This is a genomic window from Rheinheimera texasensis DSM 17496, assembly GCF_000711985.1.
Classification (GTDB): Bacteria; Pseudomonadota; Gammaproteobacteria; order Enterobacterales; family Alteromonadaceae; genus Pararheinheimera; species Pararheinheimera texasensis.
Map to the genome: position 1 here is coordinate 230,687 of NZ_JONU01000008.1, position 115,343 is coordinate 346,029.

Consider the following 115,343-nt stretch of genomic DNA (forward strand, 5'->3'; position numbering starts at 1 on the left):
AAAGCTGAGATGACCAACATGCAGCCAGACGGCAAAGGCCGCATCCGCATGGATTTCCAGATGCCAAGCCGCGGTCTGATCGGTTTCCGTACTGAGTTCATGACACTGACTTCAGGTACAGGCCTGATGTATAACAGCTTTGATCATTACGGCCCACACAAAGGCGGTAACATCGGCCTGCGTATGAACGGCGTGCTGATCTCTAACGCGACAGGTAAAGCTGCCGGTTATGCGATTTTCTCACTGCAGGAACGTGGCCGGATGTTTATCGGTCATGCCGATGAAGTGTATGAAGGCCAGGTGATTGGTATTCACAGCCGCAGCAACGACCTGACAGTGAACTGCTTAAAAGGCAAACAGCTGACCAACGTGCGCGCTTCGGGTACTGACGAAGCCATCAACTTAGTGCCGCCAATCCGCTACACGCTGGAACAGGCGCTGGAATTTATCGATGACGACGAGCTGGTTGAAGTAACACCACAGTCTATCCGCATCCGTAAACGTCACCTGACAGAAAACGACCGTAAACGCGCCAGCCGCGCTTAATTCCGGTTGTTAGCTTCCAAACCCGCGCTTGTCGCGGGTTTTGTTTTTTGGGACAAGGGACTGGCGATGTTTGCCAATGCTGTGTATCGTGCAGCTCTGAGAAAAGTTGCTTATTTGTTGCATGGAGTCTTCGCGTCATGACCTCACGCCGGTCGTTTTATAAGAATAAAACCGTTCTGGTTGTGGATGATTCTGACCAAATTCGCAGTTATTTCAAAAGTATGCTGTTGCTGATCGGTTTTGATGATGTCACGCTGGCACGCGATGCCGACATGGCTTTATCTTGCTGCCGGCGTATTCCCTTCGATTTTATCCTCTGCGATTTTCATCTGGGCAGCGGCCGCGACGGTTACCAGCTCTTTGAAGTGCTACGTACTGAGCGTCTGCTCAAAGCTGAGAACTGTTTTCTGGTGGTCAGTGCCGAGCGGCAGCGTCAGGCCGTTTATGGCATTATCGAATACCAGCCAGACGACTATCTGCTGAAACCTTTTAGTTATGCCGAACTGGAACGCCGTATCACCCGGGCTTACCACATCAAACAGGCGCTGAAGCTGGCTTATCAGGCCATTCATCAGCGTGAATTTGCTGACGCTGTCCAGGCCTGTGATCACGTGGTAGATCACCGCAGCCAATATGCCATGCATGCAACCCGCCTCAAAGCAGAGCTGCTGGTCCGGTTGGAGCGTTTTGATGAAGCCGAACACCTGTACCAGTGGGCCTTAACAGTACGCGATTTTGCCTGGGCGCGGCTGGGGCTGGCAGTTACCTATGGCTATCAGGGCCGCAGTAACGAGGCCGAGGCGCTGTTACAGGAGTTGTCGGGTCAGGCGGAGACGCGGATTGAAGCGCTGGACTGGCTGACGCGCTTGTATATCAGCCAGCAAAATCCGACCGCCGCTTTAGCCGCTGTGGAGCAGGTGGCAAAATCCTCGCCACGCAATTACCTGCGTCAGCATGTGCTGGCGACGCTTGCTGTCATCGAAAACCGCAAAGACTTGTCAGTACAGGTGCATCAGCGGCTGCTCAATGCCGCACGTTATTCAATGTATGACACCGCCGACAATATGCTGAATTTCGCCCGAGCGCTGATTGAACAGGCGAAAGATCAGGACGCCAAAGCCCGCAAAGAAACGTTGCTACGCTTAGACAGCTTTTTAATGACCATCAAAAAACGCTTTCATCCGGCGAGCTACGAGCACGATCGGTTAGTGGTCGATGCCCGGATCGCTATGTTAGAAGGCCGGACCAAGGATGCCATCGCGTTGCTCGAATACAGCGAACAGCTCAGTCTGGAAAAGCATTTGTCGCCGGCCGGCATGCTGGACCGGGCCCGGGCTTATTTTGAAGCCGGGAACCTCGCAATGTGTGACCACTATATGGCAGCTCTTTCTGCATTGACGCAGGACGACAATCTGTACTGCAGCGCTATTGGCCTGATGATGCAACACGAACAGAAAAAACATCAGGAATTGCGTCAGCAACTGATGGACCGCAACACCGCCGGCATGCATGCTTATGGTAGTGGCGATTTCTCGATGGCAATTGATTACTTCCGCACAGCACTGGAATCCATGCCAGCCAACGTCAATATTGCACTGAACCTGTTGCAGGCGTTGAGTATGCGTGACGGGCTGAACAGCGATTTAACCGCGCTGGCGCGCCACTGCATCAGTTTGATTGAAGCGGGCCAGTTACCGGCCGATCAACAAAAACGCTATCAGGTTCTACTGAGCCACCTGGACCTGTGATGCCGACTGGCGTTTCAGGCGGGCATTGATTACACTGCGCCGGTTTTCCTGCAAAGAGAGCCAGTCATGTCTGTTCAAACAGCTTTATCTTTCCGTCTCTTACCTTGGGTTTTCACGCCGTTTTTGTTACTCAGTTGCACGCCGGCGGACCCATTGCAACATTTCTCCGGCCCGGCGCAAGGCTCGACCTATAACATCACTTATTGGACTGATGCGCAGATCAAAGCCACTGATCTGCAACAACAAATCACCAACGAGTTAGACCGCATTGATGTGGTGATGTCCAATTACCGGCCAGATTCTGTTATCGAACAATTTAACAGCAATAAAGTCAGCACGGCGCAGCAAGTCGGCGCTGAGCTGGTGGCTCTTGTTGAGGACGCACGCCAGGTCACTCAGGCCAGCCAGGGTTGTTACGATTTAACCGTCAAGCCGCTGTTTGAACTCTGGGGTTTCAAAGCCGACAAATTTAACCAGCCAACGCCAGAGCAAATTGCTGAGACCATGCAAGTGGTGGGCATGGATAAAATCAGTACCAGTGCCGACTTGATGACAAAAGTTAATCCGGACGCGCGGGTTGACGTGTCGTCGATTGCGCAGGGTTATACGGTGCGACAGCTCGCACTGCTGCTGGAAAAGGCCGGCGTGACCAATTATCTGGTGGAAGTGGGTGGCGAATTACAGGTGCGTGGTAAAAAACCAGCCGGCCAGCCGTGGAAAGTCGCGATTGAAAAACCATTGCCTGGCGATCAGCGTCTGCAAAAAATCATTGAAGTCCAGCAAGATGAACCGTTGGCTATTATGACTTCCGGCACCTACCGGCATTATTTCGATGCCAATGGCCAACGTTTCAGTCATGTACTGGACGCCCGGCATGGTGCGCCGGTGCGGCACCACACGGTGTCGACGACGGTGCTGATTGACAATGCCACCTTTGGTGATGCCTGGTCGACGGCGTTTTTGTGTCTCGGTAGTGCAGACGGGATGAAGGTTGCCGATGCGCTGGGGTTGAAAGTGCTGTTTATCGATCAGGATGGCGACCAGCTGCTGGAAAAATCCAGCCAGGCGCTGGCACAAAGCAAAGCAGTGGTACTGCGCTAATTAAGTGTAGTTGCCGTGGGCGGCCAGCTTTGTGATAGGCTGCTGCTTCCGGCACCGCAGACAGTGCCAGTTCAGGACAGGACGATGCCCGAATTTATTGTGAACAGCTGGCGTTTTTGCCGGCTTTATCTGCAACGTTGTCAGCACGACCAGATTGGTATGATCGGTGGTTATCTGGCTTATATCTCGATTCTATCGCTGGTGCCGCTGGTGGCCGTAGCGTTTTCAGTGCTGAATGCCTTCCCGATGTTTGCCGGCCTGCGCGGTGAAATCGAAGCTTTTGTCTACGCCAATATCGTCCCGTCGCGTGGCGAGGAAATTCAGAGTTATATCAACGGTTTTGTTGAAAACATCGGCCAGATGACCACAGTAGGTGTACTGTTTCTGGTACTGGTGGCTTTAATGCTCATCCACAATATTGATAAAACTCTGAATAAAATCTGGCGGGTGCAAAAACGGCCACGGCTGGTGATCTCTCTGTCGATTTATTGGATGATCCTGACGCTGGGTCCCATTTTGCTTGGCAGTTCCATCGCGCTGACTTCTTATCTGGCGTCGTTAACTCATCTGGCTGACGATTACACGCCGGGGTTGTCGAATTTTCTGCTGTCTTTTACCCCGTACCTGATGTCATTGCTGGCGTTTTTTATGTTGTATCAGCTGGTGCCGAATATCAAAGTACGTTACGGCCATGCGATCTGGGGGGCTTTGTTAGCCAGTATTTTGTTTGAAATGCTGAAAAACGGTTTTGCCTTATATATCCAGCATTTCCCGTCTTATCAGGCGATTTATGGCGCTTTAGCGCTGGTGCCTATTCTGTTTGTCTGGATTTATTTATCCTGGCTGGTGGTGCTGATTGGCGCTGAGCTGACGGCGTTGTTACAGGAACAACATTGCCGCGCGTTGCAACTGGCGCAACATAAAGCGCAACGTGACAAACAACAGCGCGCCACTGTTTCTCCGGAGTCCCTTGATGTACCGCACTGAACCTGTGGAAAGCTATTACACCGGTTGGCTGGACCGGCCGCACGGCCACCGGCTCTATCTGGAACAAAGTGGTAACCCGAATGGGATCCCGGTGCTGATGTGCCATGGCGGCCCTGGTGGCGGCAGCTCGCCGTTTCAGCGCACGCTGTTTGACCCGCAGCAATACCGGATAGTGTTGTTTGATCAGCGCGGTTGCGGCCAGTCGACGCCTTTTGCCTGCATTAGCCATAACACCACGGCAGAGCTGATTGGCGATATTGAAGCCATTCGCCAGCTGCTCGGCATTGAGCAGTGGGTAGTGGCGGGCGGCAGCTGGGGCAGTACTTTGGCACTGGCCTACGCGCAGCAGTATCCAGAGCGTTGTCTGGGTCTTATCCTGCGCGGCATTTTCCTTGGCCGGCCCGAAGATATTGATTGGCTGTACCGCCCGGGTGGCGGTGCCAGTCAGTTGTTTCCAGATTATTATGCTGACTTTTTTGCGCCGGTCGCCGCACTGAAAGGTCTGGATATTCTGGTGGCTTACCAGCAACTGCTACAGCACCCGGACGCAGCCATTCAGCTTCAGGCGGCAAAAGCCTGGAGCCTTTGGGAGGCGCGTGTCGCCACCTTGCTGCCCAACACCGCGATGCGTGATGGCGCCTTGGAACCTGAGTCGGCGTTGCCGCTGGCCCGCATTGAAAACCATTATTTCCTGCACCACTGTTTTTTGCGGCCCAATCAGCTGCTGGAAGATGTTGCCCAGGTCAAACATTTGCCTTGTTACATCGTGCACGGTCGTTACGACAGTGTTTGTAAAATGGAAAATGCCTGGAGTCTGCACCAAACCTGGCCAGATTCAGTATTGACGATTGTCAGCAATGCCGGGCATTCCGCCAGTGAGACTGGCATCAGCCGGGCCTTGTATGACGCATCGCTACTGTTGGCCCGTCGTCTCGGAGATCCATGTTGATTGCCTTAATTCAAAGAGTCCGCCGTGCTGATGTCACTGTCGCAGAACAGGTGGTTGGCGCTATTGGCCCTGGCATGCTGGTATTGCTTGGCGTTGAAGCCGGTGACAGCAGCGCCGAATTACACAAGCTGGCAGACAAAGTTCTGAAATACCGGCTGTTCAGTGATGCGGCTGGCAAAATGAATCTGAATCTGCAGCAATCCGGTGGCGAGATGTTAGTGGTGTCCCAGTTTACGCTGGCGGCTGATACTAACTCGGGCCTTCGGCCCAGTTTCACCCCAGCGGCGCGGCCGGAACTGGCCGAGCCTATGTATCGGCAGTTTGTTGATTATTGTCGGGCTCAGGGCGTGACAGTCGCGACCGGTCAGTTTGCTGCCGACATGCAGGTCAGTCTGGTCAACGACGGCCCTGTCACTTTTTGGCTGCAAGTTCCGCCCGCATTGGCTTAAACCAGAGGTTAGCTGCATGAACTATCAGGTTATCAGCCCGTCTAGTGCCGAAGAATGGCAGGGGTATTATCAACTGCGTTATCAGGTGCTGCGAGCGCCCTGGGGGCAACCGCCCGGTTCAGAACGTGACGAGCTGGAAGCTGATAGTGCGCACCGGATGGTGCTGGATGCGGACGGTGCCGTGCTGGCGGTCGGGCGTATTCATCAACTGGACGATGGCTGGTGTCAGGTGCGTTATATGGCCGTCGCGGAAGCAGCGCGTGGTAAAGGCCTCGGTGCTTTAGTGCTGAAGTCATTGGAGCAGCAAGGCGTGCTCTGGGGTTGCCGGCAACTGACGCTTAATGCCCGCGAAAATGCCTTTGGCTTTTATCAGAACCTCGGTTATCAGGCTGGTCGTCCACTGGAACCCTTGTATGGTATTGCGCATCAGCAAATGACCAAACGCCTGCGGCTGGATGGTACAGCGACCGAGTGGGCGCAGTGGTGTGACAGTTTGCAGCAAACCTGGCATCAGACCATTCCGCTGTCGGCTTTTATGCAGCTGACCCTCGACCAGTTTGACGGCCATTTACTGGCGTGCCGCGCGCCATTACCGCCGAATAAAAACCTGCACCACACTATGTTTGCCGGCAGTATTTATAGTCTGCTGACGTTAACGGGCTGGGGATTGGTCTGGTTACAGCTACAGGCACTTGGACTGCACGGTGATATTGTGCTGGCGGATGCCGATATCCGTTATCTGGCGCCGGTGCGAGAGGACGCGAGGGCGGAAGTATTGCTCACTGAAGCGCGTGGCGATTTGGTCAATCTGCGGCATGGTCGCAAAGTCCGTCAGCACTTGACGGTGCGACTGGTGCACTCGGGACAGGTTTTGGCGGAATTCCACGGTCGTTTTGCCGTATTGCCGGTGCAACCGGCTGCATCTGGGGCTTAATCATGGCAACTGTGCTGATTTTTGGCTGCGGCTGGTTGGGCAGCCAGCTCGGCGTAGCCTTGGCCGGGGCAGGGCATCAGGTCTATGGCAGCCGGCGCAGTGCTCAAAGCCTGCTGACGTTACCGCCACAAATCCAGCCACTGTGCTGGGACGGTCAGAGTCCGTTTGGCAGCTCTATTCAGGCGCTGTTGCCAGACAGCTGGGTGATTCTGGCGATGCCGCCGGCTGCGCAGCGTGATGGCGGCAGCGCTTACCTCGACAGTTTACAGCGGGTATTGGGCCAAAGTAGCAGGGCGAAAGGGCTGATCCTGTGTTCCTCTACGGGCGTCTACGCGGGCCTTGCTGGTCGCGTCAATGAATCGGCGGCCCCCGGTCCGGAACCCCGTGCGGCACTGTTGTGGCAAGCCGAGCAGCTGGTGCGTCAGCATCCGGCGCCTTATATTCTGCGACTGGCCGGTTTAGTCGGGCCAGGCCGTCATCCGGCAGGCTTTACCCGGCGTGGGCTGATGGCCGGGCCGGAACAACCGGTCAATCTGGTCCACAGTGCAGATGTTTGTCTTTGGGTCTGTCAGCTGCTGACGGTGTCAGGCCATGGTTTTCCTCAGGTGGTTAATTTGTCTGCACCTTTGACTGCTACGAAGGTGGAATTTTATACCGCAGCCTGCATTCGGGCCGAAGTCGCGGTGCCGCAGTTTGTCGCCGCGACTGAACCTGCCCGAACGGTCGATGCGAGTCTGAGCCAGCGCGACACTGGTTTTGTTTATCGACATCACGATATCAGCAGCCTCTGCAGTTAACGCCAGCGCAAACCGCGCAGTCACAGCAATATCATAAATTTATCAAAGCTTGGTTGGCTTTTTCCACGTGGATGCCGGCAGCATAGCCATCATAGGAACATGGCTCAGGAATCTGCGATTGGATCTCAATAAATGGCTGCTTGGTTCAGGCTGCTGCACCGCGCTGGGCGTCGTAGCTGGTTTTATATATCTCTACGGCAATCCGGCCGATTCTGCCCTGATGAATCCCCAGTGGTATCAACAACCGCTGTTATTGGTTTTTACCGGCATGTTGTTGCTGGCCTTAGTGCTGAATGTATTTGCGGTATTTGGTATTGAATTTCGTCGAGAACCGGGAGTGCTGTCGCAACCAGAACCGTCGGCGCAACACAATTTTCAGCGGCTGGCTTTACAGTTTTTGCAGCAACAGTCAGCACACAAGTTACATGGCGTGGATAACTACTATCTGAAAGCGGAATATGGTGTCTTGTATTATCTGCATTCTCCGGCCGATGGACCTCTTGATATCGTGCTGCTGCGGCAGATTTTCCAGCAGATGTTACGGCATCAGTGCCACAGTGCGTTGGCGATTGTGCCTGAGCGGCTGGACAGCCCGGCGCAAATCTTTGCTCTCGAAGCAAACATCAGAGTGTTGGATACGCAAAAGCTGCAGAATTGGTTAAAAGCCTGAAAATTTGCGGAGTTGGGAACAATATCAAAACTCCGTAAGGTTTTTTTGTCTCTATTTTGGCAATTTATTTCTGCGTGTAACGCAGAAGGATCGCCACAAATACCCGGGATTGGGTAGAAACACCGCCTGCCTGGCTGGACTTGTTCCAGCCTTTTTTTTGCGCTGTCGTTTTGAAGTTGCTTTACCCCGATGACGGGTTATGTGTGAAGACAAACATTGCCCGCAAGGCAACATCAGTGTTGTGGCGATCTATGCTGTGATGTTATGTCAGGAGAGCTGCGCGAGGGACCCTGAACAACAGGGTCCACGCAGTTAAATCTTGAAGGTACTGATCGCCGCGCTGAGCTGGCTGGCGTTGTCGCTGACCGCAGCGCTGTGCTGCAGTGTCCTGTCAGCTTTCTCTGAACTTTGACCTGACAGTTGCACCATATCCCCCATGTGGTCGGAGATCAAATCACCCAGCGCCAGTTGCTGTTGGGTAGCGCTGGCAATAGCAGTACTGATTTGATGCATCTGGCTGATGGCCTGATTGACCTGACCAAGCGACTGTACTAAATCTGCCGTGTGATTGACACAGTATTCAGCATCAGTTTTGCCTCGGGTAATAGCGCTGACAGCTGACGTACTTTCTTGTTGCAGGGTTTGGATCATCTGTCGGATCTCATCAACCGCTGCCTGGCTGCGTACCGCCAGTGAACGGACTTCATCGGCCACTACGGCAAAACCCCGGCCTTGTTCACCGGCGCGCGCAGCCTCGATGGCGGCATTGAGCGCCAGCAGGTTGGTCTGTTCGGCAATGCCGCGGATGGTTGCCAGGATACTGCCGATATTATTCGATTGCTCGTTTACTTTGAGCATGATAGTGGCCGTGCTGCTGAGCTGCTCCGCAAGACCACTGATTAACGTGTTGTTCTCGTTTGAAATTTTGTCAATCTGCTGGCTTTGACCTAAAGCATGCTGCATTTCCTGCACGGCCAGTTGCGCCTGCTGTGCAATCTGATGCGTGTTGTCATTAAGTTGTAAGGTGGTTTGATTCACGTCGTTGATTTGGTTTTGCTGGCTTTGCAAGGCGCGGTTGATCTCCTGCACCTCGTCTCTCGAGCGTTCGGCATTATGCTGTAATTCACCGGAGCTGCTGACAATCCGGTGAATGAGCTGGCTTAACGCTTCAATCAGGCTATTCACCTTCATCGACAAGGCGCCAAACTCGTCTTCATTGTGAATGATGAGACGCCGCGTCAGGTCACCGGCGGCGACTTCGCCCAGCACCTTATTAATGCCGGCCAGCGGTTTCAGCATGGCATTGATGGTCAGATAAGCAGCAGCCCCGGCCAATGCCACCAGCACGACCATAATGATGATAGTGCGGACCTGACCAAAGGATAATGCTGAAGACACTTCAGCCTGCAGGCTGGCAAATTGTTGGTCGGCAGCCTTGAGTAGCTGGTCAAGTGCGGTGATTGCCAGGGCGATGGCCTGTTCGGATTGAGTTAAATCGGTCTGAGCCTCTTGCAATGCGGTCAGTTGCTGTTGTTTGAGCCGAACCAGACCGTTTTCTGCACTGATGCGCTGTTTAACACTGCTCAGTTGCTCGTTAAAAGTTTGCCACAAGTCTGTCGCATCCACTTCATCTACCAGCTTGCTGATGTAATCCAGATTCCCCTGCATATCACTGATAGCAAACTCCAGGTTTTGCTGGCTCTCCGTGGTTTGGCTCAGTTCGGTGTAAGCGCCGGTCTCTTTAACGGTCTGCATTAAACTAAGTAACTGGCCATCCACCCGGGCTGCAGCACCTGCCAGTAGTTCCAGCTGGGCTTTCTTACCTGGCGTTTCCAGATAAGAAATATCCACCAGTGTGGCACCTGCATCATCTATGAGCTGCACCAGTTGTTTAACTTCAGCAGCTACGCTATCTGCGGTCTTCAACGTTGTTAGTTTGGCGGCAAACATCGCATTAACAGCATTTTGGTATTGTTCGTAATGCTGTTTTGCCTGCGCCAGCGGTTGATTCAGGCTGGGTTCTGCGGCGGTTAGCGCAGTCAGTTTTTTGATTTGTTGCAGATATTGCTCACTGGCACTGGCAAAATCGCTCTGAAACTGGCTGATCGTTTTTGGCTGATCGGCCATAAAGCCCAGCGCTGACAGCTTGGCCAGTTTCAGTAATTGAATTTGCGCCTGATTACTTTGTTGTTGCACCGGCACGGCAATGTCATTTACCCGGCTGCCCGAGTCGGACACCACGGCAAAGCTCCACAAAGACGATAAGCTGGCAAACAGCAGCAGTAATGCAATAAAGCCAAAGCCAAGAATGACTTTGTGAGCCACGGTGAGTTTCATGTCTGATCCTGTTGTCTCATTTGTCTTCTTCGTCTGGATTAATTTTAGTATTGACGAAGTTCTTTTTTGTGCAAATTTGTACAAAGAGATTCAGGAAATTAACAGAGTTAAATCAGCTGGTCCAGCCAGTATCTGCGAAAAAAAGCATTTAATAAAAACAGGTGTTTATCGTTGATCCTGCAACTAATGAGCAAGAAATAGCGAGGTTACTGTCATTTACTGCAGCAGATCGCGTTGCGGTTGTGCTGGCGCCGTCAGCCGGCGGGGCTGATATTTAAATGACCACCCAGCCGATAACGGCTGCCGGCAGAAGTCAAAAAGGCGAAGCTGACAGCGCCGCCTCGGCTGAAGGTTCGCCGGGTCAAACGCAAACAAGGTTCGTGTGGCGTGAGTTTTAAATGTTTACAGGTAAATTCATCCGGCAACACAGCTTCAACGATGTGGTCAGCTTCAGTAAGTGGTGCCACCGCGCTTAAATACTCGTGTGGCGTCTGGTAATGAAAGTCTTGCTGCAGATAAAGCGGCACCATCTTCGGGTTGACGTAGCGCGCTTCCAGCTGCAACGGGGTTTGATTGTCGTAATGCACAATCAGCGAGAAAAACACCGGTTCATTACGGTTCAGGCCTAAAGCGCCGGCCACCAGCGCCGGGCAGGGCAAACTGGTCAGCTGCACTAATTGCGCGCTGTGAAAATGTCCCCGAGCCTGAATTTCGTCGGCGATATTGCGGATCTCTAACAGTGCCGATTGTGATTTGGGTGATGCGACAAAACTACCGACGCCCTGAGTGCGGTACAACACCCCTTGTTCGGTCAGCTCCTGCAACGCCCGGCGTGCCGTCATCCGGCTGACAGCAAACTGATCGCACAGCGCATGCTCAGACGGTACCCGACTGTGTTCCGGCCAATTGCCAGTTTCAATCTGGCTGAGAATAAACTCTTTAATCGCGGCGAACTTTGGTGTGCCACTGTCGTTACTGCGTTGCATCCGCTGTACCTGTGCTTTGAGGGGCTGGTCTGAGATCTGGCAATAAATAGCGGATCTCGATTGTCTATACAAGTGAATGCGGTAGAATTTGCCGGATAAAAGCGCCAGCGTGTTGCCGTGCTGGTTTGTGGATGACTCTGCTTCTACTTACAGGACAGCTAATATGCAGCATTTTGATGCGATTTGGTACAACGTCAATCTGGCGACCATGGACCCAGACCGGGACGGCCCTTATGGCGTTATCTCCAATGCGGTATTGGCCGTAAAAGATGGTCTGATCGCCTATTGTGGCCCGCGCGCTGAGTTGCCGGCCTATGACGCGCTGGCAACGCCGGCGTATGACGGCCAGGGTGGCTGGTTGTTACCGGGCTTCATCGATTGCCATACGCATCTGGTCTATGCCGGCAGCCGGGCCAATGAATTTGAAATGCGCCTCAATGGTGCCACTTATCAGCAAATTGCAGAGAGCGGCGGCGGTATTCAGTCGACTGTCGCGGCGACGCGGGCAGCCTCGGCAGAGGAATTGTTTGTATTGGCGAAAGACCGCTTAAACAGCTTGCTGGCGCAGGGTGTGACCACAGTGGAAATTAAATCCGGTTATGGTTTAAGTCTGGAGTCAGAGCGCAAAATTCTGCAAGTGGCGCGCTTGTTGGAAGAGCATCATCCCGTCACAGTAAAAACGACCTTTCTTGGCGCTCATGCTTTACCGGTTGAATATCGCGGCAACAGTGATGGTTATCTGGACCTGGTAGTCGAGACCATGTTGCCGCAGCTGCAGCAGGAAGGGCTGATTGATGCGGTTGATGTGTTTTGTGAAGGGATTGGTTTTTCGGTAGCGCAAAGCCGGCGCTTGTTTAGCAAAGCCCAAGCGCTGGGCTTGCCGGTGAAGGCGCATGCCGAACAGCTGTCGAGTTTAGGCGGCGCCAGTCTGGTCGCTGAGTTTGGCGGATTGTCGGCCGATCATATTGAATATCTGACCGAAGCCGACGTGCAGGCGATGGCACAGGCCCGCACTGTCGCAGTGTTATTACCTGGTGCTTATTATTTCCTGCGCGAAACCAAAATGCCGCCGATTGACCTGCTGCGGCAATATCAGGTACCGATAGCTGTCTCGACTGATTTAAATCCCGGAACTTCGCCGCTGTGTAATCTGCCGCTGATGCTGAATATGGCCTGCACTTTATTCCGCCTGACGCCAGCAGAAGCACTCGCCGGGGTGACCCGCCACGCCGCAACAGCGCTTGGCCTCTCTGACCGGGGCATGCTCAAAACCGGTTTGCGCGCCGATCTGGCATTGTTTCAAATTAGCCAGCCGGCTGAGCTCTGTTATCAGTTTGGTGTTAATCCGCTGAAACAACTGGTCGTCGGCGGTCAGACGGTGCCGTTGGCGTCCCGGACCTGACTGGAGGCTGGCTGACTTTACAACCAGACAAAAAAGCGTAAGCTCAGGCCATACGCACGCCTCAGGTACTGGATCTATGCGTTGGAGTTTGGTTGTTGTCGCGTTGTTTTACGCCGTGTCCGCTGCTGCTGTGCCCGCCGCTTCTGCGACTCAGGCCAATACATTGCCCTGGTGGGTCTTCGCCGGGTTTATCGGTTTGTCGCTGCTGTGCGTTTTCACCACTATATTATGGTGGCGAGCCCGCCGCCCACAACCTACAGTTACGGCTTCTCAGCCGCCTTTTCATTTATTACACGATGACATCAGCGGCTTGCCAAATAAGTGGTTGGTAAAACAGGATTTTCTGACCTTTATTACCAGTCGGCCTCAGGCGCAGCTGGCGCTGGTGTTGGTGAAAATCGACCAGTTTGAACGGGTGAACCAATTGCTTGGTTACAGCCACGCCAATTTAGTGCTGAGTCAAATCGCCCGGCGGCTGAATCAGGCCGCCGCAACCCATCAGGGCATCCTGCCGCTCAGTAGTACAGATGCTTTTGTTGCTCACCTTGGCGGTGTCGATTTCCTGTTACTGGTTGATCAGCAAGGTAAACAGCATCAGGCCGGCTATCTGGCACATCAGCTGGAACAACAAATTGCCGAACCGCTGCTATTACGTGGCTGTGCTGTCGATTATCGCATCTTGTCTGGCATCAGTTTGTATCCGCAACATGGTCAGGATTTCTCTGAGCTGGTGGAAAAGGCCCATCTGGCGCTGCAGCAGAGGCTGAAAAGCGCTGCGGACTCGCCGCTGTATCAAGATGAGATGTCCGCGACCACGCCGGACAAACTGGCAATGATGGCAGAGCTGCAGCAAGCTATCGCTTCGCAGCAGTTGCAGCTGGATGTGCAGCCGCAAGTGTTGTTGCCCGACCGGCAGGTGGTCGCGGCGGAAGTGTTGTTGCGCTGGGCGCATCCGGTGCGAGGTTTGCTGGCGCCGAAGCAGTTTATTCCGCTGGCGGAACGAATGGGGTTGATGTTTCCGCTGACCTGTTGGGTGCTGCAGCAGACGATCAAGATGCTGGCGACGCTGCAAAAAGAAGGCATTGTGCTGCAGTTGGCAGTTAATATCAGCAGCAGCGATTTATTGCAGATTGAACTGGCCGAACATATTCAGCAGTTGCTGGCAAAGCATCAGGTCAAACCCAGTCAGCTGATCCTGGAATTAAAAGAAGAAGCGCTGATGACAGAGCCACAGGCGGTGCTGCCGATGCTGCAACGGCTACGGGCATTGGGGCTGGTTCTGGTACTTGACGATTTTGGTACCGGTTATACCTCACTTGGCATGCTGCGCGAATTTCCGCTACAACAGGTCAAAATCGATGCGCAGTTTATCAGTGGTATGCATAAGTCAGATGCTCAGGTCGCTATCACCGGCGCTATTATTGATCTGGCAAAAAATCTGCGGCTGGATGTGGTGGCTGAAGGGGTTGAAGAGCAGCCTACGGCGGAAAAATTAACGCGGATGGGCTGCATCCGCGCTCAGGGTTTTTTATTCAGCCAGCCGTTTGCTCTGGCTGGATTGCCGGCCTGGATGCGGCAACATCAGTTTAATCAGCCTGCGGGCTGAGCACTGGTCAATGCAGGGCAGCTCTGGCCTGAATGAACGCCAGAACCAGCGCTGACAACACCTGACCCGCTTCATTCATTCCGGCTTTCAGGCCGGCCGGATGCTGCGCCGGGGCAGCTTCTGCCAGATGCAGGTAACGCACCCGCGCTAACTGCGCCAATTGCCAGACATAATACTCGGCATCGGCCACTGACACACCGCAATTGGTATAGGCACTAACCGGCATACCACTGATGCTGTCGGTGTCCAGTTCAATTCCCAGCGGGACGCTTTCATCGGTACCAACAAAATCAATGGCTTGAGTGATAGCCTGTGCCAGCGTCAATTGGCGGCGTTGCCAGATGCGCTGATAGCTGCAATAGCCGGCGCCGGCCGCTGCCAATTGCTGCAAGGCCGTGGCGGAGTTTTTTAGTTCATGTAACCCCAGCACAAAATACTTGCGCAACCAGCCGGCTTTCGCAGCGTAGCTGAAGCCGTTGCCGCTGTGCCGGCCTTCCAGCAGGCGGAAATCGCAGTGCGGGTCGAGATTGATGGCATCGGCCGCCTGGCCGGCGTGACTGGCCAGTGCCTGTATAATCGGCAGGGCATTGTTATGGCCACCGCCGATGACAATAGGCGTCAGTCCGGCGTCAAAGATGGTACGCACGACGCTATACACCCGCTGGTCGAGCTCACTGCAGAGTTGCCGTAGTTGCGTCAGCTGATCCGGATCTGCGTTATCCAACAGCGCAGAGTGTTGCTGCAAGTCATCGCAGCGGATGTTGCCGGCTAACAGTAATTTGCCGGCGGCAGCAAACGGATTCTCCTGCAGATTGATAAACCGGCTTAAAAACGCATTAAAACCGAGATCGGCGCCACCATTACCGAGATTGGCCCGCGGGCCTATGTCTTCCGGGATACCGAGCAGCGCAAAGCGGCAGCCCTGCTGGAAAGCTCCCACCAGCGCATCGTCCAGCGGTAACAGCGGATTCAGATAATGCAGTGCGGCACCGAGCCGCACTTCACCGGCGCGATGTTGCTGCCAGGTGGCCAGATCAGCGCTCTGCAGCCGTTGTAACCAGTTATTCAATGTCTAGTGGCTCCGCAGACAGGATAATTCCGGTGCTGTCGGCGTAGATATGGTCTTCCGGCAGGAAAGTAACACCAGCAAAATTGACCGGCACATCGGTTTCGCCAAACCCCTGGTCATCGGCGCGTACCGGGATGGCGTTGACCGCCTGAATGCCCAAATCAAAATCTTCCAGTGTATCGACATCGCGCACACTGCCGTAACAGACAATGCCTTCCCAGCCATTTTCTGACGCCAGCGCCGCGAGCTCGGCATCAATCAGAGCCCGGCGCGCTGAGCCGCCGCCGTCGATCAACAGCACTTTACCCACACCGGGTTCAGACAGCATCTGGCGGACCAGCCCGTTGTCTTCAAAACACTTAATCGTGTGGATCACGCCACCAAAGGAACGGCGGCCGCCATAATTGGCGAAAATCGGTTCAACCACATCAATCATGTCGGCATACAGATCACATAATTCAGAGGTATTGTATTGCATGGTAATTCCCGCCTTTGGATCAATTGGTTAGGGGACAGTATAACCCTATTGTCTTCAAGCTCAAGCTTGTTGGCCGCGCGCAATTATGCCGGCAACAGCAGTGCAAAACCATTTCAGCTGTGTTAGTTTTTGCTTACATATCTCGTCTCTGGTTTGTCCCTTTGAGCCTTGAACTGACGCTGGCCCGTATTTCGTTGTTCCTGATCCAGGCTGGTTTGTCCTGCGCGCTGAGCTTTATTCTGTGGTATTTCTTTCGAATTTATCAGCGGCATTATCTGAAATCCTGGTCTGTTGCTTTTGGCTGTTTTGCTGCTTATTTACTGTTACTGGCCTGTCATGTGGCAATAAATCCTGCAACCGGGCCGCTTTATCCGGTGCTGGTTAGCCTGGAGTTTGGTTATCTGTTTGCCAGTTATGCCTTTGCCATTTATGTGCTGGTGGGCGTGCGCGAAGCGATCAGTTCTGAGCGGATCTCCAGCCGGCTGGTCAATCAGCTGTTGTTATTGGTGGCTGCGTTGGCGGCGGTTTCGGTGGCGTTGTTTTTATTTCAGGACGGGCCTTCGCTGTGGAAAACTGTGGTTCAGCTCAATCTGCGTTTGTTATTTATCGGTGCAGCGTTGGCGGTGTCCGGCGTTTGGCTGTTTGCGCTGCCGCATCGGATTTTTATTGGCAGACTGGTCGCAATCTCGATTCTGTTGTGGGGCATCTTGCTGATTGTGCTGGCATTGTTGTCAGGCTGGCTCGGTGAAGGGCAATTGTTCCTACGGGTCTTGCTGGTGGGCAAACATCTGGAATTGTTCTTCCAGACCATGCTGGGATTGGGGCTGGTGGTCTGGCTGCAGGATGATGAGCGCAGCACTAACCAGCAGCTGACGGCAAAAACCCGTTATCTGGATTCGCATGACCAGCTCACCGGCGCGCTGAACCGGGACGCCTTGCTGCAACAATTGTCCGGGTTCATTCAGCAGCCGGCACAACAACCTTTGCTGTTGGTGATGCTGGGACTAGACCGCTTTAAAACGGTTAACGAAACCGTCGGACTGAAACAAGGCGACCGTATTTTGCGGGAAGTCACCCGCCGTTTTGAAACCAGTATTCTGAAACCCTGTCTGGTAGCGCGCACCGGCGGTGATATTTTTGCCTTAGTATTGCAGGACATTCTGACCGATAAACAGCGGCAGTTCTGTTTGCACCACATAGAACAACTGATTGAAAAACCATTTAATTTTGACTCCGGTTTATTAAAACTGACCGCCACTATCGGCGTAGCGCAATTTCCGGATCATGCGGCCAGTGCTGAATCCTTATTGCAAAAAGCCAACATTGCCTTTCACCAGGCCAAGCGACAGCAACAACGCTGGATCCAATATAGTCAGGGAATGGAAGAAGAGACCGCCCGCTTATTGTTGCTGGAGAAAGAGCTGCTACTGGCGTTAGAACAAAAGCAATTTGTGCTGTATTACCAGCCGCAGTGGAATATCCGCGAGCAACGGATTGACGGTTTTGAGGCTTTAGTGCGGTGGCATCATCCGGAGCGTGGCATCGTGATGCCGGGCCAGTTTTTGCCGCAAATGGAGCAGATAGGCCTGATGCGCGAGCTGGATATGCAACTGCTGGAACAAGCAGTGGAAACGCTGGGACGCTGGCGTAAACAGCAGGTGTTGTTGTCGGTCGCCGTGAATATGTCGCCCATCCACTTTGAGCAGGCTGGCCTGAAACAGCGCATCCAGCAATTGCTGCAACAATATGATGTGCCGCCAACCATGCTGGAACTGGAAATCACCGAAAATACCGCGATGGGGGATATGGAACAAGGCCGTAACTTCGTCACCGAGCTGCAGCAAATGGGCATCCGGGTATCGATCGACGATTTTGGTACCGGCTATTCGTCATTAGGCTATTTACGCCGCATGCCAATCGATAAAATTAAAATCGATCGCAGTTTTATTATCGATATGGCGGGCAGCGATTCTGACATGATGATTGTCAAAACCATGATTACGCTGGCGCATGGCCTGGGCAAACGGATCTTGGCCGAGGGTGTGGAAGATGCCAATCAGCTGTTACTGTTGCGCCACATGGCCTGCGATGCAGCCCAAGGGTATCTGATTGCCAAACCTTTGCCGGAAGCCGACGCGCTGGCCTTGTTGCAGCAGAAATTATCGTTCTGATCCTGTCATGTCGCTGTCATCATGGCTGATTAGGCTGGTCATATCAGGCCGATGTGACCGGAGAGCGCCATGTACCGACAACGCTGGATTGAACTGGATCAACGCTGTTTTGCCCGGTTATTTTTAGGGTTAGGACAAGGCCGCTTACGCCGCTACAGTTATTGGATATCAAAAACGGCCGATGGCCCTTTGTATGCTCTATTTGCAGCTGGCCTGTACTGGCGTGGCACGCATGCTGATCTGCAATTTGTCACTTTGCTGGCTTTAGCTTTTGCCATCGAACTGCCAGCTTATCTGTTGTTGAAAAACCTGTTCCGCCGGCAGCGGCCAGCGGTGGCTATGGCCGGGCAATTTCAGGCGCATATCGAACCTTCTGATCGCTTCAGTTTACCGTCCGGCCATACCGCCGGTGCTTTTGTGTTGGTGAGTTGCATCGCGGTGCTTGCACCGCTTTGGCTGCCATTAGTCCTGCTGTGGGGCTGTCTGGTTGGTTTGTCACGTGTGCTGTTGGGGGTGCATTTCCCCGGTGATATTTTGGCCGGTATGTTGCTCGGTAGCTGCAGCGTGGGTCTGGCGCTCCTAAGTCTCAGTTAAGCAATAAATTTTATCTATATTTTCCTGCGCTCCAGATTTTCTTACCTATGCTTATGTTGGTCAGCACACCAGCAGGAGGGTGGGAATGTTACGTAATTTGTCGATTAAAAACAGGTTAATGGTCAACAGTTTAGTGGTCGGAGCGGCCATGCTGGTGATGTTGTTACTGCTCATTTTCCAAAATATGCAATTTACCGCCCTGGCGGCGATTAATGTAGAGATTGCCGCGTTAGAGCGTGATGTGCTGGTGCTGCGCCGGCATGAAAAAGATTTTCTGATGCGTAAAGACATCTCCTACCAGGACAAATTCAACAAAACCATGCTGGAATTAAATCAGGGGCTTAACCTGTTGGAGCAGGATTTGGCCGCCCATGACATTGATACCAGTTCATTAAAAAATTTCCGCCAGCAGACTGCTTCGTATCAGCAAAAATTCGAGTCATTGGTGAAAACAGCAGAGCAGGTCGGATTAGACCCGCAGTCTGGGCTTTATGGCGCGCTGCGCGCTGCAGCGCATCAACTTGAAGCCGAATTCAAACAGGTCAACAATGACAGGCTGCTGGTCAGTTTGTTGCAACTTCGCCGCGCTGAAAAAGATTTTATGCTGCGCGCGGACCTGAAGTACCTCGACAGTTTTAATGCTGAATTCAGCCGCTTTAAATCGTTATTAGACGGGCAGAATGCCAGTCCCGGATTACACAGCGCGGCGGATAGCTACGCCGAAGCCTACCGCAATCTGGTGACAGGCAGTCAGACCATGGGCCTGAAGCATGACCAGGGCATTATGGGCGACATGCGTAAAGCGGTGCATGAAACCGAAACCAGTTTGCAGGCGATGACAGAAAAAGCCAACGTGGCACTGGAGAAAGCCTCAACCGCAGCCAAATATCTCGCCTTTACGTTATTTTTTATCGTGCTGGCGATAGTCATTGTGCTGGTGCTGCTGACCTCCCGCAGTATTTTGCAGCCCATTCAGAATGTCTGCCGCACAATCGGTGTGATCCGTAAAGACAATGATTTCCGTCAGCGTGTGGTGGTCGAAGGCCGCGATGAAATGACGCTGCTGGCGCAGGACTTTAATGCGATGCTGTCTGACTTTCAGGATTTGGTGCGAAACGTCAACCAGGCGCTGGAAATGCTGGATACTGCCACCTCAGAACTGGCGCAGTCGACAGCAGAAACCAGCCGTGGCATGGCACAGCAACAAATGGAAAGCGACATGGTGGCGACGGCGGTCACTGAAATGGGCGCTACCATTGAAGAAATTGCCGGCAACACCGAAAACACTGCCAATAAAGCGGACGCGACCAATCAAAATGCTGCAGCAGGCATGAAAGAAGTGGAACAAACAGTCAGCCGTATCCGCGCTTTGTCAGACGAACTACAACAGGCGGCTAATGTGGTGGCGGAGCTGGAGCAGGACAGCACCACGATTGGCTCGGTGATAGACGTCATTCGCGGTATTGCCGAACAAACCAATTTACTGGCGTTAAATGCCGCCATTGAAGCCGCACGTGCCGGTGAACAGGGCCGTGGTTTTGCAGTGGTCGCCGATGAAGTGCGCAGCCTCGCCCAGCGCACAGCTGAGTCGACCCGGCAAATTGAACAAATCATTTCCGGCTTACAGGGCCGCACCCGCGCGATTGTCGGCTCCATGCAACAATGCCGGGAACGCGGCCAAAGTGGTGCCGAACAGGCCGGCATGGCCAGCCGCCTGCTCAGTGCTATCACTGGCGACGTGACGCACATTATGGAAATGACCACGCAAATTGCGACTGCAGTAGAGGAGCAAAGTCACGTGGCGGCAGAAGTGAATAAAAACGTCATCCGTATTCGTGATATTTCTGAGCAATCGCTGAAAATCGCCGAACATAACGCACAAATCAGCGAAGAAGTTGCAGCGCAGGCCGCGCGGTTACATCAGACTGTCGATAAGTTTAAAGCCTGAAGCCTGGTTTTCACAGCGGCGCTAAATGCCGCTGTGAAAACGAATGTCCAGCCTGGCATCCCGCACGGCATTGGCGGCTTTCAGCCGCTGCAGATAGTCCTGCCACAGGGTGTCTTGCTGTTCATGCAGTTGGCGCAGATAACTCCAGCTGTACAACCCGGTATTGTGACCGTCATCAAACACCAGTTTCACGGCGTACTGACCGACCGGTAGAATCTGGCTGATCGCCACATCGCGTTTGTTCGCCACCAGCACAGGCGTGCCATGCCCGCGCACTTCGGCCGATGGCGACATCACGCGTAAAAACTCGGCACTGAACTGTGCCAACACAGCATCAGCAAACAGCACATCCAACATTTTTTGCTTGCGGTGATAATGCAGTTTGCTGACCTGATGCATCACTATTCCTTATCAAGGGCTGAATTACAGAATAAACCGGCTTAAGTCTTCGTCCTGCACCAGTGCATCGAGATGACTGTCAACGTAAGCTGCGTCTACCACCACTTGCTGGCCCTGATGGTCGGCAGCGTCAAACGACACTTCTTCCAGCAACCGCTCCATCACCGTATAAAGCCGTCGTGCGCCGATATTTTCGGTGCGTTCGTTCACCTGCCAGGCGGCGTTAGCGATGCGCTTGATGCCGTCTTCGGTGAATTTCAGCTGCACACCTTCAGTCGCCAGCATCGCCACCGTCTGTTCGGTCAGAGATGCTTTAGGTTCGGTCAGAATACGTTCAAAGTCCGCCGCAGTCAGCGGTTGCAATTCTACCCGGATCGGCAGCCGGCCTTGTAATTCCGGCACTAAATCTGACGGTTTGGCCAGCTGGAAAGCGCCAGAGGCGATAAACAGAATATGGTCGGTTTTGACCATGCCGTGTTTGGTATTGACGCTACAACCTTCAATTAACGGCAACAAATCGCGTTGTACACCTTCGCGCGATACATCCGGGCCGCTGCTTTCGCCACGTTTGCAGATTTTGTCGATTTCGTCGATGAAGACAATACCGTTTTGCTCGACCGCTTCTAAAGCTTTGGCTTTGAGCTCTTCAGGATTGACCAGTTTGGCGGCTTCTTCATCCACCAGCTGCTTAAACGCATCTTTGATTTTCAGTTTGCGCTTTTTAGTTTTTTCCTGGCCGAGGTTCTGGAACATCGACTGCAGTTGCTGCGTCATTTCTTCCATGCCTGGTGGCGCCATAATTTCTACGCCAAGCGGGCCAGCCGATAAATCCAGTTCGATTTCTTTGTCGTCGAGCTGGCCTTCGCGCAGTTTTTTGCGGAAGATCTGCCGGGTATTGGAGTCGTTGTCGCTGTTTTCCACTTCGCCCCAGTTGTTGCGGGCGCGCGGTAACAGCACATCCAGAATGCGCTCTTCTGCGGCTTCTTCAGCGCGGAAGCGGTTGCGTGCAACTTCCTGCTCGCGGATCATTTTGACGGCGCTGTCGGTCAGGTCGCGGATGATGCTGTCGACTTCTTTGCCGACATAACCGACTTCGGTGAACTTCGTCGCTTCAACTTTGATAAAAGGCGCATTGGCCAGTTTGGCCAGCCGGCGGGCAATTTCGGTTTTGCCAACACCGGTCGGGCCAATCATCAGAATGTTCTTCGGAGTTACTTCCTGGCGCAACAACGGGTCGAGTTGCATCCGGCGCCAGCGGTTACGCAACGCGATAGCCACAGCGCGTTTGGCACCTTGCTGGCCAATGATATGGCGGTCCAGCTCATGGACAATTTCGCGGGGAGTCATTTCCGACATAACAGGACCTTATTTCAATTCTTCAATCGTGTGGTGATGATTGGTGTAAATGCAGATATCGCCGGCAATAGTCAGAGCTTTTTCCACAATAGCGCTGGCGGGTAGTTCGGTGTTATTTAACAGTGCCGTGGCCGCGGCCTGAGCAAAAGGCCCGCCGGAACCGATGGCGATCAGGTCCTGCTCCGGTTGGATCACGTCGCCGTTACCGGTAATGATCAGGGAGCAGTTGGCGTCGGCAACCGCCAGCAATGCTTCGAGCTTGCGCAGCATGCGGTCGGTGCGCCAGTCTTTGGCAAGTTCCACCGCAGCGCGCATCAGATGGCCCTGGTGGAGCTCCAGCTTGGCTTCAAAGCGTTCAAATAAAGTAAAAGCGTCGGCAGTACCGCCGGCAAAACCCGCCAGTACTTTACCGTGATACAGGCGACGCACTTTTTTCGCGTTGCCTTTCATTACGGTATTACCCAGCGTGACCTGGCCGTCACCGCCCAGTGCCACTTCGCCGTTACGGCGCACAGAAACAATAGTAGTCATGAAGCATGTTCTAGTTGGGAAGATAAAGCAGATATGTGGGCACGGCAGCGCATTTCAAGCGCGCGGCCGGCACCGAAAATTCATGGGATCCAGCAGTTGGCTATTTTTTGTTGCAGCAGTTTGTTTTTATCGTTTTGCGCCTGACGTTTGCTGACATAAGGTCCGGAAACCACGCGGTATTTGCCGGATGATTGTTTGATCTCGGCACTGACACCGGCAAAAGCCATTTTGGCTTTCAGCTGCTGTGCGCCTTCCATCGCTTTAAAAGCGCCGCAATACATGTTGGCCGGCGCTTTGGCGGCCAGTTGTTCGGCCTCAACCTGAATTTCTTTGGTCTGCAGCTCTTTGATGTAGGTGTATGGCTCTTTCGACGGCTTTGGTGGCAGTTCGTCTTTCACCACGGTTTCTGCAACGGCCGCTTTGGCTTCAGCAGCGGCAGCTTCTGCACCGGGCCTGTGGGAGATATGCCATAAAAAGGCGCCAAAGGCCAGGATCAACAAGCTGACCACACTGATCAGCAGAACTGGCAGAGGCTTCTTTTCATTTGGTTTTTTCTTTGGACGCGGTGCTGGCCGGGCCGTTTTTACATAATCTTGATGAGGCATGCCAAATTCTTACGGCGATAGATGTGCGGTGATTGTACTGGATTTAGCGGCAAAAAAGTAAGGCTGAATTTTGCCGCTTCGCTGCTCAATTCAGACAAAGCTTAATTCAAATCGAGCGCATCCACGTCCAGTTGCCATTTGATTTTACGCGCCAGCGGCAGATTGCGGCTCTGTTCCAGCGCCAGATCGAGCGCCTGATGCAACAAGCGCCGGTCCTGGCAAAACAGCTGTAACTGCCAGCGGAATTTACCGGCTTTACGCTCCAGCGGTGGTTTTAATGGCCCGAGGTACTGCACTTTGGGGCAGTGTGTGGCAATCAGTTGCTGGATAATGCTTAAAAAGGCCACGCCGTCCTGACTATCAAAAGATTCAGTTCTGAACAAAGCCAGATGCTGATACGGCGGCAGCCGGGTTTGCTGACGTTCCAGCAAAGCGCTGCGGGCAAAAGAGCTGTAGCCATTCTGAATGACATCCTGCAAAAGCGGATGGCCCGGATAATGCGTTTGCAGCAACACTGTACCGGCAATATCACCGCGCCCAGCGCGGCCGGCGACCTGGGTCAGCAGCTGGGCTAATTGTTCAGAGGCGCGAAAATCGCTGGAATACAAAGCGCTGTCGACATCGACAATCACCACCAGGCTGACATTGGGAAAATGGTGGCCTTTTGCCAGCATCTGGGTGCCAACAATAATGGCCGGCTCACCACGCTGAATTTCGCTCAGCAGCGTTTCGAGGCTGCCTTTGCGCCGTGTGCTGTCTCTATCCAGGCGGATCACCGGGAAATCCGGAATAAGCTGCTGCAGCTGTTCTTCCAGTTGCTCAGTACCTTGTCCGACCGGCGCGAGCTGGGTACTGCCACAATGACCGCACTGATGCGGTACAGGCCGGCAGGCGCCACAATGATGGCAGACCAGCTGGCGGCTTTGCTTGTGGAAAGTCGTGAAGGCTGCACAGCGCTGACACTCGGTCAGCCAGCCGCATTCATGGCAGATCAGCGCCGGGGCAAAACCGCGGCGGTTTAAAAACAACATCACCTGCTCGCCACGTTGCAGCCGTTGTTTGATTTGCGCCAGCGTGCCATCAGCCAGGCCATGTTTCAGTACCTGCTGTTTTAAATCCAGCAGTTCAATTTTCGGTACCTGCTGACTGGTAGCGCGCTCCGGTAACGGCAGATGGGCGAATTTCCCTTTTTGTACATTGTACAAAGACTCGAGGCTTGGCGTTGCAGAACCCAATACAATAGGGCACTTTGCCAGCGCGGCGCGTTTAACTGCTAAGTCGCGCGCATGGTAGCGAAAACCATCCTGCTGTTTTAGCGAGGCATCGTGTTCTTCGTCGATGATGAGCAACCCCAGCCGGGCAAAAGGCAAAAACAGCGCTGAGCGGGTGCCGATGGTAATGGCGGCATCGCCGCTGGCACTGCGCTGCCAGGCGAGCAAACGTTCCTGATCGGTCATATTGGAATGCCAGATCTGCAGCGGCACCGCAAATCTTTTGGCAAAGCGCGCCAGCGTTTGCGGTGTCAGGCCAATTTCCGGCACCAGCACCAGCACTTGTTCACCACGCTGCAGCACCGGGCTGATTGCCTGCAGATAGACTTCGGTTTTGCCGGAGCCGGTGACGCCTTCGAGCAAAAACCGGCTGAAGCTACCGGCCGCCTGATTGATGGCACTGACGGCCAGCGCCTGCGCCGGATTGAGCTGCAACGGCTGTTGACGGTCAGGCTGTGGTACAAAAGCTGTAAAAGGCACTGTCTGCCAGCTGACCAGGCCTTTGTCGAGCATCGCTTTGATGGTGGTGCTTTCACCGCTTAAATCATCGTCGCGGATTGCTGATTGTTGCAGGCGTTGCCACAACGCCAGCTGGCGTGGCGCACGGTTGAGTTCTGATGCTGACAGCGCCCGGCCTTGCTCTGTCAGCTGCAAAACCCGGCCATGACCGGCGAGGACGGCTTTGCCTTCACGCAGCAGCGCGGGCAGGGCACTGACCAGTACTTCACCCAGTGGATGATGATAATAATCAGCGGCAAAACTGAGCAGCTGGCGAATGGCTTCGCCAAATAGCGGCTGTTGATCCAGCACGGCCTTGATCGGTTTCAGTTTGTCTGCGAAAGCATCCGGTGGGTTTAATTGCCAGACAATGCCGACCAGTTCGCGTTTACCAAAAGGCACCAGCACCCGCACACCGACCTGAACCTGCAAACCTTCTGGCAACAGGTAGTCGAAATGTTGATATAAAGGCACAGGTAAGGCGACGCGGATTTGGCTCAAAAGGCTGATAGTCCTGATGCTGAATGCGGCAAAGTGTAGCCAGACTGACTTTGCCCTCACAATGCTTTTTTTGCTGGTTGCTGCTGTTGGTACTAAACCGCTGCTTTTTTCTGCGAAATCGGAATAAAAAGTTGAACCGGCAAGGCAGATCTATTAAGCTACGCGCCCTAATTTAACTGAAATGCGTATGGTGTCTGACAGTAAGCTGATCAGATAGCGATACGGCCCTAACGAGGTAAGCCATGAAACCAGGTATCCACCCGGAATACAAAGAAATCACTGCAACCTGTACTTGCGGTAACTCATTCAAAACCCGTTCAGCTCTGTGCAAAGACATCCACTTGGACGTTTGCTCAGCTTGCCACCCGTTCTACACTGGTAAGCAAAAAGTTCTGGACGTTGGTGGTCGCGTTGACCGCTTCAAAAAACGTTTCGCAGTACTGGGCGCAAAATAATCCCTACTGCGTTGACGCAAAAAAGCACCTTCGGGTGCTTTTTTTGTGCCTGCAGTTTGTCTGGATGCTGTTGCATAAACTGTTTGCTGATTATTTATCCACCCCCGACTTTTTCTTTATTTAATTCATTTTGAATCAATTGCTTAAGTTCGATATTTGTTGCCGGATTGCATGTAAATTCAGCCGGTCTGCACAACTATCTGCCATTTCATGACAGCTTTTTGCATCTTTAAGCAAATCGCGAAAACTGGTCTTACCTCTTGTGATTTTGTCACTTGGCACCTGCGACAAAACTTGTTATAACAACGCAGATGGCCAAAAAGTGCACAGACATTTTCCGCCGCTCCTCCACGTAAAAAAGGCAACTATTGGGTTTGGCTGGTGACTCTGGACAGAGGTACAACCAGCACGAAGTCAATAGGCATGCCGCGTCAGGCTCTTTACAATGGGCCGCCTTTTGCGCTTACCCTCGCAAAAGTATTGGCAAATAACATAAAGCCCACAGGGCTAAGCCTCAGGACTCTTACCATGTCAGACTTCAGGAAAGCAGCGCTCGATTATCATGCCAAACCGACTCCCGGCAAAATCGGCATCGAAATCACCAAACCAGCCGAAACGGTTAAAGACTTAGCGCTGGCCTACAGCCCGGGTGTGGCCGAGCCGGTGCGTGAAATCGCCGAAGACATTGATAATGTTTATAAATACACCGGTAAAGGCAATTTAGTAGCGGTGATCACCAATGGTACGGCCATTCTGGGCCTTGGCAATTTAGGGCCTATGGCCTCCAAGCCGGTGATGGAAGGTAAAGCCTTATTGTTCAAGCGTTTTGCCAATCTGGATTCAATTGATATCGAAGTGACGCACCGCACTACTGAAGATTTCATCAATACTGTCGCTAATATCGCCGACACTTTTGGCGGTATTAACCTCGAAGATATCAAATCGCCGGAATGTTTTGAGATTGAAAAAGAGCTGATTAAACGCTGCAACATTCCGGTATTCCATGACGACCAGCATGGTACTGCCATCGTCACTGCGGCGGGCCTGTTGAACGCGCTGGAAATTCAGGGCAAGGACATTCGCAAAGTCACTATCGTTTGTATGGGCGCCGGCGCAGCTGCTATCGCCTGTATGGAACTGCTGATTAAATGTGGCGCCAAACGCGAATACATCTACATGCTGGACACCAAAGGCGTGATCCATACCCGGCGTGAAGATTTAAACAAATACAAAACGCTGTTTGCCAACAACACGGATAAACGCACACTGGAAGATGCGCTGGATGGCGCTGATGTGTTTATCGGCGTGTCTGGCCCCGATGCACTGCCACCGCAGGCGCTGAAGCTGATGGCAGAGAAGCCGGTGATTTTTGCCTGCTCCAACCCGGATCCGGAAATTAAACCAGAGCTGGCGCATGCGGAGCGTAACGACATTATCATGGCGACCGGCCGCTCGGATTATCCGAATCAGGTCAATAACGTCCTGTGTTTCCCGTTTATTTTCCGTGGTGCTTTGGACGTGCGCGCCAGCGTCATTAACGATGAGATGAAGATTGCAGCTGTGCATGCCATTCGCGCTATCGCCAAAGAGCCGGTACCGGCAGAAGTGTTGCAGGCAGCGCAGGTCGCGAAGCTGGAGTTTGGCGCTGAATACATTATTCCAAAACCGATGGACCCACGGCTGTTACCACGTGTGGCGAAAGCGGTGGCGGATGCTGCGGTTGCATCAGGTGTGGCACGCATTCCGATGCCAAAACACTATATGGAAAGCTGATTTTCCATTTCAATAAAAAGAAAAACCGCGGCTTGCCGCGGTTTTGTTTTTTGCCTGTTATTTGAATTTATTGTCGACTCTTGCTGCAACCTGTCGTTGTTTATTTTTCGGTTGCGTCGGTCTTTATTCTTCGTCTGATTCTGCTTCCTGAATATCCGGAATGGGTTTGCCCATGCTGGTCAGGATATTACGGACTTCGATCGGGATTTGGTGCGGGTTGTCTTTGCGTAAATCTTCATCGGCTGGCAGTGGCTGACCAGTGAAAGCATGCAAAAAAGCTTCGCATAATAATTCGCTGTTTGTGGCGTGGCGTAAGTTATTGACCTGGCGGCGGGTACGCTCATCAGTCAAAACTTTTAATACATTCAGGGGGATGGAGACGGTGATTTTCTTCACCTGTTCTGATTTCTTGCCGTGTTCTGCATAAGGGTGAACGTATTCACCATTCCACTTTGCCATAGTTGTACCTTGATTTATTTATTTGTTGTGCGTTTTGGCCCGAAATTTTATCTCTTTATACGCGTATAAACAAACAGTGCGCAAGAAATAATCATGATAGACGTCTAAATGTTTTGACATCCTTTTATGGCGCTGTATACTTTTAGCCGTCTAAACATCTAAAAGTATGAGGTTGATATGTCCACACGTCGCTCCGCCACAGTTGCAGCCCGCGCCGGTATTGCGCAGGACCCCGCTTACGGTGCGGTGACGCCGCCGATGTATCTGACCTCCACTTACGAATTGCCGGCTTTTAAACAGCCAGGCAAATATGATTATTCGCGCTCGAACAATCCAACCCGCGACCTGCTCGGCGATGCTTTGTGCCAGCTCGAAGGCGGCGCTAAAGCACTGGTGACCAACACCGGCATGTCGGCCTGTGTGCTGGCGCTGCAGGTGCTGACGCCGGACGATACCCTGGTTATTCCGCATGATTGTTACGGCGGTAGTTACCGCTTATTCACCAATCTGGCCAATAAAAAACGCGCTTTTAAACTGGTCATTGTTAATTTTCAGCATGACAACTGGCCGGAGCTGGTCAGTGCAGCTAAACCCAAGCTGATTTGGTTGGAAACGCCAAGTAACCCGCTGCTGCAAATCACTGATGTGCGTGCTGTGTGTGCGCTGGCGAAAACGCTGCAGGCGCTGGTGCTGGTCGACAACACTTTTTTATCGCCGGCGCTGCAAAACCCGATCGCGCTGGGTGCAGATTTAGTGCTGCATTCCACTACCAAGTATTTAAACGGCCACAGCGACATTGTCGGCGGCGCTTTGATTGTCAAAGATGCAGCTCTCGGTGATGAACTGAAATGGTGGGCGAATTGCCTCGGCGTCACCGCCGGTGCTTTTGATTCGCATCTGACCTTACGCGGTATCCGAACTTTGTTGCCGCGCATCAAAGCGCATCAGGAAAATGCCGCTTTAGTGGTCGAGTACCTGCAACAGCAACCGCTGGCCGGCAAGATTTATTATCCGGGTTTAAAAGACCATCCGGGCCATGCTATTGCCAAAGCGCAACAACATGGTTTTGGCGCCATGATCAGCTTTGATCTGGCAGCCGATGCCAAATACCTTGGCATATTTTTCGACGCGTTAGAGTGCTTTACGCTGGCGCAATCCTTGGGTGGTATTGAGAGCCTGATTTGCCATCCCGGCACTATGACGCATGCGTCGATGGACGCGGCGGCGCAAAAAACGGCCGGTATTGGCCCGACTTTAATCCGGTTGTCGGTTGGTATTGAAGATCCGCGTGATTTACTGGCAGATCTGGAGCAGGCATTTGCTGCTGTTGCAGCAGCGCTTGACGCAGATGGCGGCAATGCGCAAACCAGTAATGAGAAGGCGTCAGTGACCGTCAAGCCCGAAGCACAAACTGAACAACATTTCCGGCTGAATCCAGCCCTGGCCGCATTTTGGTAAAGATCATGGCAGTACAACAACTTTCTTCAGAGGCCCACAAGGTCGTCGTGCACAAATTCGGTGGCAGCAGCCTTGCCACCGCCGAACGTTTTCATGCTGTGGCAGATATCCTGCTGCAACAACCGCAACAGAGTGCCTGGGTGGTGGTCTCAGCGCCGGGCGATACTACCGATCATCTACTCGATTTAATCGCCTCTGCTGCCGACGCCGCAAATTTTGACACGCAACGGCAGCAGTTGTCGGCGCAGCTGCGCTTGTTGCTCAACCGTACTTTAAGCGCGCAAACCGCACCTCAGGCGCTTAATTCGCTGAATAACTGGCTGGCGCAAATCCCGGCGCTGGTCCAGGCAGGTCAGCACAACGAAGTGCTGGCCACCGGCGAAAAGCTTTCCGCATTGTTGTTAAGCGCAGTGCTGACCGAGCGCGGCAAAGAGGCCCAAGCTATTGATGCGCGTGATTTTTTGCGGTTGGAATTACAACCTCTCGGCGATGCGCAGGTGTTGTGGCAACAATCCGCCGATTTACTGGCACCGCTAAAGCAAGCCGGCTTTAACGTCGTGACCGGCTTTATCGCCCGCGATACAGCACAAAACAGCATCACGCTCGGTCGTAACGGCAGTGATTATTCAGCGACTATCGTCGGCGCGTTAATCAAAGCAGATGCCGTGCATATCTGGACTGATGTTGATGCGATTTATAGCGCAGACCCACGTAAAGTCCCGTCAGCGCGCGCTTATCGCCAGGTGCCATGGCCTCTGGCGATTCGCCTCGCCGAACTGGGCAATCCGGTGCTGCATGCCAAAACTTTAAATCCGCTGGCGCAGCATCCGGCCGAATTGATCGTACGCAGCAGTTATGAGCCGCAGCAACCTGGCTGTCGGGTCAGCCGTCAAAGCGCTATTGAAGTGCAGTTTGTCACCGATCTAGCCGAAGCAGTGCTGTTGACCTTACCGGCGCATTGCAAAGTCAGCCCGCAACAAGCCGCCGCAGCGCTGCAGTTCCCGGTATTCGCCGCGCCGGCAACGCAGGGCAAACAATGGCTGGTGGCGCAGAAGAATCTGGATGCTTTGCTGCAATTTCTCGGGCAACAACAGATTTATCCGCGGGTCAGCTCGGAACAATTTTATGCGGTGGCTTGGTTAAAACCAGCGGCACGCCAGCAACGTCAACTACCTCTGCAGGCTGCACACTGGCTGGAACGCCAGCAACCGGCACATAGTTTTCAGGACGATGAACTGGCGCTGTGGTTATTCAGTCCGGCATTGACGGCCAATGAGCTGACCGAACTACACCAGCTGTTACTGCCAACGACAGTGCGGCTGAATATTGTGGTGGCGGGGACCGGTAACGTCGGCTCTGAGTTTTTGAGCCTGCTGGCGAAACAGCAACAGACTTATGCCGGTCAGATTGAATTACGGCTGGCGGGTTTGTTCAACTCGCGTCAGGCGGTATTCAGCGACCAGATTAATGTCACCGAATGGCAGCAAACTTTAGCCGTTGCCGCGCCTTATCAGAAGCAGGAGCTGCTGGATTACCTGACCGGTTTACCGGATCCAAAAGTGCTGGTCGATATCACGCCAAGCCGCAGTTTTGCTGAAGACTATGCTGAGATTGTCCGCACTGGCTGCCACCTTATCAGTGCCAACAAACAAGGCGTGACTTTGCCACTTGCGCAGTACCAGCAAATTGTTGCCGCAGTGGCCGAGCAGCAGGTCAGCTGGCAGGCCAATACCACCTGTGGTGCTGGTTTACCGGTGCAGCGGCTGTTACAGGAATTACAGAGCTCTGGTGACCATATCCAGCAAATCAGCGGGATTTTCTCCGGTACTTTGTCCTGGTTATTGTGTAAATACGACGGTAGTGCACCGTTCTCTGAGTTTGTACTGCAGGCGCAGGCCGAAGGGCTGACCGAGCCGGATCCACGGGATGACTTGTCTGGTAAAGACGTACAACGCAAGTTGCTGGTGCTGGCGCGGGAACTGGGCTTAAGTCTGGATATCAATGACATCACCCTGACGCCATTGTTGCCGGCTGGTTTGGATACACTGAGCTGGGATGAGTTTTGGGCACGCCGCCACGAATTGGACCAGGCGTTGGCTGACACTTATGCCAAAGCTCAGGCGGCAGGCAAAGTGCTACGTTATGTTGCGACCCTTGCAGTGACACCGCAAGGACCAAAAGCACAGGTGGAGTTATTGACGGTTTCGCCTGAACATCCGCTGGCGGCTATTCAGGCCTGTGACAATGTATTTGTTATCGAAAGTGACTGGTATCAGGCTAATCCGCTGGTGTTAAAAGGGCCGGGTGCAGGGCGTCAGGTCACTGCTGGTGGTATTCATGCTGATTTAGCTATTCTGGCGCGTCAGCAAATTGCGGTAGCCAAAGCTGCCCGGCATAGCCAGGCGCAAGCAGCAGCCTGGGCGAATCCGCGCGCTTGATGTTGTGTTTAACCAGGTCCCGGCGCTTTAGCCGGGTCTGTGTTTCAGCAACTTGCGCTGCAAGGTGCGCCGGTGCATGCCTAGTAGTCGTGCGGTCTGACTGATATTGCCATCCTGTTGCGCCAGCACCCGCTGAATATGTTCCCATTCGATTTGATCTGTCGATAACAAAGCTTCGTTGTCGTCGCTGTTATGCTCAATGACCTGCGGTACAGCTTTATCGCCTTGCAGCGCTTGCAATAACACTGCGAAGTCCACCGGTTTTGTCAGATAATCGTCAGCACCCAGTTTGACCGCCTGCACCGCAGTGGCAATGCTGGCAAAGCCGGTCAGCACCAGAATACGGCAATCCGGGAAGTATTGACGTAGTGGTGCCACATAGTTCAACCCGGAAACGTCACCATATCGCAGATCCAGTAGCCAGGCGTCGGCCGGCTCCTCGATAAGCTCTGTCAGTGCTGGCGGAGTGGCAAAGATACGGACCTGATGACCTGCAGCCGTCAGACGGCGTTGTAAGGTCCGGAGCAATACCTCATCGTCATCTAACACCGTCAGTTTCATGGTCTGACTCCTGCCGGGAAATGGATTTGTGTGATGAGGCCGCCAGACGGGCCGGGTTTTCTTGTTACCATCCCCCCCAGCCGTTCGATACTGCTATTGGCGAGGAACTGTCCGAGGCCTAAACCATCAGGACTGGGCTGAGGCCGTTTTCCCAGCTCAACAAGCTGTGCTGCTGGTACACCTGGACCGAAATCCTCAATGTGCAACACAAATCCCTGATGTTGCTGACTGAGTCTGACCAGCAGACGCGGCTGTTGTGCGGCCAGGCCGGCATCAGCGGCGTTATCAAGAATATTAAACAAAGCGGCGGACCAGGCCAGCGTGTCAGCAACCAGGCATTGGCTGCCATCCAGCTGTTCGTCCAGGCTGAGACTAATTTCCGGTCGGCTGACTAACCAGAGTTGCAGCGCCTGTTGGGCCACCTGATGCAGCGGTGCCTGCTGCTGTGGCTGGCGTAATTGCTGCGCACTATGCCGTAGCTGTTGCACTATTTGCTGACAGCGCCGTACTTCTTGCTGCAGGTCTTGCAACAGTGCCGGGTCTGGCGGACCATCATTGAGCTCATCGGTTAACAACGTCAGATTTTGCAGCGGCGTGGCCAGTTCATGGGCGGCGTTGGCCGCATAAGTGGCGACTGTCAGCATCTGTTCCTGCTGTGACTGTTGTTGCTGCAATTGCATCAGTTCACGGGATTTCTGCCGAACTAACTGTGCTTGGGCGCTGACAAAAGCCGCGATGAAAAACGCCGACAGTGTGAAGGCCCAGGCCATCTGCCACAGATGTGAACTGAAATGCGCCGGTAGCAGCTGATCCGGTGTGGCACCGTCAATAAAAACCTGATGACTGCGATGTGCCGCGTGCGGGTCAAAAATTAACTGCCCGGTTTGCGGGTCAACCGGATTGAGCGGTAACAACAGGGCCAGCAGCAGATAGCAACTGACCGCCAGTGCGGCGGTCAGCAGGGCGATACGGCCTGGCAGCAACACTGCGCTGACAGCGACAGGCAATAAAAGCAGCGCGATCAAACCATTCCCAGCGCCACCTGCCAGCGCCAGCATTAAGGTTAGCAGGGTCAGGTCGTACAAAATGGCCAGCGCAAAGACGCGCTGTGGTTTCAGCGGGGCGCCTGGCAACCAGGGCAGCGACAAGTTGGTGCAGCCATATAAAGCCAACAACAACAGCATTAGCGGCCAGCTGCTGACCGGATATTGCAACCACCAGGCAGCCAAAGCCGCCAGATAGCTCGTCCCGACTAAGCCCCAGCGAAATTGCTGTAATTGTTTGATTTGTTGGCGTGGATCTGAGTCGGTGCTGAAAGCGGATCTGTTCGGCAGCATAGCGGATCTCAAAAAAAGCGGGCGCAGAGCGCCCGTTGCAAAAAACTGACAAGAGCAGACTACGCATTCACCAGGAAAAAGTCACGGCCGGCGCGTATCAGGCTAAGTCGTGACTGACTATAGCGGTATTCGGCACTTTGCGGCATGTGGCATTTTGCCGCAGGGGCTGGTGTGACAAAATCTTGACGCTTAGATGGCGGCAAGCTGTGGCAAACCCGGCTATCTTCGGCGGAAATTTCTCGCCGCATCAGGTCGGATCTGCAGTGTAGGATCTGATTTATCATCTCGTTATTTGTAGGTTTGCTTGTATAAGTTGTTGTATTTAAACGATATTTATTAATATTTTGCAGCTGCTCGGCATTTGGCATTGCGTTTGCAATCTCTACATGCTCCCGCCGGATCTGCATGATCGGGGTCGGGGAAATTAAAATCCAAAACAAAATAATCTTTACAATTAAGGGATTTACTCATTATGAAATTCAATGCAAAATCGAAACTGTTCGCAGCACTGTTTCCAGTATCTAAACAAGAACAAACCGCAGAGCTGGTTGAGCTGAACACAGCTGAGCTGACTCAAGTCAGCGGCGGTATTTCACTGAGCATGGATGATGTGGCAGTTGGCACTTTTTCTGTTCACGATAATGGTGAGCCAGCGAAAGATTGGTGGGTTAAAAAATAACCAGATCTAGAGGGAGAATAATAAACACATTGAAGCCCTCGAATTATCTTAAAGACTGCACCGCTGGCGTATTGTGTTTTGGTACGCTAGCGGCAAGTACCTATTTTAGATCTGACGCAACAGTTGTTGTTGCACTGTCATTTCTTTTGGTTTTTTTCGTTGCAATTTTTTCGTTACCAAAGCGACAAATTCTACCAATATTATTTTTAGTATTTTTAATAAAACTTCTAGCTCTGCCAATTGCTTACATACTGGGTGATTTAGACCCTTTTACGTATTACTTAGCATCTGCATTTGTTGATCTTCTAATGGCATTTTGCATTGTGTTCTACCACAACGACCCTAAGTTACTTAGTTTATTCAAAGCCGATGGAAGTAGATTTGTCCCTCAGGTTTATTTGATGGCCCTAGTGCTTGCTATTTCTTCCACAATATCATGCGTTCAATCAATAGAAGCTTTAATGTTCGTGATGGATGACACTTTCTACGACGACGGCCCTCCATTAGTATCAAGTCACCAAGCGGTCATTAAGCAGATAATTAAAATCCTTTTTGATCTTTCGGTTTGCTCTCTCCTCCTCGATCCCAACCGCTGGAAAATCTTGCAAAAAATCCAAAACAAATTTCTGGCGCCCTGATTTTATCCCTACAATAGAGTTTTAAGGTTGTGAGGTTGCCTGATGTCACACCGTGCTCATTTATTCTCGTTACGGATTTTTCATGCGCTGCGGGAGGCCGCCGCTGAAGGTTATGGTTTTCCGGCGCTCAGCAAAGACGTACTGGCCGGTATCAGCGTTGGCATTATTGCCATCCCGCTGGCGATGGCGCTGGCCATTGCTTCAGGTGTACCGCCGCAATACGGTTTGTATACCGCCATTATCGCCGGCTTTTTGATTCCACTTTGCGGCGGCTCCCGCTACAGTGTGTCAGGCCCCACGGCCGCTTTTATCGTTATTTTATATCCGGTCGTGCAGAAATATGGTTTAAGTGGTTTGTTGCTGGCGACAGTGCTGTCCGGTGCCATTTTGGTCGCAATGGCGATGTTACGGCTGGGGCGTTTTATTCAATATATCCCCGAAGCCGTCACCCTGGGCTTTACTGCCGGTATTGCCGTAGTGATTGCCACATTACAGCTACGCGATTTATTTGGCCTCAGTGTTGCCAGCATGCCCGAACATTATCTGGAAAAGCTGCAGGTGCTGTTACAAGCGGCGGACACAGCACATTGGCCGGCGATGGTCGTAGCCGGCGTGACTCTGTGGCTGATGCTGGCCTGGCCTAAACTGGGTAGCCGTATCCCACCGCATTTACCGGCAGTGATTGCGGCCACTTTGCTGGCCCTGGCACTGAATCATTTTGGTTATCCGGTGGAAACGATCGGCAGCCGTTTTCAGTACACAGCGGCTGATGGCAGTGTTGCCGCCGGTATTCCGGATATGCTACCCAGCCTGCAGTGGCCCTGGGATTTACCAGGCGCCGACGGCCAACCGCTGCAGTGGAGCTCTGAGCTGGTCAAAGATTTACTGACCGCCGCTTTTGCCATGGCGATGCTCGGCGCCATTGAATCGCTACTTTGCGCCATGGTGCTCGATGGCATGACAGGCCGGCGTCACAGTGCCAACAGTGAATTGCTGGGGCAGGGCATCGGCAACATAGTGGCGCCGTTTTTTGGTGGCATTACCGCGACTGCTGCACTGGCCCGTTCTGCAGCGAACGTGCGGGCTGGCGCTGTGTCGCCCGTTGCTGCCATGGTGCATGCTGGCGTGGTGTTGCTGGCGCTTTTTGCCTTAGCGCCGGTGCTGAGTTACCTGCCGTTAGCCGGTATGGCGGCCTTATTGCTGGTAGTTGCCTGGAATATGAGTGAAGCGCCCAAAGCACTGCATCTGATCAATACCGCACCGCGCAGCGACGTGCTGGTGTTCGCGGTGTGTTTCTCTTTTACCGTGTTGTTTGACATGGTGATTGCCATCAGCTGCGGCATCATTATCGCGGCGCTGCTGTTTGTGCGCGAAGTGGCCGAGATGACCAAAGTCGCCGATGTCACCGAAAACCCGAAGCTGGTTAACGAAAAACTGGCGCCCGGCAACAAGGTATTTCGCATCAGCGGGCCATTGTTTTTTGCTGCGGCGGACAGAGTATTTGCCGAGCTGGCGCTGTTATGTAAAGAGCAGCAACAAGTGGTGATCCTGATGGACGGCGTCACCTTACTGGATGCAGGCGGGCTTGCCGCTTTTGATAAATTCCTCACTGCGACCGCCAAAACTGAATGTCATGTGATGTTGGTTGACCTGCAATTTCAGGTGCTGAAAACCCTGGCGAAAGCCAAAGTGCGGCCTATTGACGGTTTATTGTCGTTTTATCCGACGCTGTCAGATGCGCTGAAGTTATTGCCCAAACGTCAGCCGGATGAGTTTGCCGGGTTGACGGCTTTGGATAATCCGGGTTTATAGCGCGGCATCGGAGCACATCTCGTCGCGGGCGCGCTGGCGCTTCGCGCTGCGACTGCTAAATTTTCATATTCATGCACAACACAGTCTGCGACAATAGTAGCCACATCGCGCCAGGCCTTGCCGCGCGTAGGTTGGCACGCTATGCATTTTTATGCAGCAGGATAAAGTGAATTTGAATAATATAAAAATTCATAAAAACAGCATAATAATTCTTGAAAGTGCATGAAAGCCTCTATACACTGGCCGCAGTTTTTGGTGTGGCCATTTTTTATTTAGCATTTGGAGACTGACCACAAGATGTCATCACAATCTGCCACCAGTTCAGTGATTCGCAGCGCAGTGTTAGGGGCCGCCGGTTATAGCGGCGCCGAACTTTGCGTGTTATTGGCGCGTAACCCTCACTTTGCACTCTGCCATGCCTATGCCTCTGCCGGGCGGCAGGCAGAGTCTTTTTCTTCCTTGTATCCGCGGCACAAAGGCCAGATTGACCTGCTGGTTGAACCCTGGACCGATGCCGAGATCGAGAATATCTGCGGCAATGTCGATGTCGCCTTTTTGGCGCTGCCGCACGAAGCTAGTGAAGAAGTTGCGCCAAAACTGATGGCTGCCGGCATTATCGTGGTGGATTTGTCCGGCGCGTTCCGGCTGAAAGACCCTGATTTATATCCGAAATATTATGGCTATGCCCATCAGCATCCTGAACTGATTCATGAAGCGGTGTATTCGCTGATGGAATGGCTGGACCAGCCGTTACCGCAATTGATTTCAGTGCCGGGCTGTTATGCCACTGCAGCGTCGTTAGCGCTGTTACCTTTAGTCAAAGCCGGCTTGCTGGCCGACGACAATATCCCGGTGATCAGCGCCACCAGCGGTGTGTCAGGTGCTGGCCGCAAAGCTGCGTTAAGCACTTCATTCTGTGAAGTTGGCCTCAACGCTTACGGCTTTTTTAAACACAGACACAGACCGGAAATTGAACAGAATCTGGGCCGCAAAGTAGTGTTCACGCCGCATCTTGGCAATTTTAAACGCGGTATTCTGGCCACCAGCGTTGTGACGTTAAAAGCAGGCGTCAGCGCAGAGCAGGTGAAAGCCGCTTTTGAGCAGGCCTACACCGGCAAACCGCTGGTACGGTTATTAAGCACGTCGCCGAATGTTGCGGATGTCGCCGGTACACCTTACTGCGATATTTTCTGGCAAATCGACGGTGAGCAGGTTGTCGTGGTGTCTGCGCTGGATAACTTACTCAAAGGCGCTGCTGCACAGGCGATGCAGGCCGCCAACGTCAAATTCGGCAAGCCGGAAACAGCCGGTTTACTCGGTGGTGGTGTTTGTCATGAATAAGTCACCATTAGTACTGAAGATGGGCGGTCGGCTGCTGGAAGATATGCAGGCGCTGGACAATTTACTGACCGTGATCAAAGGCCTGGCGGCTGAATATCCGCTGGTGCTGGTGCACGGCGGTGGCGCTCAGGTCGACAGCTGGCTGGCCACTTTTGGCTTTGAAACGCAAAAAATTGACGGCCAGCGTGTATCACCGCCTGAGCAAATGCCGGTGATCACCGGCGCTTTGGCCGGTGCGGTTAACGGCCTGATGGTGGCGCGGGCACAGCTTGCGGGCTTAAACGCCGTCGGTCTGACGCTGGCAGCAGGTCAAAGTCTGAAATTTGACGTCAACACCAAACTCGGTGCTGTCGGTATCGCCAAAGCTAACGATGGCACTTTGGTGAATACGTTGGTGCAAAACGGTTTTGTGCCGGTATTCAGTTCTATCGGTTTAAGTGACGACGGTCAGTTACTGAATGTGAACGCCGATATCGCTGCGGCTGCTATCTGTCAGCTGGTACAGGGTACTTTGGTATTGCTGACTGATGTGCCGGGCATTCTGGATGGCAATGGTCAGCTGATTAAGTCGCTGAACAGCTCACAGGCACAGGCACTGGTGGACTCTGGCGTTATTAAAGGCGGCATGAAAGTCAAACTCGACGCAGCGCTGGAAACGGCCGCAGCGCTGCGACGACCAATCATCGTTGCAGGCTGGCAACAGCCGGAAGATTTATTAAAGCTGATGCAACAGCAGGAAGTTGGCACTTGTATCAGTTGGTAACCCCACTGAGATCTGTTCACTAAAGCGCGGGCCCCTTTGATGGAACAAGGCCCGTTTGCCGGGCAGATTTCCTCAAAAAAGGTGGCCCTTAGCGGCCTTGTAGTGTGAAACATGAGTCAATTATCGCAGTTACTGTGTTTAGCGGATTTAAGTAAAAGCCAGTTGTCGGAGTTACTGACGCTGGCAGGACAGATTAAACAAAACCCAGACGACTATAGTCAGGCGTTAAAAGGCAAAAGCATTGCCTTGTTATTTGAAAAACCTTCGCTGCGTACCCGCGTCAGCTTTGATGTCGGTATTTACAAACTCGGTGGTCACAGCGTGTATCTGGACCAACAGAATGGCGCCTTAGGTGTACGCGAATCGGTGGAAGATTTCGGCTCTAACCTGGCGTGTTGGTGTGATGCGATTGTCGCGCGGGTTTATTCGCAGCAGACGCTGTTAAAACTGGCGTCCAGCAGCAAAAAACCGGTAATTAATGCGCTCAGTGACCTGTACCATCCATGTCAGGCCTTAGCTGATCTATTGTCCTTACAGGAAGTGCTTGGTGATTTGTCACAAGTGCATCTGGCTTTTGTCGGTGATGGTAACAACGTTTGCCATTCACTGATGTTAGGCGCAGCTATTCTTGGCATGAGCTTAACTGTGGTGACGCCACCGGGCTTTGGTCCGGATGCGCATGTGTTGTTGCGGGCACAGGCCCTGGCAGCACAAAGCGGCGCCAAATTGACACTGAGTCAGCATGTGTCTGCAGCCGCCGGCGCCGATGCAATTTATACCGACACCTGGTTGTCGATGGGCAACAAAGCCGATCCGGCGCAGATTGAAAAGGCTTTTGCGCCTTATCAAATCAATACCGCCGTGATGCAGCGCCTTGGCGCTAAACATTTTATGCATTGCTTGCCAGCGCATCGCGGGCAGGAAGTGACCAGCGAAGTGCTGGACAGCGATTACTCTTTGGTATTGCGGCAGGCGGAAAACCGGATGCATGCGCAAAATGCCGTTTTAGTCAGTTTATTCAGTTGAGGTTTGCGTGATGAGCGAATTAAAAAAAGGTGTGAAAAAAGTCGTTTTAGCTTATTCCGGTGGTCTGGACACCTCGGCCATCGTGCCTTGGCTGAAAGACAATTATGACTGCGAAGTCATCGCCTTTGTCGCCGACGTCGGTCAGGGGGCGGAAGACTTAGAAGGTGTGGAGCAAAAAGCGCTGAATTCCGGTGCCAGCAGCTGTTATGTCGTCGATTTAAAAGAGCAGTTTGTTAAAGAAGTAATTTACCCGACCATCAAAGCCGGTGCTGTGTATGAAGGCCAGTATCTGCTCGGGACTTCAATGGCGCGGCCAATTATCGCCCGCGCTCAGGTTGAGCTGGCGCTGAAACTGGGTGCAGACGCGCTTTGTCACGGTTGTACCGGTAAAGGTAATGACCAGGTGCGGTTTGAAGGCGCTTTTGCCGCCTTAGCCCCACAGTTAAAAGTGATTGCACCATGGCGGGAGTGGGAATTTAATTCCCGTCAGTCACTGCTGAATTATCTGGCCGAGAAAAAAGTGCCTACTACTGCTACTGCCACCAAAATTTATAGCCGCGACGCTAACTTATTCCACATTTCCCACGAAGGTGGCGAGCTGGAAAATCCATGGAACGAGCCGTCTGAACAAGTCTGGATGTGGACCAACTCTCCGGAACAAGCGCCGGATAAAGCCGAATATATTCAGCTCAGCTTTGAAAAAGGTGAACTGTCAGCGATTGACGGCAAAGCCGTGTCAGGCGTTGAAGCCATTGAACAGCTGAACAAAGCCGGTTCAATCCATGGTGTCGGCCGGATTGATATCGTCGAAAACCGTTTAGTTGGCATGAAATCACGTGGCTGCTATGAAACTCCTGGTGGCACTATTATCGTGGCCGCGCTGCGGGCACTGGAATCGCTGGTCTATGACCGCACCTCACTGAAATACCGCGAAGAAGTAGGCCTGGAAGTGGCGCAACTGGTGTATGACGGTCGTTGGTTCACGCCATTAAAAGATGCGCTGTTTGCCGCGTCGAACTCACTGGCAGAGCAACTGACCGGCGACATCGTAGTGAAACTGTATAAAGGTCAGGTCACTGTGGCGAAACGCCGTTCACCGAACAGTCTGTATTCTGAAGCTTTCGCCACTTTTGACGGTGATGAAGTGTACAACCAGAAAGATGCCGCCGGTTTTATCCGTCTGTACAGTCTGGCAAGCCGCATCCGTGCGCTGCACAGCGTGAAAGAATAACGCCGGAAAAAGTTTAAAAAACGCCGGGCTTGCCCGGCTTTTGTTCATCAGAATTGTTGAGGTTGGTTATGGCGATGTGGGGCGGCCGCTTTCAGGAAGCGAGTCTGGAAGAATTCCGGGCATTTAATGATTCATTGAGTTTTGATTATCTGCTGGCGCAGCAGGATATCGCCTGTTCGCGCGCCTGGGCCGGTGGTCTGCTGGAAGGCGGCATCATCACCGCCGACGAAGCCAAGGCGCTTGACCTCGCGCTGTCAGAGCTGGCTGATGAAGTCAGTGCTAATCCACAGCTGCCGCTACAGACCTCTGAAGAAGATATTCACAGCTGGGTCGAGCTAAAACTCGGTGAAAAAATCGGTGTCATTGCGAAAAAACTGCATACTGGCCGGTCGCGCAACGATTTGGTCGCGACCGATTTACGCTTGTGGAGCCGGTTAAATGCACAGCTGGTGCAGCAGGCACTGACCGGCGCTATTGGTGCTTTACTCAATTTTGCCCGCCTGCATCACGGCGCTGTGATGCCGGGTTTTACCCATTTACAACGCGCGCAGCCAGTGCTGGTCAGTCATTGGGCACTGGCGTACGTTGAAATGTTCCGCCGCGATTTAAGCCGGATTGAGGATGCACTGAAGCGCCTCGACAGCTGCCCGCTCGGTTCAGGCGCTTTGGCCGGCACCGGCGTGGCGATGGATCGGCAGGCGTTGGCACAGCGTTTAGGCTTTAGCCAAGCAGCGCGGAATAGTCTCGATGCGGTATCAGATCGCGATTATGTTGTTGAATTATCTGCCTGTGCCAGTATCTGTCTGACGCATTTATCGCGTTTATCCGAAGATGTGATTTTCTTCTGCTCCGGCGAAGCGGGTTTCTTTAAACTCGGTGATGCCATTTCCAGTGGCTCATCGCTGATGCCACAAAAGAAAAACCCGGACGTGTTTGAATTATTACGCGGCAAAACCGGCCGGGTTTTGGGCCATCTGGTAGCCATTCTGCATATTCTCAAAGGCCTGCCTTTGGCCTACAACAAAGATATGCAGGAAGACAAACAGGGCTTTTTTGATTTAATGAACACCTGGCAGCAATGTTTGCTGGTGCTGGCGACTTGTCTGCCGCATTTGTCAGTCAACGTCGAACGTTGCCGTAAAGCCGCAGAACTTGGTTATAGCAATGCTACGGACCTGGCCGATTATCTGGTCAGTAAAGGCATCGCCTTTCGCGATGCGCACGAATTGTCCGGTGAGCTGGTGCTAAAAGCGGCCGCCAAACAAGTGGCGCTGGAACAGCTGAGCCTGGCGGAACTACAGGAAGTCAGCGCACTCATCAGCGAAGATGTGTATCCGGCATTAACTATCGAAGCCGGTATGGCGAAACGCTCGGCACTGGGTGGTACTTGTCCGGTGCAGGTGGGGCAGGCCCTTAGTGCTGCCGAAGTCTGGTTTGAGGCGTTGGCCAAATAATCAATGCGCCATCTCTGAAATAACAAAGCCGCATTGCTGCGGCTTTGTTATTTCAGAGCAAAGCTACGCTTTAACGAAAAATATCAATCTCTGCCGGTTTTTGCTGGTCGGGTTGCAGCGGATTCACCGGATCGGCAAACTGCGTCGGTTCTGTGCCCTGCATGAAGTATTCAAATTCGCTGCTGTCGTCGCTGGCCTGGGTCAGCAAACCGGTTTTGCGGTCGATGCGCACTGAAACTATTCCAGTTGGGGTTGGCGGGAATTGTTCCGGTACATTTTCCAGCGCCAGTTCGGCAAAGTTCTGCCAGCTTGGCAGTGCCGTGGTGGCGCCGGATTCACCGCCTAAGGTGACAGAACGGCCCAACACACTTTCGGAATCATCAAAACCAACCCAGCTGGTGATGACTAAATCCGGCGTAAAACCGCTGAACCAGGCGTCTTTGACATCGTTAGTGGTACCGGTTTTCCCGGAAATATCACGGCGTTTTAACGCTTTTAGTTTATGTGCAGTACCGTTCCAGCCCGGGCCGCCCCAAATGGCACTTTTCATCGCTTCAGAGATCAAAAAGGCATTTTGCGCTGAGATCACCCGGGGCGCATATTGTTCGGTCGGTTTAACCGGATCTGTCACTGCTGAATCTGTTGCTGACGCGTTATCTGTTGCAGCGCTATCCTCTCCCTCCGGCGATGCTGCTTCAGACTGTGCCGTCTGAGCCGCAAGCTGTTCACACTGATCACAAACGCTGACGGCCTGGTGCTCGTAAATCAGGTTATTCTGGTCATCCAGAATTTTGGTGATGACATAAGGCTTCACCAGATAGCCGCCGTTGGCAAATACCGCGTAGCCCGTGACCAGTTCGAGCGGCGTTAGTGAGGCTGAGCCCAGCGCCAGAGTTTGGTTGCGCGGTAAATCTTTGGCGTGGAAGCCAAATTTGGCCAGATGATTAATGGTCGGTTCGATACCCACACCACCAATCAAACGGACCGACACCACGTTTTTCGATTTCGCTAAGGCTTCGCGTAAACGGATTGGGCCATCATATTCTTCCGGCGAGTTTTTTGGCCGCCAGGCCTGGCCTGAACCTTCGTCCCATTCATGAATGGGCGCGTCGTTAATCACTGATGCCAGGGTGTAGCCTTTTTCTAAGGCCGCTGAATAGATAAAAGGTTTGATATTAGAACCAACCTGACGGTTGGCCTGGGTCACCCGGTTAAATTGAGTCTGGCTAAAGCTGTAACCACCGACCAGTGCGCGAATGGCACCATCTTTGGGGTTCATTGCCACCAGAGCGCTGCTGGCTTGCGGCAGTTGGCTTAAGCGCCACTGGCCTTCCTGCTCCCGCACATAAATCAGCATGCCCGGAGCCAGAATCTGACCGGCTGCACTTGGGGCATTACCCTGACGTTCGTTGCTGATATAAGCGCGGGCCCATTTTAATCCATCCCACGGTAATTCAATTTTACGACCGCCTGAAATCATCACTTCGGCGCTTTGCGCCATGACCTGCGTAACAACTGCCGGCTGCAGTTTCTCAATACCGTCCTGCTCATCCAGATAAGCGAGGATAGCTTCATCCGACAAGCGTTTGTCTTCTTTAAAGCTGATAGTGCCGTCGGTATTGGTCACTTTCTCGGCCGGCCAAACGACTTTGACCGGGCCGCGGAAACCATGCCGCTCATCATAAGCGTGCAGATTGGCTTGCAGCGCATTGACGGCGCGGGTCTGCTGACGGGCGTCGACAGTGGTGAATACCTGAAAACCTTTCGAATAAGCTTCTTCTTCGCCGTAGCGGGCGACCACTTCCTGCCGTACCATTTCGGCCAGATATGGGGCTGAGGCAGTAACCTGTGCACCGTGTAATTTCGACACGATAGGAGCCTGAATGGCGTCGTCATATTCCTGCTGTGTGATGTACTTCTCTGCCAGCATACGGCCTAATACGATATTACGGCGGGCGCGGGCGCGACTCGGTGAACGCACCGGGTTCAACACAGAAGGTGCTTGTGGTAAACCGGCGATGATGGCGATTTCAGAAAGCGTCAGGTCCTGAATGTTTTTACCGAAATAGACTTGCGCCGCAGCGCCGACGCCAAAGGCGCGCTGACCGAGCTCAATCCGGTTTAAGTACAGCTCAAGGATTTCATCTTTAGTGAGCAGCTCTTCGATGTGGATGGCTAAAAAAGCTTCTTTAATTTTGCGGATAATTTTCTTTTCGCGGCTCAGAAAGAACAAACGGGCCAATTGTTGCGTGATAGTGGATGCACCCTGGCTATAGTCGCCAGTGGTGGCGACCACAGAAGCGGCCCGCATCACACCAATCAGGTCAATGCCCGGATGTTCATAAAAACGCGAATCTTCGGTGGCCAGCACCGCTTTGATCAGCATCGGTGGCATTTCGTTGAGTTTCAGCGGAATGCGGCGTTTCTCACCAAATTGGGAGATCAGTTCACCGTCCTGACTGAATACACGCATCGGCGTTTGCAGCCGGACGTCCTTCAGAGTTTCCACGCTCGGCAGGTCATTTTTCAGATATAGATAAGTGATGCCAACACTCAGAACAGCTAAGGTCAGACACGACAACAGGATAATGACAAGTTTTTTAAGCCAAGACACTGAATAGCCCCAATTTTTGCTGCCCTTTACCAAAATAGGCTGCTAGTATAAATTCATTAGTAGTTGTTGAAGCACATTGTTTCTGGTGCAAAAACAACGCACGCCACGGCGAAAACATAATAATCATAAGTTTGAGACGGCTGCAGGACGCTATGATAAACCGGTTGTTTCGTACGAAAAATCAATTAATCCTGGGCGTCGACATTGGCGCTCATACCGTTAAGGCTATTTTGCTGAGCCAACATGGCGAGCATTATAAAGTAGAAGCCTTGGCAATAGAACCTATGATTAAAGGTTCGATGACGGACCGCGAGATCCAGGATATCGAAGCCGTCGGCACTGTTATCGCCAAAATCCGCAAAAAAATTCCGAAAAATATCAAGTTTGCCGCCACTGCCGTCTCTGGTTCTACCGTCATCACTAAAGTGATTTTTATGGACGCCAGTCTGTCGGATGACGAGTTAGCCAGTCAGATTGAAGTAGAAGCAGACAGCCTGATCCCTTACCCACTCAGCGAAGTCAGCATGGACTTTGAGAAACTGGATCTAAACGTCAACGATCCTTCCAAAGTGAATGTGTTACTGAGTGCTGCCCGGACCGAAAGTGTGCAAAGCCGGGTGTCAGCGCTGGATGCCGGCAACTTCGCGACTAAAGTGGTGGACGTAGAATCTTATTGCCTCAGCCGCGCTGCTGAATTGTGTTTTCAGCAGTTACCACCCGATGCGCATGAAAAGCTGATTGCTGTCGTCGACATCGGCGCCACTATGACACTGATGAGTATTCTGGAAGGCGGCAAAACTCATTATACCCGTGACCAGATGTTTGGCGGGGAGCAATATACCCGCAGCATTATTTCCTATTACGGTAAAACTTACGAAGAAGCTGAGCAGGCTAAAGTCACGAACGACTTACCGCCGACTTACACTTTTGAAGTGCTGGCGCCCTTCCAGACTATGATTTTGCAGCAGGTACGCCGTGGCATTCAGATGTATCTGACTACTTCGGGTCGGGAGAGCATTGATTATCTGATTGTTTCCGGCGGTACAGCCTTGATTGAAGGTATCGACAAACTGTTGACCGAAGAATTGGGCATTCACACTGTTGTGGCGAATCCGTTCCAGCACATGGAAGTTGGGTCTGCGGTGGACCGGCAACAACTGATGCAACTGGCACCGCAATTAATGGTGGCTTGTGGCCTGGCGATGCGGAGTTTCTCATCATGGCATATCTGAACCTGCTGCCCTGGCGCGAAGCCCAGAAAAAACAACAACAAGCTCGTTTTATGACCACAATGACTGCCGCCTGTGTCGGTAGTTTTTTGTTGGTTTTTACTATCAGTGCAGTCTATAGCTCGATGATTGAAGGTCAGGATGGTCGCAATAACTACCTGCAGGGTGAAATTGCCATACTTGACCAACGTATTGCCGAAATTAAACAACTGGACGAAAAGAAAAAGAATCTGCAAAAGCGGATTGAACTGATTGCCCAATTACAAAGCAGCCGGAATCTTGGCACACAAATTATGGATGAAATCGCCAAAGTCACTCCGGCCGGCGTTTATCTGACTAATCTGGAAAAAAAAGGCCCATCTTTATTACTGGTGGGTAAAAGTGAATCCAACAACCGGTTATCCAACATGATCAGGTCCGTTGAGGCGTCAGAGTTACTGACGTCGCCACTGCTGGAATTTATTGAAGCTGGCAAAGATGATACCCAGCTGCTCAGTGATTTTAAAATGCACTTGATGGTAAAAGGTTTTGAAGCAGTTCAAGGCGCATCTAATCAGCCGAAACCAGCAGCGGGAGGCACAAAATGAGCCTGAATATTAATCTGGAAGAGCTGAATAATCTGGATTTAGCCAACATAGGTTCCTGGCCGCCGTTTGCCAAAACCATGATGATTGTGGTGTTCAGTATTTTGGTCGCCGTGCTCAGTTATTTTCTGTTAGTCGATGAAAAAATTACCTCACTGGAAGCCGCGGAGGCGCGGGAACAGGAGCTGCGCCAGACCTATCGCGCCAAATACGCAGCCGCGGTAAACCTGGAATTATATAAACAGCAGATGGTTGAGATGGAAGAAACTTTCTCCTACCTGTTAAAGCAGTTACCGGCTACCCATGAAACCCCTGGTTTGTTGGACGACATTACCTACGCCGGTACTTCAACCGGCCTGACTTTTGTCCGCATCAACTGGATGCCGGAAATCGAAAAAGATTTTTACACTGAACTGCCGATTCAGATTGATGTGGTCGGCGATTACCATCAGTTTGGTAACTTCGTCAGTGAAGTGGCCAAATTGCCACGTATTGTGTCGCTCCATGACTTTTCAGTGACCACCGATAAAGACGATCGGCTGGTTTTTAACGTTGTTGCCAAAACATACCGGTATAAGGAGGCGCCATGAGTCGTCAAACCGGCCGGGTTCTGGCACTGACTGCCGCATTGACCCTGTTGCAGGGTTGTAATGACTCGCTCACTGACATTCAACAGTTTATGGAATCGGTGAAGGCCAATACACCGGCGGGTATTCCACCGTTGCCAAAGGCCAAACCTTTTGTACATATCAGCTATCAGTCGGCGAATGCACGCAGCCCGTTCAGTGCTCCGCGTCCAGAGGCGGTGCAGGAACAATTCTCACAGTCGCAGGGCTGTCTGAGTCCGGATCCGGCGCGTCGAAAAGAGCCACTGGAAAAATTTGCTTTGGATAATCTGGCGATGCGCGGCACTCTGGGTGACGGCCAGGATGTCTGGGCGCTGATCGAAGCAGCTGATAAAACCTTGCACAGAGTCAGCAAAAATAACTACATTGGTTTATTTCACGGACGGATCATTCAGGTCGATCCTAACCAGATTGAATTAATTGAATTAATCCCGGACGGCGCCGGCTGCTGGAAAGAGCGGACGACGACCATGCAAATGGCCGACCCCAATGCCGCAGCGCGCAAATAAGGTGTGAGCATCATATGGATCAACTAACAAATATGAAAAAACAACGATCAGCCTGGTGCCGGATAGCGCTTGGATGCGCTTTGCTGAGTCTTGGCTCCGCAACGGCAGCTCCACTTCTGTATGACGTCAGGTATTCACCACTTAGCACCGGCGAAACGGAAATTGAATTTGTGTTTGACGAAGCGCTGGGCAGCGCGCCGGAAGTACAGATTTACAATGAACCGTCTCGAATTGAACTAACCTTTCCGGAAGCTGAGTTCGAAGAAAAATTGACCGACGTCACCATCGACAAAGCCGGCGTGAAAAACGCCCGCACTGAGTTTTGGCAAAAAGGCATCAAAACCTCGGTGTTCCTGGAACATCTGAAGTTGTATAAAACCCGGATGGAAGGCAATACTTTTTATTTGCAGGTCAGTGACAGCTCAGTCAGCAAAGCCAAACCGGATGCAAACGCTTATATCAATAAAGTGCAGGCCATCGATTTTCGCCGTGGTGAAAAAGGTGAAGGCAAAGTATTGGTGTTCCTGAAAGACAGCTCGGCAGCCGTGGATGTCCGCGAAAACCTCGGCAAAATTGTTGTTGAGTTTCACAACACCGACATCGGCGATGACTTGCTTTATCAGCTGGACGTGCTGGATTTCGGCACTGTAGTCAAAGGTATTGAAACCTTTAAGGACGGCGTGATCACCCGGTTGGTGATTGAACCTACCGCTGCTTTTACTTTTGCTTATCAGCAGGTTGATAACATCTTTAGTTTGAGCGTGGAAAAAGACGCCAGCGCCGGCAGCTTTATGCAGGGCGGCAAAGATTACAAAGGCAAAGCCATTTCACTGAACTTCCAGGACATTCCGGTCCGGACCGTGCTGCAAATCATCGCTGACTATAACGGCTTTAACCTGGTCACCAGCGATTCAGTCAGTGGCAATGTCACTTTGCGGCTCGACGGTACGCCGTGGGATCAGGCACTGGACATAGTCTTAAAAGTGCGTGGTTTGGATAAACGCATGGACGGCAACATTCTGATGGTTGCGCCTACTGACGAACTGGCGGAGCGCGAAGCCAAAGAGCTGCAGGCGCGGCAAAAAGTCGAAGAGTTAGAAGCGTTGTATTCTGAATTTATTTCTGTGAATTATGCCAAAGCGGCGGATTTGGCCAAGCTGCTGGACGGCAAAGATACATCGCTGTTATCTCCACGCGGGAATGTATCGGTGGATGAACGCACCAATACAATCCTGTTAAAAGACACTGCCAAAGCCATTGAAAACGTACGCCGGTTGGTTGAACGGCTGGACGTGCCGGTGAAACAGGTGCTGATTGAATCCCGCATGGTCACGGTTAAAGACAGCGTGGCGGAAGAATTGGGGATTCGCTGGGGCTTCAGTGACCAGCAGTTGACCAAAGCGGTATCAGGTACTGCAGCCGCAGCAGAATCTTTGGCTAATGGTAATATCCCTGCGCTGGACAGCCGTTATAACGTTAATCTGCCGGTCAGTACTGATGGTGCCGGCAAAATTGGCTTCCATATTTCCAAGCTTGGCGATGGCACCTTGATTGACCTCGAACTGTCGGCGCTGGAAGTGGAGAACAAAGCAGAAATCGTGGCATCACCACGTATTTCAACCGCCAATCAGAAAAAAGCCCGTATTGAACAGGGTGTAGAAATTCCTTACGTGCAGGCAGCTTCCAGCGGTGCCACCACTGTTGAATTTAAAAAGGCAGTGTTAAGTCTTGAAGTGACGCCGCAGGTCACGCCGGACAATAAAATAATCCTCGACCTGACCGTCACGCAGGATACTGAAGGCAAAGTGGTGCAAACGCCAACCGGTAATGCGGTAGCTATTGATACCCAGCGTATCACCACACAAGTGCTGGTGGACAATGGCGAAACCATTGTGCTGGGCGGTATTTATCAGCAGCAAACCATCAATACCGTATCGAAAATTCCGGTACTTGGCGATATTCCGTACGCTGGTGTGTTGTTCCGCCGTTCGCTAGATAAAACTGAGAAAAAAGAACTGCTGATTTTCGTCACGCCAAAAATCATTAACGAAAACCGTTAATAGCCCAAAGGGCCGGCAAGACAGCACAAGGGACAGGCAAAAGCCTGTCCCTTTTGAATTTTAGCTTGCGAAGGGCGCGCCAATACTGCCATAATTCAGCGCTTAAAATTTTCACGGGAGCTTTTTGGTCCTGACATCAACCCTCTTGAGTTAGCTGAATTAGCATTACGACATATGGCAGAGAAACGCAATATCTTCCTCGTTGGCCCAATGGGCGCAGGAAAAAGTACCATTGGCCGTCACTTAGCAGAAATGCTGCACCTTGAATTCTATGATTCGGATCAGGAAATCGAACGTCGCACCGGCGCAGATATAGCCTGGGTTTTTGATCTCGAAGGTGAGGCTGGCTTCCGGGTGCGTGAAGAAAACGTCATTGAAGACTTAACAGGCATGCAGGGCATTGTGCTGGCAACCGGTGGGGGCTCTGTACTGAGCCGTGAAACCCGTAATCGTCTGTCCGCCCGCGGTATCGTGGTGTATCTGGAAACTCCTATCGAGAAACAGGTAGCACGCACGCAGCGTGATAAACGCCGCCCGTTACTACAAACCGAAGAAGCACCAAAACATGTACTGGAGCGTCTGGCAGCAGAACGTAATCCACTGTACGAAGAAATCGCTGATTTCACTATCCGCACTGACGAGCAAAGCGCCCGCGCTGTCGCAAACCAAATCGTCGAACAACTGGGTTTTTAATTACAGAAAGGGAGCTGGCGATGGAAAAAGTTGCGGTTCAACTTGGTCTGCGCAGTTATCCCATCCTGATTGCTCCGGCGCTGTGTCAAAGCGCCGCTGAGCAGCCCGAATTCTCCACATTGTGGCAATACAAAAAAGTAGCAGTGATTTCTAATCCGCTGGTCGCTGGTTTGTATCTGGACAAAGTCCGCGCTTTGTTTGCTCATGCTGAAGTCAGCGAATTACTGCTACCCGATGGCGAAGCGTATAAAACGCTGGCATCTTTTGAACAGGTCTGTTCATTTTTACTGCAACAAAAATTCCCTCGCGATGGTTTGCTGGTTGCCTTAGGCGGCGGCGTGATTGGTGACCTGACCGGCTTTGTTGCCGCCTGTTATCAGCGGGGTACTGCATTTTTGCAAATTCCGACCACTTTATTATCCCAGGTGGACTCCTCAGTCGGAGGTAAAACCGCCGTCAATCATCCTCTCGGCAAAAACATGATTGGTGCTTTTAATCAGCCGCAAGCCGTGCTGATTGATACTGACATGCTGCAGACTTTGCCGGCGCGTGAATTCGCTGCCGGCATGGCTGAGGTCATTAAATACGGTTTGCTTGGGGATGCTGACTTTCTGCAATGGCTGAGCCAGCATCAGGGGGAAATTCAGGCGAAGCAGGAACCGGCGCTCAGTCAGATGATCCGCCATTGCTGTCAGATGAAAGCGGATATTGTCAGCCGGGATGAAACTGAACAAGGCGAGCGTGCGTTACTGAATCTGGGCCACACTTTTGGCCATGCCATTGAAGCCTGGCTGGGTTACGGTAACTGGTTGCATGGCGAGGCTGTTGCGGTTGGAATGTTGATGGCGGCAAAACTGTCGGCGGCACGGGGCTGGATCTCAGCAGAAGATGTAACCCGTATCCACGATTTATTAGTAGCAGCTCAGTTACCGGTCAGTCCGCCAGTGGGCATGACAATTGCTGATTTCCTGCCTTATATGAAAACCGATAAAAAAGTCAAAGCCGGCCAAATGCGCTTTATCTTGTTGCAGCAACCCGGACGTGCCATCATCGTCGATGACGTGACAGAACAAGAATTAATTCAGGTATTTGGCACCTTACATGGCTGATTTACATCAAAAACTGGCGACGTTGCAGGGCTTATTACCTTCGCAGCGTCAATGGCTGGAGCGGCTGGTATTCCAGCTTGAATTTAATCCTTACCAGTTAATTTATCTGGTTGGCGGACCGGGTTCAGGTAAATCGACCCTGACGCTGGCGATCGCTGATTTATTGTCCGATGAATTTAATCTGGCGTTGTTAAAGGTTGAACCTGAGCTTAGCGCCGGTAAAATCCGTCAACATTTGCTGGAACAATGGTTTGGCCATGGCATCGTCACAGATAAGCCCTTACTGAGTCTGATTGGTGATCGCGAAAGCCGGCAGCCGCTGGCTTTAATTCTTGATCAGGCCGATGATTTACCGCCGGAATTATGGGCGGAACTCGCCGATGTGCCATGCCTGGTGATTGCAGCTGCGGAACAGGCTGACGCTCATGCTGAACTGAATCTGCCACTGGCACCTGTGACGATGGAAGATGCCGAGATTCTGCTGGCCGATACTGCCTTCAGTACCCTGACTATTGCCGAACGGTTGGCACAGGCGCAAGGCAATTTGCATGTGCTGCTCAATCCACAACTGACAGCAAAGGCCGCCCGGCCAACCCATACCACAGTGCAAACTGCTTCAATCGCCGGCCCTTTGTGGGTGTTTACCGTCGGGATGGCGATTATCGTTGGTGTTGTGGTGTTTTGGTTCTGGACTGAACGCCAGCTGCAGCAAGGGCCTGCCATTGGCACGCTCACTTATCTGCCCGAAGAGCAGGAAGTTGCCACTGTGGTCGCTAACGTGAAAGAGGCTCCGCCGCCGCCGCCGGCCGAAAAAGCCGTCGTTGAGCAGTTAGTCAATCAATTGGAAAAGGCTGAGCGCGGGACTGCTGAAGTGAAAGGGTTGGAAAAGCCTGTTGATTTCACTGAACAGAATGTCAGCTCCATGCCAGTGACTGAGACGGAAAATCCGTCGGTAAGCCCTGTGGCTGAACCGACAGTACGGGCCGAAAATTCTCCTGAGCCTTTGGCAGAACCCCTGCAGCAGGCATCATCTTCGAACAGCGAGCAGCAAACGGAAGCTGTGGTCCCTGCATCGGTCGAAAAACCTGCGACAGCTGAAGCTGAATCGGACGACTTAGCTGCCGAAATCAGTGCCGACAGCTCCACTCCAGTCACAACATTGCCAGCAGAAGCGACAGTTGAAGCGGAAATGGCGGCAGAAACTCAAGCCCCGGCCAAAGCTGTGGTCAGCGAGCCGGTGGAGGATTTAGCCGCTGAAGCCTCACAAGAATTGCAAAGTGTCACCACTACGACCAGCAAACCAAGTGGTGGTTATCGTTATACTGAGTCTGAGTTACTATCGTTGTCAGGTGCGCAGTTTGCGCTGCAGCTGGTGGTGTTTTCTAATGATTCTGCGTTACAGAGTTTCCGCCAGACGTACGCCAATCTGCAAACTTATACGTATGAACGCACCAAAGATGGCAAACGCCAGTTAGTGGTGGTGATGGCGCCATTTGCAGACGCCGCAGCCGCCAGGAAGCAGGCGGCGCAGCTGCCGGCTCCGTTGCAGCAAGGCTTCGCCAAGCCGCTCAGCGATATCCATAGTGAAATCAGTACTAACTAGTGGGTAGCTGCGTTGACTAAAGCCGTAAAAGTTGTCAAACAACGCGCTTTCCTGAAATGGGCAGGCGGTAAATACAATCTGGCGGAGGCTATTCGCCAGCATTTGCCGGAAGGCGACTTGCTGGTGGAGCCCTTTGTTGGCGCAGGCTCCGTATTCCTCAATACTGACTATCCGGCTTATTTACTCAATGATATCAACGCTGATCTGATTGGTTTGTATCGTTTATTGCAAACGAAGCCGGATATGCTGATCCGCGCAGCCCAGCAGTTTTTCAGCGCGCAAAATAATGATAAAGAACGTTATCTGCAATTACGTCAGCAGTTTAATCAAAGTGCAGATCCGCTGGAGCGTTCACTGCTGTTTTTGTATCTGAACCGGCATTGTTTTAATGGCCTTTGCCGCTATAACCAGTCCGGATTGTTTAACGTGCCTTTTGGTAAATACAAAAAGCCTTATTTCCCGGAAGCGGAATTATGGCGATTTGCCGAAAAAGCGCAAAAAGCTGAATTTACCTGCCTGAGTTATCCGGAACTCTTTGCGCGCCTGCCCAAGCCGCCGACGGTGATTTATTGCGATCCGCCTTATGTGCCGTTATCGAAAACGGCCAGTTTTACTTCGTATGCCAAAAACAGTTTCACCTTTGATGATCAGGCTGAGCTGGCGAATCTGGCCGAAGCAGCACAGGCTGCTGGTCATACGGTGGTGATTAGTAATCATGACACGCCGCTGACCCGAAAAATCTATGCCGGCGCTGAGCTTGATTCAATACAGGTGGGTCGTTCAATCAGCCAGAAGGGCAGTAGTCGCGGCAAAGTGGCCGAATTATTTGCCATCTACCGGCAGAAATGACAGCTCATGCCAACACAACCCGCACAATAAGTATCAGAGCCAGTACGAAGACAAATGTTACCGCCACACCGGCGATAATGTAGGGTAGTGGGCTTTGAGTCTGGAAGTCTTGCTGACGTTGTTGTTCGGATTGCACGCCAACAAAGGCGCCGAATACCGCTTTGAGGATTTGTCTGAGTCCGGGCTTCTGGCCTGTCATCAGTTTGCTGCCCGGTTATTTATTTTCTTGCTGGCTATGCAGCCTGTTTAGTAATTCTAGTAAATCAATAAAATGGAATTGTGTGGAGCGGCTTTGGCCTTGGGCCCAGCCTAACCAGCTTTGTTGCGCAGTATGAGAACATTTCAGTTGCAAACTTTCGATGCCTGAATCAGTCACGATGCGCTGCTGCTGACAGCTCGCAATCACAGTTTCAGTTCCTGTCCACTGCGAAGCAGCAAAAGCAATCACCAGCGGCAACAGCAATAATGCGGATTTCACGAGCGTTTTTTGTTTCATTACTTCATCCATGCCAAGTTAGCTGGTCGATTTTACGTCAGTGTAGAATTTGCCGCAACAAAAAAACCGGCGGCCAAAAGGCTGCCGGTTTGGGTGTGGACAAAGGCTGTTTTTATTATGATGTTTTATCTTTCTGTTTTCAGAAAGTCTTGCTCAAACTCAGCACTAAGCGGCCATCACACAGATTGCAGCCCGCACTGCCTTCGATATTGGTTGAAGCAAACTTCAGCTGAAGCGCTGAACCTAAAACGGTAGTACCCAGACCGACACTCCAGTCGAGATATGCATCACCCCGTAACGGGCCGGCAGCGACAAAAGTATTGTACTGTGCATTATCTTCAAATTGGTTCTGACCCAAGTGTAATAACAGGCTCAGGCTGTCGTGCAGTACATAAGTGTAATCGGCGGATAAGTAATAATATTCGTTTACACCAGTACCAAAATAGTCGTCAGAATAAGCAAAGCCGAGGACTAAGTCTTTATAAATCAGCTTTGTGTAGAATTCATTGAAGTTAAATTGGTCAGTTTCGTTATCGCCGTTTGGATAGCGGTACTGCATGGCGCCGACATCAATAGTCCAGTCATCATTCAGCTTACCGGTCCAGCCAGCCAGAATGTCCAGCTCCATTGAACCGTTACCAAATTTGATATTGGAACCCCAGGTCGACAGATAAAAACCTGAGTCAGCTGTCAGCGTCATACCGCCCTGTAACGCCATCCCTTCATTGGTTTGAGAGATACCGCGGAATAAATAATCGGATACGTAACCGACGTTACCGGTCAGTGCGACCGCTTGTGCCGAACCTGCAAAACAGCTGGCGACTAATACTGCGATAGCGCCCAGTTTTTTTCCCTGCTTCAACGAACTTGTTGTTTTAGTTGCCATTGTTTTCATTTGCTTTGCCCTTATCTGTAATGGTCGAAGAAGGTAATTCCATTTCTGTGCCATCAGTGAAAGTTATTATATTTCAACAAGATAGACTTTATTGTTTTATTCTGCCAGCCGTGGATGAGCAATAATGGTGCAGCCTTGCCTGTTTTTTGGGCGCTTTGCCGGCTGTCTTTGCAGTAAAGCGGCTGCGCTGTAAAGCGAAATCGGCTACAGTGACGGCTTTGTGGCAAGCGTTGTGACATTGCGCGGACTTTATGGGAAAGGAGAGACGAATGTTACCATTTTGGATTGCACCATCAATTTTATCGGCAGATTTAGCCCGCCTTGGCGATGACGTGGCCCGTGTGCTGGCGGCTGGTGCCGATGTGGTGCACTTTGATGTGATGGATAACCATTATGTGCCTAATCTGACCTTTGGCCCGATGTTATGCCAAGCGCTGCGTAACTACGGCATTACCGCACCGATTGATGTGCATCTGATGGTGGAGCCCGTCGACAGTCTGGTGCCACAATTTGCCAAAGCCGGTGCATCCATCATCACCTTTCACCCTGAAGCCTCGCGCCATGTTGACCGTACTTTGCAGCTGATTAAAGACGAAGGCTGCCAGGCCGGTTTAGTGTTTAATCCGGCAACGCCTTTGAGTTATCTCGATTATGTACTGGATAAAGTCGATGTGGTGCTGCTGATGTCCGTTAACCCTGGCTTTGGCGGTCAGAGTTTTATTCCGGCCACTTTAGACAAACTGCGCCAGGCCCGGCAGCTCATCGACCAAAGTGGCCGTCAAATCCGGCTGGAAGTGGACGGCGGCGTTAAAACCGACAATATCGCCGCCATTGCGGCAGCTGGTGCTGACATGTTTGTTGCCGGCTCGGCTATTTTCAGTCAGCCTGACTATCAGCAAGTGATTGCTGCGATGCGTGCTGAACTGGCTACAGTACGGCCGCTGTGACGAGTCCGCGTGCAAGGCGTGGCAAAGCCGCATGAAGCGGTTATAATCGGCGCAATTTTTTTGTTCGGACTGCAGGGCAGTTCACATTCAGGATCTCAGATTTCATGCAGAAGACTTCGGCCAAACCTATCGTATTATCCGGCGCCCAGCCGTCCGGTCAGCTGACTATCGGTAATTATCTTGGTGCGCTGCGCCAGTGGGACCGGATGCAAGACGACTATGATTGTCTGTATTGCATTGTGGATTTACATGCGATCACGGTGCGGCAGGAACCGGCCGCCCTGCGCAGTGCATCACTGGATTCATTAGCTTTATATCTGGCCTGTGGCATTGACCCAAAACGTTCCGCCGTATTTATGCAATCGCATGTGCCGGAACACAGCCAGCTGGCCTGGGTACTGAACTGCTATACCCAGTTTGGTGAACTGAGCCGGATGACGCAATTTAAAGACAAATCTGAGCGTCACAATAACAACGTCAATGCCGGTCTTTTTACCTATCCGGTACTAATGGCTGCCGACATTCTGCTATATCAGGCCAATCAGGTGCCGGTCGGCCATGACCAGAAACAACATCTGGAACTGGCGCGAGACGTGGCGATGCGCTTTAACGCTCTGCATGGCGACATTTTTACTGTACCAGAACCATATATACCGCCAGTTGCGGCCCGCGTGATGAGCCTGCAGGAGCCGACCAAGAAGATGTCAAAATCGGATGAAAATCCGTGGAACTTCGTCGGTTTGCTGGAAGATCCAAAGATGATCAGCAAAAAGTTCAAGAAGGCCATGACCGATTCGGAAGATCCGCCACGGGTGTATTTTGATATCGACAACAAACCAGGCGTGGCTAACCTGCTGAGCATCTTATCCGGCGTTACTAATAAATCTGTTGAAACGCTGGTCAACGAATACGAAGGTAAGATGTATGGCCACCTCAAAGGTGATGTGGCGGATGCGGTGATTGCATTGCTGGAACCGGTTCAGCAGCGTTTCCATGAACTGCGCAACGACCAGGCCACTTTAACGCAAGTGATGCAGGCCGGTGCTGCTGAAGCGCGCCGTCGTGCTGCTGCGACGTTGTCGAAGGTCAATGAAGCCGTAGGTTTTGTGCTGCCTTAATCGATAAGATGAAAAACGCAAAAGCCCCCTCGCGGGGCTTTTGTATTTCTGTACTAAGCCAGTTTGTTTACAAATAGGCTTTGCTAAAAGCTTCTTTCGATTCTTTGATATAAGACCGGGCTTTCTTCGCGTGATTCTCCCAGGCGGCTTTGTCGGCGGCGTCGCTGAACGGGTTTTGTTCCGGTGCAATAGAGCGCTCAAAGCGGTCGTAAAAGGTCAGGGCTGCTGCCGTGACCTGATTAAAACGCTCCTTATATTCCTGCACGCTTTCGAGCTGTTCCGAGGTTTTTAGCAGATACTGCACCAGTTCGGTATTTTGCTCGCGGTCGTGCAGTTGCTGCGCATGATTGGCAACATTTGCTGCAATTTCGCTGCTGATGGCGGCGCGTATGCCGTCTTCTTTACTCATCACCCGGCCAAAGTTTTCCTGAGTACGGGCCAGGCCTGCATGCTGAATATATCCACGCAGCTGTTTGTCCAAATCCTTGCGGTAGCTTTCTACCAGCTTTTGCATAGCGCCAAGCTCATTGTCCAGCGCATTGACCTGCTGAAGTTCTTTTTCCAGCTCGTTGAGGAAACGCTCGGCGTTTTCATAAATCTTCAGGCCGTTTTGTTCAGCGAATTTGCGGTCTTTGCGGCTTAAATCCGCGTTTTCATAGTTGGACTTATCAAAAGCCGCCGCCAGAAAAGATTTAAAGGGTTCGGCAAATGCGGCATAAGCACCACCGGTCACCACACTCAGAGTTGCAGTTGCCAGATCGCCAAAGGGTTTCACCATCGAAGTCAGCCGTGCCTGCTGCAACGGTGAAGACACGCGTTTGGTGTCACTGATAATGTTGCGAAACGAGGCATACGCCATTGGATTTGACATCTTGTTGCGTTCTGAGCTGGCCAGCACCAGCGTAATGCTGGCATAAATCGCATTCGCGTATTCCAGATACTGGCGCTGAGTCTCGAGCTGCGCGGCGTAATTCTGCCCTAAGCTTTTAAACTGTTCCGCCTGCAGCTCCGGGTTTTTGTTTTGCTTCAGCCGGTCCAGAATACCGCTGACGATGCGTTGCTCGTTTTTCTGCAACGCTACATCGAGCCCAATCCGTTCGATGCTGACATCATCGAGTGCAATACCGCCATTGCTGCTTTCAATGTCTAAGCGGATAAATTTGCGGCCAGGGTCATCAATGGAGATGCGGTGCGCCAGATAATCGGCACTACTGGCCGACATTTCAATCAGGCCAATCTGTTGCCAGGGGGCATCGGCTTTTAACGAGGCGGAACTTAAGATATTGATGCGATAACTGGTATAGGCGTTTTCCGGTTTGACCCAAAACTCCAGCATGCCAGGTTCTGTGATCAGGGAGGGTGTCACCAGACTGGCGCTTCCCCGGCTGCAAAACAGCGCCTGTTGCCCGCTACGGGCCAGTTCATGCTGCAACTGACAGCCATTTAAGATGTTCCAACTGCTGTTACCTTCAAAATCAGCTTTAAACACCGGTTGTGCCAGTACACTACCGGCGAATGCCACAGAACTCAGGAACAGGGGGAGTACACGCATATTATCCTCAATCAGGCCAAAGGGTGGCGCCAAGCTGCAGGCTGCCAGCTGCAGACTGTACCAAAGCTGAATCAAAGCAGCCAGAAGCGCTTGTAGCGCATTGGCTTCTAATAGGGAAAAGAGGCTGCGCCGACCTCTGGCGGCTGCGTTGACATAATCCGGCGAACCCGATAGAACAGAAGGATAAAAATCAAACAAAAACAAAAACTTTCAGACGGGGACAATAATGACAACACCTATTACTCCACAAGGCTGGCCACAGCGTCTGCTCTGGCTCGGCATTGCCATCACCGGGGCTTCCGCTGCCGGTGGTATTGCGCTGAACCGGGGCGAATCTATCAATGCGATTTGGTTTATTGTTGCCGCTATTTGTACTTATTTGATTGGTTACCGCTTTTACAGTGCCTGGGTAGGTGCCCGGGTGCTGATGTTAGATGAAACCCGCGCCACGCCAGCCGAGCGCCTCGCCGATGGCCGCGATTATGTGCCGACCAACCGCTGGGTTGTGTTTGGTCACCATTTTGCGGCTATAGCCGGCCCAGGCCCGTTGATTGGCCCGACATTGGCGGCGCAGTTTGGTTATCTGCCAGGCACGCTGTGGATTCTGGTCGGCAGTGTGCTGGCCGGTTGTGTGCAGGATATGGTGATCCTGTTTTGTTCGATGCGCCGCGATGGCAGGAGTCTCGGCCAGATGGCGCGGGACGAACTTGGCCCAATTGGCGGTTTCGCCGCTTTGCTGGCGACTTTCCTGATTATGATCATTCTGATTGCGGTGCTGGGTCTGGTTGTCGTGAATGCGATGAAGCATTCGCCCTGGGCAACTTCCACTGTAGCGGCCACTATTCCGATCGCAGTGTTTATCGGCCTTTATATGCGCTATTTACGGCCGGGGCGGGTGCTGGAAGGCTCGTTATTGGGTGTGATTTTGTTACTGTTGTCGGTCGGTGCCGGTGGTTGGGTCGATCAACAAGCTGGCATACGGGAGTGGTTTAACCATCCAGGATTGCCACTGGCCTTTGCCGTGATTGGTTATGGCCTGCTTGCTGCGATTTTGCCGGTGTGGCTGCTGTTGGCACCACGCGATTATCTGTCGACCTTTATGAAGCTTGGCACAGTGATTTTGTTAGCGGTGGCGATTGTCATTCTGCAACCGGAAATTAAGATGCCGGCGCTGACCCAGTTTATTGATGGCACTGGCCCTATCTTTGCCGGTAGCCTGTTTCCTTTTGTTTTTATCACCATCGCCTGCGGCGCTATTTCTGGCTTTCATTCGTTGATCTCCAGCGGCACCACGCCCAAGCTGCTGGAAAATGAACGCGACATCCGCATGGTGGGTTACGGCGGTATGGCGCTGGAATCCTTTGTCGCCATCATGGCGTTGATTGCGGCTTGTGTATTAGAACCCGGCGTTTATTTTGCGATCAACAGCCCGGCCGGTATTGTAGGTGCGACGCCGGAAGTGGCTGTTGCGACCATCAGTAGCTGGGGTTTCCCGGTGACTGTGGAGCAAATGAATCAGCTGGCGGCGACGATGGGCGAAGCCACCTTATTTGCCCGGACCGGTGGCGCGCCATCGTTGGCTGTAGGGATGGCCAGTATTTTCGCTTCGGCTTTTGGTGAGCATCTGCTCGCCATGTGGTATCACTTCGCCATTATGTTTGAAGCAGTTTTTATCCTGACGACGCTGGACGCAGGCACCCGCGTTGGCCGTTTTATGCTGCAGGATATGCTGGGGAATTTCTCGCCGCGTCTTGGGCAAACCAGCTGGTATCCGTCTGTCGTGCTGACATCGTCGCTGGTCGTGGCCGGCTGGGGGTATTTCCTCTATATCGGCGTGATAGACCCCAATGGTGGCGTGAATATTCTCTGGCCTTTATTTGGTATTTCCAATCAGCTGCTGGCTGCGATTGCACTGACCGTTGCCACATCTATCCTGATTAAAACTGGTCGCATCAAATACTTGTGGGTTACTGCGTTGCCGCTGTGTTGGTTGCTGATTCTGACGACCACAGCAGTGTATGAGAAAATCAGTAGTGCTGACCCACGTATCGGCTTTTTTGCTGCCGCCAATGACTTGCAACACAAGCTCGACGCCGGGTTGTTAGCGCCAGAAAAAGCTGCAGTGGCACCCCAGCTGATTTTTAATCAGCAGCTGGATGCCTGGCTCGCGATGTTGTTTGTCGTGCTGTTGTATCTGGTGGTGGGCGATATGCTCAGAATGACCTGGCGGCGTCAGCGTGGGCTCAGTATTCTGCCGTCATCTGAAACACCATACATTTCCAATAAACCTCTCCCGGTGAATGGAGTAAGCCAGTGAAACATTTCATAAAAACATGCTGGGCACTGCTGCGGCAGTTGTCCGGTGACGATGCCTACGAGCGTTATTTACGGCATCAGGCGCTGGAACATCCGGGCGAGGAGCCGCTGGATCGCAAAAGTTTTTTCCAGCGCGAACAAGAGCGGAAATGGAATGGCGTAAAACGTTGTTGCTGAGGTTAAACAGAAAAAAGCGAAGCTTGAAGAAGTGGTGGCCCCAGCTGGACTTGAACCAGCGACCAATCGATTATGAGTCGAGTGCTCTAACCAACTGAGCTATGGGGCCAGCGTGCAGACAGGCGTCTGGTTGGTGAAGCGATGGCAGTATATGGATTTTTTGTTGCCTTGTCACCGCACAATCGTCAGTTGAAACAGTTGATTGCTTAAATTTCCGGCAAAAAAACAGGCACCCTCGGGTGCCTGTTTTACGACAACTGCGGTTAGACGATTACTATTCGTCCAGGAAGCTCTTCAGCACTTCTGAGCGGGAAGGGTGGCGCAGCTTACGCAGCGCTTTGGCTTCAATCTGCCGGATCCGCTCACGCGTCACGTCAAATTGTTTACCTACTTCTTCCAGCGTATGGTCGGTATTCATATCGATACCAAACCGCATGCGCAGGACCTTGGCTTCACGCGCTGTCAGGCCAGCCAGAACTTCATTGGTGGCGGCTTTCAGGCTTTCCATTGTGGCTGAATCCAGTGGTGATTCTGAAGAGTTATCTTCAATAAAATCACCCAGATGCGAATCTTCGTCGTCACCAATCGGTGTTTCCATCGAAATAGGTTCTTTGGCGATTTTCAGCACTTTGCGGATCTTGTCTTCCGGCATGCCCATACGCTCAGACAGTTCTTCCGGCGATGGCTCACGACCCATTTCCTGCAGCATCTGCCGTGAAATACGGTTCAGCTTGTTGATGGTTTCAATCATGTGTACCGGGATCCGGATAGTCCGGGCCTGGTCGGCGATAGAGCGGGTAATGGCCTGACGGATCCACCAGGTGGCGTAAGTCGAGAACTTATAGCCACGGCGATATTCGAACTTATCAACTGCTTTCATCAAACCGATGTTGCCTTCCTGAATCAAATCAAGGAATTGCAAACCACGGTTGGTGTACTTTTTCGCAATCGAGATCACCAGACGTAAGTTGGCTTCAACCATCTCTTTTTTCGCACGGCGCGCTTTGGCTTCACCAATCGACATCCGGCGGTTGATGTCTTTGATTTTGAAAATCGACAGACCGGTTTCTTCTTCAATCTTGCGCAGCTTGTCGGTTGAACGCACCAGCTCTTCACGCATATCAGCCAGTTTGGCTGAATATGGTTTATTCGCCGCGATTTCAGCGTCAATCCAGGCACTGTTATTTTCATTGCCGGTAAAAGATTTCAGGAAGTTCTTCTTCGGCATTTTGGCGTATTCAACGCAATGCTTCATGACGATACGTTCCTGCACACGTACGCGGTCCATCATCTCGCGCATGTTTTTGACCAGACGGTCAAATTGTTTTGGTACTAAACGGAAGCAACGGAATACTTCAGACAGTTTGTCGATTTCGATTTTGGTCTGCGCGTGTTCACGGCCGTTCTCGATGATCGATTTACGGGTGATGTCATATTGTACTCGGAGCTCGCCAAATTTCTCCCGCGCCAGTTCCGGATCCGGACCTGTATCGGCTTCGTCAGAGTCACCGTCTTCGCTTTCTTCGTCGTCACCGGAAATATCGGCGTCTTCGTCAGCCAGTTCTTCTTCCGGTACATCAGAGCCGATGTGAGTAGCTGTTGGCGGCAGATCATCGACTTCATTGGGATCAACAAATGCAGTGACGATGTCGCTTAAACGGATTTCTTCGGCTTCAAATTTGTCCCACTGTTCCAGCAGGTAAGTGATGGCTTCCGGGTATTCTGCGACCGACGTTTGCACCTGGTTGATGCCGTCTTCGATGCGTTTAGCGATGTCAATTTCGCCTTCGCGGGTCAACAGTTCTACAGTACCCATTTCGCGCATGTACATCCGGACCGGGTCCGTAGTACGACCGAGCTCTTTGTCCACGCTGACCAGCGCTTGCGCGGCTTCTTCCGCGGCGTCTTCGTCAGGGGTTGCGTCCGACATAATTAAGTCATCTGCATCAGGTGCGGTTTCGCAAACCTGGATGCCCATGTCGTTAATCATGCGAATAATATCTTCGATCTGGTCAGAGTCGATGATATCTTGTGGAAGGTGATCGTTTACTTCAGCAAAAGTTAAATAACCTTGTTCCTTACCTTTTAAGATAAGAAGCTTTAATTGCGACTGAGGATTTTGCTCCATAGAGGCTGCTCTTCCACCCGATATAGTTAGTTTTCAAAAATGCGAATGCGGGATTATAACAAAGCGCGGCTTTTCTAGCCAGCAAAGGCCCCACTGCTTCACGGTTATTTCGTCTTAAATGCCTTTAGCAACATGGCATATTCCTGACGTTCGGCCAGACTGAGTTTGCTCAGCTGGTCTTTGCGTTGTAAGGCTTCCAGCCGTTGCTGCAGATACTGGTCTTCAATAGCTCTGAAGGTATCCAGAAAATCCGCAGTTAATTGTTCATCCGCTACCTGATGTTCCCATAACGCCAGTTTGCTCAGAATGTTGTACTCGACGGCGCCGCGCCAGTGTTCCAGCAACTGTGCTGTAGTCAAGTCTGGCTGTTCCAGTAACTTGTGCTGCAGCGCCAGCAAAATTTCAATGCCCGGCAAATTGGCCTGCGCCAACTCCGGCGCTTGCGGCATCACGGCAGCCAAAGCCGGATGCTGCAGCAGCAAAGCGATAGCCCTGCGCATTGGTGTGATTTTAGTCGCCGTCGTCACCGCCGGATTGGTTTTTGCTGTTTTTACTTGTGTCGGCGAGCTGCGTGGTCTGCCAACTAAATTTGCCAGGCGCTCCTGCAAGGTATCGCGATAAAACTCGCTGGGCACCTGCTGTATGAGTTCGTTAGCCCTGTTCCACAAGGCGGATTTGCCGGCATCGCTGTTGACGTCCATTTCGGCTAACAAGTGTTCAAACAGATAATTACTCAATGATTGTGCTTGCTGCAGGCGACTGACAAAGGCGTCTTTGCCTTCTTTACGTACCAGCGTATCCGGGTCTTCGCCATCCGGTAAAAACACAAATTTCAGTTCAACACCATCTTTCAGATGAGGTAACGCGCTTTGCAGTGCACGCCAAGCGGCGTCACGACCGGCACGGTCTCCGTCATAACAGCACACTACAGTCGGCGTATAGCGAAACATCGTTTGCATATGATCGCCGGTCGTGGCTGTGCCGAGGCAGGCGACCGCAAACTCGATGCCGAACTGCGATAATGCAACTACATCCATATAGCCTTCTACGACCAGCAACATCGATAAACGTTCCTGCTGCTGGCGTGCTTCATAAAGACCATACAGTTCGCGGCCTTTGTGGAATAGGCGGGTTTCCGGTGAATTCAAATACTTAGGCGTGCCGTCGCCCAAGACCCTGCCACCAAAACCGATAACCCGGCCACGTTTATCGCGGATAGGAAACATCAGGCGGTCGCGGAAAAAGTCGTATTCCCGGCCGTTATCATTACGGTTGGTCAGTTTCAGCTCAAACAGCTGATCACGACCAGCGCGCGTCGTAGCCAGTTGTTTGAGCAGTAAATCCCAGCTATCCGGGGCATAACCGATGCCGTATTTCTGAATGGTGTCGGCCGATAATCCGCGTTTGGCAACGTAGGCGAGGGCACTTTCACTATTTTGCAGTTGCGCCTGATAAATTTTTGCCGCTTTTTCCATCTGGCTGTAATCATCAGCACTGCCTTGCTGGTAGGCTTTTTGACCACCCTCACGCGGTACTTCCAGATGATGCATTTTGGCCAGTTCTTCAATAGCCTCGACAAATTCAAGTTGTTCAAACGCCATCATAAAACTGATGGCATTGCCGTGCGCGCCGCAGCCGAAACAATGATAAAACTGTTTGTCAGCGCTGACGGTAAAAGAAGGGGATTTTTCGCTGTGGAATGGGCAGCAGGCCGCGTAGTTTTTACCGGCTTTTTTCAGCGGAACGCGCTGATCAATCAGCTCGACGATGTCGGTACGGGCCAACAGGTCGTCAATAAAGGGTCTTGGGATTTGTCCTGCCACCTTTTTCCTTCCTGCTCAAGTGCTTATGCCAGAAAAAGACAAACCGTGCGCGAGGGCACGGTGTTGCAGTTTGCAGCTGAATATGGTGACAGACCTGGTTGTTTCGCGATTTAGCTTAATCGGGATTTGACTAAGCCGCTCAGCGCACCCATGTCGGTACGGCCTTGCGCTTGTGGTTTCAACCACGCCATCACTTTTGCCATGTCCTGCATGCCAGCTGCGCCTGTTGCATTGATGGCCTGCGTTAACAGGTCATCCAGCTCGGCAGCTGTCAGGGCTTGTGGCAGAAACTGCTCGATCACGGCGATTTCAGCCAACTCAGTGTCGGCTAAATCTTGTCTGCCGGCAGCGAGATATTGCGACGTCGATTCTTTACGCTGCTTGACCATCTTGGTTAATACAGCCAGAACGTTCGGATCGTCGGGTTGGATTTGCGCGTCAATCTGGCGTTGTTTGATCTCAGCCAGTGCCATGCGGATAGTGCCAAGACGTACTTTGTCTTTGGCCCGCATGGCGTCTTTCTGCGCTTCCTGAAGTTGCTCGAGCAGAGCCATAGTCAGCGGTAACAGGTCTTAGTAAAGCTTGATGCGACGAGCGTTTTCGCGTGACAGCTTCTTCATGTGACGTTTCACAGCAGCAGCTTTTTTACGCTTACGAACCCAAGTTGGCTTCTCAAAGAACTCTTTAGCGCGAACGTCAGCCAGAACACCGGCTTTTTCGCAAGAGCGTTTGAAACGACGTAATGCTACGTCAAACGGTTCGTTCTCTTTCACTTTCACTACAGGCATTAAAATCTCACCTCGGTTGATAGGACACCGCGACCCGGTCAGCGGCTAACCAATACGTTTAAAAATGGTGCGGCATTTTACTCAAAGAGCGACGATAAAGTAAAGCGATTTGGTGGGTGACTGGTGCTGAATGGCTAAAACCGTTACAATCCGCGGCTTTGGGCCTGTTGCCAGAGGATATTCATGCGGGTTTTAGGTATCGAAACATCCTGTGATGAGACCGGAATTGCGATCTTTGATACGGAAAAAGGCCTGATGAGCCACATTGTTTACAGCCAGATCCCAATACACGCGGACTACGGCGGTGTAGTCCCTGAACTGGCGAGCCGCGATCATATCAGAAAAACCCTGCCGTTAGTCAAACAAGCTTTGGCTGAGGCTGGTTGTGGCGCCAGCTCTATCGATGGCGTCGCATATACTGCGGGCCCTGGTCTCGCCGGTGCATTGCTCGTCGGTGCTGCGATTGGCCGTAGTCTGGCCTTTGCCTGGGGTAAGCCGGCTTTGGCTGTGCATCACATGGAAGGCCATTTGCTGGCACCGATGCTGGAAGCCAATGCACCACAGTTTCCGTTTCTGGCCTTATTGGTTTCAGGGGGGCACACACAGCTGGTGCGGGTCGATGGGATTGGCCGATATCAGTTACTCGGTGAGTCTATTGATGATGCGGCCGGTGAAGCCTTTGATAAAACCGCCAAACTGATGGGGCTGGATTATCCCGGCGGGCCATTGCTTGCCAAACTGGCAACTTTGGGCGATGCCAAAAAATATCCGTTTCCACGGCCAATGACTGACAGGCCCGGCCTTGATTTCAGCTTTAGCGGGTTAAAAACTGCAGCAGCCAATGTCATTGCTGCTGAGGGAAAAACGCCGCAGGTACAGGCCGATATCGCTGCATCATTTCAGCAGGCCGTAGTCGATACGCTGGTGTTAAAATGTCGCCGTGCATTAAAAGAAACTGGCCTGAAACGGTTAGTTGTGGCCGGTGGCGTCAGTGCGAATCAGTCGCTACGGCTGCAACTGGCGGACCTGATGCAATCGATGAAAGGTGAAGTGTTTTATCCGGGCAAAGAATTCTGCACCGATAATGGTGCCATGATTGCTTATGCCGGCTGGCAGCGACTAAGAGCAGGCCAAGCGCAGGATCTGTCGATTGGCGTGACACCACGCTGGCCGATGCAACAGCTGCCGCCGGTCTGACAAATTCACCAAAAAAACGCCTGAAAATTCAGGCGTTTTTCTATTCTTTTGGCCGCTTGGTTTTGTCCCAGACCTTGGATTCAGTGCCGTGCCACAACCGCAATAAGTTTTGCCGGTGGCGGAACACAATCAGAATACTGAGCATTAATACTGGGATAGTATACAAAGGCTTGATAAACCAGGTGAAAATAGGCGCCAGGCTCACGGTGACAATGGCGGCAAACGAAGAGTACCCAGTTGCCCCAATCAAAATGATCCAGGTGGCGATCAATAAACCCGCTAAATCGAGTCCAATCGGCATCATAGTGCCAAAAGCTGTTGCAACGGCTTTACCGCCTTTAAAACCAAAAAACAACGGATAGATGTGACCGAGACAAGCACAAATCGCAATCATGCCCAGATAAAAAGCTTCTATTTTCAGGAAATAAGAACCCCAGACCGGGATAGTGCCTTTTAGCACGTCGAACAGCAGCACCAGCACAGCGGGCAGGGTGCCGCCAAGGCGCAGGACGTTGGTTGCTCCGGGATTGCCAGAACCGTGCAGGCGCGGATCGGGCAGGCGAAATAATTTGCTAACAATCACCGCAGATGACACTGAGCCACAGAGATAGGCTAACAGCATCATCCCGCCAATCAGCGGGGTCATTAATGAAGTTCCTCAGTTATTGATTTTGCGTTAAAATCCGCCTTTACCGGCGGGGCCGGAGGCGAGGCGCTCAGATTATAGACTTTTCATATCTTTGCCTATCCGACCAGCCCATGAATCTCCAGTTTCTTTATAACAGCGGAATAATCTGATGGATATCGTTTTTGTCAAACAACTGGCGATTGATGCTGTGATCGGCGTTTACGAATGGGAAAAAACGATTCAACAGCGGCTGTTTTTCGATTTGGAACTGACCACAGACATTCGTGCCGCGGCCAGCGACGACGATTTACGTCTGACGCTGGATTATGCAGTGGTTTGTCAACGCGTTACAGCTCTGGTACAGGCTGAACCGGTCGAGTTGATTGAAACATTGGCTGAACGGATCGCCGCAATGTTGTTGCAGGAATTTGCCACCAGTCGGGTGCAGGTTCAGGTAGACAAACCCGGCGCAGTGCCTGCGGCCCAGACTGTTGGTGTCCGCATTACCCGGAGCCGTCAGTGATGGCCAGAATTTACATCAGTGTTGGCAGTAACATCCAGCGCGAAACTAATATTCGCGGTGCAGTCGCTGAGTTAGCGCAAGCTTTTGGGCCTCTGTTATTGTCCTCTGTCTATGAAAGCGAAGCCGTCGGTTTTGTCGGAGACGCTTTTTACAACCTGGTCGTTGGTGCAGACACCTGCCTGGATGTCGCCGCAGTTGTCAGTGTGTGTAAGCAAATTGAGGACAATTATGGCCGGGTGCGTGATGGAGTGAAGTATTGTGGCCGCAGTCTGGATCTGGATCTGTTGACTTATGACCAGTTGATAAGTACTGAACCTGTTGAATTACCGCGCGCTGAGATCCTGCAAAACGCTTTTGTGCTGCAACCGCTGGCTGAATTAGCGCCTGACACGTTACATCCGCTCACACAACAGTCTTATGCTGCCTTATGGCAAGCCTACCGGGTGCCGCAAAAACTGTGGATTGTGCCTTTCGAGTTTTAATGCGGGCTAAAGCCCGGCACGTTTCCTGTTGCTGAATTTGAGACGCCATTAACAGCTATTTACATTTATGTGGCGGCTTTTTGTGCGTTTCTCTGTCGTGGACTGCGATAAACCGTGTTATTTTATACAGGTGTTTTTCGGTGGTTTCCCAATGAGTCCTGAAATCACCTGACACACCCCCCTTATAACGCAACCTTGGCTCTTAATATGAAAATCCTGAAACCTGTGTTGATGTCTCTTGTGATCACCGCTGTGCTGGTCGGTACCGTCGTTGCCGTCAAAATGGACCAGTTTAGTGTGATGGCCGAAGGTGGTGGCCAGATACAACCACCGGAAACAGTCTCTGTCTTTGTTGCTGCTGAGCAACAATGGCCCAATACCTATACAGCTATCGGTACTGTCGAAGCAGATGAAGGCATCATGATTTCTGCACAAGTGCCTGGCAAAGTGAAAAGAATTACCTTTCAGTCCGGTGCTGAAGTCAAAGCCGGCGATGTGCTGATTGAGCAGGAATCGATTAATGAAGCGGCGCAGTTAAATGCGGCGCAAGCCCGCTTAAAACTGGCCAAAACCAGCTATCAGCGCATCAAAGAGCTGAAAACCAACAAACTCGCCAGTCAGAGTGAACTGGATACCGCCCTGCAACAAGTCGAATCGGCACAGGGTGATGTCGATGATTTAAACGCCACCTTACAGAAAAAACTGATCCGAGCTCCATTTGATGGCCGCGTGGGTATCCGTCAGGTCGACCTGGGCACAGATTTGCAGGTCGGCACTGCCATTGTATCGCTGCAGGCAACCAACCGAGTGCGGGTGAATTTCCCGGTTCCGCAGGACTGGCTGAGTCAGATGAACACCGGGCTGCCGGTCGAAGTCGCCACCGGCGGCCGCACTAATCAAGTTGTGACAGGGGTTGTGACGGCGATCGGTACTGAAATTCATCCGGAAACCCGCAACGTCACAGTGCAGTCGTCGCTGGACAATGCCAGCAAATCGCTGGTGCCAGGCATGGCGGTAACCACCACAGTGACCCTTAGTGACCCGCACACAGTGTTAGCAGTCCCAGCCGCATCCATCATTTATGCGCCTTACGGTGATACGCTGTTTGTCGTCGATGAAAAAGACGGAAAGTTAGTTGCCCGTCAGCAATTTATCCAGACCGGCAAGGCGCTCGGTGACTTTATTGAAGTGGCCAAAGGCTTAAAGGCCGGTGAAAAAGTTGTCAGTGCTGGCGCTTTTAAATTGTTTAACAACCAGGCTGTGGTGATTGGCACTAAACCAACACCGGAATTCAAAGCTAATCCAACGCCAACTGACAGTTAAGGCGCCACAGGCAGGTTTGTATGAAATATACCGATATTTTTATTAAGAAACCGGTACTGGCAATAGTTGTCAGTCTGCTGATCCTGTTGGCTGGTATCCAGTCGCTCAGCAGCCTATCTGTGCGGCAGTACCCACGCAGCGATATTGCGGTGATCAAAATCACCACAGTGTATATCGGTGCAAATTCTGATGTGATCCGCGGTTTTATCACTTCGCCGATTGAGCGTGCTATCGCGTCAGCTGGCGGCATTGATTACATCGAATCACAAAGCAGCATGGGCGTTTCGACTATAACGGCGCACCTGTTGCTGAACTATGACCCGTTAAAGGCAATGACAGAAATCAGTGCCAAAGTGAATCAGGTGCGCGGTGAATTGCCACCGGAAGCGGAAGTGCCTTCGTTGGCGATTGAAGCTGCCGACAGCCAGTTCGCTCAGGCGTACTTAAGCTTCAGCTCTGACATCCTGGAACAGAACCAAATCACCGAGTTTTTGACCCGTTCAGTACAACCGCGTCTAATCGCTATCAACGGTGTGCAAAAAGCAGAAATTCTCGGTGGCCGCACTTTCGCAATGCGGATTTGGCTGAAGACCGAAAAAATGGCTGCGGTCGGCGTAACGCCGGCTGAAATCCGCGCGGCGCTGCAAGCGCAAAACGTGCAGGCGGCTATCGGTCAGACCAAAGGCAGTTATACCCAGGTCAATTTGAATGCGAACGCTGGCCTGACAAACGTTGAGGATTTCCGTCGTATTGTGGTGCGACAAAATGCCGACGGCGTGATCCGCCTGGCTGATGTCGCTGACATCGTGCTTGGGGCTGATGATTACAGTGTCGAAGTGAATTACTCCGGTCAGACTGCAGTATTTATGGGCGTGTTTGTCGCGCCGAATGCCAACAGCCTGGAAGTTATTCGCAATGTCACGGCTGAGATGGAGAAAATCAAAGCGGATTTACCGGCAGGTTTATCAGGTGAAGTCTCTTACGATGCCACCAAATATATCGATGCCGCCATTCAGGATGTGATTAAAACCCTGGCTGAAACGCTGATTATCATCATTATTGTAATTTTCCTGTTCCTCGGTTTCAGCCGTTCCGTGCTGATCCCGCTGGTTGCGATCCCGTTATCGTTAATCGGTGCCGTGTTTATCATGCAGCTTTGCGGTTTCTCACTGAACCTGCTGACCTTGTTGTCGATTGTATTGTCGGTCGGTCTGGTCGTTGATGACGCGATTGTCATGGTTGAAAACATCGAGCGGCATATTCAGGAAGGTTTAAAACCGTTTCATGCATCGCTGGTGGCAGCACGTGAACTCGCAGGTCCCATCCTGGCGATGACGGTCACGCTGATGTCGGTGTATATCCCCATCGGTCTGCAGGGGGGGTTAACCGGGACTTTATTCCGCGAGTTTGCCATTACGCTGGCTGGCGCTGTGACTATCTCGGCTATCGTCGCTGTGACTTTATCACCGATGATGGCATCGCGGATGTTGTCGCCACACCGCGAAATTAAAGCGCCATTATCGAAGATTTTTGACCGCTTTTCGGCGTTTTACAGCCGTAAGCTCAATGCTACTTTGGAAAACCGCATCGGCGTTTACCTGTTCTGGATTTTTATCTCGCTTAGTGTGGTGCCGCTGTACATCATGTCGAGCAAAGAGCTGGCGCCTACAGAAGATCAGGGCGTTATCTTTGGTATTGTCGACACACCGGCGAACTCGACTATTGATCAGGCATCCTTTTACGGCAAGCAGGTCAATGAAGTTTTTATGAGCGTGCCTGAAACTGACTTTACCTTCCAGATCACCTTCCCGACCGGTGGCTTCAGTGGCATGGTGACCAAACCATGGTCTGAACGTGAGCGCACCACGACAGAAATTCTGCCGGATGTGCAGCAGAAACTTGGCGAAATTGCCGGGGTCCGGATCCTGCCGATCACACCGCCTTCATTACCCGGCGGTGGACAGTTCCCGATTGAGTTTGTGATTGCGTCTACTGCCGACAGTCAGGAAATTTATGACTACGCCTTAAAATTGCAGCAGACGTTTACGGCGAGCGGTAAGTTCTTCTTCCCGCCGATGCTGGATATGAAAATTGATCAGCCAGAATATCAGCTCAATATCGACCGCGAAAAGGTTGCCGATTTGGGGCTGGATATGCGCACTGTGACGCAGGATTTAGGCATTCTGCTGGGCGGTGGCTGGGTCAACCGCTTTAACAAAGATGGCCTGAGCTACAAAGTGATCCCACAAGTGAAGCGGATTGAACGGTTAACGCCGGACGATCTGACCAAGCTGTATATCACGGGGCCGGACAACAGCATGATCCGGCTCGACCAGATAGCCACACTGACGCATTCCACAGTGCCGCGCTCGATTAACCGGATGCAGCAGTTGAACGCAGTGAAAATCTCCGGTGTCGGCGCGGGCTCGCTGGACGAAATGCTGAAGTATATGGAAACCGAAGCGCGTAAGATTTTACCAGCAACTTATACCATCGATTACACCGGCGAATCGCGGCAGCTGAAGCGTGAAGGCAATACGTTCCTGCCGGCATTCCTGACGGCACTGACGATGATTTTCCTGGTGCTGGCAGCGCAGTACAACAGCTTCCGCGACCCTATAGTGATTTTGGCGGGCTCTGTGCCGCTGGCGATGTTTGGTGCGTTGATTTTCACCTTCTGGAAAATGTATGCCCCTATTCCACATTGGACAGACGCGATTAGCAGTACGCTGAATATCTATTCGCAGGTGGGTTTGGTGACGTTAGTAGGCCTGATCGCCCGTAACGGTATTCTGGTGGTGGAATTTGCCAATAAACTGCAGGAAGAGGGCCGCGCCAAAATCGATGCTATTCGCGAAGCCTCTGTACTGCGCTTACGTCCGGTATTGATGACCAGTATCGCCACTATTGCCGGCCATACGCCGCTGATTTTCGCGGAAGGTGCAGGTGCCGAAGCGCGCAATTCGATTGGTATCGTTCTGGTGTTTGGTATGACGATCGGCACTATCTTTACCTTGTTTGTACTGCCGTCGATTTATGTATTGCTGGCGAAAGACCACCAGAAAGACCTGATCCGGCAGGCGGAACTCGAAGCAGTTTAATCTGTGTAATGAAGCAAAAAGGGCAGCGATGGCTGCCCTTTGTTTTTCCGGTGTAGCCCTCCACAATCTCTGTGAGTAATCCCGGTATTTCTGCTATTGGAGCAGGCTTAAACCACTGAGATTTGTGTCAGATGCTGACGGATATGCAGCTGATGCGCCGCCTGAAAATCAGCATGACTCAGCGTGCCATAAGCAAAATGCGGCGCTAAGGTTGTTGCCGCAGCAAATTCATCCAATGCCTGTAATAAGCCTGCGAGCGCAACTTGTGGATCTAAACCGGCATCCAGTTCGGCCATACCTGGGATCGCTTCATCGAGCGGATGACGCATGGCACCGGCGGCTTTAAAGCCTTGCAGCGCTAAAGGCCCGATGCTGTGCACAAACCACCAGCTGCGCTGTTGCGGATAGCCTTGATAAGAACCGCGTACACTCTGCGCCAGATGCTGAAAAATCTGACTGACATTCCAGCTGCCGCTGCTGTGCAGGGGCTTACCGGACATTTGCTTCAGTTCATTTTGTAGTGCCGTTAAATCCGCCACAAAGCGGCTGCCGGCCAGATAAAGTCCGGCCACACTGGCAGCGGTCACTGCTGTACCTGCCAGCAAAAATTTACGCCTGTTCATTGGTTATTTTCCTGAAAGAAGAAATTTGTTGTTGTACAGCATCCAGCCGCGCTGCCGCGACAGCCTGTTTCATTGCTTCGCCTTTGTGGCCGGCAGCGACCAGCGCTTTAATATCGACAGCCCGCGCAGCTGTGGCTAGGCTGCGCAAATATTCTGCCTGCGGATACTCCGCCTGCTCAAAACCGGTACGGCCGCGTAAATCAGCGATACAGCAAGTCAGCAGCAATTCCAGCCGTTCTGGTTTGCGCCACAGATCGATGCCATCAAACAGTTTCAGTACAGTGACAGCCCGCAGTTCCAGTGCTTTGTGTATCAGCTGATGATATTCACAGGCAAGCAAAGCCAAATCACGGCAATCGTTTGGAATACGCAAACGCTGACACATGGCTTCGATGAGCGGCAATCCGCTGTGTTCGTGGCCATGATGCGAAGGCCAAAGTTCCGGCGCAGTCAGGCCTTTGCCAACATCGTGACACAACGCGGCGAAGCGCACGTCCAGGCGTTGCGATAGCAAAGCGGCTTGCTGTAGCACCAGCATGCAATGCACGCCGGTATCAATTTCCGGATGCCATCGTGGCGGATTCGGTACGCCCCATAATACCGACAACTCCGGCATCAGCACTTCAAGTGCGCCAACTTGTTGTAATAATTCAAAATAAGCCGCAGGTGTAGTTTCCAGCAAAGCGCGGGCGGTTTCCTGCCAGACACGCTCTGCGGTCAGGTGCTGTAATTCGCCGCTGCGACTGAGCTGCTGCATCAAGGCTAAGGTCTCTGCGGCGACAGTAAAACCGCGGTCGGCAAACCGTGCATAAAACCGTGCCACCCTTAATACCCGCAACGGGTCTTCAACAAAAGCAGCAGACACATGGCGCAGCTTTTTATCTGCCAAATCCTGCTGGCCACCATAAGGGTCGGTGATGACACCTGTTTGCGGGTCCTGCGCCATGGCATTGATAGTCAGGTCACGGCGTAACAGGTCCTCTTCTAAGGACACGTCCGGCGCGTAATAACAGGCAAAGCCGTTATAACCCTGGCCTTGTTTGCGTTCGGTACGCGCCAGGGCATATTCCTGTTTGGTTTTGGGGTGGATAAATACCGGGAAATCTTTGCCGACCGCCTGATAACCTTCGGCCAGCATTTGCTCCGGTGTGGTGCCGACCACCATAAAATCCTGGTCCTGGCATGGCAGTCCCAACAAAGCATCACGCACGGCGCCGCCGACAAGATAAATCTTCACACGCTTTCCTGACAGGTGATTTTTTGCCATTATAACGCTCCAGCAACAATTGCGCTCCAGGTCTGAGCAGGAAGCCATGTACACCGCATTTTTTGGCCTGAACAGCCAGCCGTTTTCCATCGCGCCCAACCCTGAATTTATGTATCTGGGCAATCGCCACACTGAGGCGCTGGCGCATTTACGTTATGGGCTGGGCGATGCAGGGGGCTTTGTATTGCTGACCGGTGAAGTGGGGACCGGTAAAACCACGGTATCGCGGTGTTTGCTGGCCGAGTTACCGGCCAATACGCAAGTGGCTTTTATCCTCAATCCGACATTATCTGAACTGGAACTGCTGGCGGCGATTTGTGATGAGCTGAAAATCCGCTACAAAAAAACCGATGCCAGCCTGAAACTGCTGACCGATAAAATCACCGGCAAACTGCAAAAAAACCATCAGGCCGGCATCAATACCATTCTGATCATCGACGAAGCGCAGCATCTGCAGCCGGCAGTGCTGGAGCAGTTGCGGTTGCTGACCAACCTGGAGACCAATACCAAGAAATTGCTGCAGGTGATTTTAATTGGTCAGCCGGAGCTGCAGCAGTTATTGCAACGGCAGGATTTACGTCAGTTAGCCCAGCGGATCACGGCGCGGTATCACTTAATGCCGCTGACCTTGCCTGAAGTGAAGTATTATGTCGAACACCGGCTGCAGGTGGCCGGTTGCAGCAGACCGGTATTTACCGAAGCGGCGCTGAAAAAATTATTTGAATTTTCCGGTGGTATTCCACGTCTGTTAAATTTGCTGTGCGACCGCGCTTTGTTAGGCGGCTACAGCCAGCAAAAAGCCCAGGTCGATGGCCGGTTAATTGAACTGGCAGCGGCGGAAATTCTGGCGATTAAGCCGGCTGCCGCCAAAGCGACGTTGCCGGTCTGGCTTTGGCCATTGTTGTTTGTGTTGTGTCTGGCGCTTGGCGTCAGTCTGTCCTTGTTATGGTTACAAACCTCAGTTTAACCGGAGTCCGGGTTTTTTATGTCGTTATTAATGGATGCACTAAAACAGCAGAATCAGACTGCCGCTGACACCGCCGCACCGCAAGCAATGCCGGGGCGCGGCTGGCAGTATCTGGCTATCGTTTTGTTGGTGCTGTGTGGTCTGGGACTGGGCTTTGCGCTGGCGTTTTGGCTGACGCAGCAACCTGCTGTTGAACCCGCGCCTGCTGTGGCGCCTGCGCCCATCGCAGTGGTCAGTGCACCGGCTTTACCGCCGGCAAACCCTGGCCTCATCCTCAGTGATTTAACCGCAGTGCCAACTGCAGAAGAGCAGGAGGAACAGCTGGTGATTTCCGCCGAGCGCGGAGAATCCCAGGGGCAGAGCCTGGACGAGCAAGTCGCAGTGCTGGAACAGTTTGATGAAGCCACGCCGATGCAGGAAGCAGACCCGGACGCGCCGGTAGCAGATCTACCGGCACAACAAGCTGAACTCAGTGCAGATGAGGTTCCTCAGGAATTAAAAGACAAATTCCAATATGCGCTGGAGGCCGCCAAAGGTACGACCCGCCCAGCCAAAGTGACAGAACATGCCGCGCCGGCCCGCGATATCCGCACACTGGATGACACATTGCAACGTCAGATAGCGCCGCTACGGTTTGAAGCGCATGTGTATGCAACTGAACCCAAGCAGCGCTGGGTGAAAGTCAATGGTAAAGATTTACAGGAAGGCCAGTGGATCACGGCGGATATTCAATTAAAAGAAATCACGCCGAACTATGTATTGATGCAAACCGGCCGGCAGATGTTCAGTATGGAAGCCTTGTCTGAATGGTCGTACCGGCTGAAAACACAGCCTTGAATATCATTAAAAATACTGTCGCAGGTCGAGGGCAAATTCGCTCAGATCTGCGGCGCCGACAATTTGCTCCTCCGGTAGTTTGGCCAAATCTAATACCTTTGCCGGCAGATGATGCCGGTGCACACTGTGATAAAACAATTTCACTTTGGGTTTGTCGGCATACTTCGGATGATTTTCCAGTACCAGCGCCAGCTTGCCGGATCTCAGCCGCACGGCAGAACCTGGTGGATACAAACCAATCCCCAATAAAAACTGCTGAGTAAGCTTCGCATCTAAGCTTTGTCCGGCTGATTTCAGCAGCTGAGCGCTGAGTTGCTGGCCACTGAGTTTATTTTGTTCCACCAGCTCTTGTAAGTTGGCGTACCGATTGACGATGGCCAGCAGCTGCGCACCGGCAGATTGCTCAGCCAAAGGCGCCAGATGGCCTGCTACCGTATCCAGCACTTCCGCTGAGCAGGCAGACTGTTCCAGCAGCGCCAGACTATAAGGCAGAGCGGCCAGATCTGTGGTCTGCTCCTGTGGAAATAGCTGCTTCAGCTGCGCTTTGCCGGCGTCATGCAGTAACGCCGCCAGCGTGTATTGCTGCGCTGTGGTTTCCGGCAGTTGTAAGGTCTGGCAGAACGCCGCCATCAGACAAGCACAACGTATTGCATGGCGCAGCAGCGCATCGTCTTCTTGCAGCACCTGTTGCAGATAGAGCAAAGCTTGCGGATTGCGGCTGCTGCTTTCCAGCAGTTTGTCGCAATTTTGGCTGGGTTGGGTCAGGTCGACACTATCGGCGTGAGCCATTTTCTCAAAAGTGACAGCGGTTTGCTGACGGGTACTTTGCAAAGCCAGTTCAGTGCGGGCACATTCCTGCATGAAGTCGGTTCTGGGCTTTACAACCGGTGTGGCGCTCTCCGCTGGCGCGGCCGGCAGTTCTTTTGGTGGCGGCAGTTGCTGCTCCGGGTCGATAAATACCGCCGAAACACCTTTTTGTTTTAACGTTTCTATTAACAGTTCGCTACGAACCCAGCCGGCATGTTTGATCACGACATCGCCGGTTTGACTGGCAACGCCTGTGACATAGCTGCCCAGTTGCAGATCATCTATTGGTACCAGCTGTTTTGCCATTTGAGTTATCCGCGAAGCATGTCACTGCACATTAAGCAAAACTGTACCAAATTGCAAAGTCCGGTAGTTGGGCGTTGTACCTTGATGCTTCCCATCAGTGATACAAATAAAAAAAGGCCCGCACAGCTGGCGGGCCTTGATGGACGTGGACTGAGATTAAACCGCGTTGTCGCTCATCGTCATCAGCGAAGCGTTGCCGCCGGCTGCTGTGGTGTTGATAGTCACAGTTTTTTCCGTGACCAGACGGTGTAACAGGCGCTCATCCGCAGGTGTAGTCACCAGTGGTGAAATCGCGCCATCGCGGGCGGCAATCAGTTCGCCGGTCAGCGCTTTGACCGCACTGCCGGCTTCAATCACTGCGGCCGCGATCAGCGGGTTACTGATCAGGGCTTTCAGTTGCGTCAGCTTCGCCACAACAAACAGCGCTGGCTGCAGATTGGCGTTCAGCAGCACTTTGCGCACAGCTTCCGCTTCGGCAAAGTCTTTGTCTTCCACTACCGCAACCACAGCGTTACCCGCTGCCAGAGCGGTCAGAACCGACAAGATCCAGTATTTAAAGCAGGCCGATTCGTCGCGAATACAGGCCACGACACCACGGGCTTCCAGGTGCAGTTGATTCGATTCACCGGTAGGTCCTGGCAGCTGAATAGGGGCCGCCAGTTCTTTTTCGATATGGCCAATCAGGCCACGCGCACTGGCCAGCACTTGCGCCAGATCGCCTTCCTGTTTCACCACCACGGCATTAGATGCCAGCTGGGCGAGGAACTGACGCATCACAGAGCTGCGCGCCGTGATGTCTTTTTTCTGCCAGTCGACCTGCGCTTTGGCTGCCAGCTGCAGGCTTTGCTGCAATGCATTGTCATGGCCAGATGCGGCGAGCAGGCTGGCTTTTTTGTCTTCAGACAATGGTGCTTCAGTGACCTGCAGATTGTCTTTGATCAGACGTGTTAAGTAGAACGGACCACCGGCTTTTGGACCTGTACCGGACAAACCACGGCCACCGAATGGTTGCACGCCAACGACAGCACCAATCATATTGCGGTTGACGTAGATGTTACCGGCTTTGACTTCGCGCGCCACCTGCGCCGTCACTTCGGCGATACGGCTATGCACGCCCATGGTCAGGCCGTAGCCTGTTGCGTTGATCTGTGCAATCACATCGTTCAGCTGCTCTGCTTTAAAGCGGATGATATGCACAACAGGACCAAAAACTTCGCGTTGCAACACCGCCAGATTAGCGATTTCATACAGTCGCGGTGCGAAGAAGAAATGACCTTCGCCAGCCGGAATTGGGCACTCGTAATGCAGTTTGGCTTTGCCTTCCAGATACTTCACGTGCGCGGTGAGGCCCGTCAGTGCTTTCTGGTCAATCACCGGGCCGACATCAGTGGATAACAATGACGGGTCGCCGACGTGTAATTCTTTCATTGCGCCTTTGATCATGTGAATGATCTTGTCGGCCACATCTTCCTGCAGGAACAGCACACGCAGCGCGGAACAGCGCTGACCGGCGCTCTGGAAGCCGGAAGAGACCACATCATCGACCACTTGTTCTGGCAGCGCGGTGGAGTCGACGATCATACAGTTCTGGCCACCGGTTTCGGCGATTAACGGCACCGGCTCGCCGCCCCGTTCGGCCAGTTTACGCGCGATCCAGCTGCCGGTTTCCGTTGAACCGGTGAACATCACCGCCTGAATGCGTAAGTCTGGTACCACATGCTCACCAATAATACGGCCCGGTGCGATGGTAAGTTCCACTACGCCAGCCGGCAGGCCGGCGGCGCGCCACAGTTCAATTGCCCGAATGGCGATTAATGAGGTTTGTTCGGCCGGCTTGGCAATCACAGTGTTACCAGCGGCAACAGCAGCTGTGACCTGACCTAAGAAGATTGCCAGTGGGAAGTTCCAAGGGCTGATACACAGCACCACCCCACGGCTTTGCACTGGGGTGCCGGTGAACATGGCTTCGGCGCGGGCAGCGTAATAACGGCAGAAGTCCACGGCTTCACGAATTTCCGCCACGCTGTCCGGCACGGTTTTACCGGCTTCTTTAACACAAATCGCCATCAGTTCGTCACGATGCGCTTCCAGGGCGTCGCCTAAGACGTTCAGCAAACGCGCGCGTTCGGCCACCGGCGTGCTGCTCCAGGCTGGGAACGCAGCCTCGGCACGGTCAATCGCTGCTTTCATCTGTTCCGGGCTGTGGTGTTCGACATAGCCAATCACCTGGGCATGATTCGCCGGGTTACGCACCGCTTTGGCGTCTTCCACCGGTGCCGCCTGAGTTGCGACGCTCAGCCATTGCTGCATATTGTTGCGCAGTGGCGTAATGGCATCCACTTCAGTTAAATCAATGCCTTTGGAGTTTTTGCGCTCATCGCCATACAAATTCACTGACAGCGGGATTTGTGTATTGCGTTTGTGTTTCCAGCTGCGCACCAGCTCGACCGGATCGGTCAGCAGGCTTTCTACCGGAATGCTTTCGTCGACGATATTGTTGACAAATGAGCTGTTGGCGCCGTTTTCCAGCAGACGACGCACTAAATAAGCCAGCAGGTCTGAGTGCTCACCGACCGGTGCATAAATTCGGCATGGTACTTTGTCTTCAGCGACGATTTGGTCATAGAGCGCATCGCCCATGCCGTGCAGCCGCTGGAATTCATAACCGGTACGATCCGGAGCCATTTCCAGAATAGTGGCCGCGGTGTAGGCATTGTGGGTGGCGAACATCGGGTAAATGCTGTCGCGGTAGTCCAGCAGTTTGCGCGCACAGGCCTGATAGGACACGTCTGTGGATGGTTTGCGGCTGAATACCGGGAAGTCGTTATGGCCTTCAATCTGGCTGATTTTGACTTCGCTGTCCCAGTATGCGCCTTTAACAAGACGGACCATCAGCTTGCGGCCAACCCGGACTGTCAGTTCACGCAGCCACTCGATTAAAGGCAGGCAGCGTTTGGAATACGCCTGAATCGCCAGGCCAAAACCTTCCCAGCCGGCTAAATCTTTGTCGGCAAACACCGCTTCGATGACGTCCATCGACAGTTCTAAGCGGTCGGCTTCCTCGGCGTCGACGGTGAAGCTGATGTCATAACCTTTGGCGGCTAACGCCAGGGTTTTTAAACGCGGTACCAGTTCAGACATCACGCGGTCACGGTGCGAGAAACGGTATTTCGGGTGAATCGCTGATAACTTGACGGAAATGCCTGGGCTTTTCAGCGGGCCGCGTTTTTTCGCTGCGGTGCCGATGGCATTAATCGCCATCATATAACTCTGGAAGTAGCGGTCGGCATCTTCCATCGTGCGGGCGCCTTCGCCCAGCATGTCGTAAGAGTAAGTGAAGCCTTTGGCTTCCAGTTCAGTGGCGCGTTCTACCGCTTTGTCGATGGTGGTGCCCATCACAAACTGGGTGCCCATGATTTGCATGGCGTAACGCACGGCCTGACGGATCACCGGCTCGCCGAGGCGGCCGCAGGTGCGTTTTAACAGGCCAAACTGGTCTTTTTTGTGCTCGTCGCTGTAGTTGACCAGTTTGCCGGTCAGTAACAGACCCCAGGCCGAGACGTTGACGAATAAGGATTCGCTGTTGCCTAAGTGCGAACTCCAGTCACCGTTAGATAATTTGTCGCGGATTAAACGGTCGGCGGTGTGTTTATCCGGTACCCGCAGCAGCGCTTCGGCCAGACACATCAGCACCAGACCTTCTTCGGTCGACAGCGAAAATTCATTCAGCAGCGCATCCACACCGCCTTTGCCAATCTGCGCCTGGCGGATATTCACCACCAGCTGGCGGGCGCGTTCCCAGGCGCGGGAGCGGGCCTGATCGCCGATGTCGGCCAGCGGTAACAGAGTTTCCAGTACCTGAGCTTCGTCGGCACGATAGAACTGACGCAGGGTTTGACGCAATGGGCTTGGAGCGGGGAGGTCGCCGTGAAATAGCATAATTTTTATCCCGGTTGATTTAAAATAAATGCTGCATTTTAGTGAAAGCACTACCGTATTTGGTGGCTAAATTTCGATTTAAACCCTACATAATTTGGTTTTATAATGCTTTAACCAGAAAAAATACGGAAACCGCTATGAATGCCAAAGGCCGGCCGTTAGACCGCATCGACAGAACCATTTTAGACACTCTGCAAAAGGATGGCCGGATTTCCAACGTCGAGCTGGCCAAACGCGTCAACTTAAGCCCCAGCCCTTGTATTGACCGGGTGCGTAAACTGGAACAGGAAGGCTTTATCACCGGTTATGGCGCTAAGTTATCGGCCTCAAAACTGGGGCTGGGTACTGCGGCTTTTATTCAGGTCACGCTGGATCGCACCACAGGCGCTATTTTTGATCAGTTCCGCGACTCGGTGGTGCAAATCGCCGAGGTGGCTGAATGCCATATGGTCGCCGGTGGTTTTGATTATCTGCTGAAACTGCGTTTATCCAGTATGGAAGCGTACCGTGCAGTGCTGGGGCGCATTGTTGATTTACCCGGCGTGCTGCAAACCCACACTTATGTAGTGATTGAGCAAGTGAAACAGGATTCGGGGTTGCCGCTGGATGACAAAACGCCCGACAAAACCTGAAACCGTATCAGCCATGACAAATGTCATGGCTTTTGATGACAAAGCACACTGCCGGCAATTCGCTGGATTCAGGATACTCAGTTCATCAACTGACGGAGGTGTGCCATGCAAAACCACAAAACTTTAGACCAGCAACTGATTGAATTTCGTAGCAAACGTTATCTGGCGATGCCGTTGTCCGGTGCAATCATCTGGGCTTTGATTGGTGGTTTGTCTTTTGTGCTGACACCCTATCAGCAGGTGATGGCGACTTTTATCGGCACCGGTAGTATTATTTACCTGGCGATGGCGATTTCCCGCCTGACCGGTGAAAACATCAGTTTTCAGAAAAACACCGAGCGCAATTGGTTCGACACTGTGTTTCTGGCTGCAGTAGGGATGAGTTTTCTGGTGTTTGCCATCAGTATTCCGCTGTTTATGGAAAACTATCAGGCGCTGCCTTTTGCCTTAGCGGTGCAGACCGGGCTGATGTGGCTGGTGTTTGGTGTATTGGCCAAAGCACCGGTAGCTTATCTACATACTATGGTGCGGACTGTGGCTTGTGTTGCGGCTTATCTGGCGCTGCCGGAGCATAGTTTCTGGTTACAACCACTGATTGTGGTGCTGTGTTATGGCTTCACGATTCCGGTTTTGGAGCTGCGTTACCGGGCACAGCAAGTGACACCTGCGGATGTCACGGCATAAAGTGCAGATGACAAAAAGGGAGCCGCGGCTCCCTTTATTATTTCTGCTGATTAAACCAGCGCTGACTTCTTACATCCAGCGATCATTGCGCCGGCGTTTTGGTGTGATCAACGGCAAAATCAGACCAAATAAAATGCCGCCTAATAAAATACCGCCGCCAATCACCATTTTATTCTGCAGTAATTCCGGGTTTTCCTCAGCCAGACGGGCAGTCAGTTGGGCCGTAGTCTGTTTGGCAAGCTCTGCCGCTTTAACGGCTTCGTCACGCTCAGCCTGAGCTTTGCTGACTTCGGACTGCAGCGTCTGCCGCTCCTGCTCAAACTGTGCTGCAATCATTTCCTGCTGGCTGAGCTGTTGTTTTAACGCTTCCAAGTTTGCTTTTGGGCTGGCGTTATAAGTGACATAGTCGCCGCTGAGCCAGCCTTCAGCACCGGTATTATCCCGGACTTTGACAAAGCCGTTGGCCGGATTGTCGCCAATAAAAGTTACAGACTCCCCAGCACGAACTGTGGAAATAGTGCGGTATTCAGTCCCAGGGCCGGACCGTAACGGTGTACTTAAGCTATCAATAATAAAAGCAGGTTTTTCTGCAACCGCAGGTTTTGTGGTGGTGTCTGCCGCTGGCTGTGCGGCTGCGGGTGTGCTGGCCGCTGTGGTGGTTTGCTCCACCGCAGCCTGTTGGGCTGAGACAACAAAACTGGCCAGCAAGGTGGCGGCAATCGCAGATTTCAGAGTAGACATAACAAATCCCGGTGGGCTTAAGCAGCAACAAGCATGAATGCGCCCGATCATAGGGAGTTGTGCCGAGGATGACAAGCAAAAACACTTGCAGCATCAAAGGGGCTGGCTTAGTGTGCCTGACAATTACTGCTGCACAGGGTATCAGGTGTTATGTCACTGGAAGTGGAACTGAAATTGTTGTTACCGGCACAGCATGCTGCTGCCATTTTTGCGGTACTGACAGACTATTGCCGTCAGCAGCTGGCCGCGGTGCAACCCGCCGGCAGCAAGACGCTGCTGAACGCCTATTTTGATACCGCCGACCGCTGGTTTCGCCGCCATGACAGCGGCCTGCGCACCCGGCAGAAACAAGGCCAGTTTGAGCAAACGCTGAAGCTCGCCGGTCAGCAACATGGCGCTGCGCATATCCGGCCTGAATATAATGTGCCGGTCGGCGGCGTTGTGCCGGTGCTAAGCGCATTTCCGGCCGAAGTCTGGCCAACAGGTACCGACGTCGCCGCCTTACAACAGCAGTTGGTTGAATTATTCCGCACCGATTTTGTCCGTGAGACCTGGTTACTACAAACCCAAGCCGGTGCCCGCATCGAACTGGTGTTTGATCAGGGCTTTGTCGCTGGCGGTGGTCATGAAGAGCCAATTTGTGAACTGGAGCTGGAATTACAAGCTGGTGCGGTCAGTGAAATATTCGCACTGTGCACGCAACTGCTGCAACGCTTTCCGTTGATGCTGGGCGTGCAGTCCAAAGCCGAGCGCGGTTATTTGCTGGCACAGCAAACACCGCTGTGCTGGCAAGAATTTGCGCCGGCTGACTCAACCGCAGATCTGCTCAGTAAATTCTTACGCAATCAATTGCTGGTAAGCCGGCAGCTTGCCTCCGATCTGCAGCTGTCGACACAATGGCAGCAGTGGCAGACGCGGCTGGCGGCGGAACCTGCGGCTGCCGTGCTGTTTCAGTCCGCTGCAGCACTGGGGCCGCAACCTGCATCGCAGGCGCTGCAACTGTGGTTGCTGCAATACAGTATCTGGTTGCTTGACCCTGCCACACTCAACAGTCACGTTTTAACCGCCTGATCCGGAGATTGATTATGGGATCGCTGTCGTCTGTCGTTTTGCCGGAATATCCTGCGGATTTGCAAGCGCCGCTGGCGCTGCAACGTGCTCAGCTTGATTTTGAACTGGAAAAAGCGCAGGAAGCCCAACTTCTGCAATTGCTCGCGGCCAGCCCCTTTATCGGTCGTTGTCTGAAACTTCAGCCACAGCTGTTGGAAGGGTTTCTCAGTGGGCAGGCCGGTTTCAGCGCACCGGACTGGTCGCAGCCGCATACCGAAGCGCAGGCAATGGCGGCGCTGCGGCGTTACCGTAACGCCAGTTTGTGTCAGTGTCTGGCCGACGATTTGTTGCGTGGTCAGTCCATAGCACAGGCACTGCAACGGGTGTCGCAGCTGGCGGACCAACTGATTAATCTGGCCTATCAATGGGCCTGGCAGGAACTGACTCCACAATGGGGCCAGCCGCTTGATGCTGCCGGACGCGTCATGCCGCTGTTAATCCTCGGCATGGGCAAACTCGGTGGTGGCGAGCTGAATTTATCCTCTGACATCGACCTGATTTTTGTTTACCCGGAAAACGGCGACACCCACGGGGGCCGGCGCAGCACTGAAAACCAGCAGTTTTATACCAAACTCGGGCAAAAAATCATTCTGCTGCTGAATCAAACCACAGCGGACGGTTTTGTTTATCGGGTGGATATGCGGCTGCGTCCTTTTGGCGACAGCGGCCCGCTGGTGCTGAGTTTTGCCGCCTTTGAAGATTATTATCAGGCGCAGGGCCGTGACTGGGAGCGCTACGCCATGCTCAAAGCGCGGATCTTAAATCCGGTGGCGCCTTTTGCTGCGGAACTGCAGGCGATGCTGAAGCCTTTTGTCTACCGGCGTTATATCGACTTCTCAGCCATTGAATCACTGCGCCGGATGAAGCAGCTGATTGAACAGGAAAACCGCCGGCGTAACCGCGTTGATAATATTAAACTCGGCGCCGGTGGTATCCGTGAAGTTGAATTTATCATTCAGACGTTGCAGCTGATTCGTGGCGGCCGTATCCCGGCTATTCAGCAGCCATCGATATTTGCCGCGATGCAGGCACTGCGTCAGGAAGGTTTGCTGGATGCTGAAGCTGAGCAAATGCTGCGTAGCGATTACCTGTTGCTGCGCCGTGTCGAGCACTGGTTACAAGGCTTGGACGACCAGCAAACCCAGACTTTACCGGCCGATACGCTGAGCCGGCAGCGGCTGGTGCTGGCGCTGGGTGCTCCCGACTGGCCGGCTTTGCAGCAGCAAATCAATGATGCTATGGCGCGTATTCATCAGCAGTTCCGTCAGGTGATTGCCCAGGAAGACAATGCCGAACCGCAGGAGTTATTGTTAGGCCGCCTGCTGTGGGACAGTGAACAGACTGCCGCTGAGCTGGCAGAACATCTGGATTGGCTAGATGTTGCGGCGGCGGAGTTGTTAATTCAGCAAGTTCAGCAATTTAAAACCGACAGCCAAAAGCGTCAGGTTGGGCCGCGTGGCCGCGAATTACTGGCCAAATTGCTGCCGCTGCTGCTGCATGTGGTGGCGCAGGAGCAAGCCGGGCCACAAGTGCTGGAGCGGGTGCTCGGCGTGCTGCGACAAATCGTGTCCCGCACTGCGTACCTCGAGCTGTTATTTGAAAATCCACCGGCGCTGCAGCAACTGGTGCGGCTCTGTGGCCGCAGTGGCTGGCTGGCCGAACATCTGGCGCGCTACCCAATGTTGCTGGATGAACTGATTGACCCGGAGCAGTTGTATCAGGTGGCGACCAGTGCCGATTATCGGGATAGGCTCCGTCAGCAAATGCTGCGCGTACCGGAAGATGATCTGGAATTAGTGATGGAAAGCCTGCGCCAGTACAAACAGGCGCAAACGCTGCGCATCGCGGCGGCGGATATCACCGGGATTTTGCCGCTGATGAAAGTATCCGACCATCTGACCTGGTTGGCCGAAGCGCTGGTGGAGAAAGTCGTCGAGCTGGCCTGGCAGCAAATGAGCGACAAATACGGTTATCCGGCCGGGCTGGATGCGCACAGTGCCAAGGCCTTTGCCGTGGTGGCCTATGGCAAGCTGGGTGGGCTGGAGCTGGGTTACGGTTCAGATCTGGACCTGGTGTTTTTACATCAGTGTGATTCACTGGCTGCCACCAGCGGCGAACGCGGCATCGATTCGCGGCAGTTTTATTTGAAACTGGTACAACGCATTTTGCATCTGTGTACCACCCGCACCGCCAGCGGTCTGCTGTATGAAGTGGATACCAGACTAAGACCATCCGGCAATGCCGGGCTGCTGACTGTGCATGTCGACACTTATGGTGATTATCTGCGCCAGGACGCCTGGACCTGGGAACATCAGGCCTTAGTGCGCACCCGGCTGATTTATGGTGACCCGGTGATCGCGCAGCGATTTGAGCAGATCCGCGCCGAAATTCTGGGAAAATCGCGGGACCTGGCAGCATTACGGGCTGAGGTACGCGACATGCGGCAAAAACTGCGGGAGCATCACGGCGTTGCCTCAACTGAAGTCAAACACAAAGCCGGTGGTATTGTCGATTTGGAATTTATCAGCCAGTTTCTGGTGCTGGGGTATGCAGCGAAATATCCGGCATTGTACCAATACAGCGACAACATTCGCATTCTGGATGCTGCGGCTGAGGCGGGCCTGATGCCATTGGCACAGGCGCAGCAGTTGCAGCAGGCTTATCAGCAGCTGCGTGGGATCAGTCACCGCCAGACTTTGGCGCCGGCGCAGGGGGCGGCGGAAGAGGATTTATCGGTTGCCGAGCAACAGGTTCGTGCTGCCTGGCAGCAGTTTGTCGCCACAGATTAGCGTTTGACCTCTTCGGCGTTCAGGTGCTGGCAGTTCTGTTCCAGAAACAGATTGGCTTTATCGGTCAGCACTGCCGCGCGTTGTTTGGGGCAAAAATAAGCACGCACCGGGTTTTCAAAATCTGGTGCTATCGCCTTTGCGATATCCTTTAACGTTTTCAGATAGTCGCCTTCGCTCTGGAAATAATGTTTCACCACGTAATCGCGTGGCAAAGTCCAGAACAGTTCCATCTGTTCTTGCCGGGCAAAATCCATCATGTGCTCACGCACTTTACTGCCCGGTTCGAATTTGCGGTTGGCTATAGTACCGCTCCAGTTCTCCGGCATTTCCGGTACCGTATTGGTCCGGTTTTCCAGACTGGTGGTTAACTGGTCGCTGGTGTCGGTCAGCTTGATGATGAACTCTTTGGATTTATCCACGCTGGTATCCAGCGAATAACGCAGTTGTTCGTAGAAGTTGGTGAACTCCATCGCTGCAGCTGTTTTAATCTGTACTTTCGCCGGCTCAGATTTTGGTGTCAGCAAATCAGGATACAACAACAGAACGGCCGCCAGACCTAATAAAAATACCAAAGCGACGATGTGCTTAAACCAGAATCCCATGAAAACTGCCCTGTATTGTGCTGACACCTCATACTAAACCTTGTGCCGGCGGGATTCCAGCTGCAAATCATGTCACAGTGTTATATGTCACTCTTGTTGTCATAAAGCGAGGGTGCGTCCGGAACAGGTCTGGTTTTAAACCGGCGGTGCACCCACATATATTGCTCCGGATGCTTCAGGATGGCTTGCTCTACCCACTGATTCACCCGGCAAATGGCCTGATAATCGTCATCGCCGGGGAAGTCCTCTAGTGCAGGCAGCGCTTCAATCTGATAGCCCTGCTGGTCTGGTAATTTACTGGTATAAATCGGGATCACCACACAATTGGCAGATCGGGCAAACAGCAGGGTGCCGTTAGTACAGGCGGTGTCTGGAACGGCAAAAAATGGCGCGAAGATAGCCCGGTTGCGGCCATAGTCCTGATCCGGCAGATAGAAACACACTTCGCCATCATTCAACGCTTTAAGCAGAGCTTTGACATCGCGTTTGCCGATCATAAATTTATTGCCGCGACTGCGGCCGCGATACATAAAAAACTCCATCAGCGCGTTGTTGTGTGGCCGGTAAAAACCAACACTCGGATGCGTCAGACCAAACACCCGGCAGGCAGCTTCCAGATGTAGCATGTGCGAAGCCAGCAACAACACACCTTTGCCTTGCGCTAATGCCGCCTGAATATGTTCGTAACCTTTAAAATGGGCTATGCGGCGGATGCGCCAGGTTGGCCACCACCAGCCGATGAGTGTTTCAATGGCGGCGCAGCCAGTTTCTTCGGCGTTGCGGCGCACCAGTTGCTCGCGTTCGGCAGCAGGCATGTCAGGAAAACAAAGTTCAAGGTTACGCCTTGCGATGCGGCCACGCGATTTCAGCAGTTTAAAACTAAGCCGGCCCAAACCCCGGCCCAGCGCCATCAGCCAGGAATATGGCAACCAGCTGATAAGATAGGCAATGCCAAGAGCCAGCCACAGCAGCCAATAACGCGGGTGAAGTAACGACAGGGTAAAGGGGGGCGCCTGATACACAATAAGTCCTCGGAGCGGAAAACGCGGTATTGTAACCAAAAGCGGCAGGAAACAAAGCCTGCAAACAAAAAGGCCACACTGGTCTGTCCGGTGTGGCCTGTTTTAGCGAATGATGACGGAGCTATTATGCGCCGAGCGCGGCATTCACAGTGGCGAGGTCGGCTTCAGTGAGCGTACCGGCCGCCTGTTTCAGCGATAACACAGCCAGGATGTAATCGTAGCGTTGTTTGGTCAGATTCCGGCGCGCATCAAACAGGTTACGGGTGCTGATCAGCACGTCGACGATAGTCCGGGTACCGACTTCAAAACCAGCTTCAGTGGCTTTTAACGCACTTTCCGCCGAAACCACGGCTTGCTCCAGAGCTTTAATACCGGCGATAGCGGCGCCGACGTTGTTATAGTTAACGCGAACCTGACGCACCACAGAGCGGTGACCCAGTTCTAAATCTTCACTGGTGGCCACGTAGTTGGCGCGTTGTTGGTCAGTGGAGGCTGTGGTTGCACCACCGGAATAAATTGGCACATTGAGGTTCAGGTTCAGGCTTTCGGAATCCTGCTGCGGAATGTTGCGGCTGTCAATCAGTGTTTTTGTCGCACTCAGGCCTACAGTCGGATAGTGGCCCGCTTCTGCCAGATCAATGTTGTTTTGCGCAATTTCCACCGCCAGTTTGCGCGCTTGTAAATCCAGGCTGCTGCCTTCGGCCACAGCAACCCATTCCATTACATTGGCTGGTTTTGGTGCTGTTGGTTTGAACTGAGCGGTATTGAGCGGGCTTAATTGTGAATGGTATTCGCCGGTAATTTCCTGCAAAGATTCACGCGCATTTTCCAGCGCGTTAGTCGCAGCGATTTCTCGGGCCACCACGCTGTCGAACTGCGCCTGCGCTTCGTGCACATCAGTGATAGCGGTCAGACCGACTGCAAAACGTTGTTTGGTTTGCTCCAGCTGACGTTCCACAGCGCGTTTTTCGGCGACGACGAAGGTTAAGTCATCATTGGCGCTCAGCACGTTAAAATAAGCCTGTGATACCCGGACAATCAGGCCCTGTAACGCGGCGTTGTAATAAATCTGGCCTTGTAGCGCAGTTTTTTCGGCGTTGGATAAACGCTCCCAATCTCCCCAGTTGAATACTGTCTGAGACAGGCTGAGGCGATTGGTGTAGCCGGTACCTGTGGCACTCATGCCAGCGCCCTGGTCTTCACGGGATTTGCCGATTGTCGATGTCAGGCTAATGTCAGGCAGGAAGTTTGCCTTGCTGATATCAATCCCCGCTTTGGCAGCATCGCGCTGGGCGGCTGACTTTAACACTTGCGGATCTTTTTTCAGTGCCAGCTGATAAACGTTTTGCAGGTTCTCCGCGCTGGCTTGCAGGCTGAACAAGCCGAGGGCCGCGCACACCAATGAACATAAAGCAGTTTTTTTCATAACCAGGTTCCATGGAAAACAAAATTGAACGGATATTAACGTGTTCGCGTACACTAAGTCGAACCGATAGCGTAAAAGTTGTCGCCCCAAGTGTAACAGAATGTGAGTCCTGATATGCCTGAAATCAAGGAGATAAATTATCCGACATTCACTGCGGCGGATGTTGAAATTAGCGGTGAACGCACCGTTTTTCAGGGTTTTTTCACGATGAAATCCTATCAGTTCCGTCATCGTTTATTTCGCGGTGGCTGGAGTGAGACTGTTACAAGGGAAATGTTCGAACGCGGTCATGCCGTCGTGGTTTTGCCTTTTAATCCACAGACTGACGAAGTGGTGTTGATCGAGCAAATTCGCTTGGGCGCTTTACCCGGTTCGGCCTCGCCCTGGTTGCTGGAAGCCGTTGCCGGTATGTTTGGCCCAGCTGAAGATGCCGAGCAAGTGGCGAGGCGGGAAGCTGAAGAAGAGGCTGGCCTGACACTTGGCCGGCTGGTGCCTATGCTCAGTTACTTGAGCAGCCCGGGGGGCACTACAGAACGCATTCATCTGTATCTCGGCGAGCTGTGTGGGTCTGTACAGGGCGGAGTGTTTGGTCTCGCGGAAGAGCATGAAGATATCAAAGTTCATGTCATGCAACGGCAACAGGCAATCGCTTTACTGAATGCCGGTAAAATCGACAATGCCGCGACGGTCATTGCGTTACAATGGTTATCTTTGCACCTGGAGTCGGTACGCCAGCAATGGGCGGTCCCGGCGGCACAGTCAAAAGAGGACAGATGTCAGCGATGAGTTTGGCAAAACCGCGGCGTTACCAGCCTTACGTACCGGACTTTTTAAGTTTGTGCGAGCGCAATTATGCGCAGCTACGGCATTTATTGCCGAGGGCAGGTCAGGTTGGCGATGCGGTACAAATTCAGGTCAGCGCCCTGGACAAGTACGAAGTGAGATTGCAGGAGCTTTGCAAATTCACCAGCACAGTACGGATTGAACATATTCAGACTCCGGCGTTGTCTGAACGCCTGAGTAGCTGGTTAAGGCCCCAATTTGACGTACGGCTCTATCATGACGCGCGCCTCGCTGAAGTGGTTGCCTGTCAGCAGGTGCGGCAATTTAAAGCGGTCTACGACTATCCGAATACTGACATGCTGCAGCCTGACGAAAAACGCCAGATCAATCTGTTGCTGCGAGACTGGCTGAGTCTGTGCCGGGCGCAAGGCCTGTGCAGCGCTGTGGTGTTGCTGTGACATCTGCAGTTTTTCCCTGGTCCTGTGGAACCGTGGTACAAATCACCGATTGCCATCTGTTGGCTGCGCCGGACGCTGAGTATCAGGGCATCCGGCCTTACCGGCATTTAGAACGGGTACTTGAGAGTCTGCGTGCGGAAGCGCCGCTGTTAATTCTGACCGGTGACCTGACCGAAGATCACAGTCCGGCATCCTATGTTTTGTTACAACAGCTATTGGCCGACTGGCCGGCACCGGTGTTTTTATTGCCGGGTAACCACGACGAACGCGCTGCGCTTGATGCGCTTGGCCAAATTCAACCGTGCCGGAGCGAGCGGCGGCTGCAGCTGCCGGGCTGGCAGTTGTGGTTGTTGGACAGTAAAGGCGACACGCCGGCCGGTAATTTTCCGCCTGAACGACTTTCAGAGCTGGAAGAGTGGCTGGGCGATAGCAGTAATCAGCCAATTTTCTGGTTTTGTCATCATCACCTGCTGCCGATCGGCAGCTTTATCGACCGTTTTGACCAGCAGGACAAAGCCGGTTTATTGGCGTTATTAGAGCGGGAGCCTCGTCTGCGGGGCCTGGCGCATGGCCATTGTCATCATGCCTACCAGTTTATTCAGCAGCATTTTGTTCAGGTCGGCTGCCCGGCCAGTTCAGTGCAATTTTTACAGACACCAGACTGGCAAACCGAAGATCAGGGCCCGCGGGCCTGTCGCTGGACTTTTCATGCCAGCGGCGAACTGCAATGGGAGTTTTTAACCTTTTGACGTCCAAACATATTGTTTACTTACACGGCTTTGCCAGCTCATCACAGTCGGAAAAAGCTGTGCTGGTGCGTGATTATTTTCAGCGGCATTTGCCACAGCATCAGTTATCAGTGCCGGATTTACCCTACACACCGGCTGAAGCCTGGCAGGAACTGCAGCAGTTGTGTCAGCACAACAAGCCTGATTTGCTGATTGGCAGCTCGCTTGGCGGCTTTTTAGCCACGGCGCTGGCCGAACAGTTCGGCTGTCGCGCCGTGTTAATTAATCCGGCGGTGCGGCCACATCTTCTGTTACAGCAGCATCTCGGCCGTTATTTTCATCCGGTGCGGATGCAGCACTATGAAGTGCGTGCTGAACATTTGCCGCAACTGCAGGAACTGCAGGTCAGGCAACTGCAACAACCGGCTCATTACCTGGTGTTATTGCAAACCGGCGATGAAGTGCTCGACTATCGTCAGGCGCAGGATTTTTATCTGCAATGTCAGTTAGATGTACAAGAAGGCGGCGATCACAGCTACCAGAACCTGCAAAGCCGGCTGGCGGATATTGTCAATTTCGGCCAATTAGCGTAAAACACTGTGGATTGATACAGCTGCGGGCGCAGTCCCGCGCGACCCACGCTTGAATCGCATTTCAGACTCCGGAACCTATGCATGACAGAACAACAATATAATGCCGATTCCATCGAGGTCCTGACGGGCCTTGAGCCGGTGCAACGTCGCCCTGGGATGTATACCGATACCACGCGGCCTAATCATCTGGCGCAGGAGGTCATCGACAACAGCGTTGACGAGGCTTTGGCCGGTCATGCCGATACAGTGCAGGTGATTTTGCATGCCGACCAGTCGATTGAAGTCATCGACAATGGCCGTGGTATGCCGGTGGACATTCACCCGGAGGAAGGCGTCAGCGGGGTTGAGCTGATTTTATGCCGGCTACATGCCGGCGGTAAATTTTCCAATAAAAACTACCAGTTCTCCGGTGGCTTACACGGCGTCGGTATTTCGGTGGTGAACGCCTTATCGACCCGTGTCGAAGTGTCTGTGCGCCGTGACGGCAACGTCTATGACATGGCGTTTGAACACGGCCATAAGGTCAGTGAGCTGGCCGTTACTGGTACGGTCGGCAAACGCAATACCGGTACCCGCGTGCGGTTCTGGCCAGATGCGAAGTATTTTGATTCATCGAAGTTTTCGGTCAGCCGGCTGTTGCATGTGCTGAAGGCCAAAGCGGTGTTGTGCCCGGGCCTCACCGTTAAATTTGACGACAAAGTCAACGAACAAAGCTACAGCTGGTGTTATATCGCCGGCATCCGCGATTATCTGGTTGATGCGGTCAAAGATTGTATAACGCTGCCGGAACAGCCTTTTGTCGGTAGTTTCAGCGCCAGTACCGAAGCGGTGGATTGGGCGGTGTTGTGGTTGCCGGAAGGCGGCGAGCTATTAACTGAAAGCTACGTCAACCTGATCCCAACTGCGCAGGGCGGTACCCATGCTAATGGTTTACGCCAGGGCTTGCTGGAAGCACTGCGTGAATTCTGTGAATTCCGCAATCTGCTGCCGCGCGGCATCAAACTGACGCCGGAAGATGTCTGGGACCGCTGCGCTTATATTCTGTCGCTGAAAATGCAGGAACCACAGTTTGCCGGTCAGACCAAAGAACGGCTGTCAAGCCGGCAGGCTTCGAGTTTTGTCAGCGGAGTGGTCAAAGACAGCTTCAGCCTGTGGCTGAACGAACATACCGACATTGCACAGACGCTGGCGGAATTTTGCATCAATAACGCACAAAAACGTTTACGTGCTGAAAAGAAAATCGTGCGGAAAAAAGTCACGGCCGGCCCGGCGCTACCCGGCAAGCTGGCTGATTGTAGCGGCTCAGATGTCAGTCGTTCCGAACTGTTTCTGGTGGAAGGGGATTCAGCCGGTGGTTCTGCCAAGCAAGCGCGCGATCGTGAATATCAGGCAGTGATGCCGCTGCGCGGAAAAATACTCAATACCTGGGAAGTTGAATCTGAACAAATCCTGGCGTCGCAGGAAGTGCATGATATTTCAGTGGCGGTTGGCCTGGACCCGAACTCTGCCGACCTGTCACAACTGCGTTACGGCAAAGTGTGTATTCTGGCCGATGCGGATTCTGATGGTCTTCACATCGCCACTTTGTTGTGCGCGTTGTTTGTCCGCCACTTCCGCGCCTTAGTCGAAGCCGGGCATGTGTTTGTGGCGATGCCGCCGTTGTACCGCATCGACATCGGCAAAGATGTGTATTACGCGCTCGATGAAGACGAGAAAAACGGCATTCTCGACCGGCTTGAAGCTGAGAAAAAACGCGGGAAAATCAACGTGCAACGCTTTAAAGGCCTGGGCGAGATGAACCCTCTGCAACTGCGCGAAACCACGATGGACCCCAATACCCGCCGTCTGGTGCAACTGACCATTGACGATGAACGTCAGACACTGGAAATGATGGATATGCTGTTGGCGAAAAAACGCGCCAATGACCGCAAGGACTGGCTGGAGCACAAAGGCGACCGCGCGATTCTGGCCTGAGGATTGTCAGCGCGCGCCGGTCGTTATACTCTGGGCTGCGGATTTATGCACTTTGGATGAATTATTATTACTATGAAAATCTGTGCAGTGTTTTTATTCACCACCTTGTGGCTCAGTGCTGCGGCAGTTCATGCAGCCGATCAGACGCAAACGGCGCAGCCGGAATGGTTGGTACAAATTCAGCAGCAAAAAAACATCCGGCCGGAAGCCATGCTGCAACTGGCAAAAAGCCACGAGGCTGATTTTGGCAACTGGAGTCTGGCGCAACAAGCCAGCTGGCTCAGTGAACTGTCGTTGATTTATGAAGCGCTGGGTCGCCACCGTGATCAGCTGGCTGCAGCGGAGCGGGGCCTGGCACTGGTGCCGGACCAGCTCAGCAAAACCCATATCGAATTGCTGTACAGCATGGGTTATGCGCTGGAAATGCACCGGGAATATGCCCAGGCCAATGAATATTATAAAAAAGGCATGGCGCTTGCGACTGAGCTCAAAGACGAAAAACTGATGATCCAGGGGCAACTGAATCTGGCGGCGATGCTGGCGGAAGAAAATCAGGATCAGGAAGCGCTGCAAACCTTAAAACTAGCCTATGAACGCGCCGTTAAGCTCAATGACAAAGAGACGCTGGCCAGCGTCAATGCAGAGCTTGGTCTGATGTACACCATGCTGATGAGCGATGAAGAAGCGCGCAAGCTCTTGGAAGAATCGTACCGGTTGTTTGACGAACTGGGCTGGGAAAAAAGTAAAATTTCGGTCTGGTACAACCTGGCGATGACGTACCACTATCAAAGCAAACCAGAACTGGCGCTGGAGATCTTCGATAAGATGCTCAAAGCAAGCTTGCAGGCGGAAGATCCGGTCCAGACGTATTATGCCTATCTTGGCCTTGCGACCACCAGTCGCGGTATGAAAAAGTACGATGCAGCTGTTGCATACATGGAGCAGGCCGACGCTTATCTGCCGCATTTGCAGTCAACTTACCAGCTCAGCGAACACCATTTTGAAAAAGCACTGATTTATCGGGCACTGGGCCAGACAAGTCTGGCGTTTCAGGAAGTTGATTTAGCAGCGGAGCAACTCGGTAATCAGCGCAATGTCTCGGATAAGTTTTACGCTCTGCATTTCGACCGGCTCAAAGCCCGCCTGTATGCCGACAATGGTGATTTTGAAAAGGCCTATAACCTGTTTGACCAGTTCTTCAAGAATTATGTCAGCCTGCAGGACGACAAACGGGATTTGCAGGTGCAGAAACTGCGGCTGAGTTTTGATGCCGAGCGGCAACAGGCACAAAACGAACTGCTGCAAAAAGATAACGAATTGCAGGCGCTGCGCCTGCTGGAAATCGAACACAAACGACAGATGCAGTGGCTGTGGATTGGCTTGTTTGCCAGTACCAGCCTGATCCTGCTGATTTTATTATTATGGCAATGGCGACGCCGTCGTCAGAGTGCTGCAGCAACAGCGCAAGGCTGAATGCTGGCGAAGAAGGGTAACGCATGACGGATATCATCATCAGTGCCGACGGGATAGAACAGCGCCCGATGCGGCACTTCACCGAAGAAGCCTATCTCAATTATTCGATGTACGTGATTATGGACCGCGCTCTGCCGCACATTGGCGATGGGTTAAAACCGGTACAGCGGCGTATTGTTTATGCGATGTCCGAATTGGGTTTGTCGCATGTAGCCAAATATAAAAAATCGGCCCGTACCGTCGGTGATGTGTTAGGTAAATTCCACCCGCACGGCGACAGCGCCTGTTACGAAGCCATGGTGCTGATGGCGCAGCCGTTTTCTTATCGTTATCCACTGGTGGACGGTCAGGGCAACTGGGGCGCGCCGGATGACCCGAAATCCTTCGCGGCGATGCGCTATACCGAAGCCAAATTATCCCGCTTCAGCGAATTATTGTTAAGCGAACTGGGGCAGGGCACAGTTGACTGGATCCCAAACTTTGACGGCACGCTGGACGAACCGAAAGTGCTTCCGGCGCGGTTGCCACATATTCTGCTGAACGGTGTCACCGGCATTGCCGTCGGGATGGCGACCGACATTCCGCCGCATAATGTGCGCGAAATTACCGATGCTGCCTGCCACTTATTGGATAACCCGCAGGCTTCAGTGCCGGATTTACTGCAGTATGTCAAAGGGCCGGATTATCCGACTGATGCGGAGATCATCACGCCACAGCATGAATTGCAGGCCATCTATGAAACCGGCCGTGGCAGCGTGCGGATGCGGGCAATTTATACGGTCGAAGATGGTGATATCGTCATTACCGCCTTGCCGCATCAGACTTCCGGTGCCAAAGTGCTGGAGCAAATCGCCGCACAGATGAATGCGAAAAAGCTGCCGATGGTGTCGGATTTACGCGACGAATCCGACCATGAAAGCCCGACCCGGATTGTCGTGGTGCCGCGCTCCAACCGCATTGATGTTGAACAGTTGATGCAGCATTTGTTCGCCACCACAGATTTGGAAAAATCCTATCGGGTGAACCTGAATATTCTTGGGCTGGATCAGCGGCCACGGGTGAAAAACCTGCTGGAGATCCTCAGTGAATGGCTGGTATTCCGCCGTGATACAGTGCGCCGTCGCCTGCAGCACCGGCTCGACAAAGTACTGGACCGCTTGCATGTGCTGGAAGCTTTGTTGATTGCGTTCCTCAATATCGACGAAGTGATCAAAATCATCCGCGAAAACGATGAACCCAAGCCGGTGTTGATCGAGCGCTTTCTGCTGACCGATCGTCAGGCGGAAGCCATCCTCGAGCTGAAATTACGTCACCTCGCCAAACTGGAAGAAATGAAAATTCGTGGTGAGCAGGACGAACTGAACAAAGAGCGCGAATACTTGCAGGGTATTCTTGGCAGCGAAAGCAAACTAACAAAACTCATCCGCGCAGAGTTACAGGCCGATGCGAAGAAATACGGCGATGAACGCCGTAGCCCGATAGTGCAGCGTGAAGAAGCAAAAGCGCTCAGTGAAAAAGAACTGCTGCCGAGTGAGCCGGTGACGGTGATCCTGTCGGAAAAAGGCTGGGTGCGCTGCGCTAAAGGCCATGACGTCGATGGTAACAGCCTGCAGTACAAAGCCGGCGACGGCTTTAAATCAGCGGCCAGCGGCCGTAGCAATCAGTACGCCGCTTTTATCGATTCCAGCGGCCGCAGTTTTGCCGCTGAAGCGCACGACCTGCCTTCAGCCCGCGGCCAGGGCGAGCCGCTGACTACGCGCTTTGCGCTGGTAGCCGGTGAAAACTTTGAGCATGTGCTGATGGCTGATAATCAGGTGCAGCTGCTCATTGCCAGTGACGCTGGTTATGGTTTTGTCGCCAGTTTTGAAGATCTGATCAGCCGCAATAAAGCCGGTAAAGCCTTGCTGAGTTTACCGACTGCTGCCAAGGTCATGACACCACAGGTGATTAAAGATCCGACTACTGATCAAGTGGTTGCGATTTCCAACGAAGGCCGGATGCTGGTATTCCCGGTCTCCGAGTTGCCTCAGCTGTCCAAAGGTAAAGGCAATAAGATTTTGAGTATCGCTTCAGCCCGGGCCGCCAGCCGGGAGGAATATTTAAAAATCCTCGCCGTAGTGCCGGCTGATAGCGGCATCACGCTGGTCGCAGGCAAGCGCAAGATGACTATTAAGGCCTCTGACTTAGCGCATTATGTCGGTGAACGCGGCCGGCGTGGTAACAAGTTACCGCGGGGTCTGCAGCGGATTGATGAGCTGCTGGTTGGTGAAGTCGGAGACTAACTTTGCTTGTTGTTGATAAAAGCCACCTGCGGGTGGCTTTTGTTTGCGCAATCCGTAGCCGGATGAATCATGGCAACGCAGGACTTCAGTGCACAGTTGTGCACCAGGCTGGCAGTGATCTCACTGTAGTTGTGATAAAAAAGGCTTCAATCCGCTCATTCAGTACAGATCAAACCAGCGTACAGCTGTAAACAGTTTATACTGCCGGCCTGATAAAAATGAGGTTGTGCCGTGTTAGCTCTGATCCGAATTCTGTTACTGGCTGGTTTTGTTGTGCTGACGACTGTCGCTGGTTTGTTGTTGTGTCTGGTGCGGCCATTTCACCGCGAAAACGTCGGTGTAGTGTCGGCCTGGTATGGTAAAGCCAGCCGGATATTGGGTGTAACTGTAGAGATCCGCCGTCACCCGGCAGTGCATGCTGCTATGCCATGTGTCTTTCTGGCCAATCATCAGAATAACTATGACCTGTTTACCATCAGTGGCGCTTTGATCCCGGGTACTGTCACTATCGGTAAAAAAAGCCTGAAATGGATCCCGTTCTTTGGGCAGCTGTATTGGTTCCTCGGCAATATCCTGATTGACCGCAACAATAAAAGTAAAGCGGTCGGTACTATGCAGGGGGCGGTGGAGCGCATCAGCCGTGACCAGTTATCCGTCTGGGTGTTCCCGGAAGGCACCCGCAGCCGCGGTCGCGGGCTGTTGCCGTTTAAAACCGGCGCCTTTCATATCGCGCAACAGGCGCAAGTTGGCATAGTGCCGATCTGTATGAGCAGCACCTCGTCGCAGATCAAACTGAACCGTTGGAACAATGGCAAAGTTATTATCGAATTCCTGCCGCCGTTAAGCCCGGCAGAGCTGCATGCGCCGGTCCGCGAGCTGGCATCCCGGGTACGTGAAATGATGGCAGGTAAAATTGCTCAGCTTGATAGCGAGTTACGCAGCGATTACACTGCCCAGACTACAACCGTCACAGGATGATCCAGATGTCTGAAAACTGGCAAGAATTTACCGAAGAGACTGTTAACGCACTGTTGGAAGACGGCAGTGATCCGGATGCGGAATACACAGTTGAGCACCATTTTTATCACGCCGATTTTGCGCAGCTGGAGAAGCTGGCGGTTGAAGTGTTTAAATTAGGCTTTGAAGTAACAGATGCTGAGGAAGTCGAATTTGAAGACGGCGGTAGTGCCTGGGTTTTTGACGCCATCCGCGAGCAGTCGCTGATTGCTGCAGAGATCACTGCAGATGCCATCAAACTGGAAAAGCTGGCGCAGAAATTCGGCATCGAATACGACGGCTGGGGCACCTACTTTGAAGGTGACGAAGAATTTGACGAGGATGACGAGGAGTAATCGCTTCTGAGTCTAAAAAAGAGCCTGCGGGCTCTTTTTTTATAGCTACAACATGGCTTGGATAAATGAGCACCAAACGTTGTTGTTTTGCGTTCAAAAACCGGCAACAGTCGCAATCGGTGGCAGGTTGTTGGATATCAGCACCTGCTGTTTGCTTGGTATCGTCAGAAAAATTTACACGGGCCTGCTGCTATATATTTTAAACATATGAATTAGAAAGACCTTTAATGTTGGTCTGGTTCATGCTTAATCTTTGAACAGGACACCGAAGCCGTACCTTGATGTCTAATGTATTGCACTCAGCTCTCAAGGAGAAGAATATGAACAAATTACTGAAAACTACAGCACTGGCCTGCGCTATGATGTTGCCGCAGTTCGCTCAGGCTGGTTTAGTGACACAGTGGGAATACGAAGTTGCATCTGAGTGGACCGGTGCGACATACGAAGCGACAGGTGATGGCTTAACCAGCACCACAAGTTCAGTCTTAAGCTGGGGTGCGGAAGGTGGCAGTTATGATACCGCCCCAAAAAATCGCAGCGCCTTGGTGATTAGCAATAGCCCTAAAGCAGGAACAGATCTGGTCACCAACAGTATGGCTTATGTGCTGACTAACGTCATTACTCACTTCAACAACGTGCTGGCTGGCGGCACAATGAGCCTGAAAACAGCTCTTCTAAAAACTACTTTAAAATTAAAACCATTTTTACCTGTATCAGGACCAGCTCTGCCGGCGAAAGAACTTGATTTCACGATTCGGTTTACGGAAACCCCCAATGACGCGAACTGTGGTTTCGACAGTGATTCAAACTGCGACGATATTTTCGTCATCGAAATTGGTAGCCTGGTCAATTCATTTACCTACGATGGCTATAAGTACACCACGTCTATTATTGAAACTACGTCCAGCCTTACAGGCTTAAGCCCTGCTGCCTGTATTGAAGCCGGAGCCTTACCTGGTTGTCTGGGTTTTAAAACCGTCGAAAATGCTGCAACTGACGCTCAGTTTGGCCTCCTGATCGACGGGGTTGAAGTTTCAGAACCAGCTGGTACTGCCGCGTTAGGACTTGGCTTATTATCATTATTCATGTATGGCCGCCGTCGTGCCGGCAAATGATTGAATGGATGTTAGAAAAGCCTGCTGATGCAGGCTTTTTTTATGGGCAAAAGATGTTTGGCGTCACATAAAAAAAGGCGCCGAAGCGCCTTTGAGTCTGCAAGCCGATTACTTTGAGCGGCGAGCTGATAAACGCAGTGCTAACACCGAGAAGGCCAGTAAACCCAGTGTTGCTGGTGCTGGAACTGTGATTTTCTCACCTTCAATGGTAAAACCAAATTGCGCTGTGGTGTTTTGTCCTTCAACAGTTTGGAATCCCACACAGCCAACAGGTGCATTAGCAATAGCACAAGCCGCGGCAGTCAAGGCGGTCAGTGACTGTGTGGTCTCTATCAGCTTCACGGTGTACTTGTAGCCGTCATAAACGAAATTAGTGACCAGACTCGCCGGGTTGTCGATAACAAAAATATCATCACAGGCGCCAACACTGCTGAAACCACAAGTTGCAGATGAACCAGTGTTTGATGTTTCTTTAAAACGAATGTCAAAGTTCAGTACTTTGGGTGGAAACAGCGGACCTACAGCTGGCGCCCATGGCTGTAAAGTCAGGGAAGTCGTTAACACTGCACTGGTCAGTGTCGAGTAGCCATTGAGTACGTTGTTGTAGTGGGTGATTGAGTTGGTTAACGCTGCCTGAGCCGCGTTGGTATTTGCAGTCGCAGGTGCTGCCATACCACCGATTTCCAGCGCGCTACGGTTTTTGGCGCCAGCGCCTTTGTAATTTCCGCCAGTGGCGCCCCAGCTGATCACATCGTTTGACACTGAAGTTGTGCCATTGCCTGAAGCGGTAAACACAACAGGTTGAGACCAGTTAGAAGCTGCCAGATATTGCCATTGGGTTACCAGTGTGGCTGATGCCGTCATTGGGACTGCGGCGGCAGCCAGTACAGAAACCGCGATTAAGTTGCGCATAAGACTCTCCATGAGAATGTTGTTTTAGCCTTTAGACTTACTACATGTCCGCTGAAGCATAAGCAAATTTTGAGCCAGTCATTAAGTCATTGAATACATATGATTATTAGATGTTTTTCATGAAGTCTATGTATAAAAAATGGACATTTGTTAAAGGATGTAATGGTGGCTTCATCGCTGACTAACACTATTTACAGCAGCTGAGCGCTGTGAATATCCCTGTAACAGTTAGTGCTCAGCTTGAGGCTGTATCTGCAGACTGTATGCTGTCGCGGAGTTGTCATGGTTGGTTGGTTCATGGTGAAGGTCTAAAGGAAGTGAACAGCTCTGTGAATCAGTCTGACACAGGCCAAATTGGTAACAAGGCTTCGATTGACTCAACTGTAGCCGAAACAGCGCGTTACGGCGTAACATGAGCTTTTTTTGTGGTGACATTGTGCTGATCCTCAAATCGTGAATGCTCAGCCTAGCTGCAGTTGATGGCAGATTTATGACAAAAAAGGCGACCCGCAGGTCGCCTTGATCAAGCTGTTGAAATCTCGTTACAGCGCAGCGATTTGTGCCTGTTGAACCAGTAACTTGGCAACTGCTGCTTCAGCGTCGGCCAGCTTTTCACGCTCTTTAGCCAGAACAGCTTCCGGTGCTTTAGCAACAAAACCTTCGTTGGCAAGCTTGCCGGCAACCCGGCTGACTTCCTGTTGCATCTTCTCCAGTTGCTTGGCGATGCGCGTCAGCTCAGCGTCTTTGTCGATGAGGCCTGCCATCGGAATTAACAGGTCCATCGCGCCTAACAGCTGCGTCGCGCTGGCGGGTGCTGTGTCTGCCGCGGTCAACACCGTGATGCTGTCCAGTTTGGCTAAGTTCAGCAGCAGGGCGCGGTTTTGCTCTAAGCGACGGCTGTCTTCGGCAGATAAGTTGCGCAGCAACACCGGCAGTGGCTTGGTTGGCGCAATATCCATTTCACCGCGGATGTTACGAATGGCCAGAATAAAGCCTTTGACCCATTCGATGTCGGCTTGCGCTGCTGCGTTCACCAGAGCGCTGTCAGCTGCCGGATAGGCCTGATTCATAATGCTGACACCGGCGCTGAAATCTTTGATTGCCAATGGCGCAACCCGCTGCCAAATCTCTTCAGTGATAAATGGCATGATTGGGTGCATCAGGCGTAACAGCGACTCCAACACTGTCACCAGCGTCTGGCGGGTGCCGCGTTGTTGCTCTTCAGTGCCTTTAAACAGTACAGGCTTCGTCAGCTCCAGATACCAGTCACAGAACTGGTTCCAGGTGAATTCGTACAGCGTATTGGCTGCCATATCAAAGCGGTAGCTGTCGAGGTACTGGCGGAACTGCGCTACCGTTTCCTGATACTGGCTTAAAATCCACTGATCGGCCAGCGACAGTTCGATGTCACCACCGTTGAGAGCAGTATCTTTGTCTTCCGTCATCATCGTGACGTAACGGCTGGCGTTCCACAGCTTGTTAACGAAGTTGCGGTAACCTTCCAGGCGCTTCATATCCCAGTTGATATCACGGCCGGTCGATGCCAGCGCCGCTAAGGTAAAGCGCAGCGCGTCAGTGCCGGTGGCTTCAATGCCTTCCGGGAATTGTTTTTTCGTCTGATTGCCGATTTTCTCGGCCAGTTGCGGCTGCATCATGTTGCTGGTGCGTTTTGCCAGCAAATCTTCGAGGCTGATGCCGTCAATCATATCCAGCGGGTCAATGACGTTGCCTTTGGATTTCGACATTTTGTCGCCGTTTTCGTCGCGGATAAGACCTGTCACATACACCGTCTTAAATGGTACCTGCGGCTTGCCGTTTTCGTCTTTGATGAAATGCATCGTCATCATAATCATCCGGGCGACCCAGAAGAAAATGATGTCAAAACCAGTCACCAGCACGTCAGTCGGGTGGAAGGTTTTTAAATCTTCGGTATTGTCCGGCCAGCCCAGCGTGGAGAAAGTCCACAGTGCAGACGAGAACCAGGTGTCTAACACGTCGTTGTCCTGGCGCAGCGACACGCTGTCATCCAGGCCATGTTTGGCGCGTACTTCGGCTTCATTACGGCCGACATAAACTTTGCCATCCGCGGCGTACCAGGCCGGAATACGGTGGCCCCACCACAGCTGACGGGAAATACACCAGTCCTGAATGTCCCGCATCCAGCTGTAATACATGTTTTCGTATTGTTTGGGCACAAACTGAATGTCGCCGTTTTCGACCGCTTCAATCGCCGTTTTCGCCATAGGCGCCACACGCACATACCATTGGTCGGTCAGCATCGGTTCAATCACCACGCCTGAACGGTCGCCATATGGCAGGGTGTTGGTCAGCTCTTCAACTTTATCCAGTAAACCTTGCGCATCTAACGCCGCAACAATAGCTTTACGGGCAGCGAAACGGTCAAGACCAGCGTATTCGGCCGGGATTGGTGCATCTAATGCGGTATTTTCTTCGCCGTTGGTAAAGAAACATTCGCCGGTGGCGCGGATAGTGGCATCCGGCGTCATCACGTTGATCATGGTGAGGCCGTGACGTTTACCAACTTCGTAGTCGTTGAAATCGTGCGCTGGCGTGATTTTCACGCAGCCTGAGCCTTTGTCTTTGTCGGCATGTTCATCAGCGATGATGGTGATGCGACGGTTGACCAGTGGCAGCAGAATGTCTTTGCCAATCAGCGACTGATAACGTTCGTCGTCCGGATTGACGGCAACAGCGGTGTCGCCGAGCATCGTTTCCGGCCGGGTGGTGGCAACGACGATATAATCTTTGCCATCCAGCGTTTTCACGCCATCGGCCAGCGGGTAACGCAGATGCCAGAAGCGGCCGCGTTGTTCTTTGTTTTCGACTTCTAAATCGGAAATCGCGGTGTGCAGTTTCGGATCCCAGTTCACCAGGCGTTTACCGCGGTAAATCAGGTCGTCTTCATACAAGCGGACAAACACTTCCTGTACGGCGTTAGACAGGCCTGCGTCCATGGTAAAACGTTCTTTGTCCCAATCGACGGAGTTGCCGAGGCGGCGCATTTGCGAAGTGATAGTACCGCCGGACTCGGCTTTCCATTCCCAGACTTTTTCGATGAAGGCATCACGGCCCATGGCGTGGCGGTCTGGTTTACCTTCAGCGGCCAGTTTGCGCTCTACCACCATTTGGGTGGCGATACCGGCGTGGTCGGTACCAACCTGCCACAGCGTGTTTTTGCCTTGCATGCGTTTATAGCGGGTCAGGGCGTCCATAATGGTTTGCTGGAACGCGTGGCCCATGTGCAGGCTGCCGGTGACATTTGGCGGCGGGATCATGATGCAGTAAGCGCCGTTGCTGTTATCACCTGACGGCTTAAAATAGCCTTTGCTTTCCCAGGCGTTGTACATTGCCTGCTCGATTTGACTCGGATTAAATGTTTTTTCCATGATTTCTGCCTGATCTGCTCAGCAACTAGACCCGTTTCACCAACGATTCGGGTTTATTCGGGGGTTCGCGTTTGCGGCTCAACCCCAAGCTGACGGTAATGTTTAAATTTTTGTCGCGCCGCAGCTTTGCCATGTTCGGCTGCCGGCACAAATTCGATGATTTGACTGAAGCGGTTGGCAAAAGCGGGCACTGTGTCGGTGAGGTTAATCAGCACCTGACGGCTGGTCCTTGGACCTTGCCAGCTGATCTCAACCGGCGCACCGCGCGCGGGGCCTTCGCCGGCCAGGTTGTGTGGCACAAAGCGTTCAGCGTCAAACTGCCATAATACCTCATCGACCGCCTCGGCGTCTTGCTGATTTGGGCAGTAAACAAAGACCCGCTGATTGGCGCGGAACAAGTCGGCACAAAGCTGGCAGGTCAAAGCAAAATGAGCCGGCATGCCGGCCAGCTCATCTTGTTGCAGCAAATAAAATTGCACTTGCATCAATTCGCACTCTTTGACAACAGGCCAGTGATTGTCACCGGCCTGTTGTTTGGGTTAATCCTGCGGATGATGACCGGCGCGGTTGATTAAAAACTGCGTCAGCATCGCGACCGGACGGCCGGTGGAGCCTTTGTCTTTGCCACCGCTGCGCCAGGCGGTGCCGGCGATATCCAGGTGCGCCCAGTTATATTTGCGGGTAAAACGCGACAGGAAACAGGCGGCGGTGATAGTCCCGGCGGCGCGGCCACCCAGGTTGCTGAAATCGGCAAACGGGCTTTCCAGCTGATCCTGATAATCATCCCACAGCGGTAAACGCCAGGCGCGGTCGCCACTTTGCTCGGACGCATTCAAAATTTCATGCGCCAGCGGATTGTGGTTACTGAGCAGGCCAGAGGCGTGTTTACCGAGCGCAATGACACAGGCGCCGGTTAAAGTCGCGACATCAATCACCACGTCCGGGTCAAAGCGTTCGACATAAGTCAGTGCATCACACAGCACTAAGCGGCCTTCGGCGTCGGTGTTCAGCACTTCAACCGTCTGGCCCGACATCGTCGTCAGAATATCGCCCGGCCGGTAGGCATTGCCGTCTGGCATGTTTTCCGCCGCAGCCAGCACGCCGATGATATTGAGCGGCAAGCCGAGCGAAACGGCTGCCTGCATAGTGCCAAGCACAGAGGCGGCTCCGCACATGTCGTATTTCATTTCATCCATCGCATCAGACGGCTTGATGCTGATGCCGCCGGTGTCAAAGGTCAGGCCTTTGCCGACCAGCACCACAGGCGCACTGTTATCGCCGGCGCCCTGATAATGAATGACCGCCATCGCTGCCGGATTTTCTGAACCACGTGCCACGGCAAGGTATGAGTTCATGCCCAGCGCAGACATTTCTGCGGTACCGAGTACGTCAACTTTGACTTTGTCGGACAGCTCGGTGAGTTTTTGCGCCTGTTCTGACAGCCACAGCGGTGTGCAGATATTCGGTGGCATATTACCGACGTCTTTACATTGTTTAATGCCGGCAGCGACAGCCAGGCCATGCTCGACGGCTTTTTCGCCGATAGTCAGGTCACGCCGCGTTGGCACGTTAAAGACAATTTTGCGCAGCGGCCGGCGGGTTTCATCTTTTTTGCTTTTTAGTTTGTCGAAGACGTACAGGCAATCTTGTGTAGTTTCAACGGCATGTCGCACTTTCCAATAAGTGTCGCGGCCTTTGACATGTAGTTCAGACAAGAAACAGACAGCTTCCATCGAACCGGTTTCGTTCAGCGTGCTGATGGTTTTGGCGATGATTTGACGGTATTGGCGTTCGTCGAGTTCACGTTCTTTGCCGCAACCAACCAGCAGCACACGTTCGCTCAGCACATTCGGCACATGGTGCAGCAATAACATCTGGCCGGGTTTGCCTTCCAGATCGCCGCGACGCAGCAGGTTGCTAATATAACCTTCGCTGATTTTGTCCAGCTGTTCGGCCACCGCAGACAGCCGGCGTGGCTCGTAGACACCAACGACAATGCAGGCACTGCGTTGTTTTTCCGGACTTCCGCTTTTAACGCTGAACTCCATGGGGACTCCTGATTCTAAGAGGCAAAATGCAGCAGGGGGCCGGACCGGGCGCTATGCTTGATAAAGAGCTGGTCTGAGCCGATAAAAAAGCTCGGAATCCGCTGCAGTTTCGTTGATAATAATTGCTATAAATATCCAGTTTACTTAAAAATTGCCAGCGCGCCAGCAAAAAGACTGGTTTTTAGGGGGCTTTTTTGATTGTTTTTCGCTACTTGATTGGTGAAGTATTTAAATCTCAGCTCGCAGTATTTCTGATCCTGATCACCATCATCTTGAGCCAGCGCTTCGTGAAAATACTGGCGGACGCCTCGGAAGGGGAACTACCGGGCCAGCTGGTGCTCACGCTGATTTCTTTGAAATTACCGCAGTTGGCCGTATTGATCTTGCCATTAGCGGCATTTTTAGGCGTTTTGGTGGCTTACAGCCGGATCTACGCCGAAAGCGAAATGACAGTGTTGCACGCGACCGGCATCAGTGAATGGTATGTGACCCGGCTGACACTGGTCCTGAGCTTGCTGATGGGACTGGCCGCAGCGGGTCTGATGATGTACTTAAGTCCATGGGCTGCCGAACGTGAATACGAAATTATGGCCAAAGCCGATGCCGATTCCGGTTTGTCGACGCTGTTACCCGGCCGCTTCCAGCAAACTTCTAATGAAAAAGCCGTGGTGTTTGTACAGGACATGAACCGCGATGGCACCCAATTGTCGCGGGTGTTTCTGGCGCAATCAGCCAGTGAAGATAATTTAAGTGGCTCGGTGGTATATGCCGAAACCGGTGCTGTGGCTGAAGACAGCAATGGCGCGCAGCGGCTGGTGCTCAGCAACGGCCGGCGCTATGCCGGTTCTGTTGATTCACCACAGTTCGATGTGCTGGAGTTTGGCCGTTACGACATTCAAATCCGGGAACAACAAGTTGAGCAGCGCCGGCGCAAACTGAGTTCGTTGCCGACTGACCAGTTGCTGGCGGTGGACAGTGCTGAAGCCAAAGCCGAGTGGCACTGGCGGCTGGCGATCCCGATTTCTATTCCCATTCTGATGCTGCTGGCGGTACCGCTCAGCCGGGTCAATCCGCGTCAGGGTAAGTTTGGTAAGTTATTGCCAGCCTTGGCGTTATTTCTGGGTTATTACATTTTATTAATTGTCTGCCGCAATCTGATTGAAAACGAAAAAATTCCGGCGGCGCTTGGCATGTGGTGGATCCACGGTCTGGCGTTGGCGCTTGGGGTGTTTTTGTTACTGCAAAACCGCGCCGGCTATCAGCGTTTCACTGCGCGCCTGAATGGCCGGAGCCGGAGTCAGCATGCTTAAAATTATTGATGTCTATATTGGCCGGATCATTTTATCCACCACTTTACTGAGCCTGACAGTGCTTTTGGTGTTATCCGGCATGTTCCGCTTTATTGACCAGCTTCGCCTGACCGACCGTGGCGACTACACAGTGTTAGTGGCAGCGATGTTCAGCCTGTTTACTATTCCCGGTGATTTGGTGACCTTTTTCCCGATGGCTGCACTGATTGGCGGGCTGATTGGTCTTGGTATGCTCGCCAGTAACAGCGAACTGGTGGTGATGCAGGCGGCTGGCTTGTCGCGGCTCAATATCATCAGCTCGGTGATGAAAACCGCCTTATTGATGATGGTGCTGGTAATGGCCGTGGCTGAGTGGGGCGCGCCGACCGCGGAGAAATTTGCCCGTGAACTGAAAGCCAAAGCGATTTCCGGTGGCGATTTATTAGCGGCGCAGCAAGGCGTGTGGGCCAAAGACGGCGACGATTTTGTCAATATCCGGCAGGTGTCGGATGGCGGTGATTTAAAAGACATCACCATTTTTGAATTCACACCGGATTTGGCCTTGCAGGCCATCGTGCATGCGCGTACTGCCAGCTTTTTTAATGGCGTCTGGCAGTTGCAGGATGTCAGTCGGTTGGCCTTTCGCGATGAAAAAATCGAAAAACACCATTGGCCTGAGCAGCGCTGGCGCTCGACTTTAACGCCGGACAAACTCGGTGTGATGTCGATTAAACCTGAACTACTGAGTTTAAAGGGCCTGGCTGAATACATCGAATACCGTCAGGTGAATCAGCAGGAAAGTAGTCGCTATCAGCTGGCATATTGGCGCAAGGCCACCCAGCCGTTGACGATAGTGGCGATGTTGCTGCTGGCGTTATCGTTTATTTTCGGCCCACTGCGAAGTGTGACGATGGCCGCCCGGGTACTGATGGGTATTCTGACTGGTTTTGGTTTTTATATGGCCAATGAAGTGTTTGGCCCGGTCGCGCTGGTCTATCAATTGCCACCCTGGTTAGGGGCCATTGCGCCAAGCGCACTGTTTATCGGCGTGGCCGTTTATCTGATGCAAAAGCGCGGGTAGCAAAGCCTACCGCGCATCACGGTGTAAATTCAGCGCGCTGCTTTGTTCCTTGGTCAGGACCACCACAATAGTGCCGGCTATTTGGTCTTGCAGCGCCAGGCCTTTGCCCCAGCGCAGCCACAACCAGAAATTACCAAGGCCACCTAATGACGTCAGCAGACGAACAAAGGCCTGACGTAATGTCACTGGCTTGCCATCCGCGCTTAACAACAACATCCGCCAGGCACGCATACCGAGTGTCTGGCCGGCTTTGACCCAGAAATACAGATAAAACCACAGTATGCAGGCGATGCTGTACAGCTGAAACCAAAGCGCATGTTTTTGAATATATTCCGCTTCGTCCTGATAACCCTGCAGCGAAATCACACCGGCTTTGGCTAATAAGGTCACGGCGCCAAGTGCCAGCGCCATCGCAAACATCCAGATCGCACAAATGACTAAAAGGTCATACATGATGGCAGACAAACGGCGCAGCAGGCTGGCACGGGGGGCTTCAGTATACATAGAGACTCCAGTTCAGAACCGGCGGCAGTCTAGCATGATGGTCTGTCCGGCGTCAGCTTTGGCCTCTCGTCCCGCTTGCCTGTTTTGTGAAATTCAGTCAAATTGACAGCGCTGTCAACCTCAAGGGAAAGCACCGATGTCCGTTCTGTTTAGCCGAATCAATAAGCAAACCAGCCTGCAAATACTGGGCATCAGTCTATGCGCGCTGATATTCAGTCACAATGCCGCCGCCGAAAGTTCCTGCAACACCAAAAGCCTGCAGGGCAGCTGGGAGCTGCAATCAGCGATTTACCGTGACCAACACGGTAAAGTGGTCAGCGAAATCAAAGACCAACAAACCAAAAGCCGCAAACTGATAGCTGACCACCATTTCAGCTTTATTACCTGGCATCCGGACGGCACGTTTGAAGTCGCTGCCTCCGGCAGGTTCAGCTCCGATGCTAAGGGCTATCACGAGCAGGTCGACGCCACTTCATTGCCACGGCTGCAGGGCAAAACCTACCATTTCCAGTGTCAGATCGAAGGCGACAAATGGCTGCACCAAGGCCTGGAAGATGGCATTCAGATTGAAGAACACTGGCAGCGGGTTAGCGCTGTCCATCAATGACACATTGGTCTTACACACAGTGGATTTTGAATCCGCTGCGTCTACAGCACTCAATACTGCTGTAAAATTGTGCAATTGATTGTCAGGACTGAGATTTTACTTGCAGGGGCGGGGCGGCTTTGTATAATGCGGATGTTTACCCCAGCAAGATCCCCCTGAATGCCTAGGTGGCGAAATCGGTAGACGCAGCGGATTCAAAATCCGCCGATGAATAATCGTGTCGGTTCGAGTCCGACCCTAGGCACCAAATACAGTAAATTCGTATTATATCAAACACTTGAACTTCGGCTTTGCATATTGGTTTTCATGAATCTGACTATCCTTGCTGGATAATGCTATCCAGTCGTGCTACATCATTATCAGTTTTAATTTGAACCCATAATGGGAAATGATCGCTCAACTGCCAGGTTAGTTTATTTTTTGCGATGCCAGTGCCTTTAAACAAGGCTTCCATCAACCCATTGCTTGAAAAATCAATAATCCCGCCTTTGCCTGAGTAACTAAAAGCACCTTTAGCCCGGTGCAGTATTTGGTCGTACCTTTTATGCCCTGGGCTTACAGCTGTGTCGTGAATGGATTCAAGAGCTTTAGGCATTTTCAGCTTACTGTTCACTGTCAGTGCTTGGTAAAATTTGTCACCAATTTTGGGGATATTAAAATCTCCGACAACAATGATGTCCTGATCAAACACTTTATCCGCGCTATCGTCCCATCGACTGGAAATCCAATCACCAAAGCTTTGTAGTTCTTTAATACGACCAGCTTCGTCTCCCCACCGGGCGTGCATTGCGACCATAATGAAATCAAAGCTGCCGGCCTGGAAGGATGCAATATATGGCGAGCGCCACCACGACTGCTGGCTGATGTATTCGGCGCCAATTTTATTGCGGTTTGGCTGTGCTTCTGCGGCCAAACCGGTAAAAGCTACCATCCGTTTGTCATAGAGATATGCAGTACGCTCCCAATTGCCGCCGGCATCGGCCTGCCAGTCGCTCATGACAAACTTCCAGTGGGGCCCTAAGCGTTGTAATACTCTTTTAAGTTCTTGGACGTCGTCGCGTAACTCTGTAATTGCAATTAGATCAAATTGATAGAGTATTTGCGCGATAAACAAAATGGCGTCATCAGTGCGCGGCGTCTTACCGAAATCGCGGATATTCCAGGTTGCGATATTTAAACTGACATCAAGTTTGGATGCCGGAATTTTTGCTGCATCTATCCGGTCGATTAAAAGCTTTAACCGGCTGGCGGTATCTGCAGATAAATTGGCGTAGTCCATAAATTGTCCATGTTTCCTCTTTAGGAAAACGATAGATGACAATTGAGGATTTGCCAGTCAAGCGTTGTTTTTTGTGATTCAGGGGGACTGTGTCTGTTAGCCGCCGGGTCAGTCTTTGATAGAGCGCTTTTTCACTAGCTGCAACGGATAGAGCAGAGACGCCAGCATCAGTTTTGCCACGAGGCGGGTTTTAGCCTGAAACCACAGGCAAACAAAACCAGAGACGAAAAAAGCGACGACTGTTGCCCATGCTGCCCCGACAGCGCCATATTGCGGGATCCACCATAAGTTCAGCACAATATTGACACAAGCCCCGCTTAGATGGCTGACCAGGCTGAATTGGGCAAAGCGTTCGGCAACCAGCCATTGACTCAGGCCCTCCCGCCACGCCACAAACACACCTGACCAGACATGGCAAACCAGGATCGTCGCTGCCAGCTGAAAGCCTTCACCATATAGCAGATGGATTAGCCAATCGGCGCTGAAGCTGATAAACACAGCAAACAGGAGCGCCAGATAAAACACCAATGCCAACAATTGCTTGAGCCTGAGCTGATAGAGGTCACTTTGTTGGTGATGCAACAACAACAGGCGTGGCGCAGCAACCATAAACAGCAATGCCGGCACCGTATACCAGAGTTCTGATAATTTGGTAGCTGCCGCATAGATACCGGCGGACTCAGCGCCTTGCATCTGTGTCAGCATCACGATGTCCAACCGTAAATACAGGACTGCGGCAAAACCGGAAGCGACCAGATAAAATGACTGTCGGAGTACCGGTTTGAGCTGCGCAAAATCAAATTTTTCCACATCCGGCAATAGTTTGGCCTTGGCGTGATGCAGAAACAACCATCGATACAGCGCAGGAATTGCAATCAATTCGCAGGCATGTAGCAGCACAATCACATCCAGAGAGGGTAGCAGCAGTGCTGTGGCGATTTTGGCTGCTGCAAAAAGCAGTGTCGTGAGCAGCCGGTA

General features: G+C 52.5%; 100 protein-coding genes and 2 tRNA genes (2 of these 102 running past the window's edge). 64 read left to right on the forward strand and 38 right to left on the reverse strand.

What is annotated here, in order from left to right; genetic code table 11:
- The 9 genes from typA to Q399_RS0107025 all read left to right on the forward strand — a co-directional run.
- Positions 1-546, forward strand: partial view of a translational GTPase TypA gene (gene typA, locus Q399_RS0106985; protein ID WP_031567120.1) — the 3' portion only. It extends 1,275 nt beyond the left edge of the window; the window shows 546 of its 1,821 coding nt (coding positions 1,276-1,821); the start codon falls outside the window, past its left edge; the stop codon is at positions 544-546.
- A 137-nt stretch (positions 547-683) separates the two neighbouring features.
- Entirely contained in the window at positions 684-2,294 is a 1,611-nt protein-coding gene (locus tag Q399_RS0106990; RefSeq protein ID WP_031567122.1) for a response regulator, read from the forward strand.
- A 66-nt stretch (positions 2,295-2,360) separates the two neighbouring features.
- Positions 2,361-3,395: an FAD:protein FMN transferase gene (locus tag Q399_RS0106995; protein WP_031567124.1), complete on the forward strand. Its 1,035-nt coding sequence runs from the start codon at positions 2,361-2,363 to the stop codon at positions 3,393-3,395.
- An 84-nt stretch (positions 3,396-3,479) separates the two neighbouring features.
- The gene (locus tag Q399_RS0107000; RefSeq protein ID WP_084164190.1) at positions 3,480-4,382 is read left to right on the forward strand and encodes a virulence factor BrkB family protein; all 903 of its coding nucleotides are present in this window, start codon (positions 3,480-3,482) and stop codon (positions 4,380-4,382) included.
- Positions 4,369-5,331 (forward strand): prolyl aminopeptidase, encoded by a 963-nt coding sequence (gene pip, locus Q399_RS0107005; protein WP_031567129.1) that lies wholly within the window; start codon positions 4,369-4,371, stop codon positions 5,329-5,331. Before Q399_RS0107000 ends, pip begins: the two co-directional genes overlap by 14 nt.
- Positions 5,328-5,780 (forward strand): D-aminoacyl-tRNA deacylase, encoded by a 453-nt coding sequence (dtd, locus tag Q399_RS0107010; protein ID WP_031567131.1) that lies wholly within the window; start codon positions 5,328-5,330, stop codon positions 5,778-5,780. The genes pip and dtd overlap by 4 nt, the downstream gene beginning before the upstream one ends.
- 16 nt (positions 5,781-5,796) lie before the next feature.
- Positions 5,797-6,714 carry a bifunctional GNAT family N-acetyltransferase/hotdog fold thioesterase gene (locus Q399_RS0107015; RefSeq protein WP_031567133.1) on the forward strand — a complete coding sequence of 306 codons (918 nt, stop codon included), beginning with the start codon at positions 5,797-5,799 and terminating at the stop codon, positions 6,712-6,714.
- Positions 6,715-6,716: 2 nt separating this feature from the next.
- Positions 6,717-7,511, forward strand: coding sequence for a Rossmann-fold NAD(P)-binding domain-containing protein (locus Q399_RS0107020; protein ID WP_031567136.1), 795 nt, complete (start codon positions 6,717-6,719; stop codon positions 7,509-7,511).
- A 118-nt stretch (positions 7,512-7,629) separates the two neighbouring features.
- Entirely contained in the window at positions 7,630-8,181 is a 552-nt protein-coding gene (locus Q399_RS0107025; RefSeq protein WP_031567137.1) for a hypothetical protein, read from the forward strand.
- Between the two features lie 312 nt (positions 8,182-8,493).
- Here Q399_RS0107025 and Q399_RS0107030 read toward each other — a convergent pair whose 3' ends face one another.
- Complete coding sequence (locus Q399_RS0107030; protein ID WP_031567139.1) at positions 8,494-10,518, reverse strand: methyl-accepting chemotaxis protein; 2,025 nt, start codon at positions 10,516-10,518, stop codon at positions 8,494-8,496.
- On the opposite strand from Q399_RS0107030, the gene Q399_RS22075 reads away from it, so the two are divergent.
- Positions 10,517-10,693 (forward strand): hypothetical protein, encoded by a 177-nt coding sequence (locus tag Q399_RS22075; RefSeq protein WP_157836250.1) that lies wholly within the window; start codon positions 10,517-10,519, stop codon positions 10,691-10,693. The genes Q399_RS0107030 and Q399_RS22075 overlap by 2 nt on opposite strands.
- A 79-nt stretch (positions 10,694-10,772) precedes the next feature.
- Here Q399_RS22075 and hutC read toward each other — a convergent pair whose 3' ends face one another.
- On the reverse strand, positions 10,773-11,504 hold the full coding sequence (gene hutC / locus Q399_RS0107035; protein WP_031567141.1) for a histidine utilization repressor: 732 nt from the start codon (positions 11,502-11,504) through the stop codon (positions 10,773-10,775).
- A gap of 163 nt (positions 11,505-11,667) precedes the next feature.
- Here hutC and hutI point away from each other — a divergent pair, with 163 nt between their 5' ends.
- Positions 11,668-12,906, forward strand: coding sequence for an imidazolonepropionase (gene hutI / locus Q399_RS0107040; RefSeq protein ID WP_031567143.1), 1,239 nt, complete (start codon positions 11,668-11,670; stop codon positions 12,904-12,906).
- Between the two features lie 76 nt (positions 12,907-12,982).
- Positions 12,983-14,512, forward strand: a complete 1,530-nt coding sequence (locus Q399_RS0107045) for a putative bifunctional diguanylate cyclase/phosphodiesterase (RefSeq protein ID WP_051685830.1) — start codon at positions 12,983-12,985, stop codon at positions 14,510-14,512.
- A gap of 7 nt (positions 14,513-14,519) precedes the next feature.
- Here Q399_RS0107045 and Q399_RS0107050 read toward each other — a convergent pair whose 3' ends face one another.
- Together Q399_RS0107050 and rraA are read right to left on the reverse strand one after the other, a co-directional pair.
- Positions 14,520-15,581 carry a formimidoylglutamase gene (locus Q399_RS0107050; RefSeq protein WP_031567151.1) on the reverse strand — a complete coding sequence of 354 codons (1,062 nt, stop codon included), beginning with the start codon at positions 15,579-15,581 and terminating at the stop codon, positions 14,520-14,522.
- The gene (rraA, locus tag Q399_RS0107055; RefSeq protein WP_031567153.1) at positions 15,574-16,059 is read right to left on the reverse strand and encodes a ribonuclease E activity regulator RraA; all 486 of its coding nucleotides are present in this window, start codon (positions 16,057-16,059) and stop codon (positions 15,574-15,576) included. The genes Q399_RS0107050 and rraA overlap by 8 nt, the downstream gene beginning before the upstream one ends.
- Before the next feature lie 161 nt (positions 16,060-16,220).
- Here rraA and Q399_RS0107060 point away from each other — a divergent pair, with 161 nt between their 5' ends.
- The 3 genes from Q399_RS0107060 (at position 16,221) to Q399_RS0107070 (ending at position 20,772) form a co-directional block, all read left to right on the forward strand.
- A complete protein-coding gene (locus tag Q399_RS0107060; protein WP_031567155.1) occupies positions 16,221-18,230 on the forward strand; it encodes a putative bifunctional diguanylate cyclase/phosphodiesterase in 2,010 nt (669 codons plus the stop codon).
- Positions 18,231-18,299: 69 nt separating this feature from the next.
- Positions 18,300-18,824 carry a phosphatase PAP2 family protein gene (locus Q399_RS0107065; RefSeq protein ID WP_031567158.1) on the forward strand — a complete coding sequence of 175 codons (525 nt, stop codon included), beginning with the start codon at positions 18,300-18,302 and terminating at the stop codon, positions 18,822-18,824.
- A gap of 85 nt (positions 18,825-18,909) precedes the next feature.
- Complete coding sequence (locus Q399_RS0107070) at positions 18,910-20,772, forward strand: methyl-accepting chemotaxis protein (RefSeq protein WP_051685831.1); 1,863 nt, start codon at positions 18,910-18,912, stop codon at positions 20,770-20,772.
- Positions 20,773-20,793: 21 nt separating this feature from the next.
- Here the strand turns inward: Q399_RS0107070 and Q399_RS0107075 are convergent, their stop codons facing one another.
- The 5 genes from Q399_RS0107075 to priA all read right to left on the reverse strand — a co-directional run bounded on the left by Q399_RS0107075 (position 20,794) and on the right by priA (position 25,933).
- The gene (locus tag Q399_RS0107075) at positions 20,794-21,171 is read right to left on the reverse strand and encodes a gamma-butyrobetaine hydroxylase family protein (RefSeq protein ID WP_031567161.1); all 378 of its coding nucleotides are present in this window, start codon (positions 21,169-21,171) and stop codon (positions 20,794-20,796) included.
- Positions 21,172-21,195: 24 nt separating this feature from the next.
- Positions 21,196-22,527, reverse strand: coding sequence for an HslU--HslV peptidase ATPase subunit (gene hslU / locus Q399_RS0107080; protein WP_031567164.1), 1,332 nt, complete (start codon positions 22,525-22,527; stop codon positions 21,196-21,198).
- A 9-nt stretch (positions 22,528-22,536) separates the two neighbouring features.
- Positions 22,537-23,058 (reverse strand): ATP-dependent protease subunit HslV, encoded by a 522-nt coding sequence (hslV, locus tag Q399_RS0107085; protein ID WP_031567167.1) that lies wholly within the window; start codon positions 23,056-23,058, stop codon positions 22,537-22,539.
- An 80-nt stretch (positions 23,059-23,138) separates the two neighbouring features.
- A complete protein-coding gene (locus Q399_RS0107090) occupies positions 23,139-23,663 on the reverse strand; it encodes an SPOR domain-containing protein (RefSeq protein WP_031567168.1) in 525 nt (174 codons plus the stop codon).
- Between the two features lie 101 nt (positions 23,664-23,764).
- The gene (priA, locus tag Q399_RS0107095) at positions 23,765-25,933 is read right to left on the reverse strand and encodes a primosomal protein N' (protein ID WP_031567170.1); all 2,169 of its coding nucleotides are present in this window, start codon (positions 25,931-25,933) and stop codon (positions 23,765-23,767) included.
- 242 nt (positions 25,934-26,175) lie between these two features.
- Here priA and rpmE point away from each other — a divergent pair, with 242 nt between their 5' ends.
- Both rpmE and Q399_RS0107110 read left to right on the forward strand, forming a co-directional pair.
- On the forward strand, positions 26,176-26,388 hold the full coding sequence (gene rpmE, locus Q399_RS21870; RefSeq protein WP_084164192.1) for a 50S ribosomal protein L31: 213 nt from the start codon (positions 26,176-26,178) through the stop codon (positions 26,386-26,388).
- Positions 26,389-26,916: 528 nt separating this feature from the next.
- Positions 26,917-28,161 carry a malic enzyme-like NAD(P)-binding protein gene (locus Q399_RS0107110; protein WP_031567172.1) on the forward strand — a complete coding sequence of 415 codons (1,245 nt, stop codon included), beginning with the start codon at positions 26,917-26,919 and terminating at the stop codon, positions 28,159-28,161.
- 123 nt (positions 28,162-28,284) lie between these two features.
- Here Q399_RS0107110 and metJ read toward each other — a convergent pair whose 3' ends face one another.
- Positions 28,285-28,620 carry a met regulon transcriptional regulator MetJ gene (metJ, locus tag Q399_RS0107115; protein WP_031567174.1) on the reverse strand — a complete coding sequence of 112 codons (336 nt, stop codon included), beginning with the start codon at positions 28,618-28,620 and terminating at the stop codon, positions 28,285-28,287.
- A 177-nt stretch (positions 28,621-28,797) separates the two neighbouring features.
- Between metJ and metB the strand changes: the two genes are divergently transcribed.
- Positions 28,798-30,078, forward strand: a complete 1,281-nt coding sequence (metB, locus tag Q399_RS0107120) for a cystathionine gamma-synthase (RefSeq protein WP_037045867.1) — start codon at positions 28,798-28,800, stop codon at positions 30,076-30,078.
- Between the two features lie 5 nt (positions 30,079-30,083).
- Complete coding sequence (gene metL, locus Q399_RS0107125; protein ID WP_051685832.1) at positions 30,084-32,516, forward strand: bifunctional aspartate kinase/homoserine dehydrogenase II; 2,433 nt, start codon at positions 30,084-30,086, stop codon at positions 32,514-32,516.
- A 27-nt stretch (positions 32,517-32,543) separates the two neighbouring features.
- Here metL and Q399_RS0107130 read toward each other — a convergent pair whose 3' ends face one another.
- The gene (locus Q399_RS0107130; protein WP_031567183.1) at positions 32,544-33,077 is read right to left on the reverse strand and encodes a response regulator transcription factor; all 534 of its coding nucleotides are present in this window, start codon (positions 33,075-33,077) and stop codon (positions 32,544-32,546) included.
- Positions 33,074-34,414 carry a sensor histidine kinase gene (locus tag Q399_RS0107135; RefSeq protein WP_031567185.1) on the reverse strand — a complete coding sequence of 447 codons (1,341 nt, stop codon included), beginning with the start codon at positions 34,412-34,414 and terminating at the stop codon, positions 33,074-33,076. The genes Q399_RS0107130 and Q399_RS0107135 overlap by 4 nt, the downstream gene beginning before the upstream one ends.
- A 472-nt stretch (positions 34,415-34,886) precedes the next feature.
- Between Q399_RS0107135 and Q399_RS0107140 the strand changes: the two genes are divergently transcribed.
- The 7 genes from Q399_RS0107140 (at position 34,887) to argH (ending at position 43,358) form a co-directional block, all read left to right on the forward strand.
- Entirely contained in the window at positions 34,887-35,093 is a 207-nt protein-coding gene (locus tag Q399_RS0107140) for a hypothetical protein (protein WP_031567187.1), read from the forward strand.
- A 680-nt stretch (positions 35,094-35,773) separates the two neighbouring features.
- Positions 35,774-37,543: a C4-dicarboxylic acid transporter DauA gene (gene dauA, locus Q399_RS0107150; RefSeq protein ID WP_031567192.1), complete on the forward strand. Its 1,770-nt coding sequence runs from the start codon at positions 35,774-35,776 to the stop codon at positions 37,541-37,543.
- Between the two features lie 297 nt (positions 37,544-37,840).
- Positions 37,841-38,884 (forward strand): N-acetyl-gamma-glutamyl-phosphate reductase, encoded by a 1,044-nt coding sequence (gene argC / locus Q399_RS0107155; protein WP_084164193.1) that lies wholly within the window; start codon positions 37,841-37,843, stop codon positions 38,882-38,884.
- Positions 38,877-39,647: an acetylglutamate kinase gene (gene argB, locus Q399_RS0107160; protein WP_031567197.1), complete on the forward strand. Its 771-nt coding sequence runs from the start codon at positions 38,877-38,879 to the stop codon at positions 39,645-39,647. Before argC ends, argB begins: the two co-directional genes overlap by 8 nt.
- Positions 39,648-39,758: 111 nt before the next feature.
- Positions 39,759-40,673, forward strand: a complete 915-nt coding sequence (locus Q399_RS0107165; protein ID WP_031567199.1) for an ornithine carbamoyltransferase — start codon at positions 39,759-39,761, stop codon at positions 40,671-40,673.
- A gap of 10 nt (positions 40,674-40,683) precedes the next feature.
- A complete protein-coding gene (locus tag Q399_RS0107170) occupies positions 40,684-41,904 on the forward strand; it encodes an argininosuccinate synthase (RefSeq protein ID WP_031567200.1) in 1,221 nt (406 codons plus the stop codon).
- Between the two features lie 68 nt (positions 41,905-41,972).
- Positions 41,973-43,358: an argininosuccinate lyase gene (gene argH, locus Q399_RS0107175; RefSeq protein ID WP_031567201.1), complete on the forward strand. Its 1,386-nt coding sequence runs from the start codon at positions 41,973-41,975 to the stop codon at positions 43,356-43,358.
- A 70-nt stretch (positions 43,359-43,428) separates the two neighbouring features.
- Here the strand turns inward: argH and Q399_RS0107180 are convergent, their stop codons facing one another.
- Positions 43,429-45,972, reverse strand: coding sequence for a penicillin-binding protein 1A (locus Q399_RS0107180; RefSeq protein ID WP_031567203.1), 2,544 nt, complete (start codon positions 45,970-45,972; stop codon positions 43,429-43,431).
- 152 nt (positions 45,973-46,124) lie between these two features.
- Between Q399_RS0107180 and Q399_RS0107185 the strand changes: the two genes are divergently transcribed.
- From Q399_RS0107185 to Q399_RS0107225, 9 genes are all read left to right on the forward strand, one after another.
- A complete protein-coding gene (locus tag Q399_RS0107185; protein WP_031567205.1) occupies positions 46,125-47,204 on the forward strand; it encodes a pilus assembly protein PilM in 1,080 nt (359 codons plus the stop codon).
- Positions 47,192-47,788 (forward strand): PilN domain-containing protein, encoded by a 597-nt coding sequence (locus tag Q399_RS0107190; protein ID WP_031567208.1) that lies wholly within the window; start codon positions 47,192-47,194, stop codon positions 47,786-47,788. Before Q399_RS0107185 ends, Q399_RS0107190 begins: the two co-directional genes overlap by 13 nt.
- Positions 47,785-48,375: a type IV pilus inner membrane component PilO gene (locus Q399_RS0107195; protein WP_031567210.1), complete on the forward strand. Its 591-nt coding sequence runs from the start codon at positions 47,785-47,787 to the stop codon at positions 48,373-48,375. Before Q399_RS0107190 ends, Q399_RS0107195 begins: the two co-directional genes overlap by 4 nt.
- On the forward strand, positions 48,372-48,920 hold the full coding sequence (locus Q399_RS0107200; protein ID WP_031567213.1) for a pilus assembly protein PilP: 549 nt from the start codon (positions 48,372-48,374) through the stop codon (positions 48,918-48,920). The genes Q399_RS0107195 and Q399_RS0107200 overlap by 4 nt, the downstream gene beginning before the upstream one ends.
- Before the next feature lie 32 nt (positions 48,921-48,952).
- Entirely contained in the window at positions 48,953-50,980 is a 2,028-nt protein-coding gene (locus Q399_RS0107205) for a type IV pilus secretin PilQ (RefSeq protein ID WP_245612850.1), read from the forward strand.
- Between the two features lie 174 nt (positions 50,981-51,154).
- Positions 51,155-51,673: a shikimate kinase AroK gene (gene aroK, locus Q399_RS0107210; protein WP_031567217.1), complete on the forward strand. Its 519-nt coding sequence runs from the start codon at positions 51,155-51,157 to the stop codon at positions 51,671-51,673.
- 20 nt (positions 51,674-51,693) lie between these two features.
- Positions 51,694-52,782, forward strand: coding sequence for a 3-dehydroquinate synthase (aroB, locus tag Q399_RS0107215; RefSeq protein ID WP_031567219.1), 1,089 nt, complete (start codon positions 51,694-51,696; stop codon positions 52,780-52,782).
- On the forward strand, positions 52,775-54,385 hold the full coding sequence (locus Q399_RS0107220) for an AAA family ATPase (protein WP_031567222.1): 1,611 nt from the start codon (positions 52,775-52,777) through the stop codon (positions 54,383-54,385). The genes aroB and Q399_RS0107220 overlap by 8 nt, the downstream gene beginning before the upstream one ends.
- Before the next feature lie 12 nt (positions 54,386-54,397).
- A complete protein-coding gene (locus Q399_RS0107225) occupies positions 54,398-55,234 on the forward strand; it encodes a Dam family site-specific DNA-(adenine-N6)-methyltransferase (RefSeq protein ID WP_031567224.1) in 837 nt (278 codons plus the stop codon).
- Between the two features lie 4 nt (positions 55,235-55,238).
- Here Q399_RS0107225 and Q399_RS0107230 read toward each other — a convergent pair whose 3' ends face one another.
- The 3 genes from Q399_RS0107230 to Q399_RS0107240 all read right to left on the reverse strand — a co-directional run bounded on the left by Q399_RS0107230 (position 55,239) and on the right by Q399_RS0107240 (position 56,625).
- The gene (locus tag Q399_RS0107230) at positions 55,239-55,433 is read right to left on the reverse strand and encodes a DUF2970 domain-containing protein (RefSeq protein ID WP_031567226.1); all 195 of its coding nucleotides are present in this window, start codon (positions 55,431-55,433) and stop codon (positions 55,239-55,241) included.
- A 15-nt stretch (positions 55,434-55,448) separates the two neighbouring features.
- On the reverse strand, positions 55,449-55,730 hold the full coding sequence (locus Q399_RS0107235) for a hypothetical protein (protein WP_157836251.1): 282 nt from the start codon (positions 55,728-55,730) through the stop codon (positions 55,449-55,451).
- Between the two features lie 139 nt (positions 55,731-55,869).
- Positions 55,870-56,625 carry a TorF family putative porin gene (locus Q399_RS0107240; RefSeq protein WP_051685833.1) on the reverse strand — a complete coding sequence of 252 codons (756 nt, stop codon included), beginning with the start codon at positions 56,623-56,625 and terminating at the stop codon, positions 55,870-55,872.
- Positions 56,626-56,894: 269 nt separating this feature from the next.
- Here Q399_RS0107240 and rpe point away from each other — a divergent pair, with 269 nt between their 5' ends.
- Positions 56,895-57,572, forward strand: a complete 678-nt coding sequence (gene rpe / locus Q399_RS0107245; RefSeq protein ID WP_031567232.1) for a ribulose-phosphate 3-epimerase — start codon at positions 56,895-56,897, stop codon at positions 57,570-57,572.
- Between the two features lie 104 nt (positions 57,573-57,676).
- Positions 57,677-58,690: a tryptophan--tRNA ligase gene (trpS, locus tag Q399_RS0107250; protein WP_031567233.1), complete on the forward strand. Its 1,014-nt coding sequence runs from the start codon at positions 57,677-57,679 to the stop codon at positions 58,688-58,690.
- Between the two features lie 67 nt (positions 58,691-58,757).
- Here the strand turns inward: trpS and bdpA are convergent, their stop codons facing one another.
- The gene (bdpA, locus tag Q399_RS0107255; RefSeq protein ID WP_031567234.1) at positions 58,758-60,242 is read right to left on the reverse strand and encodes a BAR domain-like protein A BdpA; all 1,485 of its coding nucleotides are present in this window, start codon (positions 60,240-60,242) and stop codon (positions 58,758-58,760) included.
- Between the two features lie 226 nt (positions 60,243-60,468).
- Here bdpA and Q399_RS0107260 point away from each other — a divergent pair, with 226 nt between their 5' ends.
- Complete coding sequence (locus Q399_RS0107260; protein ID WP_037045871.1) at positions 60,469-62,559, forward strand: carbon starvation CstA family protein; 2,091 nt, start codon at positions 60,469-60,471, stop codon at positions 62,557-62,559.
- Positions 62,556-62,735: a YbdD/YjiX family protein gene (locus Q399_RS0107265; protein WP_031567236.1), complete on the forward strand. Its 180-nt coding sequence runs from the start codon at positions 62,556-62,558 to the stop codon at positions 62,733-62,735. Before Q399_RS0107260 ends, Q399_RS0107265 begins: the two co-directional genes overlap by 4 nt.
- Before the next feature lie 32 nt (positions 62,736-62,767).
- On the opposite strand, the gene Q399_RS0107270 is transcribed toward Q399_RS0107265, so the two are convergent.
- The 5 genes from Q399_RS0107270 to rpsU all read right to left on the reverse strand — a co-directional run bounded on the left by Q399_RS0107270 (position 62,768) and on the right by rpsU (position 67,474).
- Positions 62,768-62,844: transfer RNA gene (locus Q399_RS0107270), tRNA-Ile, on the reverse strand.
- 165 nt (positions 62,845-63,009) lie between these two features.
- Positions 63,010-64,863 (reverse strand): RNA polymerase sigma factor RpoD, encoded by a 1,854-nt coding sequence (gene rpoD / locus Q399_RS0107275; protein WP_031567237.1) that lies wholly within the window; start codon positions 64,861-64,863, stop codon positions 63,010-63,012.
- Positions 64,864-64,967: 104 nt separating this feature from the next.
- On the reverse strand, positions 64,968-66,686 hold the full coding sequence (gene dnaG, locus Q399_RS0107280; RefSeq protein ID WP_031567238.1) for a DNA primase: 1,719 nt from the start codon (positions 66,684-66,686) through the stop codon (positions 64,968-64,970).
- 110 nt (positions 66,687-66,796) lie between these two features.
- Positions 66,797-67,240, reverse strand: a complete 444-nt coding sequence (locus tag Q399_RS0107285) for a GatB/YqeY domain-containing protein (RefSeq protein ID WP_031567240.1) — start codon at positions 67,238-67,240, stop codon at positions 66,797-66,799.
- 18 nt (positions 67,241-67,258) lie between these two features.
- Positions 67,259-67,474 carry a 30S ribosomal protein S21 gene (gene rpsU, locus Q399_RS0107290; RefSeq protein WP_031567241.1) on the reverse strand — a complete coding sequence of 72 codons (216 nt, stop codon included), beginning with the start codon at positions 67,472-67,474 and terminating at the stop codon, positions 67,259-67,261.
- Positions 67,475-67,657: 183 nt separating this feature from the next.
- On the opposite strand from rpsU, the gene tsaD reads away from it, so the two are divergent.
- Complete coding sequence (tsaD, locus tag Q399_RS0107295) at positions 67,658-68,671, forward strand: tRNA (adenosine(37)-N6)-threonylcarbamoyltransferase complex transferase subunit TsaD (protein WP_031567242.1); 1,014 nt, start codon at positions 67,658-67,660, stop codon at positions 68,669-68,671.
- 40 nt (positions 68,672-68,711) lie between these two features.
- On the opposite strand, the gene plsY is transcribed toward tsaD, so the two are convergent.
- Positions 68,712-69,317: a glycerol-3-phosphate 1-O-acyltransferase PlsY gene (gene plsY / locus Q399_RS0107300; protein ID WP_031567243.1), complete on the reverse strand. Its 606-nt coding sequence runs from the start codon at positions 69,315-69,317 to the stop codon at positions 68,712-68,714.
- A gap of 151 nt (positions 69,318-69,468) precedes the next feature.
- On the opposite strand from plsY, the gene folB reads away from it, so the two are divergent.
- The 4 genes from folB to Q399_RS0107320 all read left to right on the forward strand — a co-directional run bounded on the left by folB (position 69,469) and on the right by Q399_RS0107320 (position 74,728).
- The gene (gene folB, locus Q399_RS0107305; protein ID WP_031567244.1) at positions 69,469-69,822 is read left to right on the forward strand and encodes a dihydroneopterin aldolase; all 354 of its coding nucleotides are present in this window, start codon (positions 69,469-69,471) and stop codon (positions 69,820-69,822) included.
- On the forward strand, positions 69,822-70,304 hold the full coding sequence (gene folK, locus Q399_RS0107310; protein ID WP_031567245.1) for a 2-amino-4-hydroxy-6-hydroxymethyldihydropteridine diphosphokinase: 483 nt from the start codon (positions 69,822-69,824) through the stop codon (positions 70,302-70,304). The genes folB and folK overlap by 1 nt, the downstream gene beginning before the upstream one ends.
- Positions 70,305-70,511: 207 nt before the next feature.
- Positions 70,512-71,627 carry an efflux RND transporter periplasmic adaptor subunit gene (locus tag Q399_RS0107315; RefSeq protein ID WP_031567246.1) on the forward strand — a complete coding sequence of 372 codons (1,116 nt, stop codon included), beginning with the start codon at positions 70,512-70,514 and terminating at the stop codon, positions 71,625-71,627.
- 20 nt (positions 71,628-71,647) lie between these two features.
- Entirely contained in the window at positions 71,648-74,728 is a 3,081-nt protein-coding gene (locus Q399_RS0107320) for an efflux RND transporter permease subunit (RefSeq protein WP_031567247.1), read from the forward strand.
- 107 nt (positions 74,729-74,835) lie between these two features.
- Here Q399_RS0107320 and Q399_RS0107325 read toward each other — a convergent pair whose 3' ends face one another.
- Together Q399_RS0107325 and Q399_RS0107330 are read right to left on the reverse strand one after the other, a co-directional pair.
- On the reverse strand, positions 74,836-75,351 hold the full coding sequence (locus Q399_RS0107325; RefSeq protein ID WP_031567248.1) for a DUF1569 domain-containing protein: 516 nt from the start codon (positions 75,349-75,351) through the stop codon (positions 74,836-74,838).
- On the reverse strand, positions 75,338-76,588 hold the full coding sequence (locus tag Q399_RS0107330) for a multifunctional CCA addition/repair protein (RefSeq protein WP_031567249.1): 1,251 nt from the start codon (positions 76,586-76,588) through the stop codon (positions 75,338-75,340). Before Q399_RS0107330 ends, Q399_RS0107325 begins: the two co-directional genes overlap by 14 nt.
- A gap of 76 nt (positions 76,589-76,664) precedes the next feature.
- On the opposite strand from Q399_RS0107330, the gene Q399_RS0107335 reads away from it, so the two are divergent.
- Positions 76,665-77,585, forward strand: coding sequence for an ExeA family protein (locus tag Q399_RS0107335; protein WP_031567250.1), 921 nt, complete (start codon positions 76,665-76,667; stop codon positions 77,583-77,585).
- Between the two features lie 18 nt (positions 77,586-77,603).
- Positions 77,604-78,422: a general secretion pathway protein GspB gene (locus tag Q399_RS0107340; RefSeq protein ID WP_031567253.1), complete on the forward strand. Its 819-nt coding sequence runs from the start codon at positions 77,604-77,606 to the stop codon at positions 78,420-78,422.
- Positions 78,423-78,428: 6 nt separating this feature from the next.
- Here the strand turns inward: Q399_RS0107340 and Q399_RS0107345 are convergent, their stop codons facing one another.
- On the reverse strand, positions 78,429-79,535 hold the full coding sequence (locus Q399_RS0107345; protein WP_031567254.1) for a cyclic di-GMP phosphodiesterase: 1,107 nt from the start codon (positions 79,533-79,535) through the stop codon (positions 78,429-78,431).
- A gap of 156 nt (positions 79,536-79,691) precedes the next feature.
- Complete coding sequence (gene putA / locus Q399_RS0107350; protein ID WP_031567256.1) at positions 79,692-83,474, reverse strand: bifunctional proline dehydrogenase/L-glutamate gamma-semialdehyde dehydrogenase PutA; 3,783 nt, start codon at positions 83,472-83,474, stop codon at positions 79,692-79,694.
- Between the two features lie 137 nt (positions 83,475-83,611).
- On the opposite strand from putA, the gene Q399_RS0107355 reads away from it, so the two are divergent.
- Both Q399_RS0107355 and Q399_RS0107360 read left to right on the forward strand, forming a co-directional pair.
- Positions 83,612-84,106, forward strand: coding sequence for a winged helix-turn-helix transcriptional regulator (locus tag Q399_RS0107355; protein ID WP_031567259.1), 495 nt, complete (start codon positions 83,612-83,614; stop codon positions 84,104-84,106).
- Positions 84,107-84,211: 105 nt separating this feature from the next.
- Positions 84,212-84,790, forward strand: coding sequence for a DUF7010 family protein (locus Q399_RS0107360; RefSeq protein ID WP_031567261.1), 579 nt, complete (start codon positions 84,212-84,214; stop codon positions 84,788-84,790).
- A 69-nt stretch (positions 84,791-84,859) separates the two neighbouring features.
- Here the strand turns inward: Q399_RS0107360 and Q399_RS0107365 are convergent, their stop codons facing one another.
- Positions 84,860-85,531, reverse strand: coding sequence for a TIGR04211 family SH3 domain-containing protein (locus Q399_RS0107365; protein ID WP_031567263.1), 672 nt, complete (start codon positions 85,529-85,531; stop codon positions 84,860-84,862).
- 150 nt (positions 85,532-85,681) lie between these two features.
- Here Q399_RS0107365 and Q399_RS0107370 point away from each other — a divergent pair, with 150 nt between their 5' ends.
- Positions 85,682-86,602: a CYTH domain-containing protein gene (locus Q399_RS0107370; protein ID WP_051685835.1), complete on the forward strand. Its 921-nt coding sequence runs from the start codon at positions 85,682-85,684 to the stop codon at positions 86,600-86,602.
- Between the two features lie 14 nt (positions 86,603-86,616).
- A complete protein-coding gene (gene glnE / locus Q399_RS0107375) occupies positions 86,617-89,430 on the forward strand; it encodes a bifunctional [glutamate--ammonia ligase]-adenylyl-L-tyrosine phosphorylase/[glutamate--ammonia-ligase] adenylyltransferase (RefSeq protein ID WP_031567267.1) in 2,814 nt (937 codons plus the stop codon).
- Here glnE and Q399_RS0107380 read toward each other — a convergent pair.
- The 3 genes from Q399_RS0107380 to tolC form a co-directional block, all read right to left on the reverse strand.
- The gene (locus Q399_RS0107380) at positions 89,427-90,032 is read right to left on the reverse strand and encodes a TcpQ domain-containing protein (RefSeq protein ID WP_031567269.1); all 606 of its coding nucleotides are present in this window, start codon (positions 90,030-90,032) and stop codon (positions 89,427-89,429) included. The two genes, glnE and Q399_RS0107380, sit on opposite strands and share 4 nt — an antisense overlap.
- An 80-nt stretch (positions 90,033-90,112) precedes the next feature.
- The gene (lpxL, locus tag Q399_RS0107385; protein ID WP_031567271.1) at positions 90,113-91,054 is read right to left on the reverse strand and encodes an LpxL/LpxP family Kdo(2)-lipid IV(A) lauroyl/palmitoleoyl acyltransferase; all 942 of its coding nucleotides are present in this window, start codon (positions 91,052-91,054) and stop codon (positions 90,113-90,115) included.
- Between the two features lie 124 nt (positions 91,055-91,178).
- On the reverse strand, positions 91,179-92,480 hold the full coding sequence (tolC, locus tag Q399_RS0107390; protein ID WP_031567273.1) for an outer membrane channel protein TolC: 1,302 nt from the start codon (positions 92,478-92,480) through the stop codon (positions 91,179-91,181).
- Between the two features lie 114 nt (positions 92,481-92,594).
- Here tolC and nudF point away from each other — a divergent pair, with 114 nt between their 5' ends.
- The 10 genes from nudF to Q399_RS0107440 all read left to right on the forward strand — a co-directional run bounded on the left by nudF (position 92,595) and on the right by Q399_RS0107440 (position 103,238).
- A complete protein-coding gene (gene nudF / locus Q399_RS0107395) occupies positions 92,595-93,266 on the forward strand; it encodes an ADP-ribose diphosphatase (protein WP_051685836.1) in 672 nt (223 codons plus the stop codon).
- On the forward strand, positions 93,254-93,721 hold the full coding sequence (locus Q399_RS21040) for a DUF1249 domain-containing protein (protein WP_245612851.1): 468 nt from the start codon (positions 93,254-93,256) through the stop codon (positions 93,719-93,721). Before nudF ends, Q399_RS21040 begins: the two co-directional genes overlap by 13 nt.
- On the forward strand, positions 93,718-94,470 hold the full coding sequence (locus Q399_RS0107405) for a metallophosphoesterase family protein (RefSeq protein ID WP_051685857.1): 753 nt from the start codon (positions 93,718-93,720) through the stop codon (positions 94,468-94,470). The genes Q399_RS21040 and Q399_RS0107405 overlap by 4 nt, the downstream gene beginning before the upstream one ends.
- Positions 94,467-95,042 carry a YqiA/YcfP family alpha/beta fold hydrolase gene (locus Q399_RS0107410; protein ID WP_031567281.1) on the forward strand — a complete coding sequence of 192 codons (576 nt, stop codon included), beginning with the start codon at positions 94,467-94,469 and terminating at the stop codon, positions 95,040-95,042. Before Q399_RS0107405 ends, Q399_RS0107410 begins: the two co-directional genes overlap by 4 nt.
- A gap of 81 nt (positions 95,043-95,123) precedes the next feature.
- Positions 95,124-97,016 carry a DNA topoisomerase IV subunit B gene (gene parE, locus Q399_RS0107415; RefSeq protein WP_031567284.1) on the forward strand — a complete coding sequence of 631 codons (1,893 nt, stop codon included), beginning with the start codon at positions 95,124-95,126 and terminating at the stop codon, positions 97,014-97,016.
- Positions 97,017-97,088: 72 nt separating this feature from the next.
- A complete protein-coding gene (locus Q399_RS0107420) occupies positions 97,089-98,489 on the forward strand; it encodes a tetratricopeptide repeat protein (protein WP_031567286.1) in 1,401 nt (466 codons plus the stop codon).
- A gap of 23 nt (positions 98,490-98,512) precedes the next feature.
- The gene (gene parC / locus Q399_RS0107425; protein WP_031567288.1) at positions 98,513-100,771 is read left to right on the forward strand and encodes a DNA topoisomerase IV subunit A; all 2,259 of its coding nucleotides are present in this window, start codon (positions 98,513-98,515) and stop codon (positions 100,769-100,771) included.
- Positions 100,772-101,002: 231 nt separating this feature from the next.
- Entirely contained in the window at positions 101,003-101,749 is a 747-nt protein-coding gene (locus Q399_RS0107430) for a 1-acylglycerol-3-phosphate O-acyltransferase (RefSeq protein ID WP_031567290.1), read from the forward strand.
- 5 nt (positions 101,750-101,754) lie between these two features.
- Entirely contained in the window at positions 101,755-102,123 is a 369-nt protein-coding gene (gene rraB / locus Q399_RS0107435) for a ribonuclease E inhibitor RraB (RefSeq protein ID WP_106388966.1), read from the forward strand.
- 281 nt (positions 102,124-102,404) lie between these two features.
- Positions 102,405-103,238, forward strand: coding sequence for a THxN family PEP-CTERM protein (locus tag Q399_RS0107440; protein WP_157836252.1), 834 nt, complete (start codon positions 102,405-102,407; stop codon positions 103,236-103,238).
- Between the two features lie 108 nt (positions 103,239-103,346).
- Here Q399_RS0107440 and Q399_RS0107445 read toward each other — a convergent pair whose 3' ends face one another.
- The 4 genes from Q399_RS0107445 to pepA form a co-directional block, all read right to left on the reverse strand.
- Positions 103,347-104,150 carry a THxN family PEP-CTERM protein gene (locus Q399_RS0107445; RefSeq protein WP_031567297.1) on the reverse strand — a complete coding sequence of 268 codons (804 nt, stop codon included), beginning with the start codon at positions 104,148-104,150 and terminating at the stop codon, positions 103,347-103,349.
- Between the two features lie 542 nt (positions 104,151-104,692).
- On the reverse strand, positions 104,693-107,557 hold the full coding sequence (locus Q399_RS0107450) for a valine--tRNA ligase (protein ID WP_031567299.1): 2,865 nt from the start codon (positions 107,555-107,557) through the stop codon (positions 104,693-104,695).
- A 53-nt stretch (positions 107,558-107,610) separates the two neighbouring features.
- Entirely contained in the window at positions 107,611-108,042 is a 432-nt protein-coding gene (locus Q399_RS0107455; protein WP_031567301.1) for a DNA polymerase III subunit chi, read from the reverse strand.
- A gap of 54 nt (positions 108,043-108,096) precedes the next feature.
- Positions 108,097-109,605, reverse strand: coding sequence for a leucyl aminopeptidase (gene pepA / locus Q399_RS0107460; RefSeq protein WP_031567303.1), 1,509 nt, complete (start codon positions 109,603-109,605; stop codon positions 108,097-108,099).
- A gap of 194 nt (positions 109,606-109,799) precedes the next feature.
- Here pepA and lptF point away from each other — a divergent pair, with 194 nt between their 5' ends.
- Both lptF and lptG read left to right on the forward strand, forming a co-directional pair.
- Positions 109,800-110,915 carry an LPS export ABC transporter permease LptF gene (gene lptF, locus Q399_RS0107465; protein WP_031567306.1) on the forward strand — a complete coding sequence of 372 codons (1,116 nt, stop codon included), beginning with the start codon at positions 109,800-109,802 and terminating at the stop codon, positions 110,913-110,915.
- A complete protein-coding gene (gene lptG, locus Q399_RS0107470; protein ID WP_031567308.1) occupies positions 110,908-111,975 on the forward strand; it encodes an LPS export ABC transporter permease LptG in 1,068 nt (355 codons plus the stop codon). The genes lptF and lptG overlap by 8 nt, the downstream gene beginning before the upstream one ends.
- A 6-nt stretch (positions 111,976-111,981) precedes the next feature.
- On the opposite strand, the gene Q399_RS0107475 is transcribed toward lptG, so the two are convergent.
- Entirely contained in the window at positions 111,982-112,479 is a 498-nt protein-coding gene (locus tag Q399_RS0107475; protein WP_031567309.1) for an RDD family protein, read from the reverse strand.
- Between the two features lie 136 nt (positions 112,480-112,615).
- On the opposite strand from Q399_RS0107475, the gene Q399_RS0107480 reads away from it, so the two are divergent.
- Positions 112,616-113,086 carry a hypothetical protein gene (locus tag Q399_RS0107480; RefSeq protein ID WP_031567311.1) on the forward strand — a complete coding sequence of 157 codons (471 nt, stop codon included), beginning with the start codon at positions 112,616-112,618 and terminating at the stop codon, positions 113,084-113,086.
- Positions 113,087-113,247: 161 nt separating this feature from the next.
- Positions 113,248-113,333 (forward strand) — tRNA-Leu (locus Q399_RS0107485).
- Positions 113,334-113,402: 69 nt separating this feature from the next.
- On the opposite strand, the gene Q399_RS0107490 is transcribed toward Q399_RS0107485, so the two are convergent.
- Both Q399_RS0107490 and Q399_RS0107495 read right to left on the reverse strand, forming a co-directional pair.
- Entirely contained in the window at positions 113,403-114,365 is a 963-nt protein-coding gene (locus Q399_RS0107490; RefSeq protein ID WP_031567313.1) for an endonuclease/exonuclease/phosphatase family protein, read from the reverse strand.
- A 108-nt stretch (positions 114,366-114,473) separates the two neighbouring features.
- Positions 114,474-115,343 carry the 3' portion of a flippase gene (locus Q399_RS0107495; RefSeq protein WP_031567315.1) on the reverse strand. Its footprint extends 456 nt past the window's final position, so 870 of the gene's 1,326 nt are visible here — the last part of the coding sequence; its start codon lies beyond the right edge, outside the window; the stop codon is at positions 114,474-114,476.

Bases quoted from the DNA above. Each gene is read 5' to 3' on its own strand.
- Q399_RS0106990 (WP_031567122.1), top strand. From the start codon at position 684: ATGACCTCACGCCGGTCGTTTTATAAGAATAAAACCGTTCTGGTTGTG.
- Q399_RS0106995 (WP_031567124.1), top strand. From the start codon at position 2,361: ATGTCTGTTCAAACAGCTTTATCTTTCCGTCTCTTACCTTGGGTTTTC.
- Q399_RS0107000 (WP_084164190.1), top strand. From the start codon at position 3,480: ATGCCCGAATTTATTGTGAACAGCTGGCGTTTTTGCCGGCTTTATCTG.
- pip (WP_031567129.1), top strand. From the start codon at position 4,369: ATGTACCGCACTGAACCTGTGGAAAGCTATTACACCGGTTGGCTGGAC.
- Q399_RS0107015 (WP_031567133.1), top strand. From the start codon at position 5,797: ATGAACTATCAGGTTATCAGCCCGTCTAGTGCCGAAGAATGGCAGGGG.
- Q399_RS0107020 (WP_031567136.1), top strand. From the start codon at position 6,717: ATGGCAACTGTGCTGATTTTTGGCTGCGGCTGGTTGGGCAGCCAGCTC.
- Q399_RS22075 (WP_157836250.1), top strand. From the start codon at position 10,517: ATGTCTGATCCTGTTGTCTCATTTGTCTTCTTCGTCTGGATTAATTTT.
- Q399_RS0107030 (WP_031567139.1), bottom strand. From the start codon at position 10,518: ATGAAACTCACCGTGGCTCACAAAGTCATTCTTGGCTTTGGCTTTATT.
- hutC (WP_031567141.1), bottom strand. From the start codon at position 11,504: ATGCAACGCAGTAACGACAGTGGCACACCAAAGTTCGCCGCGATTAAA.
- hutI (WP_031567143.1), top strand. From the start codon at position 11,668: ATGCAGCATTTTGATGCGATTTGGTACAACGTCAATCTGGCGACCATG.
- Q399_RS0107045 (WP_051685830.1), top strand. From the start codon at position 12,983: ATGCGTTGGAGTTTGGTTGTTGTCGCGTTGTTTTACGCCGTGTCCGCT.
- rraA (WP_031567153.1), bottom strand. From the start codon at position 16,059: ATGCAATACAATACCTCTGAATTATGTGATCTGTATGCCGACATGATT.
- Q399_RS0107065 (WP_031567158.1), top strand. From the start codon at position 18,300: ATGTACCGACAACGCTGGATTGAACTGGATCAACGCTGTTTTGCCCGG.
- Q399_RS0107070 (WP_051685831.1), top strand. From the start codon at position 18,910: ATGTTACGTAATTTGTCGATTAAAAACAGGTTAATGGTCAACAGTTTA.
- Q399_RS0107075 (WP_031567161.1), bottom strand. From the start codon at position 21,171: ATGCATCAGGTCAGCAAACTGCATTATCACCGCAAGCAAAAAATGTTG.
- hslU (WP_031567164.1), bottom strand. From the start codon at position 22,527: ATGTCGGAAATGACTCCCCGCGAAATTGTCCATGAGCTGGACCGCCAT.
- hslV (WP_031567167.1), bottom strand. From the start codon at position 23,058: ATGACTACTATTGTTTCTGTGCGCCGTAACGGCGAAGTGGCACTGGGC.
- Q399_RS0107090 (WP_031567168.1), bottom strand. From the start codon at position 23,663: ATGCCTCATCAAGATTATGTAAAAACGGCCCGGCCAGCACCGCGTCCA.
- rpmE (WP_084164192.1), top strand. From the start codon at position 26,176: ATGAAACCAGGTATCCACCCGGAATACAAAGAAATCACTGCAACCTGT.
- Q399_RS0107110 (WP_031567172.1), top strand. From the start codon at position 26,917: ATGTCAGACTTCAGGAAAGCAGCGCTCGATTATCATGCCAAACCGACT.
- metJ (WP_031567174.1), bottom strand. From the start codon at position 28,620: ATGGCAAAGTGGAATGGTGAATACGTTCACCCTTATGCAGAACACGGC.
- metB (WP_037045867.1), top strand. From the start codon at position 28,798: ATGTCCACACGTCGCTCCGCCACAGTTGCAGCCCGCGCCGGTATTGCG.
- metL (WP_051685832.1), top strand. From the start codon at position 30,084: ATGGCAGTACAACAACTTTCTTCAGAGGCCCACAAGGTCGTCGTGCAC.
- Q399_RS0107130 (WP_031567183.1), bottom strand. From the start codon at position 33,077: ATGAAACTGACGGTGTTAGATGACGATGAGGTATTGCTCCGGACCTTA.
- Q399_RS0107135 (WP_031567185.1), bottom strand. From the start codon at position 34,414: ATGCTGCCGAACAGATCCGCTTTCAGCACCGACTCAGATCCACGCCAA.
- Q399_RS0107140 (WP_031567187.1), top strand. From the start codon at position 34,887: ATGAAATTCAATGCAAAATCGAAACTGTTCGCAGCACTGTTTCCAGTA.
- dauA (WP_031567192.1), top strand. From the start codon at position 35,774: ATGTCACACCGTGCTCATTTATTCTCGTTACGGATTTTTCATGCGCTG.
- argC (WP_084164193.1), top strand. From the start codon at position 37,841: ATGTCATCACAATCTGCCACCAGTTCAGTGATTCGCAGCGCAGTGTTA.
- argB (WP_031567197.1), top strand. From the start codon at position 38,877: ATGAATAAGTCACCATTAGTACTGAAGATGGGCGGTCGGCTGCTGGAA.
- Q399_RS0107165 (WP_031567199.1), top strand. From the start codon at position 39,759: ATGAGTCAATTATCGCAGTTACTGTGTTTAGCGGATTTAAGTAAAAGC.
- Q399_RS0107170 (WP_031567200.1), top strand. From the start codon at position 40,684: ATGAGCGAATTAAAAAAAGGTGTGAAAAAAGTCGTTTTAGCTTATTCC.
- argH (WP_031567201.1), top strand. From the start codon at position 41,973: ATGGCGATGTGGGGCGGCCGCTTTCAGGAAGCGAGTCTGGAAGAATTC.
- Q399_RS0107185 (WP_031567205.1), top strand. From the start codon at position 46,125: ATGATAAACCGGTTGTTTCGTACGAAAAATCAATTAATCCTGGGCGTC.
- Q399_RS0107190 (WP_031567208.1), top strand. From the start codon at position 47,192: ATGGCATATCTGAACCTGCTGCCCTGGCGCGAAGCCCAGAAAAAACAA.
- Q399_RS0107195 (WP_031567210.1), top strand. From the start codon at position 47,785: ATGAGCCTGAATATTAATCTGGAAGAGCTGAATAATCTGGATTTAGCC.
- Q399_RS0107200 (WP_031567213.1), top strand. From the start codon at position 48,372: ATGAGTCGTCAAACCGGCCGGGTTCTGGCACTGACTGCCGCATTGACC.
- Q399_RS0107205 (WP_245612850.1), top strand. From the start codon at position 48,953: ATGAAAAAACAACGATCAGCCTGGTGCCGGATAGCGCTTGGATGCGCT.
- aroK (WP_031567217.1), top strand. From the start codon at position 51,155: ATGGCAGAGAAACGCAATATCTTCCTCGTTGGCCCAATGGGCGCAGGA.
- aroB (WP_031567219.1), top strand. From the start codon at position 51,694: ATGGAAAAAGTTGCGGTTCAACTTGGTCTGCGCAGTTATCCCATCCTG.
- Q399_RS0107220 (WP_031567222.1), top strand. From the start codon at position 52,775: ATGGCTGATTTACATCAAAAACTGGCGACGTTGCAGGGCTTATTACCT.
- Q399_RS0107230 (WP_031567226.1), bottom strand. From the start codon at position 55,433: ATGACAGGCCAGAAGCCCGGACTCAGACAAATCCTCAAAGCGGTATTC.
- Q399_RS0107235 (WP_157836251.1), bottom strand. From the start codon at position 55,730: ATGAAACAAAAAACGCTCGTGAAATCCGCATTATTGCTGTTGCCGCTG.
- Q399_RS0107240 (WP_051685833.1), bottom strand. From the start codon at position 56,625: ATGAAAACAATGGCAACTAAAACAACAAGTTCGTTGAAGCAGGGAAAA.
- rpe (WP_031567232.1), top strand. From the start codon at position 56,895: ATGTTACCATTTTGGATTGCACCATCAATTTTATCGGCAGATTTAGCC.
- trpS (WP_031567233.1), top strand. From the start codon at position 57,677: ATGCAGAAGACTTCGGCCAAACCTATCGTATTATCCGGCGCCCAGCCG.
- bdpA (WP_031567234.1), bottom strand. From the start codon at position 60,242: ATGCGTGTACTCCCCCTGTTCCTGAGTTCTGTGGCATTCGCCGGTAGT.
- Q399_RS0107260 (WP_037045871.1), top strand. From the start codon at position 60,469: ATGACAACACCTATTACTCCACAAGGCTGGCCACAGCGTCTGCTCTGG.
- rpoD (WP_031567237.1), bottom strand. From the start codon at position 64,863: ATGGAGCAAAATCCTCAGTCGCAATTAAAGCTTCTTATCTTAAAAGGT.
- Q399_RS0107285 (WP_031567240.1), bottom strand. From the start codon at position 67,240: ATGGCTCTGCTCGAGCAACTTCAGGAAGCGCAGAAAGACGCCATGCGG.
- rpsU (WP_031567241.1), bottom strand. From the start codon at position 67,474: ATGCCTGTAGTGAAAGTGAAAGAGAACGAACCGTTTGACGTAGCATTA.
- tsaD (WP_031567242.1), top strand. From the start codon at position 67,658: ATGCGGGTTTTAGGTATCGAAACATCCTGTGATGAGACCGGAATTGCG.
- plsY (WP_031567243.1), bottom strand. From the start codon at position 69,317: ATGACCCCGCTGATTGGCGGGATGATGCTGTTAGCCTATCTCTGTGGC.
- folB (WP_031567244.1), top strand. From the start codon at position 69,469: ATGGATATCGTTTTTGTCAAACAACTGGCGATTGATGCTGTGATCGGC.
- folK (WP_031567245.1), top strand. From the start codon at position 69,822: ATGGCCAGAATTTACATCAGTGTTGGCAGTAACATCCAGCGCGAAACT.
- Q399_RS0107315 (WP_031567246.1), top strand. From the start codon at position 70,512: ATGAAAATCCTGAAACCTGTGTTGATGTCTCTTGTGATCACCGCTGTG.
- Q399_RS0107320 (WP_031567247.1), top strand. From the start codon at position 71,648: ATGAAATATACCGATATTTTTATTAAGAAACCGGTACTGGCAATAGTT.
- Q399_RS0107325 (WP_031567248.1), bottom strand. From the start codon at position 75,351: ATGAACAGGCGTAAATTTTTGCTGGCAGGTACAGCAGTGACCGCTGCC.
- Q399_RS0107335 (WP_031567250.1), top strand. From the start codon at position 76,665: ATGTACACCGCATTTTTTGGCCTGAACAGCCAGCCGTTTTCCATCGCG.
- Q399_RS0107340 (WP_031567253.1), top strand. From the start codon at position 77,604: ATGTCGTTATTAATGGATGCACTAAAACAGCAGAATCAGACTGCCGCT.
- Q399_RS0107345 (WP_031567254.1), bottom strand. From the start codon at position 79,535: ATGGCAAAACAGCTGGTACCAATAGATGATCTGCAACTGGGCAGCTAT.
- putA (WP_031567256.1), bottom strand. From the start codon at position 83,474: ATGCTATTTCACGGCGACCTCCCCGCTCCAAGCCCATTGCGTCAAACC.
- Q399_RS0107355 (WP_031567259.1), top strand. From the start codon at position 83,612: ATGAATGCCAAAGGCCGGCCGTTAGACCGCATCGACAGAACCATTTTA.
- Q399_RS0107360 (WP_031567261.1), top strand. From the start codon at position 84,212: ATGCAAAACCACAAAACTTTAGACCAGCAACTGATTGAATTTCGTAGC.
- Q399_RS0107365 (WP_031567263.1), bottom strand. From the start codon at position 85,531: ATGTCTACTCTGAAATCTGCGATTGCCGCCACCTTGCTGGCCAGTTTT.
- Q399_RS0107370 (WP_051685835.1), top strand. From the start codon at position 85,682: ATGTCACTGGAAGTGGAACTGAAATTGTTGTTACCGGCACAGCATGCT.
- glnE (WP_031567267.1), top strand. From the start codon at position 86,617: ATGGGATCGCTGTCGTCTGTCGTTTTGCCGGAATATCCTGCGGATTTG.
- Q399_RS0107380 (WP_031567269.1), bottom strand. From the start codon at position 90,032: ATGGGATTCTGGTTTAAGCACATCGTCGCTTTGGTATTTTTATTAGGT.
- tolC (WP_031567273.1), bottom strand. From the start codon at position 92,480: ATGAAAAAAACTGCTTTATGTTCATTGGTGTGCGCGGCCCTCGGCTTG.
- nudF (WP_051685836.1), top strand. From the start codon at position 92,595: ATGCCTGAAATCAAGGAGATAAATTATCCGACATTCACTGCGGCGGAT.
- Q399_RS21040 (WP_245612851.1), top strand. From the start codon at position 93,254: ATGTCAGCGATGAGTTTGGCAAAACCGCGGCGTTACCAGCCTTACGTA.
- parE (WP_031567284.1), top strand. From the start codon at position 95,124: ATGACAGAACAACAATATAATGCCGATTCCATCGAGGTCCTGACGGGC.
- Q399_RS0107420 (WP_031567286.1), top strand. From the start codon at position 97,089: ATGAAAATCTGTGCAGTGTTTTTATTCACCACCTTGTGGCTCAGTGCT.
- parC (WP_031567288.1), top strand. From the start codon at position 98,513: ATGACGGATATCATCATCAGTGCCGACGGGATAGAACAGCGCCCGATG.
- rraB (WP_106388966.1), top strand. From the start codon at position 101,755: ATGTCTGAAAACTGGCAAGAATTTACCGAAGAGACTGTTAACGCACTG.
- Q399_RS0107440 (WP_157836252.1), top strand. From the start codon at position 102,405: ATGTCTAATGTATTGCACTCAGCTCTCAAGGAGAAGAATATGAACAAA.
- Q399_RS0107445 (WP_031567297.1), bottom strand. From the start codon at position 104,150: ATGCGCAACTTAATCGCGGTTTCTGTACTGGCTGCCGCCGCAGTCCCA.
- Q399_RS0107450 (WP_031567299.1), bottom strand. From the start codon at position 107,557: ATGGAAAAAACATTTAATCCGAGTCAAATCGAGCAGGCAATGTACAAC.
- Q399_RS0107455 (WP_031567301.1), bottom strand. From the start codon at position 108,042: ATGCAAGTGCAATTTTATTTGCTGCAACAAGATGAGCTGGCCGGCATG.
- pepA (WP_031567303.1), bottom strand. From the start codon at position 109,605: ATGGAGTTCAGCGTTAAAAGCGGAAGTCCGGAAAAACAACGCAGTGCC.
- lptG (WP_031567308.1), top strand. From the start codon at position 110,908: ATGCTTAAAATTATTGATGTCTATATTGGCCGGATCATTTTATCCACC.
- Q399_RS0107475 (WP_031567309.1), bottom strand. From the start codon at position 112,479: ATGTATACTGAAGCCCCCCGTGCCAGCCTGCTGCGCCGTTTGTCTGCC.
- Q399_RS0107480 (WP_031567311.1), top strand. From the start codon at position 112,616: ATGTCCGTTCTGTTTAGCCGAATCAATAAGCAAACCAGCCTGCAAATA.
- Q399_RS0107490 (WP_031567313.1), bottom strand. From the start codon at position 114,365: ATGGACTACGCCAATTTATCTGCAGATACCGCCAGCCGGTTAAAGCTT.